This window comes from Pseudomonas sp. EL_65y_Pfl2_R95, from assembly GCF_963971045.1.
Taxonomy (GTDB): domain Bacteria; phylum Pseudomonadota; class Gammaproteobacteria; order Pseudomonadales; family Pseudomonadaceae; genus Aquipseudomonas.
This window is the reverse complement of sequence record NZ_CAXAOV010000003.1, coordinates 458,106-573,448: the sequence shown is the minus strand read 5'-3', so window position 1 is coordinate 573,448 and position 115,343 is coordinate 458,106. Positions and strand designations below refer to the sequence as shown.

Here is a 115,343-nt window from a genome sequence, read left to right as displayed (position 1 = left end):
GAGCGCACTGCTTTTCAGGATTTTGTTCCACGCCCAGGCAGTGGATTTGAAGCACTCGAAAACCGGGGCGCAGTTTAATGACGTTGCGCACCACTATTTTGATCATGTCAGCGTTCGGCGTGATCAGCGATTCGATACTCATCGCCTTTTACCCGCAGTTCTTTGAAGACCGTTATGGCATTACCAGTCCGGTGCACGTGGGGGCGTACATCGCCGCCATATCCATTGCTGTGATGTGCATGCTGCCAGTGTGGGCACGTGTGGCTCGGCACATAGAAACCATGCGCTTGCTGGTGTTCACCCAAGCGGCCGCGGCGATGTTCTGCGTACTCGCCATCTGGGCGCCGAATGTCACCACTTACTGGCTGTTGACCATGCTCATGTTTATGACCAAGGCCAGCTATTTGCTGATGTTCCCCTACCTGATGCGCCTGGAAAAACCAGAGAACCACAGCATCACCATTGGCCTGTTGTCAGTGGTGGTTCACATCGGCGCAATCTTTGGTGCGGCCGTCGGCGGCCTGGCTTTGCAGAAATTTGGCCCGCAATTCAGCGTTGGCTTGATGGCCGCCGGTGACTTCATTCAGATGGGGCTGTGCATCTATTTGATTCGCGCCGGCAAGGTGGTCAACGTACTGACACAGGAAGAAAAGGATCGAAAAGCCCCGCCTTTTCGCCGGGCTCCTGGTTCGCTCGCGCTGCTGCTTAAGCTGAGTCTGCTGATGCTGTTGTTCGACTTCAGTGCCTACCTGGTCAGACCTTTTTTCACTGTGTTCTGGGAATCAACCACAGGGCTCAACAACCAGACCCTTACCGGTGTGATTTTTGCTATTCCCGGCATTATTGCGCTGCTCGCGTTGCTGATCAAACACCGTGTCAAGCACCCTCCCCGCTATCTGGATCACACGCTTGGCAACCTGCTGCTTGGCACCGTTGGCCTGCTGCTCCAGGCCAGCCCATCGATGGTACTGATCATCATCGGCCGTTGTATGTACGGCTGGGCGATGTATCAAGTGATCGTCAAGCTGGAGGTGACGCTGTTCAAAATCAGCACCCCTGAGGCTTACGCCCGCGACTTCAGCATTACCAACTTTTTCCAGAACCTTGGCGTACTGCTGTCGTCATTCGGTGCCGGTTATGTCGTCAGCCTCGTTGGAATCCCCATGACCTTCGTGATCGCCGCGTGCGGCATGTTGCTCACTGCAGTGATCGATCGTTGGTCCTTTGGATTGGACCGCCGTCATGCCGGCGCAGAGCTAGAGAAAGGAGCCCTTTGCAATGCCACTTGAACAGTCGCACGCCAACCAGACGCAGGGGATTCATGCCTGCGCCCTGCCCCCTGTAACCGCCACGAATCGGCCGAAATTAAACCCGCTGCTTAGCTTGCGCCCGCTGCAAGTGCACGGCGATATCGAGGTCATCCATCCCTGGTACCAGATGGATTATGCCCATTACTGGAACATGCAAGACATGACCCTTGAAGCCACACGCGACTTCTACGTCGGTGCGGCTGCAACGGGCACGTTTCAGGCCTACATGGGCTTGCACCGCAACCAGCCGGCCTTTGTCATGGAATGTTATGACCCCGGCTGTGATGAGGTCGGGCGGCACTATGACGTTCAGCCCGGTGATATCGGCATGCATTTCTTTACCGGCCCCTGCTCTCAACCGGTCGCCAATTTCACCCGGGACATTTTGCGCGTGGTCATGGCTTTTCTATTCGATGAACTGGGCGCGCACCGTGTCGTGGTCGAGCCTGACCTGCGCAACGGCAAGGTTCATCGCCTCAATCAAATGGTCGGCTTTGTTAACCATGCCGTCATTGAATTACCCAGCAAGCAGGCACAACTGGCTTTTTGTACCCCAGCAGACTTCGCCAACTCACTGAAAGGATGATTTTACCAATGACTTCAACGCCCTTGTATCAGCCAAGCACTGCCGTCGCTCATTTGAATCCCCAGGTGTGGAGCAAGGTAAACCGTCTGCTGGTGCGAAAAGCCATTGCCGAGTACGCCCACGAACAGGTGTTCACCCCTACCTCATTGGGCGAAACAGCTCGCGAAGGCTGGTCACGTTACGAACTGCCTGCAGACACCGAACACTGCGTCTACCGCTTTGAAGCACGAAAAATGGCGCTGCGTCACTGGCATGTTGATCCTGCGAGCATCGTACGCATGATCGATGGTCAAGCTCAGCAGCCCCTCGACACGCTAGCCTTTATTAATGATTTCAAGCACACCCTGGGCATCCCTGCAGAGAAGTTACCGGTGTATCTGGATGAGATCAGCAGCACTCTGTACGGCGCCGCCTTCAAACACAGTCGCAATTACATGACCAGCGCGCAGCTAGCCGATGCTGAGTATCAGGACTTCGAGACAGGCATGACTGAAGGCCATCCCGGCTTTGTCGCCAACAACGGCCGTCTGGGTTTCAATGCGAGCGACTACAGCGCTTATGCGCCGGAAACCGGCTCGCGTTTCTCAATCATCTGGCTGGCAGTCCACACCGACAATGCACACTTTGCAGCCGTTCCGGGGCTCGATCACGACACACTTTTGCGTCAAGAACTGGGCAATGCCACGGTTGATAGGTACCGCCAACAGCTGGTGAATCTTGGCCTTGTTGCTGATGACTATGTATTTATGCCAGCCCATCCATGGCAGTGGCTCAACAAGCTGAGCATCATGTTCGCCGCCGACATCGCCAATCAGAAAATCGTTGCGCTGGGCAGCAGTGAAGATGAGTACCTTGCACAACAATCGGTTCGTACCTATTTCAACGTATCCAACCCAGACAGGTGCTACGTAAAAACCTCGCTGTCGGTGCTCAATATGGGCTTTATGCGCGGGTTGTCGCCTTACTACATGGCCGGCACCCCCGCGATCAACGCCTTTTTGGATGAACTGATCTCCAGTGATCCGGTGTTGCATGATTATGGTTTCAGCATTCTTCGTGAAATTGCATCGGTCGGTTACCGCAACCGTTACTACGAGGCCGCCCAGGATGCGGACAGCCCCTACAAGAAGATGCTCTCAGCACTGTGGCGTGAAAGCCCGGTCAGCCGGGTAAAGCCAGGCGAGCGGTTGATGACCATGGCCGGTCTGCTCCATGTCGATCCGCAAGGGGCTGCTTTGTTGCCTGAACTGATGCGTCGCTCCGGGTTGCAGCCGGTTGAATGGATGCGTCAATACCTGGCTGCCTTTTTGCAACCACTGATGCACTGCTTCTACGCTCACCATCTGGTGTTTATGCCCCACGGTGAAAACCTGATCCTGGTGCTTAAAGATCACGTGCCGGTGCGCGCGTTGATGAAAGATATCGCCGAAGAGTCTGCCATTCTCGACAAGGACGCCAAGATGCCCAAGGGCCTTGAACGTCTGGCGGTTGATGTCCCTGAGGAATACAAGATTCTCGGGATCTTCATTGATGTATTCGACGGCGTTTTCCGCCACATGAGCCAGATTCTTGAAGAGAACGGCTGCATGAGCGAAGACACCTATTGGCGCACCGTTGCCGAATCAGTCATCGATTATCAGGCGGCGCACCCTGAGTTGCAGCACCGCTTTGATCGCTATGACTTCTTCGCCCCAACCTTTCTCCACTCATGCCTGAACCGCCTTCAGCTCAAGAACAACCTGCAGATGGTTGATCTGGCCAACCCGGCAGGCAGTTTGATTATGGCCGAGCCGCTGGATAACCCGGTCGCACCGTTTGCGCCTGCACGCCTTAAAAAAATGGCGTCTGGTCAGAGCGCAGTTAGCGTCTAGGGCGCTCATCTGGAACAGGCGCCGATGCACTTGACCCTAAAGGGCTGAGTGCATCCTGCCCACGCCTGCACGCCGTATCGACTCTGATAATTCAGCGCAAGGAGCAATAGCATGTTCAGCCCCAGCCGCATGGCTAGCATCGATGTGAGTCCCTTTAATACTTTGGGCGAGAGTCCGCAGCTGCCAATTCACACCTATTGCGACCCGGAAATTTACAAGCAAGAACAGGCGCTGATTTTTCAGAAGAGCGCTCGCTACATCGGCCACGAAAAAATGGTGCCCAATATAGGCGACTGGTACGCCCTGCCCCATGATGACCACTCGCGGATTCTGGTACGCAGCGAAAGCGGTATCGAATTACTGTCCAACGTGTGCCGCCACCGGCAAGCGCTGATGCTCGGCGATTTCAGCCCTGAAGCTCCAGACTCGGCAATCCACCGCGGCAACCTCAAGACCACTGGCGGCAAGATCATGTGCCCGCTCCACGCATGGTCCTATGACACCAGCGGCTTGATCGTTGGCGCACCGAAATTCCCCGACCGCCCTTGCCGCAATCTACCGCGTTATCCGATTGCCAATATTGGCGGCTTTCTGTTCGAAGGCCCGCGCGACCCCGCCGAAGATATAGGCGCGCTGTTCGACCGGCCCGAAATGAACTTCGACGATTACGCCCTGGACCACGTCGAGATGCACCCCTGCAAGTGCAACTGGAAGACCTTTCTCGAAATATACAACGACGATTATCACATCGCCACTTTCCATCCCGGCCTGCGTAAATACGTTCGCAGTGAAGGGCTGAGCTGGGATTACGGCGACTGGTACAGCCTGCAGCGCATCAACGTGAACCCAAATCTGGAGCGTGCCGGCACCGACACTTACAAGGCCTGGCATGAAGGCTTGATGGCCCATTGCGGCGGCGTATCCCCCGAGTTCGGCGCGATCTGGGCGAGTTACTACCCCACGCACATGATCGAAGTCTTCCCCCATGCGCTGGTGTTGTCGACGGTATACCCGAGGGGCGTTCACGACTCGGTCAACGTCATCGAATTCTATTACCCCAACGAACTGCTTGCGACCAACCGCGAGTTGGTCGAGTCCCACCGTGCGGCCTATATGGAAACAGCCATCGAGGACGACGAGATTGCCGAGCGCACCGATGCCGGCCGGCGGGCCTTGTACAAACGAGGCGTCGACGATAGCGGCCCGTACCAGATACCGCTGGAGGAAGGCATGCAGCACTTCCACGGCTGGTATCGCTCGGTAATGGGCCGCGCAATTCACCCAGGTTCCAGCCAAACCCCAGGGTTCAGAGGAGCGCCATAAGCTCCCCACGACCAACACTTAACCCCACTCCACAAACAGAAGTATTACTATGAGAAGAACAACCAGTCGCTCAACCACACGCCAAGTCAGGGCCACATCCAGTTCATGCACCCTTGCGGTCGCGTTGAGCCTTGTGCCCTCTACATTAATCTTCCCCACCCTGGTGTTTGCTGCAGAGGCGGTAAAACCCTCAACTGCCGCCCTGGATCTGGGGGCCGTAGAGGTTGTGGGTGAACAGGCTGCTGTACCGAATATTACCGAGCAAAGTGATTCGTACACGATCGGCTCGACCAGCACCGCCACCCGCTTCGACCTGTCGCCACGGGAAACGCCGCAAACCACAACCACGGTGACCCGCCAGCAACTCGAAGACTTCAAACTCAACAGCGCCAATGATGCGCTGCAAGCCGGCGGGGTCAATGTTCAGCGCGTCGAAACCGATCGGACTTACTATTCGGTACGCGGTTTTGATGTGAACAACTTCCAGCTTGATGGCATTGGTCTGCCCTTCAGCTCAGAAGAACAAATGGGCGACATCGACACCTTCCTCTACGACCATATAGAAGTGCTCAAGGGTGCCAACGGCCTCACCTCCAACCCAGGTAACCCCGCTGCCACCATCAACTTTGTGCGCAAGCGGCCTACCCGTGATTTCCAAGCTCAGGGGTCGTTTGGCTATGGTTCCTGGCAAAACCGTCGGGGCGAGTTCGATGTATCGGGCCCACTTAACGAATCGGGAACCGTGCGCGGTCGTGCCATCGCCGTCGGTCAAGAAGGTAATTCGTACCTGGACCGCTATTCGACTAGCAAAAACGTGTTCGCTGGCGTGCTGGAAGCCGATGTGACTGACAGCAGCATCGCCACCGTCGGCTATTCCGAGCAGCGCAACCGTCCTGACGGAATCATGTGGAGCGCGCTGACGTTGTACAACACCGACGGTTCCAAAGTGGACTACAGCCGCTCGCACAATACGGCGCCGGACTGGAGCTACTGGGACACCAATGACAAGCAAACCTTCGCCGACTTGACCACCGACTGGGGCGGCGGCTGGCAGTCAAAGGCCACGGTTAACTACCGCGAGACGACCTCCGATGCCGAAATGCTAATGGCCGGTGGCGTGCCCGATGCGCAGACCGGTCTTGGCTTGACGACCTATGCCTCAAAGTTTGACCGCAGCGAGCGGCAGATACTCGGGGATGCTTACCTGAAAGGCCCGTTTGACCTGTTTGGTCGCACCCATGAAGTGGTGATCGGCGCCAATTGGTCCAAGGATTCAACCCACTGGACCTCTAGCGATGACGCAGCCGGCATTCCGTTGCCCCCTGTCTGGGAGTACGACGGTGACTTTCCCAAGCCTGCATTTGCCAATGTCACCAGCTTTGCCGACTACACCACCTACCGTCGCGGTGCATACGCTGCCACTCACCTCAACGTGACCGACAAGCTCAAGCTGATCACCGGCGCCAACTTCACCAAACTCGAAAGCAGTGGCGTGCGCGTGGGTGAAGCAAATGATTACAGCAAGTCGAAAGTGACGCCCTACTACGGCGCCGTTTATGACTTCACCCCGAACTACTCCGGCTATGTGAGTTACACCGAGATTTTCAATCCACAAAATCAGATCGATGCATCGTCTGCTGTATTGGACCCAATTGAAGGTAATAGCGTCGAGGGTGGCATCAAGGGCGAGTGGTTCAACAAGCGTCTGAATGCAAGTGCATCGCTGTTTCGCACCAAGCAGGACAACACGGCCGAGTACGGTGGTTTCGATACCAGCAAAGGGGTGTCTTTCTACAATTCAGTCGATACGATTTCCGAAGGATATGAGCTGACCCTGTCCGGCGAATTGCTGCCCGGCTGGGAAGTTAACTCCGGCCTGACGCATATCTTTTCGCTGAAGGACGATGACGGCAACGCAACCCGCACCTACACCCCGAAAAACTTTGTTTACCTGAGCACCGTGTACAAGGTACCTCAGGTCAAAGGCTTGAAAGTGGGCGGCAGCATGAACTGGCAAAGCGATATCTTCCGCGAACAGGGCACCTCGACTACAGGCGAGACTATTGTCAGCCGTCAGGGGTCCTATGCAGTGGTCAACGCCTTGACCAGCTACGACATCGACAACAATTGGAATGTGGCGCTCAACGTCAACAACCTGTTTGACCGCAAGTACCTGACCAGCCTGTACTGGGCACAGTCTTACTATGCCCCGTCACGCAACGCCATGGTGACCGTAAGCATGAAGTACTGATAACTGACTGATGCCACTCAAAACCGTGGGACAGCCTAATCGCTGCCCACGGTTTTTAGTTTTTAGCCAAAGCCGTGAGTTAGTTGGCTGGCAGCGTCAGCAATGCATCAGTGAATGCGGCGGCCAGATTTTCGACGCAGAAAATCCCACCATGGGTCCAAGTGGAGCGCATTTGCGCAACATGGCCTTTGCGCACAAAAGGCATGCCTTGCCAAAGCTGGGTCTCGAATAGTCTGTGTTGTTGCGCAAATGGCAGATACAGCACCACTCCCTCATCAATAGCTCCCAACTCGGTGATGGGCACCTGAACACTACCCCAACGGCTGGTGGGAACCTGATACGCAGGCGCCAAGCCAAGCAGTTGCATGGCATGTTCTGGCATCGAATTGGGGCCCATTATCTTGACCACTGCCATGGATGAAAACAGAACCATCGACACCTTGGGCAGCACCGCGCCGAAACGTTGGTGCAGCCGTCGACGCATGTCCGCCAAATGCCGGTCCATGGCCTCGAGTTGTTTATTCGCCAAGCCCGTTTGGCCAAGGCGCTTTGCCAGATCAAGAAAATTTTGCCGCTGTAAGATCTGGTTGTCTTGAGTTTGGGTAAAGTCTCCATAGGACACTACCGGCGCTATGCGCTCCAGCAGGGGACGAATGTCCTCTAGCAAAGGGGTGATCAGAATAAGGTCCGGCTTTAATTGCGCCAACAGCTCCAGATTGGGTTCGGTGCGGGTTCCGGCGTTAGGCACTGAATCAGGCAGTCTGGGATGCACCACCCAGGTCCGATAATCCCTGGCATCGGCCACCGCCACCGGGGTGATATTCAGTTTGAGCAAATGCTCGACCATCTCCCAACTCAATGCGACCACCCGTGGCGAGTCACTCGCCCTGCTTGGCATGGATACCAGCAGCAGGGCCAAACACAAAGTGCGCAACAAAACGCCAGTAAGCTTCATGGCAGACGCTGCCTCACCAGTAGCGCAACGAAGACCACCCCACACACCACTGATGCGACGATGCCCAATGGTAATTGCAGCGGGAAAATCAATACGCGGCCGACCCAATCGGCAGCCAGCATCAATAGCGCCCCCAGCAGCGCCGATAACAACAGCTGTGGCGTGATTCGACGCGCGCCGAGCATGGCGGCGATGTGCGGCGCGAGTAAGCCTACAAATGCCACCGGGCCGACCAAACTGGTGACCAATGCGCAGAGTAACGCCGCCAGAATAAGCAAAGACATGCGCGCAACAGGCACATTAAGGCCCCGGCTCAACCCGACCTTGTCGCCAATTGAAATCAAGGTCAGCGCCCGGCAAAAGACTAAGCTCACGCAGACTAAAATCAGCACGCCCACACTCAGCACCACTGCCTGAACACCCGAAACACGGTAAGTAGAGCCGGCCAACCAGCCCAGCAGTGCAAGGGAATCAGCGGAGCCTTTTGACAGGCCTAACTGCAGTGCCGTCGTGAGCAGCGCGCTCAACGCGATACCAACCAGTACCAACACCGCCGGCGAATAGTGATGGCGTCGGCCCATCAGTAACAACATTGCCAATACCGCGAGACTGCCAACAAATCCTGCCAGGGGTGCCTTGAGCCAAAAATAAGAGCTGCCAAAGACCATCAGCGTGGCCATCACTGCCAGTGCCGCCCCGGCACTGATCCCCAGAATATCCGGGCTGGCCAGCGGGTTGCGCAGCAGTCTTTGCAGCAGCACACCGGCCACGGCCAACCCGCTTCCGGCCGTGACAGCCGTCAATGTGCGCGGCCAGCGTAACGACCAGATCAATGACGAAGGCCACTCGAAGTTCCAACCGCTCAGGCTGCGATTGATGCCCACGCTCAGTACCACCAGGGTGCAGAATATTAGCGGCAACAGCCAGCAGGTGAGGCGCGAGATTCGCGGCGAACCGTCAGGTAACACCAAGGCTTGTTGATCCTTGCTCGCCAATTGGCGCCGGGTCAGCCAGAGCAATGCCGGTGCGCCAATCAGGGCCGCCGTGGCACCGCTGGGTATCAGATCAAATAGCCATTGATTGAGCAGCAGCGCCAACGCATCACTGAGCAGCAGCAACAGCATCCCCAGCAGCGTGCTGTAGATCAGCTCATCCAACGAGGTTCGTGCGCCGCAGAGCCTGGCTACATTCGGTGCGATCAGGCCGATGAAGCCGATCAAACCCACGGCCGTAATCGATACTGAGGTCAGCCAGATTGACGCAGTAAACAACGCCAGCATCATCGGCCACAGGCTCAACCCTCGCGCCTGAGCGCCCTGACTGCCCAATTGCATCAGAGTCAGCACGCGCGGCGCGAAGGCAATAACCAACAGTCCAACAATTAGCCGTGGCCAAAGCCACTGCACCCATACCCAGTCAATTTGCCCGAGATCGCCTGCCCCCCAAACAAACAGGCCGCGGGTTTGCTGAAAGTCGATCAGCAAGATACCGGCGGCCAAGGCGCCCAGCAGTATGTTCAGCGCCATGCCTGCGAGAATCACCGGCACCCCGGCAATACCGTTGCGTCCAGCAATCACGAGCACCAATCCAACCGCCAGCAGCGCCCCACCCAACGCCGCCCATTCACCATGCTCAGCTGCGAAGGCCGGGCTCAGCGATGTCGCGCAAATTAGGCCCAGCCAAGCACCCGAAGAAGTCCCCAAAGTCATTGGCGACACCAACCGATTCTGCGTCAGTTGCTGCAATACGCTGCCGGACAGGCCCATCGCAGCGCCCACCAGCAAAGCCATCGCCAAACGCGGGAGAACCGAAAGTTGAAATTGAATCGATGCAAAATCAGCACTTGAGTGCTCCAGCAGCAATTGTCCTTGCTGTTGAAACGTGAGCGGCGTGGTCAGGCTTGGATACAGCCCGATTGTCGCCAGCAACACCATCAGGGTCAGCAGATAGCGCAGCGCAGTGGTGCTCATTGGACGACCCAAGCTTAGGGTTGCGGCGCTCATCTGCATTTCAACGTACGACAGCGATGGGATGTGCCTTGCCCGGCTGGTCAAGCAGGTCGATATCGATATCGTAAAGCTCACTGAGCAGTGCGCTGGACAACAGCTGCGCAGGGGTACCGTCGAAAAACACCCGGCCTTGCTTCAACGCAATGATGCGGTCAGCGTAGCGTGTTGTGAGATTTACATCGTGCAGAATGGCGACGATCCCAAGGTTGGTATCGCGCTTCAACGCCCCCAGCAACGCCATCAGTTCGTACTGGTGCGCAAGGTCCAGCGCAGAAGTGGGCTCGTCCAGTAATACCAGAGGCGACTGCTGAGCCAACAGCATGGCTATCCAAGCCCGTTGGCGCTCGCCCCCGGATAAACTGTCGACGAGGTGATCGGCGTAATCGGCACTATCTGTTTGTTCAAGCGCGCGCGCCACAATCCTGTGATCTTCAGCTTGCAGACGCCCCAACAGGCCGCGCCAGGGGAATCGCCCAAGCCGAACCAGTTCACGCACAGTGAGCCCGGCAACGGTCGGCAGGTTTTGCGGTAAAAAGGCAACACGCTGTGCGAACTCACGTTGCCGATAACCCTTTAAAGGTCTGCCCAGCAACTCGATATGCCCACTGTCGGCGGTGATCTGACGGGCAATGAGATTGAGCAAGGTGGATTTACCGGAGCCGTTGTGCCCCAAAATCACGGTGAACTGGTCCGCTGCAATTTGAAGCTGCTCAAGCGCTAGAATCACACGGTTCTCGCGGCAGACCTCAATGCCTTGCAAACTCAACATTCAAGGCTGAACGCTTCACGCAGCCGGCTGAGACGCTCCTCCTTTTTCAGTTTGGGGCAGGTGTTGCAGTATTCGCCTTCGGTTCGGCGAAAATACTGGCAGCACACCTTGCGCTCCAGGGCCAGTCGCTCCTGACCGTCATCAAGCATGACAGGGATCAAAGCGCTGCCAGCAGATAATTGCAGCGCTTCCATCCACTGGCCTTCCAACTCACAAAGCTGGGTGTTTGCCAGCGACTGATGACGCTGAGCCATCAACAATGCCGCTCGCACGCAGTCAGCGGCCAACAGTCGCCCCTGCTTAGGATGGATGGCCGAGACGCTGTTGAACTCATTGAGTTGTTGCTCGATGAGCTGCAGCAGCTCATCGCTGGCAAAGCGGATGAGATCCTGTGCCGCACCTTTACGAGGACAGTGCTCGGGCAGGCAAAACCCGCCGACTACACCTTGGCTGACCGACTGGCCCATCCTCGCCAGACACGGCGCACTGCGCGCAAGTTGCACCGCCAGAATACTGAGATAAATAGGCTGCCAGATCAGCAATGACCAACTGTGGGAGTTCCAGTAATGATGACCGGCTTCAGGCTGTGCCTGCTCCCAGTATGCACACAATGCAGCTATACGCAGGGCGTTCTCGGCACTGCCACAACTGAGTTGGTCCTGTTTTGCGTGGCCAATGCGGCCCTGCAAATTCGGCAACGCTTGTGTGGCGGTATCAATAAGTGAAGCAAGGTCATTGTTGGCATAGCGCATTTGATCGAACCCGGTAACCCACGAATACAAGAGTTTTCTTTCAAAGTGGGTTCAGATTTAATCAATCAAATGAGAATAGTTCAAGTTAGCATTTGCATCTTATTCTTACTGAGTTGCAGGGTTAAGCCGTCTCCACCCCACATTTACCGCACTCATCGCGGCTTGACTGCGACCTTTCGCCACCGGGTTAAGCTTCATTGAACCTTCAGCTGTACCAGCTCCTCAGATAATCAATACCTGTTGGAGTTGCCTATGGACTACGTGGACTTTCTGCAATGGCCGGCTATGGTCATGACGATTCTGGCCGCTTGGCTTATCGGTTCACTGAGCCCAAGAAGAAGGCTGATCGGGTTTTGCTGCTTTATCGTCAGCAACCTGCTTTGGGGCGTTTGGGGCTGGCACACACAGGCTTGGGCCTTGATTGTGTTGCAGGTGTGCCTGTTTCTGATGAACATACGAGGCTTCACAAAAAACCAGACTGAGAGCTGAGAACCGCTTGGATTCTGTCAAGTTCCTACTGCGTCTGCGGTTGTTTCATTGACACTGCTTCACAGGTGCGCGGTACGCCTCTATCTCACTGCTGATCCCGCCAGGCTCTTGGCGAAAATCCAGACCATTGCTTAAAGTGACGGCTGAAAACTGAAACCTCTGCATACCCAAGATTGAGAGCCAGATCGGTAATGCTGGTTTTATCCCTGCGCAGATTCTGCTTGGCAATTTCGTAGCGGGTTTCCTGGAGCAGTTGGCTGAAGTTGCTGCTTTCCAATTGCAGGCGTTTTTGTAAAACCCGCGGTTGCAGCCCCAATGATTGACTGACGGTGCCAATGCTGCACTCGCCGGTATGCAGCAAGCTGCCGATCAAATGGCACACCTGTGCCTTGAGACTGTCCGGGTACTGTGTTTTGAGCAGTTGGATGTGATGCGCCAGGTGTTCACGCATCAGTTCTTCATCGGCCAGCGGTGAACGTTTCAGGTAGGCATAAGGAAAACTCACCCCGTCGAAAGCACTGTCAAAACGGACTTGGCCGTAAATGCCAGACCCAGTCCATTCACTGCCTATTGATGCGCTCTGCTGTAGATGCAGGCGAATCTGCGGGCTCCCTGCCCCGGTCAGGATTCTTAATGCGTTAAACAATTGGGCTGAACTGAGCTGGCTCAACTGCAGCAAGCCGCTCTGATTGGTGAAATCGAAGTTCAGGCGAACTTCTGCCCGCTCTGCCCGTTTAACTTGCTCCAGATGCAGCCCACTGGCATGCAGATACAGGTATTGCTGAGCAAAACTCAACGCATCTCCAACGGTTGCCTGACGGCTACCCGACAGCGCCACTTCGCCGATGGCCAACAGGTTTTGTCGCGAGGCCAAGCGCAGACCAAACAGCGGTTCTTCACAGCAGTGTGCTGTTGTGTCGAGCAAGTCTGCGGTTTTTTCATATGACAAGTAGCTGTTGGGCTCGCGCAACTGGCCAACCACTATTCCCGCGTCACGCAGCAGGCTCACAGGGTTGTGCCCAAGTTGGCTAACCAGCGAAGTAAAGCCTTCGATTGCACCACTGCGTAGTAAAAACATGTCTCAAGCACCGTGGTTTAGGTTCGTAATAAATCAACTTTTCCCGCCATGCTGTCAAGCCCTAAAAAAGCTGGCAAGGCTTTGCTTTCGGCTATGCGCAAGCTGCTTTGAGCAGTTGATTGCAGTGGTCAGGGTAACCCTAGGCAGTTGATGGGATTCGCAATATATCAACTATCATTCGTAATAAATCAAGTTGGTATCGGCGCGAAAAGATAACTTTATGGCCAATAACAAGCGACTTGTCTCCGCGCAACAACGCGAAGTCGGGTGGTCTCATTCCACATTTGCAGGTCACATCATGTCTAACTGGAAATACCGTCGGCCTAATGTCACTTACCTGTCCGGCGGCAGCAGTGGCATTGGGCTGGGCTTCGCTCACGCCTTGATTGAGGCTGGCAGCAGCATCGCAATCTTTGATTTGCAGATTGCCGACGACGTGCTCGTGCGACTGCAACAAGCCTGCACGGCCAATGGACAATCCGTGGCGTTCTACCCAGTCGATGTGACCGACCCCATAGCGTTAGACGCAGTGATGGCTGAAGCTCATGCACGGCAAGGGCCCGCCGACTTAGCATTCAATTGCGCCGGACTGATGCGCAATGCAGTGTTTACCGAGTTGTCATTCGAAACCTTTCAATTGGTGATCAATGTCAACCTGATTGGCAGCCGGAACTTTGCCGCCAGCGCACTCAAACACCTCTCGCCCCAGGGGCATCTGGTGTTCATGGCCTCTCTCGCAGGGATTGTTGGCAGCTACACCCAATCAGCCTATGCCGCATCGAAATTTGGTGTCGTGGGACTTGCTGAAGTCTTGCGTGCCGAGCAAAAGCTACAAGGCATCGACGTTTCTGTGGTTTGTCCGGGAGAGATCCAGACGCCACTGCTCGACTACGAACGGCTGCACGGCAGCCCCGTCACTCGTTCGCTCAATGCTGTGGCGGGCGTGCTTACCGTGGATCAGGCCGTCGCAGGGATATTGCACGGCATTCAGCGTCGCCAATTCATGATCACCCCAGGTTTCAAGGCCAAGCTGATCCGTGCCATGGGGCGCAAATGTACATCACTGCAACGCTGGATCGTCGACCGCAATCTGGCCAAGGGCATGGGTGCAACCGTCGCGCCTGACTCACTGCCTTGACCAAGCGCCATTTAATAACGCCAATCCGAACACGGTTGTCTCCACTATCTACAGGATGCTTCGCCATGAGTGCATTTGAACAAATTCATCATTTCGACGGTTCCCGTGCTGCCTCTGGTCAGCAGGCGCGCGTAGAAGCGACTCGCATCGCTGCCGGTCAGTTTCGTGAGCACATGCTGAACGGCCCGAAAGTGCGTTACTTTGAGTCCTTTAACTTGGTCAAGGTCCCCTACCCTGTACGTTACGGGCTGCGCAACGCCTTCTCCTGGGAGCGTTTTGTCGAGTACATGCATATCCAGAACCGCTTGTTTGTGGTGCAGTTCGACACCCCTGAAGGAATCAAGACCCTGCTGGCGTCACCCTCGGATCACGAGCGTAATGGCGAGACGCCGTTTTTCCGTCGCCTGCAGGACCGCACCGCCAACTGGCTCACCAATCTGATTATCGATCGCCAGGCCACTGTTCCTGAAGTGCTGGCCAAACTCGGCCTGCGCCCTGAAGACATCGATTACATTACCTACGACCACCTGCACACCCAGGACATCCGCCGCTGGATGGGCACAGACAAGGAGCCCGGGCTGCTCCCTAATGCCAAGTTGTTGGTGCACTGGCGTGAGTGGGAGTCGACCAAGGACCTCAATCCTTATCAGGCTGACTGGTATTGCCCTGACGGCATTGCCGGGGTGCCGGAAGATAAAGTGATTTGTTTCGACGGTTCGATCATGCTCGGTGACGGCGTCGCCTTGATGCACACCCCTGGCCACACTGAAGGCAACCATTCGATCGTCGTTCATACCGACGAAGGTTTGTGGGTGACCAGCGAAAACGGGGTCAGCGCCGATGCATACGCGCCGTTGCTGTCCAGCGCCAGCGGCGTGGCTGATTACGCCAAAATGATCGGCACTGAAGTGATCATCAATGGCAATACCCTGGAAAACGCTGTTGACCAGTACATTTCCATGGTTCAAGAAGCCACAGTGGCCGGTCCGTCGGCCCGTGACCCACGCTTCCCTAACGTTTTTCCGTCATCTGAAATGACTCCGTTCTGGATGTTTCCGGGTACCCGGCCAACCTTCTATGTCGGCCATGCACAGCACGGCGCATTGCACCGCCCTTAACGCTTCCGGAAAGGCGATTGCATCACATCTATTTTTTTGCGCAACGCTAATCCCTGAACCAGACTGGGCTTGGATTATCGTTCCCGCATGTACAAGGAAATTATCGTGCATCTACTTCGAAATGCCCTTCTCGGTTTCGGCCTCAGCTTGGCTGCGCTGGGTATTACTCAGGCTGCAGAAAAACCCAATATCGTTGTGATCATGGTCGACGATATGGCGCCCATGGATGTCTCAGCCTATAACCGCGGCCTCGGCGCCGTTACCACCCCTAATATCGACCGCCTTGCCCAAGAAGGCATGATGGTCTCCGACTACTATGCGCAGCCTAGCTGCACCGCGGGTCGTGCTGCCTTCATCACGGGCCAGTACCCGATCCGGACCGGTTTGACCGCTGTTGGCCAACCTGGGGCCAAAGTCGGTATTCAGGACAGCGATATCACCCTGGCCCAATTGCTCAAGGCTCAGGGCTACAGCACCGGTATGTTTGGTAAGTCGCACATCGGCGACCGCAATGAGTACCTGCCTACGGTACACGGCTTTGACGAGTTCTTTGGCTTTCTCTATCACCTGAACGTGATGGAAATCGCCGAGATGACCAACTTCCCCAAAGACCCGAACTTCCCTGGTATTCCACGCAACATGATCCATGCAGTTGCGACCACCACTGACGACGCCACCGTCGACCCTCGTTGGGGCCGTGTCGGCAAGCAAAAAATCACCGATGAAGGCCCGCTGACCATCGAACGCATGAAAGGCGTCGATGACCAGTTCACTGATTTGTCGATTGACTGGATCAAAAAGCAGAAAGCCGCCGATAAGCCGTTTTTCCTCTGGTACAACCCGTCACGCATGCACCAGAAAATTCACGTCAGCGACGAGTGGCTGGGCAAAAGTGGGCACACCGAGTACACCGACGCGATCATGCAGCTCGACTCGCTGGTGGGCAAACTTCTGAAAACCCTTGATGACCAAGGCTTGGCCGATAACACCATTGTTCTGTTCACCTCCGACAATGGCGTGAACCTTTCACATTGGCCGGACTCTGGCGCGGCCTCGTTCCGTGGCGAGAAGGGCCTGACTTGGGATGGTGGTTTCCGCGTGCCAATGCTGGTTCGCTGGCCGGGCAAAATCAAGCCGAACACTTGGACCGGTGAGTTCATGACATCTGAAGACTGGGTGCCAACATTGATGGCCGCCGTTGGTCAGCCGGATGTTAAACAGCAGTTACTCACTGGCCTGGAAGTGAATGGCAAGCGCTTCAAGAACCACCTGGACGGTTACAACCAGCTCGACATGCTGACCAAGCCCGACGGCAAATCGAACCGCCACGAGTTCTTCTTTTTCGCTGAGACCAGCATGAACGCAGTGCGGGTCAACCAATGGAAAGTCCACACAGCGATCAAAGACAAGTGGATGGAAGCGGCCAAGCAGATTCCCGGTGGCCTGGTCATCGACATCAAGGTGGACCCGTACGAGCGCTCCCCTGAAACGGGCGATCACTTCCGCTGGCAGCAGCAACGCAGCTGGATTATTCCGATCATCGCCCCATACATGCAGGCTTTTGCCAAAAGCATGAAGGACTTCCCGCCGTCACAAAAAGGTGCGGGCGGTATCGGCATGGCCTCGATGTCGAACTGATACAGACGTCACCCCGCAAATCGCCCTTTTTATATCAGCCCAACCGGACGCCCTTCAGGCGTCCGCTCCTTTAGCGAGAGCCTGTTATGCACAAAAAATCATTATGGCTATCCTGTGCTGTAGCTACCGCCCTGCTCAGTGGCGGGCTTGTAAGCACTGCCGCCTACGCCCAAGTTCAGGCCGATGCACTGCTGAGCATGCCGACCAGCCAGGAAAATATCGTCGCCGGGCTTGAGGCCGACGCCTACGCCAATGGCATCAATGCGTACGTTTGGGGCTACCCGCTGGTCCGTATGGAGCGCGTAATGCGCGACTACAGCTCAGTGCCTGTGCCGCGCCCTGCCACCAGCTATCGTGCGCCCCTGAATCAACTGGGTTGGGCCCAATCGCTGGCCACGCCAGCTGCCAAAGATATGCCGACGGCCAACAATGACACCCTGTACCTGAGTTCGGTGGTGCAGTTGGATGAGCCTTATGTGCTGCATGTTCCAGATACGGCCGACCGTTATTACGTGGTTGACGTGTTCAATATGTGGCAAGAACTTGAGCATTATGTGGGACGCCGCACCACCGGCACTGCTGCGGACGATTACGTGTTGGTGCCGCCAGGCTGGCAAGGCACATTGCCTGAAGGTTTGAAGCGCCTGGATGTCAGCACTCACAAGGTCTGGCTATGGGGGCGTTTGCACGTCAAGGAGGGTGAGGATCTGGCTCCGCTGCATGCTTTGCAGAAGCAATTCACCTTGCGGCCACTGTCGCAGCGCGACAACCCTGACTATCAAGCCAAAGCCGAATCACTGCCTGCCTTACCGGCCGCCGGTGATGATGGGCTGGATTTTTTCCGCGAGCTGGCAGCGGCCATTAAGGACAACCCAGTTGTCCCCCGTGACGAGGCACTGTTTGCGCAATTTTCGCGCTTCGGTCTGACCGCTAAAGGCTTCGACCCAGCCCGGCTTTCACCCCCACAAAAGGCTGGTTTGCTCCGGGCTTTGGCCGATGGGCCTAAAGTCGCAGTGTCGGCATTGGCGACCGCAGCGGTGCAACGCAATGGGTGGGCCTGGGCTACAGGCCTTGATCATTTCGGCACCAATTACCCGTTGCGCGCGCTGGTCACCGGCCCTTACCTGGGCGGGCAAGGCGAGAAAGAGGCCATGTATCCATTGCGCTCAACTGACGCCAAAGGCCAGCAATTGAGTGGCGACAAGCGTTATGTTTTGCGCTTCAAAAGCGCCCCGCCGGTGGATGCGTTCTGGTCGCTGACGGTCTACAACGCCGTGGACAAGATGCTGGTCGAAAACCCAATCGAACGCTACAAGCTGGGTTCGGATACCCGTGATTTGAAGGTACGTGCCGATGGCTCGTTCGAAGTGCCATTGCAGGCGTCTAAACCTGATGGCGACTTTGCGACCAATTGGCTGCCAACCCCTAAAGGCCCCTTTTACATGATCCTCAGACTCTACCAGCCTAAAGGCGAAGTGTTAGAGGGCAACTATGAATTGCCACAGGTTGAAGTCCTTGAATAAGCTCGGTATGGCTAAATTAGCGAGTCTTACCCTGACAGCCGTGATAGTGGGCAGCCTTTGCGTCGCATTACCCGTCAATGCCAGCGAAACCACACTGCCACCAGGACCGGTGGCGGGCACTGTTATGCTACCCGGCTACGCCCAAGCTGTCGCTCAAATGGCCTACGCCTGGGGCTGGCCACTGGTCAATTTGCAAACCCGCCGCAAAATGTACGAGCAGGTTCCAGTTATCGGTCTGCTCGGGCCAACGCCCGTTGCCCCGCTGAATCATCTGGCGATGTTGTCTGACTACATCAGCCCGGATATCCGAATTGTTGCCCACCCCAACCAAGACGTGGTTTACGGCTTTGGCATGCTGGCCCTGGATAAGAGCCCGGTTGTGTTGCAAGTGCCTGACTTCGGCGACCGATTCTGGATGTATGAGCTGGCTGATCAACGCACCGACAGCTTCGCGCCTTTGGCGAAAATATACGATTCAAAACCAGGCTTCTATTTAATTGTCGGCCCAGACTGGCAAGGTGAAAAACCGGCCGGTATCCAAGCTGTCTTGCGTTCACCCACCAATACTGGCGTGGTTATTCCCCGGGTATTTATGGCTGACACTCCCGAGGATCGTGCTGCTATTCAGCCAATGCTCAACCAAATATCCATGTATCCGCTTTCAGCATTCAACGGCAAAATGCAGAAACTCGACTGGCAGAAACTGCCCAAGTTACCGCTGCCCAAAGCCACTGCGGACCAGCCACCGGGGGAAACCCGTTGGGTCACTCCCAAACACTTTTTCGCGCAGCTGAAACAGGTATTGGTTGAAGTTCCGCCACTACCGGGTGAAGAGGCCCTCTATGGCCAGTTTCGAGCGCTCATCGCCGCTGGCGAGGCCAATCCAGCTGTCGCCAAAGTATTGCAAGACACTGCCGCGCAAAGTGAAACGCAACTGGTTGATCCGTTGTTCTACCTGAGCAGCAATGCTGTGCGCATCGCCAATGGCTGGAACCGTCCGTTCAACAACGCAGCCTTTGGTACTGATTACCTCACGCGTCTGGCCATAGCCAAATCCAATATCTTTGAAAACGGCGTAAAGGAAACGGCCTATCTGTTTCGCGAAGAGGACGCTGATGGCAAGCGCTTGAGCGGCGAGCATAGCTACACCCTGACATTTGCGGATGGGCAAACGCCGCCAGTCTCAGGCTTTTGGTCATTGACCCTGTATGACCAGCATCACTTTTTCGCACCTAACGAGATCAAGCGATACTCGACCGGTACCAAGAACAAAGACTTGAAGTACAACCCCGACGGCTCGCTGACAATCTACATTCAGCACCAGCGCCCAGCGCCGGATAAAGTCAGCAACTGGCTGCCTGCACCGGACCAGCCGTTTGCCCTGACGATTCGCGCCTACGGCCCTTCTGAAGCATTGATCAAAGGCGATTGGGTTCCACCCGCGCTTCTGCCAAGCCCAGTGAACTGATTTACCCCCCCTACCCCCTCAGGCCGCAAAAGACTGAAACCATGAACATCAAAAAGCATTCGCAGACAGTACTCCGACCCTTGTTGGTACTGGCAATGACCGCTGGTGCGGGTCAGACCATGGCAGGCGGCATTCTGCTTTATGAGGTGGGTCAGGAAGGCGCAGGACTGGCGAATGCCGGTTCAGCAGCCTTGGCCAGCGACCCCAGTGTGTTGATGAGTAACCCCGCGGGTATCGCCGCGCTGCCGGGAACCCAGATCAGTCTGAACGGGCAGGCATTATTCGGCGACCTTGGTTTTCAACGTGACGCTGGCAATGACTATTCAGGGAACGAAGGCGGTAACCCGCTGCCGATTTTACCAGGCAGCAGTTTCTTTATCAGCCATAAGGTCAACGACCGCGCCAGCATCGGCTTTGGCTTGTATGGCAATTTCGGCTTGAGCGTCGATTATGACGATGATTGGGCCGGTCGGTACTTCACCCAAAAGTCGACATTGATCGGCATCTCGATGCAGCCGACGTTTGCCTACAAGATCAATGACGATCTATCGATCGGCTTTGGGCCCCGCTTGGTTTACGGCTACTACAACACGGAGATGGCGGTCGATAATAATGCACTGTTACCGATCAGCCCTTATAGCGAGGATGGACAACTGCGTTACAAGGACACCGCTACCGGGGTTGGGTTGAACCTCGGTTTGCGCTATCAACTGGATGCGCGCACGACAGTGGGTCTTGCCTATACCAGCAAGGTTGAGCTTGACTTCAAGGATTCGCCAGACGCCAAGGGCATTCAGAATCCGTTGCTCAATCAGGCACTTTCCGGGCTGGACGTCGACAATTTAGAAATCGACATGAACATTCCGCAAACATTGACCCTGAGTGTGGCTCATCAGCTAAACGAGCGTTGGACCCTGCTCGGCTCGGCTAACTGGCAGGACTGGAGTGATTTTGCCGATATCGGTGTGGCCGTTGACTCGTCTCTAGGCACAGTCTCGCGCTCGGCGGACCGCAAGTATCAAGATACCTGGCACCTGTCTTTTGGCGCGCAAAACCAACTCAGTCCAAAACTACGCTGGAACATGGGCGTGGCCTACGACAGCTCTGCAGTAAAAGACAAGGATCGCACCGTCGACAACCCGATGAACGAAACCTGGCGTCTTGCAACGGGGCTGCACTATGCACTTGATGATACTACCGATGTAAATGTCAGCTACACCCTGGTTTGGCTTGGTGATATGGACGTAGAGCAAAGCAAACGCTCCGGCCAGACACTGTCGGGGGAGTATCCCAACAGTGCCCTGCATATCATTGGCGCCGGCATGACTTGGCGCTTCTGATTCACCGTAACAAAGGACCACGCTCGACCCTCCATAGGAGTCGGGCAGACCGCTAGCAAAGGCAAGCGCACTCGATATGACCTACCTCACCCGTGCCTCATCGCTCCACGGCTTCAATGATTTTGCTCGCAGTCAGAAGCTCAACCCTGCTGAACTGTTGCGCGAAGCCGGTTTGCCACGCGACGTGTTGGAAGATCCCGATGCGCTCATCTCTTTCCACCGTTTCGCACTGCTACTCGAACTTGCCAGCAAGGCCAGCAACAATCCGTTATTTGGCCTGGAGTTCGGGCTGCATCAAGGCGTGGGTATTTTCGGTTCGCTGCTCTACCTGATTCGCAATGCCGACACGGTAGGTGATGCCTTGCGCGACCTTGGTCACTATTTTCATGTACACGACAACTATGGCGATGTGGTGGTGCAGCAGGTCGATGGGCATGCTTGGCTTCACTATGCCACCGAAGCAGAAACCATACCCGGCAGCCGGCACGTGAGTGAACTGGTGGTTGGCGTCGGACATCAACTGATGCGTACGCTACTCGGCCAGCGCTGGCAGCCTGTGGCGGTGATGTTTCAGCATGCCCCTGTGACAAACCCGGCACGTTACCGGCGTTTGCTCGGGTTGATCCCAAGGTTCAACAGTGCATTTGATGCCCTGATGTTCAATGCGCGCCTGCTGCAAGTACCACTGAGTAATGCGGATCCAGCTTTGCACCGGCTTATGCAGAAGCACCTTGGCCAAGGACGTCAGGCCCACGACAGCCAGTTGCCCAATCATATCCAACGATTACTGCGCACCTTTTTGCCAAATGGCCGGGTCACCGTGGAGTACATTGCCGACTTTATGCGCCTCAGTCCACGCTCACTACAACGCCATCTCGCTGAGCAGGGAACATCATTTCAGGCCCTGCTCGACGATACTCGGCAATCAATGACCCTGCGCTACCTTGAAGAGTCTGAGATGAGCCTGATGCAACTCACCGAGGTACTGGGTTACGCCAATCAAAGCGCATTTAGCAGGGCCTTTCAGCGCTGGTTCGGTATCAGTCCACGGGAATGGCTCAAGCAACAAGATGCTCAGGTAAAAACCTTTAACTAAAAGACCGCGCGACATACCACTGAGTACGCCGCAATGGCGACTGGCAGCATTTGGTAAATTTCTGGCGCGAAATGCGCGTTATCCATGCCGCTCACTATCCATCATCACCCTCAGCTTGTAAGACCTCGCGTCTGCGCTTTGTGCACAGTGCCTAAGGCCTTTATTCAGCCTCCAAAAATAAAAACCAGGAGGGCATTCTTATGACCCAGATCTGTAGCCGTACTTTTATTGCTCGCACCCTTCTCGCGCTAAGCCCCCTTGCATTGGCTGTTATGCAACAGGTTCATGCGGATGAATTTCAATGGGGGGAAGTCAATGGCAGAGCCAACGGTAGCATTAGTGTCGGCGCCATCTGGAGCGCTGAAAACCCTAACGGTAATTTTATCAACCAGAACAACGCCAACAGCATTGGCCGGGGTCATGCAGGGGAATTCAACCCCAACAGCGCGCGCAATGTCGATGACAGCCGACTGAACTTTGGCAAGGGTGACCTGGTGTCCTCACCCGTGACCATCCTCGGCGAAGTTGAATTCAAATGGCAAAACTACGGCGCGTTCATTCGCGGTAAAACCTGGTACGACTACACCCTGAATAACCACAACGTCGACTACGGCCACTCAGCCAATGGCTACCAAACCAACAGCACTCTGAATGACAGCCATTTCGACGACAAGGCCAAGTTCCAGGGTATCGAGTTGCTCGATGCATACGTGTTCGGCGACTTCGAGCTGGGTGACCATCCGCTCAATGCCCGTTTGGGCAACCAAGTGGTCAACTGGGGTGAAGGTCTGTTCTTTCAGAACGGCATCAACGCCATCAACCCGGTGGACATCGCCGCTCTGCGCCGGCCTGGCTCACAACTTAAAGAAGCATTGGTGCCGGTGCCGATGCTGTATGCCAACTTCGGTTTGACGGACAACCTGAGCCTGGAAACCTTCTACCAACTGCAATGGGAGTCCTCGACGCTCGAAGGGTGCGGAACCTATTTCTCCAGCAACGATTACATCTCCGATGGCTGTTTTGGCGTACCGCGTGCAGGCATTGATGACGCGTCGTCTTACGCGGCAGGCCAGTACATTAACCGTGGCCTCGATCAAGAGCCTGATGACAGCGGCCAGTTCGGATTCTCCCTGCGCTATTTCGCTGATGCCATCGACACCGAGTTCGGGGCCTATGCGATGAACATTCATTCGCGCACCCCGTATGCCAGTATCACAACCGACCTGTACGGCCCCACAGGCCCAGGCTGGCGCGACCCGAACCTGGCACCTGACAACGCAGAAAAAAACGCCTCGTACTATGCCGACTTCCCTGAAGACATTCGCATCTTTGGTTTGAGCTTCTCCACCAGCGTTCTGGGCACCTCAGTATTCGGTGAATACAGCTATCGTCCCAATCAGCCGGTGCAACTCGCGACTGGTGATCTGATTCCGGCCTTTGCTGGCAACCCGGGGTTGGTCGGCGCCGCCATTGGTCAGCCGCTGACCTTGGGCGAAGACGCGCTCAATGCCGTACCGGGTTCGACTTACAACGGCTATGACCGCTTGAAGATTTCGCAACTGTCCTTGGGTTTTATCAAGTCCTTCCCGCAGATACTCGGCGCCGACAGCCTGAACCTGATTGGCGAAGCCGCCATGAAGTACATGCACGACCTGCCTGATCAGTCGGAACGCCGCTATAACAAGTCGGAAATCTATGGCAGCGACCTGGCAGATGGCAGTGTCAATGGCTGTACCGGCGGTGTTCCGGTTGATAAGTACAAGAAGTATGGCTGCACTAAAGACGGTTTCACCAGCCAGTTCTCCTGGGGCTATCGCATGCGTGCCCAGTTGAACTACCCGGGTGCAATTGCCGGGGTCAACCTCTCCCCGTTCATGGCCTTCGGACAAGACGTCAAGGGTTGGTCCTATGACAGTAACTTCGTTGAAGACCGCCTGCTCGGCTCCGTTGGCCTACGCGCCGACTATCTGCAGGACTACTCAGCTGAAGTTTCCTGGTCGGGTTCCGGCAATACCCCTTTCGCATCCACTGACAAGGATTTCATTTCACTCAGCCTGCGCATGGGCTTCTAGTTCACGAGACATGACCATGACCCACAAAAACCTATTTTGTACTTCTCTTCTTAGCGTCTTAATCAGTGTAGCCAGTGCTCAGGCTATGGCCGCACTGGACGCGACTGAAATCGCACGCCTGGGCCAGGATCTGACCCCGGTTGGCGCGGAAAAGGCAGGCAATGCCAGCGGTACCATCCCGGCCTGGGATGGCGGTTTGCACTCCCCTCCGGCGGGTTACAAACCGAATGAAGACTACGTTGACCCTTACGCGTCTGAAAAACCGTTGTATACCGTCACCGCTGCCAACATGGACCAATACAAGGCCGAGCTGACCCCAGGCTATCAGGCCATGTTGCAGAAATACCCGACTTATAAGATGCAGGTATTCCCTAGCCATCGTACCGCCGCACTGCCGCAAAGCGAATACGACGAAATCCGCAAAGAAGCCGCCAGCGTTTCATTGGCAGGCAATGGCAACGGCATGCTCAATTACCAGAGCACCTCTGTTCCGTTCCCGATCCCGAAGACGGGTCTTGAGGCGGTTTACAACCACGTCGTGCGCTATCGTGCGGGTGGCTATCACTATTACCCAACTGAAATGGTGGTGCAGGCCAATGGTAAGTTCACACCGGTGCGCCGCGATGTGATCGCGGTCATGGCCTCGGCCATGGGCAACCCAGAACCAAACCGTCTCTACTATTACCTCGGAAAGGTTACCTCCCCGGAAAGTGTCGCCGGCAGCCAGAACCTTGTGCATGAGCCGATCGATCAAACCACCGAATCACGCTTGGCCTGGACCTACAACCCAGGCCAGCGTCGGGTACTGCGTGCACCAGAAATCTCCTACGACTCACCCGTAGCGACCTCTGAAGGGCTGCGCACCAATGACATGATCGACATGTTCAACGGTTCGCCGGATCGTTACGACTGGAAACTGGTCGGCAAAAAAGAAATGCTGGTGCCTTACAACACCTACAAACTGGCTTCACACTCGCTCAAGTACACCGACATCATCCAAGCCGATCACCTCAATCAAGATTTGATCCGCTATGAGCCGCACCGTGTATGGGTAGTCGAGGCCACGCTAAAACCGGGTCAACGCCATATCTACGCGAAGCGCGTGTTCTACATCGACGAAGACAGCTGGGCGATTCTGGCTGCTGATCTTTACGATGGTCGCGGTGAGCTGTGGCGTATGCAGGAGGCTCATAGCCTGCAACGTTACGACGTGCTCTCGTCGATCCACGTCAGTGACGTGTCCTATGACTTGCAGGCGCGTCGCTACATTGTCTCTGGCCTGGAAAACGAAGAAAAACGTGCCCAGTTTGGTATCAAAGCCAACCTCAAGGATTTCAGCACAGCCGCCTTGCGTCGCAGCGGACGCTAAACCTTCGCGTGACCGTAGCCGGGCGATCAGCTAACGCTGACCGCCCGTTTTTACATACTTTATAAAAAGGGTGCTGCATGACACTCAAACCTGCTTTCACCCTGCTGCTTTGTTTGGGCAGCCTTCCTGTCGCACAAGCTGCAACACTGCCAGACCGGCTTGAACGCCCGTCGCAAATAACAACACTGGCCGATCAGGCCCTGCTGACCGATATGCAGTCGGTGGGGGATCATCAGGTCATGGTCGGCGCCGCCGGGCATATTCTGCTGCGTGATTCCAGGGGGCAGTTGCAACAGGCAAAAGTGCCTGTGGACCTGCTATTGACCGCCCTGCACTTCGTTGATGACAAACTCGGTTGGGCCGTCGGCCATGATGGGGTCATTCTGCACACCCGGGACGGTGGTCTCACTTGGAACAAACAACTCGATGGTCGGTCCATCAACCCCTTATTACTCAAAGTCGCGCAAGAACAGGCCGATCATCTACAGCAAGCTGCCGACGCCGCGCCGGATGACGAAAAACTCGCGACTGATCTGGATAACGCCCTGTTCGCCTTGGACGATGCCCAGGCTGCCACGACATCCGGTCCCTCTCGCCCCCTGCTGGGCGTGTGGTTCAGCAATGCCCAACACGGCTGGGCTGTCGGCGCCTATGGCATTTTTCTCAGCACTGGCGATGGTGGCGAGTCATGGCAAGTCGTCAACAATCTGGATAACCCTGATCGCCTGCACCTTAACGCGGTGATCGGCCTGCGCGATGGAGCGCTGATAATCGCGGGTGAAGGGGGTCGCTTATATCGCTCCGTCGATAATGGCGCACATTGGGATCAAACCCAACAACCCACAGATGCCTCGCTCTACACCCTAACTCAGCTAAGAAACGGTGACGTACTTGCCGCCGGTTTCGGCGGTACCTTGCTTACCAGCAGCGACAGTGGCGTCAGTTGGTTACCCGTTGATCTCCCGCTAAAAGTCAGCCTGTATGGGATTAAACAGCTTGACGATGGTGGTGTGATCCTGGCTGGCCAGGGCGGCGTGTTGCTGCACAGCACCAATGGAAAAACCTTTCTGCCTTGGCGCGCACCAAGCAAAGCTGCTTTGTTGAATGTCAGTCAAACCCGCGCCGGACAACTGTTGCTAATCGGCGCTGCTGGTCTGCAAGTCTTGCCTTCAAGCCCCTTCAAGGAACCCGCGCTATGAACGCCCCTTTGCATCCGGGCAAGCCAAGCGCGCCTGTTAAAACCAGCACTATGCAACGCGTCATAGGCGTCATAGGCGTCATAGGCGTCATAGGCGTCACCGAAAACCTGTTATTCAGGCATCGTCAATCAAACCAGTGCCGGGCAGCTATTGCTGATCGGCGCTGCTGGTCTGCAAGTCTTGCCCTCAAGCCCCTTCAAGGAACCCGCGCTATGAACGTCCCTCTGCATCCGGGCAAGCCAAGCGCGCCTGTTAAAACCAGCACTATGCAACGCGTCGTAGGCGTCACCGAAAACCTGTTATTCAGGCATCGTGGTTGGGTCTTGGGATTTTTCGCAGTCGCAACAGCGATATTGGGTATCGCCGCCCTCTCATTGCGACCCGACGCCAGTTTCAGTCGGATGATTCCCAGCAGCCATCCATTTATTGCCAATTATCACACCTTTGAAGACGTACTGAGACCACAAAGCAATGTATTGCGCGTGCTGGTAGAGAACCCCAAAGGCGACATCGTCACCAAAGCGTTTCTCGAAACTCTGCGTGAGGTTAACGACAAGGTTTTCTATATACCGGGCGTCGACCGCAGTAATCTGAAGTCGTTGTGGACGCCGAATGCCTTGTGGTCTGAAGTCACCACCGAAGGTCTACGTGCAGGCCGGGTGATCCCTGATACCTATGACGGCAGCGCCGAATCCCTTGAGCAGGTGCGACGTAACATCCAGCGCGCCAACATGATTGGCAGCTATGTCGCCAATGACTTCCACTCGGCAATCATTCGGGTGCCATTGCTCGAACGCGATCCGGAAACCGGCAAACCATTGGATTACGGCGCCCTCACCCAAGCCTTGGAAAAGCAAGTGCGTGAGCATTTTGCGGCACAAGGCGTGACGGTGCGAGTGATCGGATTTGCGCAAATTATCGGTGACCTGCTGGCCGCAGCAACTGATATCGCTTTGTTCTTTGCCCTCACCGTCGGCTTGATCACCGTGCTGCTTTATGCCTACTGCCGCTGCTGGCGCAGTACCGCAGTGACCATAATGACCTGCTTACTGACAGTCGTATGCCAATTGGGCTTGCTCAGTCTGCTCGGCTATGGCCTCGATCCATATTCGATTCTGGTGCCCTTTTTGATTTTTGCCATTGGCGTCAGTCATGCAGTGCAAAACATCAACTTGATGATGAGCGAGATGAGCCAAGGCGTGACCCCCATCGATGCCTCGCGGCGCACCTTTCGTGCTTTGTTCATACCCGGCACCACAGCGTTATTGGCGGATGCTGTCGGCTTCATCACCTTGCTGGTGATTGATATTGGCGTTATTCAGCAGTTGGCGATTACCGCGAGCATCGGCGTGTTCGTGGCCATCTTCACCAAAATGTTCTTGTTGCCCGTATTGATGTCTTATGTCGGGGTGAGCCCACAGGGATTGCGCGAGCAACACAAACGCAGCCAATCATCCTGGCCGTTGTTTAGCCGGCTGGCCACTGTTGTTCAGCCACGTCGCGCAACGGCATTGGTGATGATCAGCCTGATCTTACTGGGTGTTGGTTACTACGCACGCCAAGACCTGAAAATTGGTGACCTGGACAAGGGCGCACCAGAGTTTCGTCCTGAGTCCCGGTACAATCAGGACAACGCCTACCTGCTCGACCACTACACCACCAGTACCGATGTCTATGTGGTGATGTTCAAGACCCCAGCCGAGCAATGCTCGCGGTATGCGGCGGCCGACCTGGCCAATCAGTTCGAATCGCACATGCGCGAAGTCCCGGGTGTCGAATCGGTACAATCGCTGTACCAGATGATGCGCTTTGGCATCCTCGCGCGTAACGAGGGCAACCCGAAGTGGGGTGAGTTTTCTCGCGACCAATATGTCATGAACAACGCGCGCGCCAACGTCGCATCAGAGTTTGTTGACCCCAACTGCAGCGTCGCGCCGATCAGCCTGTACTTGGCGGATCACAAAGCCGAAACCCTCACCCGAGTGGTCAATGCAGTCAATGCGTTCAACCAGCGCTACGACACCGGCGACTTCGAGATACTGCAGGCAGCCGGTAATGCGGGTATTGAAGCGGCCACTAACATGACCATTCAACACTCAGAAAAAACCATGTTGATTCTGGTGTTCGTGATTATCAGTTTAGTGGTGTTGTGGGAGTTTCGGTCGCTTAAAGTCACCTTCGCCCTGATGGCACCGTTGTACCTGTCGACGGTACTCTGCGAAGCGGTCATGGCAAAAATGGGCCTGGGTGTAAAAATCGCCACATTGCCGGTTATCGCCCTGGGTGTAGGTATTGGCGTGGACTACGGAATCTACCTGTACAGCCGCATCGAAGGCTTTCTGCATCAAGGCTTGAAATATCAGGCCGCATTCTTCGAAGCCTTGAAGACCACCGGTACTTCGGTGGCATTCACGGGAATCACACTGGCCTTGGGCGTGGCGACGTGGTCTTTCTCGGTGCTTAAGTTCCAGGCCGATATGGGGCTGCTTTTAGTGCTGCTGTTCCTCTGGAACATGGTCGGCGCTTTGCTATTGATGCCCGCCCTCGCCTCGCTGCTGATGTTTAACAAAAGCACACGCTGACAGACCTAGAACGCCCGACGCAGCACATCGGGCGTTCTAGGACAAGGCGATGAGACTAATCGCGCCCAATGTCAGGTGGAAATAGTCATCCGCTCGACTGTTATTTCACCTAACAGCACATGCAAAAAGGGCAGCCACTGGCTGCCCTTTTTGCTTTACGTCTGAGGGGATTAAGTTGTGATCTGCCCAGTTACGCGTAACCACTCTTCAGAACGGCGCAACCCCTCCGACAAAGACACCTTTGGTTCATATCCCAGCAGACGCTGTGCTTTGGCTATGGAAATATCACCCGTTCGGGCAAACATATACATGGTATCTGGCGTTATTTCGCTATCGATCTTCAACAGCTGGTTGAACTTCCAGATCAATCGGGTCAACGCTGCAGCTACAGACAACGGCATTGTGCGAGGCGCACCCGCACGTCCTGCCCAGCGCCAGTGATTGGCGAAGAATTCCTTGCAGGTTGTAGGGCTTGAGCTGCTGAGGTGAAAGATATGCCCGCGCGCCTGGTCGAGGCCCGCTGCCAGCATAATGCCGTCGAGCAGGTCATCGACATAGACCGGGGTGAAAATACCCTTGCCGCCATTGGGCAGCATCAACGCACCGGCCTTGGCCATTTTTAGAGGTTCAACCAACCATGCCCGGGAACCGGGGCCGTAAACATCACCAGGCCGCACAATGGTGCAGTCAATTTCGCCCGCTGCGTGGCTGGCCAGCACCACATGTTCGCTTGCACCTTTGGCCACGCCGTAACGATAGTGGTCACCGATGACCACATCACAGCTTTCATCGGCCAGTTCAGGGTATTGCCAGCCCAGGGCAGCAATTGAAGATATCTGCACGAAGCGTTTCGCTCCGCCAGCAATCGCGACATTCAGGCAATTGCGCACGCCCTGCACTGAAACTTCACGGTAGAGTTTCCACGGCGCAGCCAACGACACAACAGCAGCGGTATTGATGAACAGGTCGCAGCCTTTGGCATGCTCAGACCAGCGCTGCGGCTGGGTCAAATCACCGGCAACCACATCATTTTCCGGGTCGGCAAACAGATCCATCCCGCGAACTTGCGCGCCAAGCGCCTTGTAGCGTTTGAGCAGTGCCTTGCCAATAAAGCCATTTGCGCCGGTGATAAACACCGAGCGAGGCACTTCTGGGGTTTGTCCCCCTGCACCAACGGGCATTTTTGCATCCGTCATAAGAGATCCCTGCAACTTGCTCAAGGCAGTCGCTCAACGTACTATTTTTAGAATTAGGCGATCCTTGGATCGCAGGCCTAGCTTGATTGAACTGACGGGCGCAAATTATACATTCAGCGCCAACTTCCCATCAAAACGCGCCAGCCTGCTTAAACCTAAAGGCTGACGAACTTGCTGACTGCCCATCGAAGAGTCGGCGAGCAAGAGAATGGGCTGGCTTCAATCACAGGCAGCTGTCGGTGCACAGCCTGTAAAGGTTCGGCCTATCAATATGCATGCGCCATTTACGCAAGGGCCAGAAACCTATCAGTGTCTATGCTTGTCTTAATCTTGGTATCTATCGTAGCGCTGAGAGCTGCAAATCTTCCTGGGCACACCCTCTTGAATCACTCAAAACTGATTTTAACGCTGCTCTGCCTGACGCTAAGCACCCTAGCGCCGGCCGAGGAGTATGAGATCGTTACCGAAGAGTGGGCACCCTACAACTACCAGGAAAACAACAAGCTGACCGGGATGGCCACTGAAATAGTAAAGGCCATTATGGCAGTGACCGCTGATGACTTTAAGGTGGTGGTTTTGCCAAGTATGCGGACCACGCACGTGCTCAATACGCGGCCCAAGACAATCATGTACTCAATGTTCCGCACGGCGGAGCGCGAGTCGCTTTACAAGTGGGTTGGCCCTATCGCGCAAGAGTCCATTCATGCTTACCAATTGGCAAGCACACCGCGACCGGTGAGCTCTTTAGAGCAACTGTTGAGTGCACCGCAAATCACCACACGCCACGCGGGGTTGGTGCCCGAGGTATTGCAGGCGCAGGGTTTCAATAACCTCGATAAGAGCGCAGCTACCAGCCGGCAACTCTATAGAATGCTGCTGGCTGGACGCACTGAAATCATCGTTGGCGACACTGATGCGGGTGTGGCTTATTACAGCCGCCGCCTGAACATTGCCCCCGGCACGCTGCGCGAGGTTCCAGTCGAGCTGTATCGTGCATCGCTCTATATTGCTTTCAGCCTGGACACTGACGATAAGCTCGTAGCCGCTTGGGCCAGTGCTTTGGAACAGTTGCGCGCTACGGGCACCTTGGAACGTATTCAACGTCGCTACGAACAGCCCTAAGCTCTAGGCCAAATAGCGTTGGAACCACTCCAAGGTTCGGGCCCACGCCAGGTTGGCAGCGGCTTCGTCATAGCGCGGTGTCGAGTCGTTGTGGAAACCATGGTTGGCACCCGGATAGATATATGCCTCATACGTCTTGTCAGCTGCTTTCAATGCCTTCTCATAGGCAGGCCAGCCCTCGTTGATGCGCGTATCCAGTTCACCGTAGTGCAGCAGCAAGGGGGCCTTGATTTTCGGCACATCGGCGATATCGGCCTGGCGCCCGTAGAACGGAACGGCAGCCGCCAGTTCCGGATACGCAACAGCAGCGGCATTGGCCACGCCACCGCCATAGCAAAAACCGGTAATACCGACTTTACCGGTGGTGAGTGGGTTATCCATAAGCCATTCGATGGCCGCGAAGAAGTCGTTCATCAGTTTCTTCGGGTCAACAGTCTCCTGTAGCGCCTTGCCCTTCTCATCATTGCCCGGGTAACCGCCAACTGAGGTTAATCCATCCGGCGCCAGCGCAATGAAGCCAGCCTTGGCAACGCGCCGGGCAACATCCTCGATATAGGGGTTGAGCCCGCGGTTTTCATGAACCACCACTACCGCAGCACGCTTGCCGGTGCCGTTGGCTGGGCGAACCAGATAGCCGCGCACACTGCCGTTGCCATTGGGCGATGGATAGGTGATGTATTCAGCAACGATGTCCGGGTCGGTAAATTCCACCTGCTGTGCTAGCGCATAGTTGGGACTCAAGGCGGCCAAGATACCGCTGGCCGTCAGGCCGCAGACGGCGGTGAATGCCCCGGCACGCTCAAGAAAATCCCTTCGGCTTATCTTTCCATGCGCATAGAAATCGTAGAGTTCAAGTAATTGCGGAGAAAAATCGTTAGCGGTTAGTCGGGCCATCCCTTTGCTCCTGTTTGAAATTGGCTAATAGCTGATAATTGATCGGACAACTGGGCCGTAGTCGGATCACCTTCACTTTTGACTACTCTTTGGGTCAAGCCAGGTCGGCACCACATGCAGCACCAATACCGTCATCAGCGTTGCAAGTATGGCGGTGGCTTCAAGCCCTAAACCGACCGTTACACCTATGGCTGCGGCAGACCAGAGTCCTGCTGCTGTGGTTAAGCCTTTGACGTCTGAAATACTGTGGCCTTTAAGGATAGTGCCCGCACACAGAAACCCGATTCCAGAGGCAATACCCTGAATGACCCGGCTCAATGCGTCTTCGCCAGCACCTTCTTGCTCCAGCGCCAGCACAAACAGTGCCGCCCCGACACACACCAGCATATGGGTGCGTATCCCGGCCGCTTTCCCCGTGACTTCTCGCTCATAGCCCAAGCCTCCGCCTAGCACTATGGCGAGTAACAGGCGCAGAGCCGTCCTTGTAAGCCGCTCGACCTCACCGAGATCGGAGAACTCCTCTTGCAAGGTAAGCAAAATACGTTCAACAACACCCATCGTTCATCTCGCTCTTATTATTTTTGGTAACGCTTAAGCAGCAGTGACCTGGCACATCTGCAGAGCGGGAAAACGATGAAGTCAGGCTTGTAGGGCGTAAACACTGAGCAGTTGTCCCTACGCATGAGCATGCTAGCGCTCATCAGCCTCCGAGCTGGGTTGTGCACTTTCAGTGCAACCGCAGCCGGGCTTTCTGCATTCCATTCCGTCAGGGTGGCCCTGTGCACAAGCTGCGCAACAGTAGGCGAGCCCGTCACGGGATAAAGCGTTTGCGTCAACTTCACAGTTACAGTTTGGGCAGGAGCAGGTTTTAGTCGGCATGCTTGATTCCTCCGCAATGGAATTAACAGCGTTGCTTTTAGTTGCTTTCAAAAAACAACGCATGCACCAAATTGAGAGTATTTGAAGCTAAGAATAGTTCTAACGCGCCAGCATCTGTGAATAGTTGTTACTAAAGATGAACACGTCCGCAGTCGCCGAGCCCCAGTTGTGCCGTGCGAAAAACCGAAATTACGACGACGAGATATCGAACCTTGGTGCGGACCGGCAGGCTATTGCGACCCTGATTTTGCGCAGCAGCCGAACCATTGCCTGCCTTGAAGCGTCCGAGCTAGAGCATTGCATTGATGCATATCACTCACCTGAGGTTTCCATTTGAAAGCGGCCCTGCTCAAAAAATACCGTCTGATTATCAAAACTCTGGGCTACGTCGGCTGGTCACTGTTCTGGTTATTGATCTGGGATATCGCAGTCACTGTGGACTTTATGCTGTTTCTGGAGAACAAGATAAAACTGCCGTTGATGCCTTTGACCTTATTGGGTTCAGCCTTGGTCGTGCTCATCAGCTTTCGTAATAGCAGTGCCTATAACCGTTGGTGGGAAGCTCGGACTTTGTGGGGGGCCATGGTCAACAGTTCGCGCAGCTTTGCCCGCCAAGTTCTGACGTTGGTCGATGACCCGGGCAGCGAAGTCAATCCGATGAAATCAACCCTGCTGCGCCGCCATGTTGCCTATGTGAATTGCCTGGCAGCGCATCTACGTGGCAAACCTTGCCCTGACGAGGTGCGGGCATTTATTCCCAGCGCTGAGTTTGCCCGCTGCGGCACCACCAATAACTTTGCCAACGACATTCTCAACGGCTCGGCCGCCCTGCTGGCTCGGGAATACAAGGCTGGGCGACTGGACAGCATTCGTTTGGCGCGTTTGGAATCAACCTTGGTCGACTTGTCTAACAGCCAAGGCGGCATGGAGCGCATCGCCAACACACCGCTGCCCTACCCTTATGTATATTTTCCCCGGCTGTTTATTTCGCTGTTTTGCCTGATTGTCCCGGTAGGGCTGGTCGAATCGTTAGGCTGGTTCACACCACTTGCATCAACGGTGGTGGGTTTTATGTTGCTGGCTATTGAACAAATAGGCACTGACTTGCAAAGCCCGTTTCACAATAGCGAGCATCAGATCCAGATGGAAAGCATCTGCGAAACCATTGAGAGGAACCTGCAATCGATGCAGCGTGATGCGCTCTGTGGCGAGCAAGGGATTCCCTGGAAAAGGTAGCGGGCGACGGGCGAACAAGGCAAAAAACTGCGAAAAAGCGGAATTTGCGCACTGTAAATCTGCATCTAGTGTTGTCTTTAACGCAGTAATACCTAGCGCAGTAGTTTTTCAGAGGTTCCCAAGCAGTGGCAAACATGTAGAAGCCATGAACAGCACACTTGCACCGGTTGAACCCGCAGGGTAAATGTGCCTGCTTTCAATACAGTCAGCCGTCTGAAAGTGGGTACATATTTGAACGCGTAATAGGAAGATCAACCCTGAATATTAATACCATGAACATATGTAGCCTTAACAAAGCAATGGGGTAATAGCCTTTTATGGCGATTATCGAACACCCTTTGCCATCTAAGAATTAGTTCAAACACCGTACAATTTATTAAAACTGCAACCATCTGATTTAGATGAAAAAAGACCGCCTAAAAAAGGCGGTCAAAATATCCAAAGGATTGATGAAGGAGCACTGCACTGCTGATGCAAAGCAATGCAGGTTTGTAATTCATCCAGCTCAGAATACTGACAATCGGATCGGCCTGGTCATTGCAAAGATTGATAGTAACTATCACGCACATCGAATAGGCCGTTGCTTGAATGAATGTTATTTATTTGCCGTCGCAACGAACGACACAGCTTACAAAACGATTTATTTAGCCTTTACCCCTGCCTTTTATGCGTTCTCCTATCGGCCTGATTCAGGAAGATGGGCGGCCAACACCTGTAAACAACTATTAGAAAATCGCTAGGAGCAGCTATGTTCAGCAAAAAATTAATCGCAATCGCCTGTGCGTGCAGCGCGATGGGGACTACCGGTGCTTTCGCGAGCGAGCAGTCAGAATCGAAAGGCTTTGTCGAAGACAGCAGCCTGAATGTTCTACTGCGTAACACCTATTTCAATAGGGACTACAAAGACGGCGTCAACGACGCTAAAACCTGGGGTCAGGGCTTTATCGGAACCTTCGAGTCAGGCTTTACCCAGGGAACCGTAGGCGTTGGCGTCGATGCCTTCGGCCTGTTGGGGATCAAGCTGGACAGTGGCCGGGGTCGTAACTACAGCGCGATGTTCGACACTGACAGTGATGGACGCCCGGTCGATGACCTCTCACAGGCTGGCGCGGCGGTCAAAGTCCGCCTGTCCAATACCGTGATCAAATACGGCAACCAGTTCCCTTCTCTGCCGGTGCTGGCCTATGACGATAGCCGTCTGTTGCCGCAGTCGTTTACCGGCACCTTGGTCACCAGCCAAGAAATCGAAGGCTTGGTACTCAATGCCGGGCGCTTTACTGCCGACAGCCCGATGGGTCAGCCGTCACGCGACCCCAACCACTTGAAAAGCATTGATGTGGCAGGTGGTAGCTATGCCTTCAATGAGAATCTGAGCGCTGCGCTTTACTACTCGGATGTCGAGGACGAATTCGAAAAGTCTTACGCAAATCTCAACTACAACATTGCGTTATCGGCTGAGCAGGCACTGAACTTCGACTTCAACCTCTATCACACCGACTACGACGACGGCTCGGTTGCCGCACAAGACTTCGGCGGTGATGGCACGGGTGACGCCAACAACATCTGGAGCTTGGCCGCCAAGTACAGCCTTGGTGCACATGCATTTATCATTGCTCACCAGCGCAGCTCGGGTGATGCCGGTTATGCCTACGACTACGGCGACGGTGGTAGCACCATTTATTTGGCTAACTCCTATTATTCCGACTTCAACCTGAAAGATGAAAACTCATGGCAAGCCAGTTACGAGTTGGATTTCAGTGAATATGGCGTGCCCGGCCTGCGCTACAAGTTTGCCTATGTTCGCGGTGACAACATCGACAGCGGCACTGGCAGTGACGGCACTGAACGCGAAATCTTCAACCAGGTCAGTTACGTGCTCCAAGACGGCCCGGCCAAAGACCTGTCGTTTCGTTTGCGTAACTCGATTTACCGCGCCAGCAACGACGTCGGCCCTGATCTGAACGAAGTCCGTGCCTTTATTGAATACCCGCTGAGCATTCTCTAAACGGCCAAAACTGCGTCGGGAGCTCCTATCCCGGCGCAGCATTCACGCCTACCCTTCTTCTGCAGTCGTGCCTATTGGGCCATGGCTGTCCTTTGCACGCCGCGCCGATGGCGAAACCTGCGCGCACAGCTAAGCTTTATCCTGTTGGTTGCGCGTTTAGATCCGCGACATCACGCTATACACACCACCGGGCATCAAATGCCTCAGCTGTGGTTGTCAGGCGTGCAACAAGTCGCTTTCAGGATGTGCAAAGTCGTACAGGCGCTACCGCCGGTCAGCGGCAATGGCAAGCTTAATCCCTGCCCCCGGATCAGGTGCATTAAAGATACCCGGCCGAAGGGCATTGATGGCGCGCTGTCAGATCACGCGTGCGTGAAGCCACCGCCAAAACTCCGAACAACGGGTCCGTGAACTCAGTGTGTTCGAGATGCCGAGGTCCCTTTTATGCCTGCTGAATCTCTCCACCTGCCCCTCATTAAAAGCGTCCTTGCCCGGGAAGTGAACACCCCGGGTGGCCTGTTGCCTATTCTCCATGCCATTCAGCAAGATGCAGGCTATATACCGAATACAGCTGTGCCTGATATCGCCCATGCGCTTAATCTCAGCCAGGCCGAAGTGCAGGGCGTGATCAGTTTCTACCACGATTTTCGACGCTCACCACCTCCGCGCCATAGCCTGAGGCTGTGTCGGGCAGAGTCATGCCAAAGCATGGGTGCCGAGGGATTAGCCAAGCAGCTCAGCCAACGACTTGGATTAGACGCACAGGGCATCAGTGTCGATGGTCAGGTCAGTGTGCAGCCGGTTTACTGCCTGGGCGCCTGTGCGTGCTCGCCAGCCATGGAAGTTAATGGTCGTTTGCATGCGCGCCTTACCCCTGAGCGCATGGCAGAACTGGTGAACCGCTGCCTGGAGGATGGCGCATGCTGAAGCTATTTCTGCCCTGTGATTCAACCGCCTGCGCTGTGGGTGCGGATGAACTTGCCCACGCCCTGACGCAAGAGGCCGAGCGCCGCGCTTTGCAAATCGACCTGCAGCGCACCAGCTCCCGAGGCTTGTACTGGCTTGAACCTATGCTGGAACTGGAAAGTGATAAGGGACGCCTCGGTTTCGGCCCACTCACTCGCGATGATGTGCCTGCTTTACTTGATGCCTTGATCGCTGATCACGCGCACCCTCCACAGGCATTGGGTCTGGTTGAAGACATTCCATACCTGAAGAGCCAGCAACGCCTTTTGTTCGCACGGGCAGGCATTACCCGGCCACTGTCGCTGGACGACTATATGGCCCATCAAGGCTTTAACGGGTTAGCCAAGGCTATCGGCATGGATGGCGGCGATGTCGTGACTGCCGTGCTTGACTCAGGCTTGCGCGGCCGCGGCGGCGCAGCTTTTCCTGCGGGCATCAAATGGCGAACGGTGCGTGAAGCTAACGCGGCGCAGAAATTCATTGTCTGTAATGCTGACGAAGGCGACTCCGGCACCTTCGCCGATCGCATGCTGATGGAGGGTGACCCGTTTTTATTGATTGAAGGCATGGCCATAGCCGGTCTCGCCGTTGGCGCGAACAAAGGGTATATCTACGTACGCTCAGAGTACCCGAACGCGATCAGTATGCTTAACCAGGCACTGTTAATCGCTCGGCAGGCGGGTTATCTGGGCAATGATATCTGCGCCAGCGGGCGTGACTTCGAGATAGAGGTCCGGGTTGGCGCAGGGGCCTACATTTGCGGTGAGGAAACCGCCCTGCTTGAGTCGCTTGAAGGCAAGCGCGGCGTGGTGCGTGCCAAACCACCACTGCCAGCTCTGCAGGGTTTGTTTGGCCTGCCGACCCTGGTCCACAACGTGCTCACGCTGGCGTCAGTACCGGTGATCATGGCTTCAGGCGCGCAGTTTTACCGCGACTTTGGCATGGGACGCTCATTAGGCACCATGCCCTTTCAGCTGGCTGGCAATGTGCGTTATGGCGGTTTGGTCGAGCGCGCCTTTGGTCTCACCTTGGCAGAGCTGATACAAGACTACGGCGGTGGCACAGCCAGTGGCCGACCATTAAAAGCCGTACAAATTGGTGGCCCTTTGGGTGCCTGGGTACCACCTGAACAATTCGACACACCCTTGGACTATGAAGCCTTGGCCGCTGTCGGGGCCATGCTCGGTCACGGAGGCGTGGTTGTGGCTGACAATAGCCTGGATATGGCGCAGATGGCGCGCTTTGCCCTGCAATTTTGCGCCGAGGAATCCTGCGGTAAATGCACCCCTTGCAGGATCGGTTCGACCCGCGGTGTTGAAGTGCTGGATCGACTTATCGCCAGCACCGCCTCTGCCGACCGCGAGCAGCAGGTCCAGTTATTAGGGGACCTCTGCGACACCTTGCAATATGGTTCACTTTGCGCACTCGGTGGCATGACCTCATACCCCGTATCCAGCGCCCTCAGGCACTTCCCTGCCGACTTCGGCCTGGCCGCCCCGGAGGCCACCTTATGATTACTGTTTTCGATCCAAAGCACGATATCGACTTCGGCACGCCTGAGCGCCACAGCGAAACACAGGTCAGCCTGACTATCGACGGCCGTGAGATAAGCGTGCCTTCTGGCACCTCGGTTATGCGTGCGGCGGCGCTGCTCGGCACAACCATTCCCAAACTCTGCGCCACAGACAGCCTGGAAGCCTTTGGTTCCTGCCGCATGTGCCTGGTGGAAATCGACGGCATGCGTGGCTACCCTGCCTCGTGCACCACACCAGTGGTTGAAGGCATGGTGGTGCGCTCGCAATCAACCAAGCTGGCGACGCTACGGCGTAATGTGATGGAGCTGTATATCTCCGATCACCCGCTCGATTGCCTGACCTGCTCGGCCAATGGCAATTGCGAGCTGCAAACCGTGGCGGGCCAGGTTGGACTGCGTGAGGTGCGCTACGGCTACGAAGGCGCCAACCATTTGAATGAGAGCAAGGACCTCTCCAATCCTTACTTTGACTACGACCCCAGCAAGTGCATCGTCTGTAACCGTTGTGTACGCGCCTGCGAGGAAACCCAGGGCACCTTCGCCCTGACAATCACCGGCCGTGGCTTCGATGCCCGAGTGGCGGCTGCGGGGGGTGATAACTTCCTTGATTCTGAGTGTGTATCGTGCGGCGCCTGCGTGCAGGCCTGTCCGACTGCCACGCTGATGGAAAAGAGCGTGATCGAGCTGGGTCAACCGGAACGCAGCGTTATTACCACCTGCGCTTACTGCGGTGTGGGCTGCTCATTCCGGGCGGAAATGAAGGGTGATCAACTGGTGCGCATGGTTCCGGATAAAAACGGCCACGCCAACCACGGCCATTCTTGCGTAAAGGGTCGCTTTGCCTGGGGCTATGCAACCCATCCGGATCGCGTCACCAAGCCGATGATTCGCAAGCATATCGACGATCCCTGGCAGGAAGTCAGCTGGGACGAAGCGGTCAGCTACGCGGCCAGTGAACTGCGCCGTATTCAGCTCAAATACGGGCGTGATTCCATCGGCGGCATTACCTCTAGCCGCTGCACCAACGAAGAAACCTATCTGGTGCAAAAACTGGTGCGCACTGCCTTCGGTAATAACAATGTCGACACCTGCGCCCGGGTTTGCCATTCGCCCACCGGTTATGGCTTGAAGCAAACCCTGGGAGAATCCGCAGGCACCCAGAATTTCGATTCAGTCATGCAAGCTGACGTGATACTGGTGATGGGCGCTAACCCAACCGATGCCCACCCGGTGTTTGGCTCCCAACTTAAACGTCGGTTACGTCAAGGCGCGCGGTTAATAGTCATTGATCCTCGGCGCATCGACCTGGTCGACTCTGCCCATGCCCGGGCGGAACTGCACCTGCAACTGCGCCCCGGCACCAACGTGGCCATGCTCAATGCCTTGGCCCATGTCATAGTCACCGAGCATCTGGTCAACCAGCGCTTTGTCGACGAGCGCTGCGAGGATGCCGACTTTGCCCGCTGGCGCGACTTCGTCAGCCAGGCCGAACACGCACCCGAGGTTTTGGGCCCGGTCTGCGGCGTGCCGGCTGAACAGATACGCGCCGCCGCACACCTCTATGCAACTGGCGGTAACGCCGCCATTTATTATGGATTAGGCATTACCGAACATAGCCAAGGCAGTACGGCTGTCATGGGGATTGCCAATTTGGCGATGGTCACCGGCAATATCGGCCGTGAAGGCGTTGGGGTTAACCCCCTGCGTGGACAGAACAACGTGCAAGGCTCATGTGACATGGGCTCCTTTCCCCATGAGCTGCCCGGTTATCGCCATATCTCCAACGAGGCCGTGCGTCGTGAGTTTGAGCAAGCGTGGAATGTCACCCTGCAGCCAGACCCGGGTTTGCGCATTCCAAATATGTTCGAAGCGGCACTAGACGGCACCTTCAAAGCGCTTTACTGCCAAGGAGAGGATATCGCCCAGAGCGATCCTAATACCCAGCACGTGACGGCTGCCTTGGCGGCGATGGAATGCATTATCGTGCAGGACATTTTCCTTAATGAAACGGCAAAATTTGCCCATGTATTCTTACCGGGCAGTTCTTTCCTGGAGAAAGATGGCACCTTCACCAATGCAGAACGGCGGATAAACCGGGTGCGCAAGGTAATGGAACCACTGGCGGGCAAGGCCGATTGGCAAGCAACAATGGCATTAGCCAATGCCCTGGGTTACCCAATGGATTACCAGCATCCGGCACAAATTATGGATGAGATTGCCCGTCTGACACCAACATTCAGCCGGGTAAATTATGCTGAACTTGACCGTCATGGCAGCCTGCAATGGCCATGCAACGATGCGGCACCAACGGGCACCCCCACCATGCATATCGACCAGTTTGTTCGGGGCAAGGGGCGTTTTATGCTCACCGGCTACATCCCTACCGATGAGAAGGTCAACAGCCGCTACCCTCTGTTGCTGACTACCGGGCGGATTCTCAGCCAATACAATGTAGGCGCCCAGACCCGTCGCACTGAAAACGTGACCTGGCACGAAGAAGATCGCTTGGAAATCCACCCTGCCGATGCCGAGAGCCGAGGCATTAGTGACGATGATTGGGTGGGCATCGGCAGCCGCGCCGGGCAAACGGTGCTGCGTGCCAAGGTCAGCGAGCGAGTCGCTCCGGGCGTGGTTTACACCACTTTTCATTTCCCTGAGTCAGGCGCCAACGTGATCACCACTGACAACTCTGATTGGGCGACCAACTGCCCGGAATACAAGGTCACAGCAGTCGAGGTGGTGCATGTAAATCAACCCTCTGCTTGGCAGCAGCGCTATCAGGCATTCAGTGATGAGCAACAACGGCTGCACAAGCAACGTCGCCTTGCTTCACGAGCAGAGGTGGGTAAATGAGTACTGAAAGTCTGATCAAAATGGCCAATCAAATTGCCCGGTTCTTTGCCAGCGAACCCGATACGGCGCTGGCGGTGCGCAGTGTCCGGCATCACATGCAGAGCTTCTGGACACCGGCCATGCGTCATGAATTAAGCGCCTGGCAGCGCGAACACCAAGGGGAGGCGCTGCACCCCTTGGTTCAGGCGGCGCTGACTGAGCCAGCGCTAAACTGACGCACGCTGATGGCGATGTCTAGGCGTGGCGGCGGCCGTGCTCTTTTAATACAAATATCAACAAAGCCAACAGGGGCAAGGCTGCGCCAGCAATTACCACGCCTTGCCATCCCGCGGCCTCATAAAGCGGACTGGCGATTGCCGAACCAATGGCGCCACCGATAAAGATAGTGGTCATGTACAGCGCATTAAGCCTTGCGCGGCTATTTGCATCGAGGGCATAAACGGCTCGCTGGCCCAGCACCATATTCATCTGGCAGGCAAAATCCAGCAGCACGCCGGTCAGGGCTAAGCCAATCACGCTATAACCGGGCCCGGTCCAACCGATCAAGAACGCGCCGCCAGCAATGATCATTGCCGCCCGTGAAGCGTGTCGGGTATGACCGGCATCCGCCAGTCGTCCGGCAATGGGCGCAGCAAAGGCCCCTATCGCACCGACCAAGGCAAATAGTGCGATTTGGCTTTGCGACAAACCATAGTGGCGCATCAACTCGATGGGCGCAGCAGTCCAGAACAGACTAAAGCTTGCGAACATCAACCCCTGATACAACGCCCGTTGACGCAGCACCGGCTGTTTTTGCAGCAGTGTCAGCAGCGAAGCCATCAGGTTGCCATAAGAGGCCTTATGGCTAGGCTGACGTTTGGGAATGGTCAGCGCCATCAGCACAATAATCACCAGCATCACCCCTGCCGCGCCGATAAATACCGTGCGCCAGCCAAAGTGATCTGCCACCAGGCTTGATACCGGTCTAGCGAGCAGTATGCCCAGCAACAAACCGCCCATGATATTGCCAACCACCCTGCCCCGGCTTGATTCGGGTGCCAGGTGTGCCGCCAATGGGATAAGCATCTGCACTGAAACCGAGCTGAATCCGATCAGCAATGACAGCGCCAGAAATACGCTGGGTTGGGTCGACAATCCCGCTGCTAGCAAACCTGCGCCGGCAATCAATGCCGTGCCAATCATCAGCCGGCGATTTTCAAAAAGGTCGGCCAAGGGCACCAACAGCAACAAACCCAAGGCGTAGCCAATTTGGGTTAGCGAAACGATAAAGCTGGCAGCCTTTGAAGAAAGCCCGATATCCGGAGCGATCAACTCGACAATGGGTTGTGCGTAGTAAAGGTTGGCGACAATGGCCCCACAGCAGAAGGCAAACAGCGTAACCAATCCACCGGTCAAGGTTTGTGACGTCGCCGATGGCCGCACAGTCGTTGCTTCACTCATAGCTGATATCTCTTGGTAATAGGTACAGGGGCCGGCATCGGCAAATCGATCGCCAAGCCGGCCAGAGACCAAAGGTTGTTAATTGATCGGCTACCACGATAGTGCGTACGGGCGAGCTGGAGAATGGGCCGGCGTCGCAACTCAGCATTGCGTACAGCGCAATGATCCAAGTGCGGCTTCAGGCCGTTTTCGCAAGGATCTCCTCAAGGAAATTGATAAAGACCTTCACCCGAGTCGACAACCTATGATTGGGCAGGTACAACACATTTATGCTTGAACTCACCTGCCCTGGCGATACCTGATAGGCCGCAAAAAGACGAACCAGGCGACCTTCACTGACGTCAGCCTTGACCAGCCAATCAGCGAGCAAGGCAATGCCACATCCTTCGAGTGCCGCCTTGCGCAGGATGTCAGCATTATTACTTCTCAGCCGGCCGTGGACAGCGACATTCAGCGGTTCATTACCGCATTGAAACACCCAGCTTTGCTTACCGTTACCAAAATCAAAAGTCAGGCACTGATGGTGCAAAAGATCCGTTGGATTTTCCAGTGGCGGTTGTTCAGCCAAATATTCGGGGCTGGCAATGGCCCATCGTTGAAAATGGCCAATGCTGCGACTGACCACATCATCATTGACCAAAGCCGCCCCCAATCGCACAGACAGATCGATACGCTGGCTGAATAAATCAACGATCTCATCACTCAAGGTCAAATTGATTTCCAACTGCGGATAACGCGAAAGCAAGGTGTGAAGATGGGGTGCAATAACCCTGCGGCCGAATTCAACCGGAACACTCACCCGCAACACGCCCACAGGCTCATCGCCCTGGTCATTGACCTGAGCATCGGCATCCGCAACAGCCTCTAGAATCGCGCGGGCCTGGTTGTAGTAAGCAGCACCGGCGTCAGTGAGGCTGATCTGCCGTGTGGAACGGTTGAGTAGGACGCAGCCCAGATCATCCTCAAGTGAGTCAACCAGCCGGGTAACTGTGGATGTCGCCACCTCAAGCTTGCGCGCGGCGGCTGAAAAGCCCTTGGCCTCGACCGTTTCCACAAGCATGCGCATCGCCAAGAGTTTATCCACGTTTGCCGCCCCTCACGCACCGGAGCCCCTAAGTTAGCGCTAACTGGCCATCGGCGCTTAACTAAACTCGCTAAAGCTGATTTAAAGCGATCACAATCAGCGTCAACCGAGGCCCCAGAGTTGTAAGCGCTTTATGTTTGAGGATCGCTGACAGGTGACACTGTATATGTAAACAGTTGAAGGTTAAACTGGGGCAGTTCACACCAACCGGCACGTCCATGCAGTCGCAACTCGATCCCAGATTCTATTACTTGTCCAACTTTCATCAGGCACTGACGTGGCTGCAACAGCGCTATGGCGATCTGCTGGATGCCTCGGAAACTCGGTTTATTGAGCAATTCCTAGCCACAGACACTGCCTCTCAGGCGTTGCTGGTGCGCATGATTATGCGTAAAGGCCGGCATTTTCGCCTGAGTAAGCTGAGCTATGAAGAGATCACCTGCAGTCATGCGGCCGCGCAGCCCCTGTTGGCGGCGGGCTGGATCGAACCTGACGCAGCGCTTAGTCTCGATGAGTTATTCAAGCTGTTACGCAAAGATGAAATTGTCCAGCACTTGGCGCAGTCCGGCACCGCACCCATTGCGCTGAAAAAATCCATGGGCAAAACCCAGCTACTCGAACGGCTTGCCGATGAACACGCTGAGCCCCGTAACTTTGCAACGTGGTGCCCGACCAGTGATGAACAGATCCTGTCCCTGACCATCGATAACCTGTCTGAACGCTTGCGCCTGATGTTCTTTGGCAACCTGCGCCAGGATTGGTCAGAATTCGTCCTCGCCGAACTTGGCATCTTCCGCTATGAACAAGTCGAACTTTCAGTCGACTCACGGGCCTTTCGCAGCCGTGCAGATGTTGATTGCTACCTGCAATTACAGGCGGGCCGTGTGCAATTCGAGGCGGGCGAAGCCATTGACCCCATTTTGCAACAGATCAGCGGGTTAACTTGCGACAGCCGCTTTCTCGCGGCACGGCGCAATAAGCTGTTGTTCCGTATGGGTCAGCAACTCGAGCGTGAAGCACAGCTGGAAAGCGCATTGGCGTTCTACACAGACTGCCGTTATGTCGGTGCTCGCTTGCGCCAAATCAGGGTGATGGAGCGACTCGGGCTGCACCAACGCGCCTATGAACTCACCCTTGAAGCCATGCAGTCCCCGGAAAACGATGCTGAAGCACAAGCGGTAGCGCGGGCCTTTACCCGGCTTTGCCGGCAGTTGGGTCAGCCGCTGCCTGCTAAAACCAAGCCGACCAGCCCAGATCGAATTGATTTGCTGCTGGCTAAGCCTGAGTTCGAGCGGGTCGAATTCGCAGTGGTGCAGCACCTTACGCAGCCTGATGCGCCGGTGCACTATGTTGAAAACAGCCTGATCTGCAGCTTGTTCGGGCTGCTCTGCTGGCAGGCTATTTTCGCCCCGGTGCCAGGCGCATTCTTCCACCCGTTTCATACCGGCCCGGTTGATTTGCTCAGCCGTGACTTCTACCCGCAGCGCGAGGCTTTGTTTGCCCATAGCCTGGCGCATCTGGAATCCGAGGCTTATAAAGAGTTGATCCGGCAAAACTACGCCGATAAATTTGGTATTCAGTCGCCGTTTGTATTTTGGGCTGCTCTGGACCCGAACTTGTTGGAGTACGCGCTGGAATGCCTGCCTGCTGCGCATCTGCTGGCGTGGTTTAAACGCTTGCTGCTGGACATCAAGGCCAACCGTACAGGTATGCCTGATCTGATTCAGTTCTGGCCCGCCGAAAAGCGCTATCGAATGATCGAAGTCAAAGGCCCGGGGGATCGCTTGCAGGACAACCAACGACGTTGGCTGGCATTTTGCGCCGAGCACGGTATGCCGGTAGATGTCTGCTATGTGCAATGGGCTGACGCTTGAAATATCAGGTCGCGGTACGCGCATTGTGCGAGTTCACGGCCAAGGTCGGCGATCTCGATTTGCGTTTCACCCCTTCTCCCACCGCACAAGAAGGCATGACCGGCCACGCCATTGTGGTGGCACGACGCGGTCCGGGCTATTACCCGGAACTGGCGCTGAGCGGCGAATACCAAGGCTTGCTGGTACGCGGCCGGGCCGATGGCTATGACCCGGATCAAAACCTGCTGGAAGAAATCAAAACCCACCGCGGGGATATCAGTCGTATTCCCGAGAATCACCGCTTGCTGCATTGGGCACAGGCAAAGGTCTATGGCTGGCTACTCTGCGCTGAGCGTGATTTACCTGAGATCAATCTGGCGGTGGTCTACTTCAACGTGCTGACGCAGCATGAGACAGCGTTTCACCTGACCGTCAGCGCCGATGAGCTACAGGCCTTCTTCGAACTGCAATGCAGCCGCTATATCCACTGGGCCGAGTACGAACGCCTGCACCGCCAGCGCCGCGATGAATCGTTACAACGCCTGAAGTTCCCCCACGCCGAATTTCGCAGCGGCCAACGCCAACTGGCCAATACCGTGTACCGAGCGGCCCGTGATGGTCACTGCCTGATGGCCCAGGCCACCACCGGTATCGGTAAAACCTTGGGCACCTTGTTTCCGCAGCTCAAAGCCTTCCCTGCACAAAGGCTCGATCGCTTATTCTTCGTGACGGCCAAAACGCCGGGCAGACGCTTGGCGCTGGATGCGCTGCACACCTTGCGCAGCCAGGAAGAAGCCATGCCGTTGCGAGTGCTTGAGCATGTAGCGCGGGACAAGGCCTGTGCGCACCCCGACAAAGCCTGCCACGGCGACTCATGCCCGCTGGCCAAAGGCTTTTATGACCGTCTGCCACAGGCACGTCAAGCCGCTCTCGACGGCCAATGGCTTAATCATGACAACGTGCGCACGGTGGCCTTGTCGCACCAGGTATGCCCCTATTACCTGAGTCAGGAGCTGTGCCGGTGGGCGGATGTTGTGGTCTGCGACTACAACTACTATTTCGACATGGGCGGCCTGCTCTATGGGCTGACAGTGCTCAACGAATGGCGCATTACCCTGCTGGTTGATGAAGCCCACAACCTGATTGAACGGGCACGCGGCATGTACACCGCAGAGCTCAACCAGCAGCGCTTTGAAGCGCTGCGCATGATCGCGCCCAAGGTGATGAAAGCCCCGCTTGATCGCATTAGCCGACACTGGCGTCAGCTGGAGCGTGAGCAGGAAGTTGCGTATCAGGTTTACCCAACCGCGCCTGATCTGTTTGTGATGGCGTTGCAAAAAGCTGTCACTACCCTGACCGATCACCTCAGTGAACAACCCGCAGGCAATGCCACCGAGCTGCTGCATTTTTATCTGGATGCCATGTTGTTCTGCAGGCTTGCCGAGGCTTTTGGCCCTCATTCGTTGTTTGATATCAGCCGTGAGGATAGCTCCGGCAAATCGGTTTCGACCCTGTGTATTCGCAACATCGTGCCCGCTCCGTTCCTTGCCCCGCGATTTGAAGATGCGCACAGCTGCACCTTGTTTTCAGCCACGCTGAGCCCGGCTAACTACTATGCCGACCTGTTGGGACTGCCAGAACAAACCCCATGGATTGATGTTGATTCACCTTTCAGCGCAGCACAATTACAGGTCCAAGCGATCAGTAACCTGTCCACCCGTTACGCCCATCGCGACTACTCCTTGGCCCCCATTGCGGCACTTATCGCCCGCCAATACGCCGACAAACCCGGTAACTACCTGGCCTTTTTCAGCAGTTACAGCTACCTGCAAGCGGCTATTGACGAGCTGCGCCAAGCCCATCCCGATATCCCGGTCTGGCAGCAGTCCCGGCAAATGGATGAAACCGCTCGCCAAGGCTTTCTTGACCGTTTTACGGCGCACAGTCGCGGCATTGGTTTTGCGGTCTTGGGTGGTGCATTCGGCGAGGGTATCGACCTCCCTGGCGACCGCTTGATAGGCGCTTTTATCGCCACATTGGGCTTGCCGCAGATCAACCCCGTCAATGAGCAGGTCAAACAGCGTATGGAAGCGATGTTTGGCAGCAACAACGGCTATGGCTACACCTACCTGTATCCGGGCTTGCAGAAGGTGGTTCAGGCGGCGGGCCGGGTTATTCGTACCGTACAGGATCAGGGCGTGGTCTATCTGATTGATGATCGCTTCAATCAACCGGTTATACGCAAGCTTTTACCGACGTGGTGGAAGGTTGATCGTTGTCGCTTGCCACTGAGCCCTGCATAGCGCTGCCCGGCCTGACGAACCGCTATGTCCAATAATATGATGATTTCCGGCGCTTTCACCTTAAAGCCTGCTGCGTGCTAATCGACCAGCTCAATTTGCAAAACAGCTTCGAGGTCCTGTCCACCATAAAAAACGCCCAGGATAGTGACTTGCTTACCATTTGTTAAAAGTATGCCCATGAGTTCTCAAGTAAATGTTTGATTACATTGCAAGCAGTCCGAGGTAATGGCTGACGCCTTCCGAGTTGGTGGAAGGCTGATCGCTGTACTGATTATTCCCGCTGCTATGCGCTGCCGTATGGTTCAAGCCGGCAAGAAAGATATTCCAGTAAGGCCTGCACCTTGGGTAAGCGCTCACGACTTTTCAACCAAACCAGATTCATCGGCAAGCTATCCGTAGCCAGTTGCGGCAGCACTTCAACCAATGTGCCCGCATCCAAGTGGCATTGGGTCAACCAGGTCGGAAGTTGTGCAATACCAAGGCCTGCAAGCGCGGCCATCACCTCGCCTTCGCCGTCGCCAACAGCAATATGCGCACTCATCACCCGTCGTTCCATGTCGCCCGGCTGACGGCCTTTTAGATACCAGGGGCCAACGGCGCCATCGCTCTGCCCGTACCCGACGCATTGGTGATGATCAAGATCCGCGGCAGACAGCGGTGTGCCGTGAGCACTCAAATACTCAGGTGATGCGCAGAAAATAAGCCGTTGTGCGCCAAAAAACCGATGCCCCACATTAGCTGCCCAGGCATCTGGGCCCCCAATGCGAATGACGATATCAATGCCTTCCTGCGCCGGATCAACAAAGTGATCGGAGAAGGACACATGGGGGTGCAAGCGTGGATGCTGTTTAGCGAATTCGAGGATCAGAGGCAACACATGCAAACGCCCAAATGATGCCGGTAAATCAATACGCACCCTGCCCTGCGGCTCCGACTGTTCGGAGGTCAGCGCCAATTCGACCTCTTCAAGATCAGACAACACGGCTGTACAGGTGCGGTAGAAAGTTTCACCGGCTTCAGACAGTGACAAACGCCGCGTGGTGCGCTGAAACAGGCGCACGCCCAGGCGTCCCTCAAGTCGCGCGATACTTTTACTCACTGCAGAACTGCTCAGGTTCAGGCGTTCAGCGGCTGCGGTGAAGCTGCCAAGATCCGCCACGCTAACGAATACGTCGATGCCTTTGAGCCTTTCAGATGAAAACATTCACTCACCAATTCATGAATTGAATTCAGAACACTCGGTCATTAATGCCTGAAATATACGCTCAATTCTCCAATAAGCTATATCAACTCAGATGCAACCCGCATCCAGGCCTTGCTCGCCAGTCACTGCCCAGTGCCTTAGCTTGCGGCTCTTTCCTGTGCATCCCCGCGTTTTGGAGTTAATTCATGCAGTCTTCAGCAGCGGCAGATGCCGTGCAAATACAGGCAGGTCAATCGGGCAGCCATGTGCAGATCCTGCTCATGGCGATCGCCGGTTTTATTATTGTCACCACCGAGTTTGTCATTGTCGGCTTGCTGCCCGCCTTGGCTCGGGACTTGAACATATCCATCACCCTGGCGGGCCAGTTGGTAACCCTGTTCGCCTTCACGGTGATGCTGTTCGGGCCGGTACTTACGGCAAAGCTGGCCCCTATCGAACGCAAAAAACTGTTTACAGTCATTCTCCTGGTATTCGCCGCATCCAACGTCCTTGCCGCTGTCTCCAGCAATATTTGGGTGCTGGCCCTGGCGCGGTTCATTCCCGCTCTGGCATTACCCGTATTTTGGGGGACCGCCAGTGAAACAGCTGGCCAACTGGCAGGCCCGGGTAAAGCAGGCAAGGCCGTTGCCAATGTTTACTTGGGTATTTCAGCCGCTCTGGTGTTCGGTGTGCCGTTGGGCACGGTGGCAGCCGATACAGTTGGCTGGCGCGGCAGTTTCTGGATTCTCGCCGGCGTCTCTTTGTGTATTGCGTTACTGATGCAGCTGTTGATGCCGAAGTTGCCAGCATCGGCAGACAAGCACCCGACCGATAAACAAACCCGGATTCTGCGCAACCCGCGCTTCCTGCTTCACGTACTGCTGTCGGTTATCACCTTCACCGCCATGTTCACCGCCTACACCTATCTTGCAGACATACTGCAACGCTTGGCGGGCGTACCGGCCAGTCAGGTTGGGTGGTGGCTGATGGGCTTTGGCGCTGTGGGCATGATCGGTAACTACTTGGGCGGTAGCATGGTCGACCGTACGCCGCTAGGGGCAATGGTGCTGTTTCTGGTGATATTGGCTGCGGGCATGCTCCTCGCCATACCCTTTGCCACAGAGTTTTGGGTGCTGATAGTTGCGCTGACAGCCTGGGGCATTGCCTACACCGCATTGTTTCCAGTCTGTCAGGTACGCGTGATGCAAGCAGGCGCTAATGCTCAGGCGTTGGCCGCGACCCTGAATGTATCAGCGGCCAATGCCGGTATCGGCTTTGGCGCTCTTATAGGCGGGTTGGGCATCAGCCAGTTTGGCCTGCATTCACTCGGCGTTATCGCAACCTTGATCGCAGCGCTGGCCGTTGTCCTGGCGCTGCTGATGAAGCGCCTAAGCCTCACCACTCAGCTGTAACCGAGCACGGTGGATCACTTATGCCCAGTACGCTGGGTTCTCCACCACTGCGCGGTTATTGGCAAAGGCCAAGGGGATTTCTTCCTTGAGAAACTCGACCCAAGTACGCACTTTGGCATCGAGAAAGCGCCGCGACGGATACAGTGCATACACCCCGCGCTCATGCAGCTGGTGTTCGACCAGAACGCGGACCAACTTGCCCTGCTGAAAAGCCTTGGCAGCAACGAGGTCGGGCAACAGGCAAATGCCTAATCCCGCTGCGGCTGTTTGCGCCATCGCTTCAGCCACATTGACCTGAAAGGTTTCGCCAAGGCTAATGGCCCGCTCGACGCCCTTGTCATTAAAGGTCCAACTGTCACCGAAAACCGGGTCAATCAGGCGCAAGCAATGATGCGACGCAAGGTCATCCAAGGTCCTCGGCGCTCCATGCTCAGCAAGGTAGGAAGGCGCCGCACAGACCACGCTGAAATTGGTGCCTAGCAATTGGCCCACCAACTCAGAGTCAGGCAGCGCACGGGCCATGGTAAACACTACATCCTGGCCATCATCAATCAGGTCGGGATGATGCTGGGAAAGGGTCATGTCGATGTTCACTTCAGGGAACAACTGGCAATAGCGCGCGGCAAGCGGCGCCAGCAGCTGAGTCCCCAACCCGGTGATCGAATGCACTTTAAGTCGCCCGCGAGGCATCAAATGGGCGCCGCTGGCTTCAGCTTTTGCTTCCTCCATTTCATTGAGGATTTGCCGGCAGCGCTCCAGATAGCGACTGCCCACTTCAGTCAAACGCAAGCGCCGTGTAGTCCGCTGCAGCAAGCGCGCCTGTAAGTGCGTTTCAAGCTCTGAAACCAGACGCGATACCTGGGCGGTAGAGAGATCGAGTAGCTGCGCTGCGGCGGTAAAACTGCCGGAATCCACAACCCGGGCAAAGACACGCATTGCTTGAAAAACATCCATCACTATTACCTTTCACGTAATTGTTCTTTACCTATTTCGCTTATTTTTACATGAAACATTGAGAAATATACTAGAGCATTTGCCCGTTCGGGCCTTAGCTGCTCACGCTTGCTGCCCCATGTTTTGTCTTCTTGAGGTTATTAATGACACCAGATCAACGATTTGCCCGCTCGGTTCAAATCGCTATTGCCGCCCTTGCCTGTTGCTTTATCTATTTTCTAAGCGCTGATCTGAGTATGCCGCTGACGCCGCAGGCGCAGCTGACCCGCTCGGTGTTAAAGATCGCCCCGCGCGTTTCGGGCCAAGTGAGTGAGCTGGCAGTCACCAATAATCAGCATGTGCAGCCAGGGCAATTACTGTTTCGCCTGGATCCACAGCCTTTTGAAATTGAAGTGCAACAAGCCAAGCTGGCCGTTGAGCAAGCCGGGCAAGACAACATTGAATTGGATGCGCAACTTAAAGCGGCACAAGCGGAGGTGAACGCGGCTAAGGCTAACTTGACCGATCTGGCTGCCCAGAGTGAGCGCATGCACAGCCTGATTGGTCGTCAGCTGGTCTCACGTCAGGCCTATGACACACTCGAAGCCCAGCGCCTTGCTGCTTTGGCGTCGGTCAGTGCAGCTCAAGCTAAAACCGCTGAATTACGGGCACGTCGTGGCACTAACGACACTGACAATTTGCGTGTCCGCCAAGCCCGTAATGCCCTGAGGCGGGCGCGTTTAAACCTCGAATACACACAGGTGCGGGCCCAGCGCAGCGGCGTAATTAGCAATTTGCAACTAACCCCAGGCACCTACGTCGGCGCAGGTACGCCAGTGGCCGCGATGGTTGAGGACAGCGTGGACATAATCGCTGATTTTCGCGAGAAGGCGCTGCGCTATGTCAACGAGAAAACCCCGGCTGTCGTGGTGTTTGATGCACGCCCTGGCGAACTGTTTGCGGCCAAAGTCAGCCATTTCGATGCGGGTGTACGCGAAGGCCAGATTGAAGCCAATGGTCAACTGGCCGCGCCTGTGCAATCGGAACGCTGGGTCAGGGATGCACAGCGCCAACGCCTGCATCTACAACTTGATAATACCCTGCCCTTTACCCTGCCCACCGGTGCCAAGGCCACTGTGCAACTGATTCCGCTGGACAACGCGTTCGTAGCCGCCGTCGCCGGGTTGCAAATCCGTTTAATCAGCCTGCTGCATTATGTCTATTAACGCAGCGCCTACTCACTCAGGATCACCTAACCCAGCAGCTGTTCAGGCAAGCAGGGATGGGCATCGCCCCTTGAGCGGCAACGATCTGCGTCAGTGCCTGCGCATCGCCACGGGCGGCACTCTGGCGCTGCTGATCTGCAAACTGCTCAATTTGGAGTACGGCTCATTCTTCTGCGTGTACCCGATGCTGTTACTCGGGTTGGTGCCCAGCTTGAATGCCCACCTGGTTCGCCAGTTTTTCGCCCAGGGCATGGTCGTCAGCCTTGAGGTGGCCGTGCTCTACGGCCTGTTCGGCGGGCGGCCGCTGATTATCATACCGCTGGTGTTTGTACTGTTTTTCTATCGATTTGCCATGATGGCCAAAGGACCACTGTTTTTGTTTGGTGCACTGGGCGCGGTGTTTCTTTCGATTCAACTTAATTTCGCCAGTTATCCGCAGACCGATGTTATCGACATGTTCTGGTACAACAGCTGGGCAATACTCCAAGCCGCAGCAATTGCCGGGTTGATGTTCTATCTGTTCCCCGACACAGAACCCAGAGCGCCACGCCAGCCCGTTAACAAGGACCTTCCGAGTCGGCGCCATGAAGCACTGCTGGGTGCTACGGTCGCGACCTTGTCATTTATCGTGTTTCAGAGCCTCAACTTGCACGACTCCTTGTCTGCCCAGGTCGCCAGTATTCTGGTGTTATTTCCCATGCACTGGAAAGGCACGCGCTTTGCCGGTCGGGTGCGGGCAATTGGCACCTTGCTGGGCTGCGCGATCGCGTTGCTGATGATGCTGTTGCTCTATAACCACTACGATGTTCTGCCGCTGGTGTTAATGCTGGTATGGATTGCGGCCATGTTCTGCGCGCGCTGGCATATGTTTGAGAATGGGGTACCCGGCGTTGGCTTTGGCGCACTCACCACACTGGCTATTTTGTTTGGGCAATCGCTTACACCCGACCATGACATCATGTACGCCACACTGTACCGCCTAAGTTCAGTGTGTATTGCCGTGCTCCTGACACTGCTGACGGTATTTGTGGTGCACCGCCTGCTCAACCGCTTCGCAGCGACGCGACACATCAGTCACTAGGCCGTCGCACGCAGGGGCCATGTCGCCGTTGCCAGCCGCGAATTATTGGCAAAAAAATGCCGCTCTAATTTGAGCGGCAAACAAGACGTCGACAAAGGAGCGGGAGTATTACCCATCAACGCCGGGGGGAAAGGCGTGCTCAGCTGTCTTCAGATGCGTGAGACTGCTGCTTGCTGGTTGGCTGCGATTGCTTGGCCAATGCCTCGCGCTGAGCAGCGTCAGCGGCTTGCTCTTGGACTCGTTCATTTCGCGCAACAAAACTTACAGATTCTTCTGCTTGGCTAAACTGCGAAAAAAGCAGGATAAATGCACACAATGTGCTGCCAAATATCAGGTACGGCTTCATTTTACGATCCTCACGTTTGGGTTCAGATGAACATGCGCCCAGTGTAATAACGAGGTCTTAAAAGAAAAATCAGCCGTTCAGCAAATTACTATTACCCAAAATGCAACAATTAGTCGATGGGCCAAGCTCAGCCTGGGTTCCACTGCGCAGCTTCACCCTTTACCCACTTTGTTCCGTTGCCTTCAGCGCCCACAGACACATTTAGTAACCTCAGCTGTTACAACGTTTCAGTATATGTGACGTTATAGTATTACATCCCGTACAAGGATGAGATGTGATGCGACGTAAAATTGCTTCAATGGCTGGGTTAACACTGGGGTTGCTTAGCGATGCCAGCTTCGCCGAAGAAGGCCTGCAACTTGAGGCCATGACCATAACCTCAGAATTCGATTATGAATCGGCAACCGGTCCAGTCGATGGCTATAAGGCAACCCGCACTGCCAGTGCCACTAAAACCGATAGCGCGATCCGGGATATTCCCCAGTCCATCAGCGTGATCCCCATTAGCGTGCTGCAAGACTTGAACAGTACAGATGTGGAGCGGGCGCTGGATTTTGCCGGTGGTGTTTCCAAGCAGAACGATTTTGGCGGCCTCACCCTGTTTGAATACAGCATTCGCGGCTTTGCCACCTCGGAATTCTACAAGGACGGCTTTAGCGCCAACCGTGGCTACCCCGCTACACCTGACGCCGCCAATATTGAGCGTATTGAGGTGCTTAAAGGCCCGGCGGCCAGTTTGTACGGGCGTGGTGACCCAGGTGGCACGGTCAATATTGTCAGCAAAAAACCGCAGGACAATGCATTTACCACGCTCCAGGCGAGCGCCGGGAGCTGGGATCAATACCGCACGACCCTGGACGTCAACACACCGCTTGATCCGCAAAGCCAAGTCCTATCGCGGGTCAATATTGCGCTTGAGGACAACAACAGCTTTCGCGACCACGTCGGCAGCAAGCGCGTGTTCGTGGCACCTTCATTCAGCTGGCAGATCGATCCTGACACATCGCTTTTAGTCGAAACTGAGTTTGTTCGGCACAGTTCAACCTTTGACCGCGGCATTGTTGTGCCCACCACTGACGACAGTGGCCTGTCGCGTCGAACTTTTCTCGGTGAGCCAAATGATGGCGACATCGACAATGACAACAACATGATTCAGGCAGCGCTTGAGCATCAGCTTGATCAGAGCTGGTCGTTGCGGCTGGCCAGTCACTACAAACAAGGTGAACTGTCCGGGTTTGCCAGCGAAGCGCGGCCACTCAATGCCGATGGTCACAGCGTCAATCGGCGCTACCGTGAGCGCGACAACAGTTGGCATGACAGCATCACCCAACTCGAGTTGCGCGGTTTGTTTGATATTGGCAGTTGGCAACACGAACTGTTGATCGGCACTGAGTATGAAAACTACCGCAAGGATGAGCGGGTTACCACGATCTCGGGTGCACCCTACCCCATTGATATTTACCAACCTGTATACGGTCAGCCGAAACCTGACGGCGCACGCCTGGGTTCTGACTTTCATGAACAGGTAAAAAGTCAGGCATTGAACCTGCAGGACCAAATTGTGTTCAGTGAAAAGTTACGGGGCCTGATCGGCGCACGCTTTGAACATGTTGACCAACAGATCGATGACTACACAACCAACGCAACCAGCCAGCAGCGTCACGACGAAGTCACCTACAGAAGCGGCCTGCTCTATCAGTTGACGCCTGCAGTGGGTGTCTTTGCCAACGCCTCCACCTCGTTTAAACCCAATGGCGGTTTGGATGCGAGCGGCAAAGGCTTCGATCCAGAACAAGGTATTGGCTACGAAGTAGGTTTTAAAACCGAGTTGTTCGATGAGCGTTTAAGCGCAACCATTGCCGCATTTTATATCGAAAAAGAAAACGTACTGGCGCTGGATCCCTCGACTGACACCAGCCGTGCAATAGGTGAAGCACGAAGCCAAGGGATGGATCTGCAGTTTGCCGGCCAATTGAGCGACGCCGTACGCGTGATTGGCGCGTTCGCCTATATCGATGCCGAGGTCACTAAAGGCGATAGCACCATTCCAACGGGCAGCCGCTTGCTGGGCGTTGCAAAGCGCAGCGGCAGTGTCTTGGGTGTGTATGAGTTTCAGGACGGCGCCTTACGCGGCTCAGATATTGGTGCGGCCTACAGTTACGTCGGCGATCGTTCTGGCGAAGCCGGTAGCGACTTTGAGCTTGGCGCTTATCAAACCGTCGATTTGCTGGCCCATTACAAGGCCAGTGAAACGCTCACAGTCGGCCTTAACCTCAACAATATCTTTGATGAAAATTATTACGAGCGCTCCTACAGCAGCTACTGGGTAAGCCCCGGTGCGCCACGTAATGTCAGCCTCAGCCTGTCACTCAACCTCTAATCGATTAAGGATTTCTCATGTATCGCAAGCTTGCGGCCCTGTCACTCTCTCTGCTGGGTTTAATCTTCGCCAGCGAGGCCATTGCCCACGGTTTATGGACAGAACAACGCCGTGGAAATATCGAGGTAATCTATGGCCATGGCGCTGAAGATAATGCCTTCAAGGCCAACAAAATCAGCGGCGCTTGGGCCTACAGCGTAAACGGCAAGATGATCCCGGTAACCGTTGAACGGCTCAGCGACCATGCTCGCCTACAACCGCTCAGCCCACCAGCGGTGATGGCCGTGGCACTGGACAATGGCATGTGGTCACAAACTGCCGATAAACAATGGATCAATCAGGGCCGCTCGAAAGTTCCAGGGGCGATTGCCTCCACCCAAACATTCAAGTACAGCCTGGCGATCTACCACGAGGGGGCAAAACTGCCAAAACTGGAGCGCTTGAAGCTGGTGATCGTCCCGCAGGTTGACCCCCTGACTGTTGGTCCGGGCAACGCATTGCCGGTGGTGGTCAAACTCAATGGCAAGCCGTTGGCCGGGATCAAATTGATTGGCGATTATCGCAGTGCGCCCGATGTGGTCAGCGCTGAAACTGACGCCCAAGGTCGCGCGCAGGTCATGGTCAGAAATGCAGGATTGAATGTAATTACTGCACAGACCGTGGTGCCCGTTGCTAACAATCCAGACATCACCGAGCAGGGATTTTTCACCTCGCTGACCTTCGTCGGCGAAGCCCATCACGAATAGATTTTCAGGCGCTGGCGTCTGAATCAGGCGCCAGACCAGAAGCTAAAACTGGCTGTAAAAAGCTCGGATTGCGGTCGATTCAGAGGTAATGGCTGACTTCAATCAAGTTGAAGTCCGGGTCGCGAAAATACACTGACTCGATTGCCCCAGTTGCCCCAGTGCGCTTCACCGGGCCTTCGGTGACTCTCACGCCCTGCTCTGCCAAATGCATCAGTACCTTGTCGCTGGGCCAATTTGTGATCAGGCACAGGTCAATGGCCCCTGGCGTTGGCCGTTTGGCCTTGGGCTCGAACTCTCTGCCCTGCTCATGCAGGTTAAATTTCTGCTGGCCGAAGACTAACGCGCTGCGGCCTTCGCCAAAGGTTTCATGACGCATACCTAAGACACGGGTATAGAAATCGACGGTTTGATCGATATCGGCGACGGTTAAGACCAGATGATCCAGACGTTCAATCACAATTAATCCCTGTCTAGCAGGTGGAACCTTGGTAAAGAGAAATGCCAGCGAATCGCTGCAAGCCGGGTTGCCAATACCGTGAGCATCGCCACTCCCGTGTCCAGCCAAGGCGGTGTGGCCAAAGCCCTGAGGGCGATAAACATCAATGCGCCGGCAATGCAGGCAGTCGCGTAGATCTCTTTTTTGAAAATCAAGGGTATCTCGTTGCAGATAATATCGCGCATGACGCCACCTGCAACGCCGGTGATAACCCCCATGATCACTGCCGTACTGAGCTGAAGGTCATGCTGCAGCGCGACTTCAGTGCCATACACCGTAAAAACGGCCAAACCGAATGCATCGGCAATCAGCAGACCTTTTTCATGAATAGGCTGGGTTAGCCGAACCCAAACGACAGTACCGACCGCCGCAATCGACGCCACCAGAATATAGGTGTCATCGCGAATCCAGCTCACCGGATGATTGCCGAGGATGACGTCACGCAGCGTGCCGCCACCCAAGGCCGTGATGATGGCGATCACCAATACACCGAACAGGTCCATCGACTTACGCCCCGCCATGAGCGCTCCGGTGATAGCGAACACGGCCACACCAAAGAGGTCGGCCGCATAAAACAACTGCGCCATGGTCATCGCATCAATTACTCGGAGACGGGGGTGCGCATGGTCACAAACTCTTCAGCCGCCGTTGGATGAACGCCAATGGTGTCGTCAAAGATGGCTTTGGTAGCGCCTGCTTTGAGCGCGACAGCCAGCCCCTGAATGATTTCACCGGCATCCGGCCCGACCATGTGACAGCCCAGAACACGATCCGAATCGGCATCAACCACCAGCTTCATCAAGGTACGCTCGGTCGACTCGCCCAGCGATAGCTTCATGGGTTTGAAGCGGCTTTCGTAGATCTTGACCTTGTGTTTCTTGTCACGCGCTTGCTCTTCGGTCAAGCCAACGGTGCCGATATTCGGCAAGCTGAAAACCGCTGTCGGTATCATGTCGTAGTCGACACTGCGGTATTCATCAGGCTTGAACAGCTGGCGGGCCACGGCCATCCCTTCAGCCAAAGCCACGGGAGTGAGTTGAACACGGCCGATCACATCGCCAATCGCAAATACAGACTCGGCGCTGGTCTTGTAATGCTCATCGACATCAATATGACCGCGCTTATCGAGCTTAACCGAGGTATTTTCAAGGCCTAGGTTATCCAGCATCGGGTGACGCCCAGTGGCGTAGAACACACAATCGGTTGCCAGGGTGCGACCATCTTTCAATGTAGCCAGGAGGCTGCCATCGCTCTGCTTTTCAATTTGGCTGATGTCAGCATTGAATTGCAGGTCGATACCGCTCTTTGTCAGCTCTTCTTGCAGATGCTTGCGCACTGAACCATCGAAACCACGCAGGAACAAATCGCCGCGATACAACTGAGTCGTTTGCGCACCCATGCCATTGAAGATAGACGCAAACTCAACAGCGATATAACCCCCTCCGACAACAATGACGCGCTTCGGCAACTGCTCCAGAAAAAAGACTTCGTTGGAGCCGATGGCGTGCTCATGCCCGGGGATATCGGGAATGCTGGGCCACCCACCGGTGGCAATCAGGATGTTTTTTGCGCTGTAGCACTTACCGTCTAACTCAACGTGATGATCGTCGATCATGCGCGCATGCCCTTCAAGCAGGGTTACACCGCTGTTTTGCAGCAGATTGCGGTAAACACCGTTGAGGCGATTAATCTCGGTATTTTTGTTGCTGATCAGAGTTGGCCAGTCAAATGAGGGCGCGCCGACACTCCAACCAAAGCCTTTGGCTTGTTCAAATTCATCGGCAAGGTGGGCACCATAGACCAACAACTTCTTGGGCACGCAACCCACATTGACGCAGGTCCCCCCCAGGTATCGGCTCTCGGCAACCGCTACTTTGGCGCCGTAGCCCGCTGAAAATCGAGCGGCTCGGACTCCGCCAGAACCTGCACCGATTACGAAGAGATCGAAGTCGAAAGTCATGATTATCCTCCTGATAAAGCCGCAATCATAACCCAGATGCCACCCAAACCGCCTTAAGCACCTATCCTAATGATATGGAGGTTCCTATGCAGCCAAGCCTTACTCATATCGCCATGCATGTGCCTGATCTGGACGCATGCATTGCGTTCTATCGAGATTTTTGCGCCATGCGGGTCATTCACCAGCGAGCAGGCAAAGGTTCGCGCATCGTCTGGATGGCTGAACCCGGAAAGGAACACAGTTTTATTCTGGTGTTGATGCCTGGCGGCCAGAAGCGCCAGTTGGGGACGAACGATTATTCGCACTTTGGCTTTGCAGTCGAAAGCCGTGAGCAAGTCGATGCCCTGGCGAATAAGGCGCGCGACGCGGATTGCCTGATTTGGGAGCCCCGCGATGAACCTTATCCAGTGGGCTATTACTGCGGCGTTGTCGACCCAGGCGGTAATTATATTGAGTTCAGCTACGGTCAGCCGTTAGGGCCGGGCTCAGAATCAATGCCAATCCCTCAAGCGGGATAATCACAGCTAAGGAATGCCGATATCGAGGATGTCTACCGGGGCTTGCTGGAAAACCGTCGCGTTGTCGCACCCTGCGAGAAGGCGGACAACGCAAATGCACAGGCGCTCGCGAGGAGCCAGGTAATTACAATTACTTGGACTTACCAGCCTTGTACAGGTTTTCAAAGCAGAAGTTGGTGGCTTCAATATAACCTTCAGCGCCACCGCAATCGAAGCGCTGACCTTTGAATTTATACGCCAGCACGCAACCGTTTTGTGCCTGTTTCATCAAGGCGTCGGTGATCTGGATCTCACCGCCCTTGCCCGGCTCGGTTTGTTCGATCAGGTCGAAAATATCCGGCGTCAGAATGTAACGACCAATAATAGCCATGTTGGTCGGTGCATCTTCTTTTTTCGGCTTTTCTACCATGCTGTTCACACGGTAGATGTCGTCGCGGATCATTTCACCGTCAATAACACCGTATTTGTGAACTTCGTCTGCGGGCACTTCCTGAATCGCCACGATCGAGCAGCGGAACTGGTTGTACAGCTTGACCATCTGTGCCAAAACGCCGTCGCCTTCAAGATTGAGGCACAAGTCATCGGCCAGCACCACGGCAAAGGGCTCATCGCCAATCAGGGGTCGGCCACTGAGGATGGCGTGGCCAAGACCTTTCATCTCAACCTGACGGGTGTAGGAAAAGGTGCACTCGTCAATCAGGCGACGAATGCCAACCAGGTATTTCTCTTTGTCGGTATCGCGAATCTGGTGCTCAAGCTCGTAGCTGATGTCGAAGTGGTCTTCAAGCGAACGCTTACCGCGTCCTGTCACCATAGCAATTTCTGACAAGCCAGCATCAAGCGCCTCTTCGACGCCGTACTGGATCAGCGGCTTGTTCACGATTGGCAACATTTCCTTTGGCATCGCTTTGGTGGCCGGGAGAAAACGTGTGCCGTAACCGGCTGCAGGGAACAAGCATTTCTTAATCATGGGACTCCATATATGGAAATTGAAAGCACCTTAGTCTATCAGGCCGCACTAACCATACAACTGCCTTGCTGCGGTCTGCCAATGCCTCGGTATAAAAAACCAAGTTCGACAAGTTGCTTTGCATCGTAAATATTGCGCCCGTCAAATAGCACCGGCATGCGCATCGAACTGCGAATGCGTGCGAAGTCTGGCTGCCGGAATTGCTTCCACTCAGTCACCAAGACCAGCGCATCAGCACCTTGGGCTGCATTATAGGGTGAGTCGGTTAGACTTAGCTGACCCCGTTGCAGTTCCATTGAATAGCGCTTTGCCACTGCTGCGGTTGCGACTGGATCACAGGCTTGGACTGTAGCGCCGGCGGCCAGCAATGCATCAATCAGCACCAGGCTGGGTGCCTCGCGCAGGTCATCGGTGCCAGGTTTGAAGGACAATCCCCAGATCGCCACGACCCGGCCTTGCATATAGCCCGAAAAATGCTCGCGCACTGCCTGAAACAGCAAGGTTTTCTGAAGCGCATTACGGGCTTCGACTGCACGCAAGATACCAGGCTCGATACCTTCCTGTTCAGCAGTGCGGATCAGGGCGCGAACATCTTTGGGGAAACAAGATCCGCCGTAACCGCACCCTGCATAAATAAAGTGGGTACCAATACGCTTGTCGCTGCCAATTCCGCGGCGCACCTCTTCAATATCCACGCCTAAGCGCGCACAGAGCCCGGCCATTTCATTGATAAACGAGATTTTCGTGGCCAGGAATGCATTGGCAGCATATTTGCTGAACTCCGCAGCTCGCACCCCCATGCTCAGTATTCGTTCATGATTACGAATAAAGGGGGCATATAAGCGTCGCAGGGTCTGGGTGTCTTGAGCATCATCACAGCCGATGATCACCCGATCCGGACGCATAAAGTCCTCGAGAGCCGAGCCCTCTTTAAGAAACTCGGGGTTACTGGCGACATTGACCTGAAATTTCTTATTGCGCGCAGCAAGCTGGCGATTGATACGTTGGGCCACCCGCTCAGCTGTCCCTACAGGCACCGTAGACTTATCGACAACCAAACACCGTGTTTGAATATGATTCCCAAGCTCGTCGGCAACATTGAGGACATGGGTCAGATCGGCGGAACCGTCTTCGCCACTCGGGGTGCCGACGGCGATAAAGATCACGTCAGCCAAGCGTATACCTTCTGCAAAGTTTTGCGTAAAGCTCAACTGGCCATTGCCTAGGTGAGCGGCAATCATTTGCTCAAGACCGGGCTCGAAAATCGGCACACGCCCTGCTTTAAGTTGATTGAAACGCTCTGCATCACGCTCAATACAGATAACTTGATTGCCCATCTCAGCAAAGCACGCTGCTGAAACCAAGCCCACATACCCAGCGCCTATCACGCAAATTCGCATCGTCCAATCTCCCTATAGCAATACGACGATTTGAGCGAACTTGAATGGCAAGCCTGTGACTAAAACATGGCGAAGCGATGACAGTGAGCGAATGCGTAAACGTCTGTATCGTCAAATGCTGGTCATCGGGTTAAACGCTTGGTATTGCTGGCACTGCTTAGAATGCTGATTTGGTCATCTCCAGCGGCATAAATGCCAGTCGCACAATGCAATCTCAGACTAATGGCGTAGTAATGGCAAAAAGTTCCATTTTTATTGTTATTTTTGCCAAATTTTTCACGAAACTTTCACAGATAAGTCGTATTATCGGAACAGCTGAAGGATCAGCCCCATCAGCAAAAAGCCCGCTTCGGCGGGCTTTTTGCTAACTAACTGTTTGAATCAACTGCTGTAAAGCCAGACCAGCAACCCCGCACACAGCGGTAGAAACACTGCGGTCAGCGCACCGAGCAAACTCATCGACAACGCAGCGAACGCTCCGCATTCCTCGCCCTCCTCCAGCGCTCTTGCGGTGCCAATTGCGTGCGCATTCATACCGTAAGTCATGCCCCGGGCAGCTGGATGGTCGACCCCAATCCAGCGCAACATAGGCGGGCCAATGGCCGTGCCAATCACACCGGTAAGCATGACAAATACCGCAGATAACGCCGCTATGCCGCCAATTTGATCGGCAGCCAACATGGCAATCGGCATGGTCACTGACTTAGTCGCCAAGGTCAGCAGTATGGGCAAGTCCGCGCCGAGCAGGTGAGCAATGGTCAGGGTCAACAGCAGGGTAAAGACCCCGCCAAAAGCAATCGTCAGAATAATTGGCCAGAACAGCAACTGAATGCGCTTGAGATTACGGTACAGGGGCACAGCCAAGGCAACCGTGGCTGGGCCAAGCAACAATGCGATGGGGGCTGCACCTTGACGGTAGGTGCTGTAGTCGATCCCTAGCAGCAACAAGGTCGACACCACAATCAGCATGGAGACTAACACCGGCTGAAGCACCAACCAGCCACTGCGACGGTACAGCGCCAGTGCCAACTGAAAGGCAATCAGCGTCAGGCAGATCGAGAATAATGGATGCTGCTGCACCACCAACCAGGTGCTTTTAGCCGATTCGACGGTCATGAGCGATCATCCGAACGCCGCTCGATCCTGCGCGCCAAGGTTTGCATCAACCAGCCACACAGGGGAACGGTGACAATCAGTGACAGCACGAGTGCGCCGGCGATTGGTATCAGGTTTTCAAGCAACTCGTGGCTACTGGTAATAATGCCGGTTGCAGGCACGACCAACAGCAGCGGTAAATACTGCAGCAAGGTATTAGCGGCTGTATTAAGTGAGTCATCGACCTTGCCACGAATCAACAGAAAGACCAGCAACAGCAGCAAACCAATAATGGCCCCCGGCAGCGCTGGCAGTAATGCATGATTAATAGCCACGCCGACTATCTGGAACAGAACCAACCAGGTCAGACCTCGCAATAACACAGCACTCTCCTTAATCAACGATATCCGCTGCGTAGACGCCAGCAAGCGCGTCAGCCAAACGCCCACTATGACCTAGCGCTGCATCACTCGCCAGACTCAAAAGGTGTAAAAAACAACGGATCAGTTTTTCTCACTAGCTACGATCTGTACCGTTACTTGCGGAAGATCAACTGCAGGCTATGAAAACCGTGCTAGGCAGCGATAATCGCGTAATCGAAAACTCATCTGATCTGTATTTTATTTAAAAAACTGAGCCTGTTCTCAGTACAGAATTGTCCCGATCATGGCCCTCGCCTGAAATACAGCCCGTGAGGTGCTAGCCATGACTGATCGCATTCCTGTCACCGTAATCGACACACTTGCCCCTTCTGCCCCTCTGCGGCTTACGCCTGCTCAGGCCGGCGGGGTTATCCATACCCGCAGCTTTACCGGGCTTTACCGCAATTTACGCCTCTATGGCGCCGGGCTTTTGTGCTTGATCTACTTCGGCACGGCCTGGCTTAACTGGGGCGACCGCCAAGCAGTGTTATGGGACCTTTCTGGGCGAAAATTCTACATTTTTGGCGCCACCTTTTGGCCGCAGGATTTTGTTCTGCTTTCGGCAATTCTAATTATTGCCGCGTTCGGCCTGTTTTTTATCACAGTGTTTGCAGGCCGTGTCTGGTGTGGATATACCTGCCCGCAAAGCGTTTTCACCTGGATATTCATGCGCATCGAAAAGCTTACTGAGGGTGAGCGCACTCAACGCCTGAAACTGGATGCTGCGCCCTGGAGCCTGAATAAACTGCTACGACGCAGCGCCAAGCACACACTCTGGTTAGCGGTGGGATTGGCGACAGCACTGGCCTTCGTAGGTTACTTCACCCCGATCCGGCAACTGATTGTCGACACGGCAAGGTTGAATATCGATGGTTCTACCGCGTTCTGGTTGTTTTTCTTTACCACGGCCACCTATGTAAATGCCGGCTGGCTGCGTGAAAAAGTCTGCCTGGACATGTGCCCCTACTCGCGGTTCCAAAGCGTCATGTTCGATGACAACACACTGGTGGTTTCCTATGACAGTGCCCGGGGCGATAACCGTGGCCCACGACGCAAAGACAGTGACCATCAAGCACAAGGCCTGGGTGACTGCATCGACTGCACAATCTGCGTACAGGTCTGCCCAACCGGCATCGATATTCGTGACGGCTTGCAGCTCAATTGCCTAAGTTGTGGTGCCTGTATCGACGCTTGCGATACCGTGATGGATAAGATGGGCTATGCGCGTGGCCTGGTGCGCTACACCTCTGAGCGCGCGTTGAATGGCGGCAAAACCCGCTTGTTCCGTCCGCGCCTGGTGGCCTATGCAGCCGTGTTGCTGGCGATGCTTGCATGCTTCGTATGGGCACTTCAGATCCGTCCATTGATTTCCCTTGATGTCACCAAGGACAGGGCCATGTTTCGTGAGAATAGCGAAGGGCAGATCGAAAATATCTACAGCCTGAAAATCATCAACAAAACCCAGCACCCTCAACGCTATACGCTGACACTGAAACATAACCCGGCATTTTCCTTGCAAGGGGAGCAAGAGGTGAGCCTAGCCGCCGGGGAGATCATTAACCTGCCCGTCAGTGTTGTGCTGCTTCAACCCGACAAGGTCACCAGTGCCGAGCGATTAACCTTTATGGTCAGTAATGTTGATGCCACAGAGCAGCAGGTCGGTGCCGACAGCACCTTTATTTCACCTGCCAGTCGCTGAATATTCCCATGCACAGCGCGCTACCCGTAAAGTGTGACATTGCCCTAGCCACCCCGCAGGCCCCCATGAAACGCTACGAAAAAGTTGCGGATGAAATTGCAGAGCTGATCCGCAATGCGGTGCTGATTCCCGGTGAGCGCGTGCCCTCGGTCAGGCACGCCAGCAGAACGTTTGGGGTCAGCCCCTCTACAATTTTTCAAGCCTACTACTTGCTGGAAGACCGCGGCCTGATCCAGGCACGCCCGCGCTCGGGGTACTTTGTACGCCTGCACGCACAACAGCCACTGCCTGAGCCGGAGGCCAATCAACAGCGGGCAAACACCACCGAAGTTGATGTCAGTGATCTGGTGTTTTCGGTGCTGGGTTCACTTAAAGACCCCGATACCGTGCCTTTTGGTTCGGCGTTCCCATCGCCTCACTTATTCCCCCTGGCAAGACTCGCGCGCTCGATGGCGCAGAGTTTGCGCGCCATGCCAGCCAGTGCGGTTATCGCTGACATGACCGAGGGCAACCCCAGCCTGCGCCGACAAATTGCCCTGCGTTATATGAACAGCGGGGTCTTGCTACCGGTCGAGGAACTGGTGATCACCAATGGCGCGATGGAAGCGCTCAATCTGTGCCTGCAGTGTGTAACCCAACCCGGTGATCTAGTTGCGATTGAAGCACCTGCGTTCTACGCAACACTGCAGGTACTTGAACGCCTCAAGCTCAAGGCGGTTGAGATTCCTGTGCACGCACGCGAAGGTATTGATCTTGAATGCCTGGCAGACAGTTTGTCGAACCTGCCGGTTAAAGCCTGCTGGTTTATGAGCAGTCTGCAGAACCCGGTCGGCGCGAGCATGAGCGATGATAAAAAGCGTGCGCTCTACGCACTGCTTAAACAACACCAGATGCCGATGATTGAAGACGATGTATACGCCGAACTTAATTTTGGCGCCCGACCGCCGCGCCCGGTAAAAAGCTATGACGACGACGGACTTGTCATGCATTGCGGCTCCTTCTCGAAATGCCTGGCGCCCGGCTACCGCATTGGTTGGGTTGCGGCTGGGCGATACGCACAGCAAGTCAGCAGGCAGCGGTTGATGACGACGATATCGCCTTCTGTGCCTGCCCAGGCGGCACTCGCCGATTACCTGCAGCATGGCGGCTATGACCGGCACCTGCGCAAGCTCAGGCACAGCCTTGAAACCCAGCAGGATGCAATGCTCGCTTCAGCTGCCCGGCATTTTCCAGCTGAAACACGGGTCAGCCGCCCTGCCGGCGGCTATTTTCTCTGGTTCGAGTTTCCCAAGCAGGTAGACGCATTGCACCTGTTCAAGCTGGCCCTGGCCCAAGGCATCAGCCTGGCACCTGGCCCCATTTTTTCCGCAACGCGCCAATTCGGTAATTGCGCTCGCCTGAACTGTGGACATCCCTGGACAGCGCAGAGCGAAGAAGCCATGGCCACGTTAGGCCGAATAATCGCCTCGTTTCAGCCCTGCGCACCGGACAAAGATTCCGCCCACAAAAAAGCCCCGTGAGCGACTCGCTACACGGGGCTTGCTTGTACTGAATATGGTGCCCCGAGCCGGAATCGAACCGGCAAGACCTTTCGGTCGGCAGATTTTAAGTCTGCTGTGTTTACCAATTTCACCATCGGGGCGGTGTTGGCTTGCTTCGTGGGAGAGGACTATATACAGCCGTGGCTGGCCTCGCAAGTCCCTATGTCACAATAAAAAAGCCTCGTAAATCGTTGATCTACGAGGCTTTCTATTTGGAGGCTGAGGTCGGAATCGAACCGGCGTTCACGGATTTGCAATCCGGTGCATAACCACTCTGCTACTCAGCCTTGAAACTAAACGGGCCGCTATAAAAACGGCCCGTTAAATACTGGAGCGGGAAACGAGACTCGAACTCGCGACCCCGACCTTGGCAAGGTCGTGCTCTACCAACTGAGCTATTCCCGCTTGTCGTGTTGACGGGCGCCATTCTATCTTTTCCGTGCCCGACGTCAACCCCTTGATTCAAAAAAGTTTATTTCTTTTCGGCAGAGGGGCTGAGATGCGGCCATGCAGCCATTAAGTAGTGCACCATCGACCACAAAGTAAGAATTGCCGAGACAATCAATAAGACGTAGCCCAGAGCAACCCAAGCCGTCATCAGTGGAGGATTGGCCAGCAATATAACCAACGCCACCATTTGCGCAGCGGTTTTCCACTTGCCCAGATTGGAGACTGCAACATGAGCTCTGGCGCCAATCTCTGCCATCCACTCACGCAGGGCTGAAACCACAATTTCCCGGCAGATAATCACGGCCGCCGAAAGGGTCAGCCACAGGTTATGGTGCTCAGCTACCAGCAACACCAATGCAACCGCGACGATCAACTTATCGGCAACTGGATCAAGAAAGGCACCGAACGGCGTGCTTTGCGACCACAGGCGCGCCAGATAACCATCCAACCAATCTGTCACTGCGGCCACAGTAAAAACCAGGCTAGCGGCCCAGTAACTCCATGAAAATGGAAGATAAAACATCAAAACAAAAACGGGAATCAGCAGTACGCGAAGTACCGTAAGCAGATTGGGGATATTCATCAGCGCAACTGTTCAAGGTGAGCCAGCATTCTACTCGCTGTGCAAAGCCGCATAAATGAGCTCTGCAAGCTTTTTGCTAATGCCGGGGGATTTAGCGATTTCTTCAATACTCGCACGCGACAACTCTTGCAGGCCACCAAAATGATTCAACAGCTCGCGGCGGCGCTTGGGCCCTACCCCGGCAACCCCTTCTAATGTGGAGGTGCGGCGGGTTTTGCCACGCCGGGCGCGGTGACCAGTAATAGCAAAACGATGCGACTCGTCGCGGATTTGCTGAATCAGGTGCAACGCCGGAGAGTTACCGGGCAAGGTGAAATCATGGGCGGCATCGTTGAGGTACAAGGTTTCCAGCCCGGGCTTACGAGTGGTGCCCTTGGCCACACCGAGCAGAATCAACTCCGGCACGGCAAGCTCTTCAAGCACTTCGCGGGCCATCGCCAGCTGCCCCTTTCCGCCATCAACCAACAAAATATCAGGCAACTTGCCCTCGCCGTCTTTGATTTTGCTAAACCGACGGGTTAAGGCCTGATGCATGGCGGCGTAGTCATCACCACCGGTAATACCTTCAATGTTGTAGCGCCGGTAATCCGATTTGATCGGGCCTTCAGGGCCAAACACCACACAGGAGGCTACTGTGGCCTCGCCGCTGGAGTGGCTGATATCAAAGCACTCTAGCCGCTGTGGAATTTCATCAAGCTTGAGCGCCTCAGCCAGCGCCTCAAAGCGTGCAGCCACATGCTGACGATTGGCCAAGCGCGCGCTCAAGGCCTGCTCAGCATTGGTTACCGCCAATTGCTGCCAGCGCGCTCGCGTCGCCCGCACTCGGTAGCTAATCGCTAGTTCACGACCCCTTGATGCTTCGATCGCAGCAATCAGCGTCGGATAATCTTCATTCTGAACATTAACGATCAGCTCGGTTGGCAGGTCGCGTTCGTGACTGCTCAGGTAATACTGTGAAAGAAACGCCAGCATCACTGCACTGCCGTCTTCTTCGATCGCTACCTGAGGAAAGAAATTCTTGCTGCCGAGCACCCGACCACCGCGCACCGTAATCAGGTGCACACAGGCACCACCCGGGGTAACAATGCTGGCGATCACATCCACATCACCGGTGCCGCCTTCCATGCTTTGCTGGTCTTGCACGCGGCGCAGCAGCGATATCTGATCGCGAACCTCTGCTGCACGCTCGAAATTCAGCTCGCTCGAGGCGAGTTGCATCGCCGATGACAACTCGTCGGTCAAGGCATTGCTGCGCCCCTCAAGAAACATCACCGAGTGGCGTACATCTTCTGCATATTCTTCAGGCTCAACCAAACCCACACAGGGCCCTTTGCAGCGCTTGATTTGATATTGCAGACAGGGTCGCGTGCGGTTCTTGAAGTAGCTGTCTTCGCACTGGCGCACCAGAAACGTCTTCTGCAGCAGCCCAAGGCTTTCGCGAATAGCCCCGGCGCTTGGATAAGGTCCGAAATATCGTCCCTTTAGCTTTTTTGCCCCGCGGTGAATAGTCAGTCGCGGGAAAGCGCCGTCCGAGAGAAACACATAGGGATAGGACTTATCATCACGCAGCAGAATATTGTAGGGTGGGCGCCACTCCTTGATCAGCGTCTGTTCCAGCAACAGGGCTTCGGTTTCATTGGCAGTAATGGTGGTTTCAACCTGGACGATCTTGGCCACCAGCGCCGCCGTTTTAGGGGCCAGGCCGGTTTTGCGGAAATAGCTGGACAAGCGACTCTTGAGGTTCTTGGCTTTACCCACGTAAAGCAGCTTGCCCTCTGCATCGAACATCCGGTATACACCGGGTCGCCCGCTGCACGTCGCTAAGAAAGCGCTGGAATCAAACGCTTTGGAGTCGCTACTGGGAAGCATCGACCATGCCGTGGCGAACAGCCAGCAACGCCAGTTCTACGTCACTGGTAATGGCCAACTTTTCGAATATGCGATAGCGGTAGGTGTTAACCGTCTTGGGCGACAAGCACAGCTTATCGGAGATGCTCTGTACTTTCTGGCAGCCGGCAATCATCAATGCGATCTGGATTTCACGCTCGGAGAGCAGGTCAAAGGGCGAATTGCTGCTCTGGGGCTGAAACGATTTCAGCGCCAGTTGTTGAGCGATTTGTGGGCTGATATAGCGCTGACCGGCAAACACCATGCGTATGGCCTGAACCATTTCATCCAACGCCGCGCCCTTGGTCAGGTAGCCAGAAGCACCTGCTTGCAACAAACGCGTCGGGAAAGGGTCTTCCTCACAGGCAGTCACCGCAACAACTTTGACGTCAGGGTTGCTGCGAATCAACTTGCGGGTAGCTTCCAGACCGCCGATGCCCGGCATCTTGACGTCCATCAGGATAACGTCAGGTTTAAGCTCACGGGTTTTGATAATTGACTCTTCACCACTTTCGGCTTGACCGACTACTGCAAGACCGTCGATGTCAGCCAGCATTCGGCTGATTCCGGTACGCACCAGATCATGATCATCAACCACTAGCACTCGAATCAATGGAACACCTCGCTAAACGTGCCGTGTAATACAGCGGTCCATTTGATTATTTGCGGCTGCCTTGCCTATTAAGCGTGTGCGCTATCACTAGCGTGGTGAATCGCTGTCAGAGGGCAAGCACCGAGTCGGTGCCTGCCCTCTCACAAAAAGATGGCGGAAGCGTAGAGATTCGAACTCTAGGACAGTTTCCCATCGACGGTTTTCAAGACCGTTGCCTTAAACCACTCGGCCACGCTTCCAGTATTGCATACGCAGTTCTGTTTAAGATCAACACATTAACGCTGTTAATGCACTTCTCCCTGACTGCGGGCGGCAATCTTACCCGAACGAAACACGCTGTCAAACTCTCTGAAGCGTTTTTTTTCAACACAGTGCTAATATCGGTGTCAGTATCGCTTACGGAACAACCGTTTTTTAACAGGAGTGACGCCATGCAACAACAAAATTACGCAATCGACCCCTCGCTGGTCGAACAGCAAGAAGTCAGCCGCGTATTGCGCAACACCTACGGGTTGTTGGCGATTACCCTGGCTTTCAGCGGCCTGGTTGCTTTCTTGGCTCAGCGCGCCAACGTTGCCTACCCCAACTTTATTGTTGTGCTGGTTGGTTTCTATGGTTTGTTTTTCCTGACGGCAAAACTGCGTAACTCGCCATGGGGCATCGTTTCGACCTTGGCCCTGACCGGCTTTATGGGTTACACCCTTGGCCCGATCCTTAACCGCTATATGGGCATGGCCAACGGCGCCGAAGTGGTGAGCGCTGCCTTTGCCATGACTGCACTGGTGTTTTTTGGCTTGTCGGCTTATGTGCTGACCACCCGCAAAGACATGAGCTTCCTCAGTGGCTTTATCACTGCAGGTTTCTTTGTCCTGATTGGTGCGATGGTTGCCAGCTTCTTCTTCCAGATTAGCGGCCTGCAACTGGCGATCAGCGCTGGCTTTGTATTGTTCTCATCGGTCTGCATCCTGTTCCAGACCAGTGCCATCATCCATGGCGGCGAGCGCAACTACATCATGGCAACGATCAGCCTATATGTATCGATCTACAACCTGTTCATCAGCTTGTTGCAGATCTTCGGCATCATGAGCAGCAACGATTAACTCATCCGCCAGTGCAAAAAGCCCGCTTCGTGCGGGCTTTTTCGTTTCTATGGCGAGCATCTTGGCGCGTCAGGCTTTATCATTCGAAAAGATTAACCTGACTGGCCCGCCATGAAATTCGCCATTGCTTTGTTTTCCGCCGCTCATCAGCCCTCCTCGCGCCGCGCACTGCGCTTTGCCCAGGCGGTGATTGCCGACGGACATGAGATTGTCCGCCTGTTTTTCTACCAAGATGGTGTGTATAGCGCCTCAAGCACAGCGATCAGTGGCCAGGATGAAATTGATGTGGCCCGAGAGTGGCGCGAATTCGTCGAGCAACAACAGCTCGATGGCGTGGTGTGCATCGCCGCCGCATTGCGTCGCGGCGTCTTGAATGACGAAGAAGCTCAGCGTTATTCGCGCTCGGCAGCCAGTATTCAAGCGCCTTGGCAGCTTTCAGGTCTTGGCCAGTTGCATGAAGCTGCACAAGTGGCCGACCGCTTAATTTGCTTTGGAGGTGCCTGAGTGAAATCGTTATTGATCATCAACCGCCAGGCGCCGTGGTCTGGACCGGGTGCACGCGAAGTGCTGGATATCGCCTTGGCCGGCGGCGCCTTCGACCTGCCCATTGCTATGCTGTTTCTGGATGACGGTGCACTGCAGCTCAAGCCCAGGCAACAACCCAAAGCTCTGCAGCAAAAAGACTTGAGCGCCAACCTGCAAGCCCTGCCCATGTTCGGTATCGAGTCACTCTATGTCTCGGCGCGCAGCTTGGCAGAACGAGGGATGCAGCTAGACTCAATCACCCTACCCGCCGAGGTTTTGGACGATGCTGGGCTTCGCGCACTTATTGAGCATTACGACAACGTGGTGACCATCTGATGCCTACCTTACACGTTCTCTCAGACTCCCCGTTCACTGATGAAAGCCTCAGCAGCTGCTTGCGCCTGCTCGGCGAGGCCGATGGCCTGTTGCTCTGTGGTGATGCCGTGTACGCCCTGCTCGCCGATACCGAGCCGCTGCAGGCACTTGAACAGATATCCGAAACCATCGAGCTTTACGCCCTCGAGGAGGATATCGAAGCGCGCTCAATCAGCGCGCCCGCGCGGGCAAAGGTCATTGGGTATCCGGAATTTGTCCGCCTCAGCATGCAGTTCGCCAAGGTCAACAGCTGGGTATGAGTGAGCTGATCGTTGAAGGCCGCGACATCGCCCTGGACCAGGATGGCTACCTCTGTGCACTGAGTGACTGGTCCGAACCGGTTGCCGCCGCACTCGCGCAACGTGAAGCCATTACCCTGACGGATGATCACTGGCAGATACTCACACTGCTGCGGGATTTTTACAGCGAATTTCAGTTATCCCCAGCCAATCGCCCGTTGATCAAGTATGTAGCGCTTAAATTGGGCCCGGACAAAGGCAATAGCTTGCACCTCAATCGATTATTCAATGGCACCCCAGCCAAACTCGCCGCCAAACTGGCGGGCCTGCCCAAGCCGACTAATTGTTTATGAATCTTCAAACCCCTGTAGAACACCCTTTCGCTCAATTCGTTCGGATTCTAGGCAAAGGTAAACGCGGCGCCCGCAACCTCACCCGCAGCGAAGCTTATGAAGCCATGGGCATGCTCCTCGATGACAAAGTCGAAGAAACCCAGCTCGGCGCTTTTTTGATGCTGCTCAGGCACAAGGAAGAAAGCGCAGAAGAGATGGCAGGCTTTGCCCAGGCGGTACGCGAACGCTTGCATGCGCCACAGATAGCCGTGGATATCGACTGGCCCAGCTACGCCGGGAAAAAGCGCCACTTGCCTTGGTTCTTGCTTGCAGCCAAAGCCCTTGCTGCCAATGGCGTGCGTATCGTCATGCACGGTGGAGGCGCCCATACCGCAGGCCGCCTGTACACTGAGCAATTGCTCGCTCAACTGGATATCCCACTGTGTCGCTCCTGGCAGGAAGTCGATCAAGCCCTCTCGCAACACGCACTGGGCTTTATTCCACTGGGTGATTGGTCGCCCCAGTTGCAAAAAATGATCGACCTGCGCAACACCCTTGGCCTGCGCTCGCCCATTCACTCACTCACACGGATTCTTAACCCGTTGAATGCGCGCTGCGGCTTGCAGAGTATTTTTCACCCCGGCTATCAGGCCGTGCACCGCGAAGCCAGCCAGTTATTGGGCGATTGCGCGATCGTGATCAAGGGTGAAGGCGGCGAAATTGAAATCAACCCCGATGCCACAAGCCATTTGTATGGCACCGCCGGTGGTGAAAACTGGGATGAAGATTGGCCCGCCCTTTCGCCACAACGCCACGTCAAGCCGGAGAGCCTTGAACCCGAGCACCTGCTGCGCGTCTGGCAGGGTGAAGCCACCGACAGCTACGCTCAGATGGCGATTATCAGCACCATGGCGTTGGCCTTACGCGGGCTTGGCGCAACGCGTGAGCAGGCTTTTGAGCGTGGCGAACGATACTGGGAAGCTCGCCTTGCATCGAAATAACTGATTTTAATCTCTGCATTTTTGCGTCTTTCAATCGATTTTTCCGCGTTAGACTGGAGCCATTAATCACTAAAGCCTGCTGGGCGCTTCGGCAGTCTCGCAGGCGAGGATGGACACAGATCATGGGTTTATTAGTCGATGGCAAGTGGCAAGACCAATGGTACGACACCAAAGGTGACGGCCGTTTCAAACGCGAAAGCGCGAAGCGCCGTAACTGGGTAACCGCAGATGGCTCCGCCGGCCCGAGCGGTGACAGTGGCTTTAAAGCTGAATCCGGACGCTATCACCTCTATGTATGCTTAGCCTGCCCATGGGCCCATAGAACCCTGATTTTCCGCCAGTTAAAAGGCCTCGAGTCGCTGATCGATGTTTCGGTGGTCAGCTGGCTGATGCTGGAAAATGGCTGGACCTTCGACAAAGCCACCGGCTCAAGCGGCGATAAACTCGACAATCTCGAGTTTCTGCATCAGCGCTATACCGCCGACGATGCCAACTACAGTGGCCGGGTGACTGTGCCGGTGCTTTGGGATAAGCAGCAAAAACGCATTGTCAGCAATGAATCGGCAGAAATTATTCGCATGTTCAACAGCGCCTTCAATGAGCTGACTGATAACCGGCTCGACCTTTACCCGCAAGCGCTGCGCGGCGAGATCGACGCACTCAACGCGCGCATCTATCCTGCGGTAAACAATGGTGTCTACCGCGCCGGATTCGCCACAACCCAAGATGCCTACGAAGAAGCCTTTGATCAGCTGTTCGCCGAACTCGATACCCTTGAAACAGTGCTGGAACATAACCGCTATCTGACTGGCGAATACTTAACCGAAGCGGACTGGCGTTTATTCACCACGATTATCCGTTTCGATGCCGTGTATTTCGGTCACTTCAAGTGCAACCTCAAGCGCATCGAGGATTACCCGAACCTGTCCAATTGGCTGCGTGAGCTGTATCAATGGCAAAACGTTGCGCCAACGGTCGATTTCGAGCACATCAAGCATCATTACTACGCCAGCCACAAAACCATCAATCCAACCGGCATCGTTCCCAAAGGACCGACGCTTGACCTGATGCGCGCACATGACCGCGCGCGCTTACCCGGCAAAGGCATCTACAGCGAAGCCTGAACGCTGTTGATTGCTGGTGCTCAGACTTTAGCCTGAGCACCTTCAAACCAGGCCAACTTCTCGCGTAATTGCACCACTTCCCCAACGATAACCAAGGTCGGCGCGCGAACTTCATGGTCAGCCACCAATTGCGGTAGATCAGCCAAGGTGCCAGTGTAGACCCGCTGATTCTGGGTGGTGCCCTGCTCAATCAACGCCGCCGGCGTGCTGGCTGCACGGCCGTGGGCGATCAGTTGCTGGCAAATCACCGGCAAACCAACCAAGCCCATGTAAAACACCAGGGTCTGACTTGAAGCGGTCAGCTCACTCCAGGGCAAATCGCTGCTTCCATCTTTCAGGTGGCCGGTTACAAAACGCACCGATTGGGCATGGTCGCGGTGAGTCAGGGGAATCCCGGCATACGCTGCGCACCCACTGGCTGCGGTGATGCCGGGCACCACTTGAAATGGAATGCCCTGGGCGGCGAGTTCTTCAATCTCTTCGCCGCCACGGCCGAAGATAAAGGGGTCACCGCCTTTAAGGCGTAACACCCGCTTGCCTTGCTTGGCCAAATCGACCAAACGCTGATTGATTTGATCTTGCGGCACTGCATGATCAGCGCGCTGCTTGCCCACATAGATGCGTTCAGCATCACGCCGACAGAGTTCGATAATGGCAGGTGCGACCAAGCGGTCGTAGAGCACCACATCGGCTTGTTGCATCAACCGCAGCGCGCGAAATGTCAGCAAGTCTGGATCGCCAGGGCCGGCACCGACCAAATACACCTCACCGAGCATTTGCGGCGTGGAGCCGGCCACCTTTTCCGCAAGCAGGCGCTCACCCTCATGCAATTTACCGGCAAATACGCTTTCGGCGATTTGCCCCTGAAACACGTCCTCCCAAAACACCCGGCGCTGCTGCACGTTCGGTAACAACGCTTTTACCTGAGCCCGGAATTTCTTTGCCAATCCGGCCAACTGGCCATAGGTGGAGGGAATCCAGGTTTCGATCTTAGCCCGCATCAAGCGGGCTAACACCGGCGCATCACCGCCACTGGTAATTGCCACAATCAAGGGCGAGCGATCGACAATGGCCGGGAATATCACGCTGCACAGGGCTGGGGCATCCACAACATTGACCGGAATGCCCAGCGCCTGGGCCTGCTCTGAAATCTGCGCATTGAGTGGCTCGTCATCGCTGGCCGCAATAACCAGGGTGACGCCAGCGAGGTCTTCGGCGAGATAGCCACGCAGCAGCAATTCGCCATTGCCGGCCTCGACCATCTCGCTGAGTTCTGCGCGGATATCAGGCGCAACCACACGTAGCCGCGCACCGGCATCGGCAAGCAAACGTGCTTTGCGCACTGCAACTTCGCCCCCCCCAACAACCAAAACCAAGCGGTCCTTGAGTTTGTGGAACAACGGGAGAAAATCCATGACAGCCTCGTCAGACAGCAAATCTTGGGCGAATGCTCTGTGGCACCCACTATCGGTGCAGCTCAGCTAGCAACCAGTGCTGCTAGCTGATTCAGCCATTAGCCAATGACTTCGATACCGCCCATATAAGGCTTGAGCACTTCTGGCACCTTGATACTGCCATCGGCTTGCTGGTAGTTCTCAAGCACAGCAACCAGGGTACGACCTACAGCCAAGCCAGAGCCGTTGAGCGTATGAACCAGCTCAGGCTTGCCGGTCTCGGGGTTACGGTAACGCGCCTGCATACGGCGTGCCTGGAAGTCACCACAGTTGGAGCAAGAAGAAATCTCGCGGTATGTGTCCTGGCTTGGCACCCAGACTTCGAGGTCATAGGTCTTGATCGCGCTGAAGCCCATATCGCCGGTGCACAGGGACAGCACCCGGTACGGCAGCTCAAGCAACTGCAAGACTTTCTCAGCATTTGCCGTCAGGCCTTCAAGCGCTTGTTCAGAGGTGCTCGGCTCGACAATCTGTACCATTTCAACTTTGTCGAACTGGTGTTGGCGAATCATGCCGCGCGTATCTCGACCTGAAGCCCCTGCTTCACTGCGAAAGCATGGCGTGTGAGCGACAAACTTCATCGGCAGCTGCTTGGCGTCGAGAATTTCACCGGACACGATGTTGGTCAGCGACACTTCAGCAGTCGGAATCAGGTAAAAGTCAGCCTCGCCTTCGCGGCTGATCTTGAACAGGTCTTCTTCAAACTTGGGCAGCTGGCCTGTGCCTTGCAGCGCAGGCGCTTGAACCAGATAAGGCGTGTAAGCCTCTTCGTAGCCATGCTCAGCGGTGTGCAGGTTGATCATAAACTGTGCGAGTGCCCGGTGCAGGCGAGCGATCGGGCCGCGCAGCAAGGCAAAACGCGCACCGGACATTTTTGCCGCCGTCTCGAAATCCAGCCAGCCATGCTGCTCACCCAGCGCGACATGATCCTGAACAGCGAATTCGAACGCAGTAGGCGTACCCCAGCGGCGCACTTCTATGTTGTCGTCTTCATCAGCGCCGACCGGCACCGACTCATGGGGCAAGTTCGGCAGGTTGAGCAAAATGCTGTCCAGCTCGACCTGGATGGCGTCCAGACCACGCTTGCCTTCTTCCAGCTCACTGCCCATGCGGTCCACTTCGGCCAGTAACGGCGCGATGTCTTCGCCGCGCTGTTTTGCCTGACCAATCGACTTGGAGCGAGCATTGCGCTCGGCTTGCAATTGTTCGGTCCGGGTTTGCAGGGTCTTGCGCTGCGCTTCAAGTTCTTCGAAACGCGCTACATCCAGCTGAAAACCACGAGTGGCAAGGCGCTGAGCGACTTCTTGAAGTTCGGTGCGCACCAGTTTGGCGTCGAGCATGCTGATATCTCAATACAAAGGTGTGAATTGCATGGCCAAAGCCATGAGACAGAATGGAGTGAAGTTTAAGGGTTCATGGCGCTGAGTGCTAAGGATGCGCTGAAAAAAGTCGCAAAAGGCCGATTAACCGGGCAAAAAACAGCTGCAAACCGCGATCACATTCGCGCTAGAGACAATCCGCCCCACGCCGCCAGCAAGCCGCCCAGCAAACTTGCAACCAGATAACCCATGGCAATAGCCGTCTGGCCGCCCTCAATCAAGCGCAGGGTTTCGAAGCTGAATGAGGAGAAGGTGGTCAAGCCGCCAAGCACCCCTACGGTAATTCCGGTGCGCAGTTCAAGCGGGATATCGGTACGGGTCATAAACAACCCGCTGAACAGGCCAATCAGAAAGCAGCCAAGGATATTGACGCTAAAGGTCGCCATGAAAAAATGCTGCGGCCAGTTACGCTGAACCCAGACGCTGGTCAGAAAACGTAGCGAACTGCCTAGCGCGCCACCGGCGGCTACTGCTGCGACAACCTTGATCATTACTCTCTCCGCTTGCGTGGGCTGGCAGCATCCTGCGCAGACAAATGCTTGAGCTTGTCGCCGATCTTCAACTCAAGCCCCCTTGGGACTGGCTGATAATACTGGCGTGGTTCCATTTGCTCAGGAAAATAGTCTTCTCCTGCCGCATAGGCTTCCGGCTCATCATGGGCGTAACGGTATTCATCGCCGTAGCCGAGCTGCTTCATTAGTTTGGTCGGCGCGTTGCGCAGGTGCAGCGGCACTTCCAGCGAACCGTTTTCAGCAACATCACGCATGGCTGCCTTGAATGCGCTGTAGACCGCATTGCTTTTTGGCGCACAGGCCAGATAAACAATAGCCTGCGCCACCGCCAACTCGCCTTCAGGACTGCCCAGACGCTCTTGAACATCCCAGGCAGACAAGCACAGGCTCAGGGCACGCGGATCGGCATTGCCAATATCCTCACTGGCCATGCGCACCACACGACGAGCAATGTACAGCGGGTCACAGCCGCCATCGATCATGCGCGCATACCAATACAGCGCACCATTTGGGCTGGAGCCGCGTACTGATTTATGCAGGGCTGAAATCTGGTCGTAAAACGCCTCGCCGCCTTTATCAAACCGCCGACGACTATCGCCCAGCAGGTCTTGCAGCAATTCAGGGGTGATCACCCCGCCGTCTTCGGCCAGGTCGGCGGCGTTTTCGAGGAAATTCAGCAGGCGACGGCCATCGCCATCAGCAGCGGCCATTAAAATCGTAAAGCTGTCGTCAGGCAGGCTTAACTGGCGATCGGCCAACCCTTTGGGATCGTGCAATGCACGATCAACCAGTTTGCGCAGCGCAGCTTCATCAAGGCTTTTGAGTACGTAGACCCGCGCCCGCGAAAGCAATGCATTGTTCAGCTCAAAAGATGGGTTTTCAGTGGTTGCGCCAATGAAAATCAGCGTGCCGTCTTCAACATAGGGCAAGAACGCATCCTGCTGAGATTTGTTGAAACGGTGGACTTCATCGACAAAGAGGATGGTTTGTCGGCCATATTGCGCGGCGTGCTGCTGCGCTACCTCGACTGCCTGGCGAATCTCCTTGACCCCAGAAAGCACTGCAGAGATGGTCTCAAAGTGCGCATCGGAAACCTGAGCCAGCAAACGCGCCAGGGTGGTTTTGCCCACCCCTGGCGGGCCCCAGAAGATCATTGAGTGCAGCGCGCCCTGCTCCAGGGCTTCGCGCAGCGGCTTGCCACGGGCAAGCAAGTGCTCCTGACCGACGTACTCATCCAACGTGGCCGCGCGCAGGCGAGCGGCCAGAGGTTGAGCAACAGGAGCCTTGCGAAACAGATCCATCGGGCCTCTTACTCTTGAATGACATCCGCACCTTTGGGCACGTCAAAGGTGAACTCGCTTTCGTTGATTGACTGGTTCATCTTCACATTGAGGAACAAAATGTTGGTCCGCTGGCCAATGCTGTCAATTAGTTGCATGTCATTGACCACGCCGCTACGGAACGACAGGCGCAGGTTATCGAACAAGGTATCCTTGGATTTCGGCTTCAAGGTGAAGTCGACTACGTTGCCAGCCTCTTTGTAGCTGATATCAAAACTTTCGCTGATTTTTGACACATCGCCGGACAGCAAAAGCGCTGGCGTGTGGGTCAGGCGCTGGTCCATTTTCTGAATGGTCACCTGCTCAAGGTCCGGGTCATACAACCAGACCTTTTTGCCATTGGACACCAGCAACTGCTCCTGCGGTGCATCGGTGTGCCAGCGGAACAACCCCGGACGCTTGAGCGACAGTTCGCCAGCAGTTTCCTGGAGCTGGCTGCCACTGCCATCGAGGGTCAGCTGGGAGAAGCGCGCGGTGATGGTCTGCGCCTGGTTGAGCAGCTCGGTCAGGCGCTTGACCGCGGAACTATCATCCGCCATGGCATTAAGGCAGGTCAGGCTCAGCACACTCAGTAACATCATGCGGAAAAGGCGCATGGGACTCCTTAAAATTCGGGTTGGAAATGGTTAGTCACGAACAGGGCTTGGCGCTATCACTTCACGAGAACCATTGGTACTCATTGAGGTTACGACACCGGCGTTTTCCATAGATTCGATCATCCGCGCAGCGCGGTTGTAACCAATCTTGAGCTTGCGCTGTACCGCTGAGATCGACGCACGACGACTTTCAGTGACAAAGCGTACGGCCTCATCGTAAAGCGGGTCATCTTCGCTATCATCGCCACCTTCGCTGCTGCCTTCGAAGCCACTGCCAGATTCTTCAACGCCGGCCAGAATTTCTTCAACGTAGTCCGGTGTGCCGCGCAACTTCCACGCTTCCACCACGCGGTGAACTTCTTCATCCGAGACAAATGCACCATGCACCCGAATCGGCAAGCCCGTGCCGGGCGGCAGATAGAGCATGTCGCCGTGACCGAGCAATTGTTCGGCACCGCCCTGGTCAAGAATGGTCCGCGAATCGATCTTGCTCGACACCTGAAACGCCATGCGCGTCGGAATGTTGGCTTTGATCAAACCGGTGATCACGTCAACCGATGGGCGCTGGGTTGCCAGAATCAAGTGAATCCCCGCAGCACGAGCTTTCTGGGCGATACGGGCGATCAGCTCTTCAACCTTCTTGCCGACGATCATCATCATGTCAGCAAATTCGTCCACCACCACCACGATGGTGGGCAGCGGTTTGAGCAGTGGCGCTTCGTCTTGCATGCTTTCGCGGCGATACAGCGGATCAGGCAGCGGTGTACCCGCCTCGATTGCATCTTTGACCTTGCGGTTAAAGCCTGCAAGGTTACGCACGCCCATCTTCGACATCAGCTTATAGCGGCGCTCCATCTCGGCAACGCTCCAGCGCAGCGAGTTGGCCGCCTCTTTCATGTCGGTGACCACTGGGCATAACAGATGCGGAATGCCCTCGTAGATCGACAGCTCAAGCATTTTCGGGTCGATCATGATCAATCGCGCCTCTTCAGGCGTGGCCTTGAACAGAATCGACAGAATCATGGCGTTAACACCCACCGACTTACCGGAACCCGTGGTGCCTGCGACCAGCAAGTGAGGAAACTTGGCCAAATCGGTAATAACCGGTTTGCCGCCAATATCATGGCCGAGTGCCAGCGTTACGGGCGACTTAGCATCGTCGTACTCTGGAGACGACAGGACCTCGGAGAAACGCACCATTTGCCGGTCTTCGTTGGGAATTTCAATGCCCACCGTAGTCTTGCCGGGAATAACTTCAACCACGCGAACACTGATGACCGCCATCGAGCGCGCAAGGTCTTTGGCCAGGTTGGAAATACGGCTGACCTTGACTCCAGCAGCCGGCTGGATCTCGAAGCGAGTAATCACCGGGCCGGGATGAACAGACTCGACAATAACATCGACCCCGAACTCTTTGAGCTTGATTTCCACCAATCGCGACATGGCCTCAAGGGATTCAGGCGAAAATTGCTTTTGCACCTTTTCCGCGGCATCGAGCAATGAAATTGGCGGCAAGGTGCCTTCAATCGCACTGTCAACAAACAAAGGCACCTGCTTTTCTTTTTGCACACGCTTGCTTTGCTCAGGCACGGCAGGCGTTGAAGGCGGTGTAATGATAGGTGCCGGGCGGCCTTCGCGGGCGTTCATGTGCTTATTCAGCGAATCTTCCCGCTCAATCAGGCGCTCTTTGACTCTCACTTGATCGCGGCGATCTCGAGCGGCCGGCGCTGCAACTTCAGCCACGCGCTCATCAACCTCCCTCAATTGAATGCGCAGTTGCTTGCGCTCAGCGCGAGCACTCCACCAGCGGTTGGCCAAGCTTTGGATCAGCTCAATCAAATCCAGGGTGATCTTGCCGGTCAGGTCCATGACCTTGAACCAGGACAAATCGGTAAAAATGGTCAGGCCAAACAGAAACAGTGCGATCAACAACAGCGTGCTGCCCTGCACATTCAGGGCATTCTCAGCCAGTTGACCGATGCTTTCGCCCAGGGCGCCGCCCGATGAAGCCGGCATGCTGCTGCCCGCCGGGAAATGAATGTAAGCCAGTGCTGCGCCTGAGAGCACCAGAAACACCAAGCCGATCAAGCGCCAGGAAAACAACCAACCGCTCCACTGCCATGGCTCGTGTCGTGCCCGGAACACCTGCAGAGCTTTAACTCCGAGCAATAGCGGGAACAGATAGGCGAAATAGCCCAGGGCCATAAACAAGATGTCGGCCGACCACGCACCGGCCCGACCGGCAGCATTCTGTACCTGCGCGGCATTACTGGTGTGGGTCCAGCCAGGGTCATTCGGATCGTAGGTGAGCAGGGCCATCCAGACGTACAGGCACAGTGCTCCAAGGGCAATAAGCGCCCCTTCCTTGAGTCGATACGGCAATTGCTGGCGCCACATGGGCATTTGAGCTGTAGGGCTAGTTTTCTTCAAAACGCATCTGTTCCTGTGCTATCGGCCTGCAACCAGGCCAATGGCGAGTTATGGCTTATCAACCTATTGTACGGGTTTAGCGGCGCGACGCCATGCGTCATGCAGCTTTGCGCGTGGTTTTGCCGCAGACCCTGGTCCGCGACTCCCGCTCACGCCTGCTTCGGTGTAGCATAGCCGCCAAGCTATTTCCGCGCAGTTCAATTTGAGCATGCATTCTCTTTGGTGACAAAGGCTTATGAGGTGTTTCTATGAGCGAAGTCAAGCATTCACGTCTGATTATTCTAGGTTCCGGCCCTGCTGGTTACAGCGCGGCTGTTTATGCCGCACGGGCCAATCTTAAGCCGGTCATCATCACAGGCATCCAGCCTGGCGGCCAATTGACCACCACCACCGAAGTAGACAACTGGCCCGGTGATGTCGAGGGCCTGACAGGCCCGGCATTGATGGAGCGCATGCAGAAACATGCCGAACGCTTTGACACCGAGCTAGTCTACGACCACATCCACACCGCCGAGTTGCAGCAGCGTCCATTCATCCTCAAGGGTGACAGCGGCACATACAGCTGCGACGCCTTGATTATCGCTACCGGCGCGAGTGCCCAGTACCTGGGTCTGCCGTCGGAAGATGCATTCGCTGGCAAAGGTGTGTCTGCTTGCGCCACATGTGACGGGTTCTTCTACCGCAATCAGGTGGTTGCTGTGATTGGTGGCGGCAATACGGCCGTCGAAGAGGCACTGTATCTGTCGAACATTGCCAAAGAAGTTCACTTGGTGCACCGCCGTGACAAGCTGCGTTCGGAAAAAATTCTTCAGGACAAGCTGTTCGACAAAGTCGCCAACGGCAACATGCGCATGCACTGGAACACCACACTGGAAGAAGTACTGGGCGACGCCACCGGCGTTACCGGCGCACGCCTGAAGAGCACTGAAACCGGCGAAGTCCACGACCTGCCGCTCGCAGGGGTATTTATCGCCATCGGCCATAAACCCAACACCGACCTATTTAAAGGCCAGCTTGAGATGCATGACGGCTACCTGAAAATCAAAGGTGGTAGCGAAGGCAACGCCACTGCGACAGGCATCGAGGGCGTATTCGCCGCCGGCGATGTGGCTGACCACGTTTACCGCCAAGCCATCACCTCCGCTGGCGCTGGCTGCATGGCCGCATTGGATGCCGAGAAGTTTCTCGACGACATCTGATACCCATCTAGCTACGCAGCCCTGCAAGGCTACCAATGCCTCACCGGGCGGCTTCCGGCCGCCCTCCCCCCTCTGGGCCAATTCAATGCTGACCTGGTTAGAACGCGATTCACTGCAATTCCCGCCGCTCAACAAGGCCTTACAGGAGCCCAATGGGTTACTCGCGGCTGGCGGTGATTTAAGTGCCGAGCGCCTGATCCATGCGTATCGACACGGCTGCTTCCCCTGGTTCAGTGATGGCCAGCCGATTCTTTGGTGGTCGCCAGACCCGCGCACCGTACTTATTCCTGATGAACTGCATATTTCACGCAGCCTGGCCAAGGTGTTGCGTCAGGATCGCTACCGGGTGACCTTCGATCACGATTTTGCCGCTGTCATTACCGCCTGCTCTGAACCACGCGATTACGCTGATGACACCTGGATCACCAGCGCCATGCGCGACGCTTACCTTGAGCTGCACAAGCGCGGCTTGGCCCACTCCGTCGAAGTTTGGCAAGATCAGCAACTGGTTGGCGGCCTCTATGGCCTGGCAATGGGCCGGCTATTTTTTGGCGAATCAATGTTCAGCCGTGCCGACAATGCATCAAAAGTCGGTTTCGTGACCCTGGTGGAGCACCTCAAGGCTGCCGGCGTAGTAATGATTGACTGCCAAATGCCAACCCGGCATCTGCAGAGCTTTGGCGCCAGAGCCATTAGTCGCGAACAATTTGCCACCACCCTAAACACACACCTTGATCAGCCGTGCCCCATCAAATGGTCACGCTAACTAGGCGAGTCTGCTTGTCTGGCTTACACTGATTAAAGGCATTCCACGAGAGTCAACTATGACCGAGCTGGCCCGTCTGAAGTTTTATGCGACCCAGCCCCACCCATGCAGTTATCTGCCCGATGAACAGGCCACAACGCTGTTCCTCGACCCTAGCCAGCCAATGGATGGGCAGGTCTACGCAGAGTTATCGGAAATGGGTTTTCGGCGCAGCGGCGATCACCTGTACCGTCCACACTGCCAAGGCTGTACGGCGTGTGTACCTGCGCGCATTCCTGCCGCCAGTTTTAGCGCCAATCGCCAACAACGACGGATTATCAAGCGCAACGCTGACATTCAGGTGACTGGAGTCCGCCCGACTTTCACGGAAGAGTACTACGCACTGTATTCGCGTTATATCGAACAACGCCATGCCGACGGCGACATGTACCCACCCAGCCGCGAGCAGTTCTCCACATTCCTGGTTCGAGATCTGGCTTTTTGCCGATTCTTCGAGTTCCGCCTCGATGGCCGCCTGGTTGCGCTTGCCGTTACCGACGTGCTGCCCAATGGCCTTTCTGCGGTTTACACCTTCTACGAACCCAGCGAGGATCGCCGCAGCCTCGGCCGCTTCGCCATTCTTTGGCAAGTCGGTGAAGCCGTGAGACGTGAACTGCACGCGGTGTACTTGGGCTATTGGATAAAAAGCTGCAGAAAAATGAACTACAAGACCCAATATCGTCCCATCGAGCTATTTATTAACCAGCGCTGGATGAGTCTTGCGTGAAGCGCCCGGCAAGCTCTGATAGAATACTGCGCCCCTAGTCAGATCGACCACGGGGATGAGAGATGCATATCATGCAAACTCTCTGCACTTTTCCGCATTTTTTGCCGTAGACACCTGCCCCTCGCCACCTTTTTTCAGAGGATTACTTGGCGTAAGCACCTGTTTTCGGGCACAATGCACGCCGCTTTTGCCTGGCGCCAGTTGCACCGGGCCATTCATTGGATACCGAGGGCTTTACTGCATGTCGAAAGAAGACAGCTTCGAAATGGAAGGCACTGTCGTCGACACCCTGCCCAACACCATGTTTCGCGTGGAGTTGGAAAATGGGCACGTCGTAACTGCGCACATCTCCGGAAAGATGCGCAAAAACTACATCCGTATTTTGACCGGCGACAAGGTGCGCGTTGAACTAACGCCTTACGACCTTAGCAAGGGTCGCATCACTTACCGCGCCCGCTAACAGACTCGAACCGTTACGCGCAATTCAGTTGATCCTGACTCAGATAGGCTATTTATCTCGATAAATACAGCCTCTTCGGAGCGACGTAACGCGACTTAAGACTGTTTGCTTAATGCAGGTACAAAAAATGCCCGGTTATCAGCCGGGCATTTTTGTTGTCGCGATTTCATCTTCCGGTAGTAGCGTTCGACCCGAGCCAACACACCAAGGTGCAGCAACTCGGGCCGGGACCGTTAAGCCATCTCGGCCGCCGTCTCAAACTCGAAGGTCAATTCTCCACCTTCAAGGTCGATGTGTACGACGCCACCATGCTCTGACAACTCGCCGAACAGAATTTCTTCTGCCAACGGACGCTTGATCTTGTCCTGGATCAAGCGCGCCATTGGACGAGCGCCCATGCTTGCATCATACCCAGACACCGCCAGCCACGTACGCGCTGCTTCACTGACCTCAAGCATGACGCGCTTATCCTCAAGCTGCGCTTGCAACTCGGTGAGGAACTTGTCGACGATGCTCTTGATCACCTCAGTGGTCAAACGACCGAACTGGATAATGGTGTCCAGACGATTGCGGAACTCTGGGGTGAAGCTCTTCTTGATGACTTCCATCGCATCACTTGAGTGATCCTGATGGGTGAAGCCAATTGATGCTCGCGCCGCTGTTTCAGCTCCGGCGTTGGTGGTCATGATCAGAATGACGTTACGGAAGTCGGCCTTGCGTCCGTTGTTGTCAGTCAAGGTGCCGTGATCCATCACCTGCAATAACAGATTGAACACCTCGGGGTGTGCTTTCTCGATTTCATCGAGCAGTAACACGCAGTGCGGTGTCTTGGTGATGGCCTCGGTTAGCAAACCACCCTGATCGAAACCGACATAGCCCGGCGGCGCACCGATCAGACGCGACACGGTATGCCGCTCCATGTACTCGGACATATCGAATCGGATCAGCTCGATTCCCAGCGACTTAGACAACTGACGCGCCGCTTCCGTCTTGCCGACACCCGTAGGACCGGCAAACAGGAACGAGCCGACGGGTTTGTCGGGCGCCTTGAGACCGGCACGGGAAAGCTTGATGGCGGTCGACAGTGAGTCAATAGCCGCTTCCTGGCCAAACACCGTCAGTTTTAGGTCGCGCTCAAGGTTACGCAGCAATTCCTTATCCGAGCTGCTGACGTGCTTAGGCGGAATTCGTGCGATTTTGGCAACGATATCCTCAACTTCAGGCACATCAATACGCTTGACCCGTTTGTCGACTGGCTGCAGACGCTGATAAGCACCTGCCTCATCGATCACATCAATCGCCTTATCCGGCATATGCCGATCATTGATGTAACGCGAGGCCAATTCAGCCGCTGCACGCAGCGCTTCATCGGTGTATTCGATATTGTGATGCTGCTCAAAACGCGCACGCAGGCCACGCAAGATGCTGATGGTGTCATCGACCGATGGCTCGACCACATCAACTTTCTGGAAACGTCTGGCCAGCGCCCGGTCCTTCTCGAAGATGCCACGGAACTCCTGAAAGGTGGTTGAACCTATGCAACGGATCTCACCAGACGAGAGCATCGGCTTGAGCAGGTTGGAAGCATCCATGACCCCGCCAGAGGCTGCACCCGCACCAATGATGGTATGAATCTCATCTATGAACAGAATCGCGTGTGGACGCTTGCGCAGCTCATTGAGCAAGGCTTTCAGGCGCTTCTCAAAGTCACCACGGTATTTGGTGCCCGCAAGCAGCGCGCCGAGGTCAAGGGAATAGACAATGCTGTCAGCCAGCAAGTCGGGTACTTGATTATCAACAATGCGCTTGGCCAGGCCTTCAGCGATAGCCGTTTTACCGACACCCGCCTCGCCCACCAGCAGTGGGTTGTTTTTGCGCCGACGCGCCAGAATCTGCGCAACGCGTTCAACTTCAGTTTCGCGCCCCACCAACGGATCGATCCGACCTTGACGGGCTAGCTCATTGAGATTGCTGGCGAAAGAATCCAGCGGGTTACCCGACACCGAAGACTCGCCGCCCTCGTCATCGCCCATCTCCTGCTCGCCATCGGTTTGCCCACCGTGCCCCGGCACTTTTGAGATGCCGTGGGCTATGAAGTTGACCACATCGATGCGCGCAACACTTTGTTGTTTGAGCAGAAATACAGCCTGGCTTTCCTGCTCGCTGAAAATTGCCACCAGCACATTGGCGCCCGTGACTTCGCGCTTGCCAGAGCTTTGAACATGGAAAACCGCGCGCTGCAATACACGCTGAAAGCCCAGTGTCGGCTGGGTTTCACGTTCTTCGTCGTGCGCAGGAATCAGGGGGGTGGTGGAGTCAATAAATTCCAGCAGGTCATGCCGCAGCTTATCCAGGTTTGCACCACAAGCACGTAGCACACTGGCTGCTGCTTCGTTGTCCAGTAGGGCCAATAGCAAGTGCTCTACTGTCATGAACTCATGACGCTTTGTACGAGCCTCCTTGAATGCCAAGTTGAGGGTTACTTCGAGCTCTCGATTTAACATAGCTTCACCTCATGCCCAAGCGAACGGTACTAACCGTCCTTCTCAATCTCACAGAGTAGTGGATGCTGGCTTTCTTTTGCGTACTGGTTTACCAGCATTGCCTTGGTTTCGGCAACATCGCGGGTAAACACACCGCATACAGCCCGTCCTTCTGTGTGGACGGTCAGCATAATTTTGGTCGCCAACTCACGGTTCAGGCTGAAAAACGTCTCCAGTATCTCTACCACGAAATCCATCGGCGTGTAGTCATCATTAAACAAGATAACTTTGTACATTGGTGGAGCCTGCAAAGCGGGCTTCGATTCCTGCACGGCTATGCCGGCGGAGTCGTCCTCATGTGGTGCAGGTTTATCCTGATTGAATGTTAGTCGAATCTGGCTACTTGCATGCATGGTTGTAAAAGTTCGGTGATGGGCGAATGGATGACCCAGACTAAAGTATGGACCCAGTCACTATTTCTGTACTGATTCACCTTGACTAACGGCAAATCGGTGTTACAAACAATAAATACCCGGACTGGGTGTAAGGGGTTTCGCGCCGTAGCCCTTATACGAATAAGGGGATGGTGCGCGATCAAAGTGGATGATACCCCAGAGACGGGGTTCTTTGCAGAGGGATATCAGCATGCTAAGCGGTAAGGTCAAGTGGTTCAACAACGCTAAAGGTTATGGTTTTATTGTGGCCGATGGCGGCGATGAGGACCTGTTCGCCCATTATTCGGCGATCCAAATGGACGGCTATAAAACGCTAAAAGCCGGTCAACCTGTGAGCTTTGATATTATTCAAGGCCCCAAAGGACTGCATGCCGTCAATATCAACAACGTCACGGCCAGTACCGAGACGCCTGTTGCCGTCAACCAGCCCCACGAAACAACTGTAGAAGTCTGACCCTGGGTATTAGCCCACGAAAAAGCCGGTTACTTAACCGGCTTTTCTTTGCCTGGCTGCTACATGTGGGCAATCATCTGATCACCAAACTCCGAGCATGACATCAGTTTTGAGCCTTCCATCAAACGCTCGAAATCATAGGTCACAGTCTTCGCATCGATCGCGCCTTCGGTGCCTTTGATCAGCAAATCAGCCGCTTCAACCCAGCCCATATGACGCAACATCATTTCAGCCGAGAGGATCAATGAACCGGGATTGACTTTGTCTTGGCCGGCGTATTTAGGTGCTGTTCCGTGGGTGGCCTCAAACATCGCAATGGTGTCGGACAGGTTGGCACCCGGGGCAATGCCGATACCGCCCACTTCTGCCGCCAACGCATCAGACAGGTAGTCACCATTAAGGTTAAGGGTGGCAATCACATCGTACTCGGCCGGGCGCAGTAGAATCTGCTGCAGCATGGCATCGGCAATCACGTCCTTGACCACAATGTTTTTGCCGGTTTTCGGATTCTTGAACTGCATCCAAGGGCCACCATCGAGCAACTCAGCGCTGAATTCGTCGCGTGCGACTTCGTAGCCCCACTCTTTGAACGCGCCTTCGGTGAACTTCATGATGTTGCCTTTGTGCACGATAGTCACCGAACTGCGGTCGTTATCGACTGCATATTGCATCGCTTTGCGCACCAGGCGCTTGGTGCCTTCCTGGGAAACAGGCTTGATGCCGATACCGCAGTTTTCAGTGAAACGGATTTTTTTCACACCCATTTCTTCGGTCAGGAACTTGATGACTTTTTCCGCCTCAGGCGAGCCGGCTTTCCACTCGACACCGGCGTAGATGTCTTCGGAGTTCTCACGAAAGATCACCATATCTACATCGCCCGGCTTCTTCACAGGGCTCGGTACACCGGTAAACCAGCGCACCGGACGCTGACACACATACAGGTCGAGCTCTTGGCGCAGCGCTACGTTCAGCGAACGAATACCGCCGCCGACTGGCGTTGTGAGCGGGCCTTTGATCGAGACCACATAATCGCGCACGGCCTCCAGGGTTTCTTTCGGCAGCCACGTATCCTGATCATAGACTTGGGTGGCCTTCTCGCCGGCAAACACCTCCATCCAGGAAATCTTGCGCTTGCCGTCGTAGGCCTTGGCGACTGCAGCATCCACCACTTTGATCATGACGGGACTGATATCAACGCCGATGCCATCGCCTTCGATATAAGGAATTACCGGATTATTCGGGACGTTAAGCGACATATCTGCATTAACGGTAATTTTGTCACCGACTGCCGGTACCTGGATCTTTTGGTAACCCATGCTGAACTCCTGTTTGAATGAACCCTTTGATTGCCTTTAAGCGTAGCGCAGTAAATAGAGGCAATGCGTTTAGTCTCGGACCCACCTTACAGGTTTTGGTGCGGCGGTAAACCCAGTGATCTTGTAACTGAACTCTGCAGCGCCCTGCCCCAGCCTTAATGGCTGAATATCGATAAAAATCGGCAGTGGCGTGATAACAACAGACCTGGATTAACGCTCACGCAGCGCTTCTTGGGCCTTATTGAAGGGCTTTAACAAATAGTCGAGAACGGTTTTTTGGCCCGTGCGGATGTCCACGGTGGCAATCATTCCCGGCAGGATGGGAAATTTCTGCTGCGCGCGGTTTTCCAGATGGGCTGAGTCAGTCTGGATATAAACCCGGTAGTAGAACTCATCGCGCTTGACCTCATCCTGCAGGGTATCGGGTGAGATAATGGTCACCCGCCCCTTCAATGCCCCATAGATCGAATAGTCATACGCAGTGATTTTTACCAGGGCTTTCTGGCTGGGGTGGATAAAGGCGATATCTCGGGGGGAGATACGCGCCTCGACTAAAATGCGGTCATCCAAGGGCACGATAGTCATCAATTTACCGTTGGGTGGAATCACGCCGCCGGTGGTAGTGACCTCTACATTCTTGACGATTCCGCGCACGGGTGCTTTCAGCGTCGAGCGGCTCAGTGAGTCCTGCCGCCCGCGCATAACTGAACGCAAGGCCTGTACATCGGAACTGGCCTTGGCCAATGCTTCGCGGGCTTGAACCAGGTATTGACTACGGGTGTCTGCCAGTTTGTTTTGCAACTCACTCATTTGCCGCCGCAGACGCAGTACGTCCACGGCGCTGGCCGCCCCTTTTGCCACATAAGGCGCGGTCATGTGCAATTCTTGCCTGACCAGTTCGAGCTCAGTATTGAGCCCGGCAATAGTGGTCTGCAGGCGGGTGCGCCGCGATGTGTAAAGCTGGGTCTGCGATTGGATCAGTCGCGGTTGATCTGCCAGCTCATCGGGAAAGGTCAGAGCCGTGCCATCAACTTCAGCGCGCAACCGCGAGACCATGGCCAGAGCGGCGCGGTATTGCGAGCGGCTTTCCTGCACCGCAGATTCTGACTTGATGATATCCAGCTGGGCCAGGGTCTGGCCTTTTTCGACAATGTCACCGGCACTCACATAAAGTTTTTTCAAGATCCCGCCTTCCAGGGACTGAATGGTTTGCTCATGGGCAGACGGCACAATTTTGCCGATACCGGTGGTGACTTCATCTAACTCAAACCCCCACGCCCATGCCAGAAAGCTGCCCAAAAGCAGCACGATGATCCCAATGAACAAACGCGGGCTCGGCAGCGCAGGTTGTCGATGGCGCTTGGTTTCGGCTGCCGTCATTGGGCGAGTCGATCGAGGCTGATTGCTCATCGCCCTGCCACCTGGCTGAGAATCTGCTGCTTTAAACCGTCCATGACGATTTTGCCGTCATCTAGGATGATCACCCGGTCTACCAACTCGAGTAATGCCGGGCGATGCGTTGCAATGACCATAGTGCGCGGCTGTATCCAGCCCTTTAGATGGGCGATTACTTCGCGCTCGGTGACATCATCCAAGGCTGCAGTTGGCTCATCGAGTAACACAATGCTGGGCTGGGGAATAAGCATCCGCGCCAGCAATAGCGCTTGGCGCTGGCCACCAGAGAGCCCGTAACCGCCTTCTGAAATCATATAATCGAGGGCTTTGTTCTGCTGCTGCACAAAGTTGATGGCACCACTCATGTGCAGTGCTCGGTATATCTCTTCATCTGTGGCCAAGGGTCGGCCCATGATCAGATTTTCGCGGATTGAGCCGAAAAACAGCCGGGCGTTCTGCTGGGCAAACCCCATGTCCCGACGCAAATCGGCGGTATCCAACGCGGTGATCGCAATATCATCCACGAGTAACTGTCCGCTGGAGGGAAAACGCATGCCAGACAGCAGCTGCAACAGGGTCGACTTTCCGGCGCCATTGCGGCCAAGCACGGCTATTTTCTCACCGGACTTGATGGACAATGAGACGATGCTGATATCCGCCTTGTTGCCTTCGGGGTCGTACTGAAACTCCACCTGTTCAAGCTGGTAGCTCCCCCGCAGGCAAGTCTTGTGCACGGCCTTGCCCCGCTCCGGCTGATCAACGGGCCGACTCATGATTTCATCAAGCCCCTTGCGCGCCACTTTGGCTTGCTGCCAACGGGACAACACCGCAGTAATCTGCGCGAGGGGCGCAATGGTCCGGGACGACAATAACGTCATGGCCACGAGGGAGCCTGTGGTCAGCTCGCCCTGGATAACGCCATAACAGCCCAGGAGTAAGACCGAGGCATAAACCAGGGTGGAAACCTGCTGCGTCCAGGTCATGAGCAAGGCGCTCAGAAACCGCTGGCGCATGCTGATTTTCGCGGCGACCTCATTGTTGTGATTCCATTGGTTCTGAAAGCGCTGTTCGGCGCGCAGCAGCTTGATGTCTTCGAGGCTTTGCACCGTCTCGACCAAAGTGGCGTTGCGAATGGCCGACTCACGCATGCCGGCGTTGGACAATGCGGACAACGGCCGCTGCAGCAACAGGCCCGGTATCAACAACATGGGCACCGCCGCCAGCACCACATAGACCAAGTGGCCACCGATCATCCAGAGAATAAATACAAACAGGAAAAAGAACGGCAGGTCGGCCACTGCTCCAATCGTGGTTGAGGTAATCAGCTCCCGCACTTGCTCCAATTCGCGGATCTGCGCGATAAAGGTGCCAGTCGATTTAGACTTGGCGCTGTTTTGAATGCGCAGCGCATGCCCCAACACCCGATCGGATATTTTAAGATCGGCACGCTTGCCGATTGAGTCTGAAATATACGTGCGCAACAGCCGTAAGCTGAACTCGAAGACGGCGGCCAGCATCAAGCCGCCGAACAACACCCACAGGGTTGGATACGACTGCGCGGGAATCACCCGATCATAAACCTGCATGGAAAACAGAATGCTGGCGAGGGCCAGGATGTTGACCACCAGCGAAGCCGCCATTATTTCGCCGTATCGACGCCAATCCGCCAGGGCAATATTCCAGAACCAGTTTGGCCTGAACGGTTTGATGTACTCATCGACCCGAGCGTCAGCAAGGGCCGTGAGCGGACGCAAGACAAGCACGCGCTCGATCTCTGCGGACAGTTCGCTGGCGTCCATGTTCAGGGCCAACCCGCCCTCGTTGCTGAACTGCAGGGACACGTGACCGCTGCTGTCCATACACTCGATCACCGCAATGTGCCCCTTGCGCAGCTGGACAATTACCGGCAACCGCCATGGCTCGAGCCAATGCTGGGAAAACTCACTGATATGCAAGCCCATGCCAAGTTGCCGGGCCATGTCTTCCAGCAGCAGATCCAGCTCGGCGTCTTGCTCCCAGCTCAAGGCAACCCGAACATTTTCTTCGGAAAAATCCAGTCGATAATGCTTGGCAACGACCAGCATTGCTGACAACCAGGACTCATGACTTGCATTTAAGCGGTTCATTGGCGGCGACCTGCATAGCGTTATGACGGCGGATCAAGACGATCCGATCGAATGCCGAGAGCGCAGCGCGTCTCGGCATCCGTTTGCTATGCGACCAGCAATTGGTGATTGGCCAGTAACGTGGCCAGATCGACCTGCACCTCGTTGATGGTCAAGATTGTGCTGGAATCAAACGCAGTCCCTGCCCCATCATGGTCAAAACGAAGTTCGCTACTGCCGCCCTTTTGCACCAGCTGTAGGTAATCATCGATATCGGTTGCAGAAACATCCAGCGTGGCTACACCTTCGACATAGCTGGCTTCCCCCGTGCCGGTATACCCCGCCTGGTGGAGCAACTCACTGACGTCGATACGGTCGCTGTCGTCGGTGCCTTCCCAGGTACCCACGGTGAAACCGTCAACGCTATCACTGCCGTTGCCGCCGGTAGCACCGGCTGCATTGAGCAAGGTGTAGATCAGGCTGTCATGCCCACCCTTGTCGAGATTGAAGTGGTCGTCACCTTCTCGCCCCTGAAACTGGTTATCCGCAGTGCTGGCACTGAAGGTGTCAGCAAAATGACTGCCTGCAAGACCCTCGATGTCGTGCAATTCAACGCTGTTGAAGCCGGTGTTCTGTGTAGCTGTCTTGCTCAGGTCAACCGTTACCCCACTGGTTGCCAGTTTGAAATCGACAACATCCATACCGCCATTGGCCGCCGTCCAGTCCGCGTGCTCAGAGCTGCAACCCCATCCACCAGAGCCCTGGTGGGTTGCAACGCCCAGTGCGGCGACGAAGGTATCGTTGTAGCCAGTGCCAACAAATACGCCACGGCTGATCTCGCCATCGGCCTGCGCAGAGAGTATGTAGTTATGCGTGGCGTCCCCGGCAGTCAGGCCACCCCAGCTTGGGTGGCTCGCCTCGGTCACGTCCGAGCGTACCCCCTCGTCAATGCGAATCAGCTTGACCGAGTACGTCTCACTGGCGCTCAAGCCGTAGAAACTCAACAACCCAGAACTGTCGTTTACCCCCACGCCGGACTGCGGATTGAGTATCTGCGTGGCAACCAAGGCGCCAGACGTGTCGAACAGCTGCACGGTGTTGCCGTAGAAGGCATTGATACCGTTCTGATCGAGTATGCGCAGGTGCAGGGAAGTGCCGGCGGCTACCGCCTCGGTGTTTTCCACCACGAATGCATGACCATCAGCGGTGAAACCGAGCAGATCGACAGCACCATCCCAGTCATAATCCAGCGCTGCAGCCCCTGTCAGACGTGAGCTGTAGCTATAGCCCAGGTCGGCATTGGTCCAGCTCAAACCATCGCCACTATTGAGAATCAGCTGGACGATATTGCCGTTGGTGTAACCGCCCAGCTTGGCAATATCCATGGTGCCGTTGTGGTCCCAGTCAACCGCCAGGGCAATGCGCGAACGAATGTCCGGCCCGGCGTTTATTTCGACAAAATCGTCAAGTGTTCCGCCGTGATTGATTAACACCGCCGCTTTATTCGCGCCCAGGTAGTGCTGATTGAGGTACAGGTCCAACTGGCCGTCGCCATTGAAGTCTGCCCAGGTCATGCTGCTGCCGACATTTTCAGTGCCACTGCCATCACTGAAGACACTGCTCATCACTTGGCCGATGGACATGCTGCCATCGCCGGCGTTGTTGAACACGCCCAAGGCAAAATAATCGAGAGCACCCGCACCACTGACTTGGGCGACGATATCAACAGTGCCGTCATTGTTGATATCGACTCCGGAAATGCTGGCTCCAAAGGTGTAGTTGGGCGTCAGGAAGCGGCTCGACGAATCATGGCTGAACGAGCCATCTTGATTGTTGATAAACCAACCCGCCGAATTGCCATCCAGGTTGCTGTCCCCCAGCACCAGATCGAGGTAGCCATTACCGGTGCGATCATAGGCAACCGTACCGCCGTAGAAACTATCAAGGGCCCCGTAGGCAATGGTCTTGCTGGTGTAATGGCCGTTATCGTTCTGCCAGTATTGGAAGGGCTGCACATAGTTGCTTTGCGAGGCGAAGATGTCCATGCCGCCATCACGGTCCAGGTCGAAATAGCTGTAGTTAACCGTGTTGCCGGTGCCAACTTCCTTGGTCAAAACCGCCGTGTTGTAGCTGTTCAAATCGCTGCTGTTGTACACCGCCGTATTGGCGACAATGCTCCACAGGCCATCGCCAGTGATGCTGTAACTCAGCCCATGCTGGTTGGCGGTTCGGCTGAAGGGCGCATCCGCGGCCCACGCCGTATTGATTGCAGGCTCGGCAATTACCTCTTGTGCGCCATTGAAGGTCTGGCTGTTGATATTACCGTTGCCCTTCACGTCCACCACCTTGGCGGTCACGTCGTAATAATCGACACCCAGGGCATCGCTGTCGGGAATCTGCACGTACCAGGTATGGTTTGCCCTATCCACCACGACACGGCCGTCACCCTGGCTGGCATCGGAGGAATAAGTCTTGCCATTGACGCTGACATAAAGCACCTGATCATTATTGAAATCGGTCGTCAGGGCGCCCCGCAATACGGGTGTGGCATCTGACGTTTGCTGATACTCAAAGCTGGCCGGGCTGGGTGTGCTGGTATCGACACCCAACCAATAGTCAGAGCCGTCACGGGTGTTGCCGGCGGCATCGGTCACCACCGCCGAGTAGTCATATGTACCGCCATCAACCAGACCACTTCGGACGTAGGTCCAACGAGTACCGTTGACCGTGGCGAGGCCCAGATAAAGATCATTTTCGAAAATCCTCAGCACCTCGCCACTTTGCAGGGCGGTGTCGAGAGTTCCCTGCAACAGCGGCGCGGTGTCGTCAGTAATGTTGTAACTGCTTTGGTTGCCCTGACGGCCCCCTTGATCATCGAAGTAACCGCTGATGGTGGCCTGCGTCAGCGGCGCCGTGGTATCCACCACAACACCTTGACTCGCAACCACGCCGATATTGCCGGCTTGATCCACTACCCGCACCTGGTAATAGTGACCCCCTTCGCTCAGCACCCTTGGGTCTTCGTAGTTCCAGTGCGTCCCACTGACATCGCCCAGGGTGATCCACGTCGTACCGGCATCCGGGCTTAGTTGCGCGTACTCGTCACTGGCAAGTGCCTTGCTCAGGGTGCCAGACAGCGTGATGCGGGTATCACGGGTAATAAAGTCGTTCGCAGACAGCCCGCTGTCATCGCTGATGCGGTCGAAATTGATAAGCGTGCTCGGCGCTGACAAGTCAAGGGTGACAGCCCGCTGCGCAATCGGGCCAGGATTACCGGCGACGTCGATAACCCGGACCTGATAGGTATAAACCCCATCGCCCAGGGTGCGGCCATCGGTGTAGTCCCACGTCAAACCCATGGGTGATAGTTGCGTCCAGTCTGCGCCGCCATTTACGCTGATTTGCGCCACTTCATCCGCGTTGAGCAGCGCACTCAGGGTGCCATTGACCACCAGCCTGTTGTCACGGGTGGTGAAGTCTGCCGCCGAGATCCCGGTGTCCTCGTTGATACTGTCAATCTGGATGGTTGTGGTCGGTGCGCTGAGATCGACATAAACACTCTGCGTATCTGTTGAACCAATGTTCCCTGCGGCATCGACCACCCGCACAGCATAGACATGAGCCCCTTCAGACAAGGTTCGGCCGTCGACATAGCTCCAGGTCGTGCCGGCAATGCCCAAGGCAGTCCAGTTCGCGCCGCCATCCAGGCTGATTTGCGCCATTTGATCGGCTGCCAGCGGGTTGGACAAGGCGCCGTGAAGGGTCAGGCTGTTGTCATTGGTGATGAAGTCTTGGTAGCGGCCGCTGTCGTCGCTGATACCGATAATGGTGATGGTAGCCCCCGGCGCCTGGGTGTCGATGGTGACCAGCTGACTCACCGTTGCCCCGAGGTTACCCACCGCGTCAATAAGCCGGGCTTGGTAATTATGATCACCATCGGTAAGCATGCGGTTGTCGGTATAGGTCCATACCCTGCCTGAAACCGCCACGTCGATCCATGTGGCTCCATCATCCAGACTGATTTGCGCCCTCTCACCCGCCGCCAACTCCGCGCCAAGGCGCCCTTTGATTGCCAGGGTCATGTCATTGGTGATGAAGTCATTGCTCGATAAGCCACTGTCTAGGCTGATGCTGTCGATCGTTAGCGTCGGCAAGGGTCCTGTCAGGTCAACACTGAAGCTGCGTTCGCTGGAGCCGACATTACCGAGCGCGTCTGTAGCCGATGCGCCAATCCGGTAAACGCCTGCGTCTGCCAAAGCCGCTAAATCGGCTGTGCCGAGCAACAGGCTCCAGGAGTGATCACTTTGCACGCTGGCCTGGTAATCCTTGCCATTGAGCGTTACCGCCACTTCAGTGCCGGGTGCAACCGATGCGGTACCCGATATAACCTGCACAGCACCTTGCTCATGCCGACTGAGGACATCGTCTGCGGTGAAGCTGTCGAGGGTGACACTGGGGGCCTCGGCGTCGAAAAGCACAGTACTGCTGGTGGACCCGCGGTTGCCGGCCTTATCCACCGCTGTCGCCGTAATGACGTAGCTACCATCACTGCTGCCGAGAAAATCACGGGACGCAACCACCACGCGCCAGCTGCCATCGTCCGCAACGCTTGATTGATAAGTGCGACCGTTGAATGTGATGTCCACCACCTGACCTGGCTCAACCTCAGCGCTACCGCTGATAACTTGCTCGACGTGCTGCTCGGCGCCGCCAATCACATCATCTCCGGCAACCGGTTCTATGGTCAGCCTTGGCGGAGTGGTATCCAGGCTTATGGCGCGACTGACATAGGCATTGTTCCCCGCCACACTGGCAACCTGTGCATCAAGGGTCAATGCGCCCTCAGCCAGGGATGCCCATACCGAATCAGGCAGATCCAGCGACCAGCTCGAGTCGTCATTGACGGTCGCGGTGTAGTCCGTTCCAGACAGCGACAGGGTCACCTCTTGCCCCGCCTCGACATTGAAAACGCTACCGCTGATGGTCACGCCAGCAGCAGCTTCATCAGCATTGACCCGGTCATCCACAGCCACGGGGTCAATGGTCAGCAGCGCATTGAGCGTACCAATGACCAGGGTTTTGTCCGTCCGCGCGGGATTACCGATTGCGTCTGTAGCTGACACCGAAAGCCTGTATTGGCCATCGCGAACATCAACGAGATCACCAGGCGTGATTGCGCTGCTCCAGGTGCCATCGGCCGCAACGCTGGCATGATAGGCTTTACCATTGAGCGACGCTGTAACAGTTGAACCCACGTCCAAACCCGTGGACGAACCGCTGATGGTGACCGGCGCGTTCCTTTCACTGCTGTTGATCACATTGTCACCGGCAATCACATCAACGCTCAGGGTTGGCAACACGCTCAACACATCAATTGATTTGCTGGCCACTGCAGGGTTGCCGGCCGCATCGGCGAGACTGGCGTCAAGGCTGTAATGACCATCGGCCAGCGCGGCTAAATCATCAGGTGCAATCACCAGACTCCAGCCGCCGTCAGCGTTAACAGCGGTGGTGTACTCCTGCCCATTTAGACTGATGGTCAATACTTCGCCACCGTCCAGACCACTGGCATGGCCTGACACCGGCAACGCTTGCCCCAGCTCCAGGGCATTGAGGATGTCATCACCCGCAACCGTATCCAGGCTGATGACGGGCGCCATGGTGTCGACAGTTAATCCGCGGGTCTGGCGTGTGCTGTTGCCCGCTTTGTCAGTGGTAACCGCTGTAAGGATGAGCGGGCCGTCAGTTGCCGACGACAGATCGCCAGCGGCAATGGTGACGCTCCACTCTCCACCCTCACCCACTTCCGTCTGGTAATTTTTGCCATTGAGGCTGACGATCAGGGCTTGGCCGACTTCGGCCGAGGCCACACCGCTCACCCGTAAATCCTGATCAAGCTCAGCCGCATTGAGCAGGTCATCCTGCGCCGCACTAAGGCTACCCATACTACTGGTCGGCTCGATAACCAGCAGCGGCGCCGTCAGGTCGATCTCAACAAGCTGAGCACTGCGCGCGACGGAGCCTTGTGCGTTGGTTACCTGGACCTTGACTGTTTGATAGCCATCAACCAAGCCTGCAAGATCAGTTGCAGGCACATCCACTTCCCAGCTACCGTCGACCGCGACTTCGGCTTGATACTGATGACCCGCAAATTGGACAAGCACGGTTTGACCGGCTTCGATATTGGCAGTGGCACCCGACAGCAATATGTCTGAACCTTGCTCGACCCGGTTGATCATGTTGTCGACGGCTACGGCGTTGATGCTCACCGCCGTTTCATTCAAATCAACCAGGACCTGATGATCAATCGCGACCTCGTCGCCGGATGAATCACTGCTGGTGACCCGGATATCCAGGGCGCCCTGGGCAAATTCAGCCACATCACCAGCGTGCAAACCAACCTGCCAGGTTCCGTCAGCATCAATGGCGGTCAAGTAGCGCTGACCATTGACCGTCACGGTGACATGCTGCCCCTTCGCCAAGCCAGTGCTGGTGCCGAATATTGCTAAGTCATGGTTGTGCTCAATGGCATTGATCACGTCATCGCCCGCCACAGTCGCCACCCGTAAACCTGGCAGGCCTGCAGCTATGGCAATAGCGCGACTGGCTTCGCCGGTATTGCCCGCCGCATCAGTCACACTCGCAACGACGATCAGTGCGCCATCACCTAGGGCCGTCCACACAGCGCCAGGAATATCGACCGCCCACGTGCTATCACTGCTCAGCAGCGCGTTGTACTCCATACCTGCCACATTGATCGTGACGATCTCGCCAGTTGCAGCTCCAGTCACTGAGCCACTGATGGTTTGCGCAGTCGTCACTTCAGTGGCATTCAGTAGGTCATCCAGGGCGATGACATTAATGCTGACCACCGGCGCCGAGGTATCGACAATGAAGTTCTCCTCGGCGCTGTATCTATTACCCGCAGCATCGCGCGCGCTGACTTGTGCGGTGTAAAAACCATCGGCCAAACCTGCGGCTACGTCCGCAGGCAACTCAAGGCTCCAGGTTCCGCCTGGCGCCACCTGGGTAATGTAGTCCAGGCCTTTGATTGTCAGCGTTATCTCGGTGCCAACGTCAAGGCCGATCGCGCTGCCGCCAAGGCTGATCGGCGCGGCCAGGTCGCTGTCGTTAAGCTGATGATCCCCATTCAAGGGATCGATCGTCAGCGTCACGTTGCTGTTGAGGATATCGAGGTCAATGGTGCCTGCACTGATGCGGCTACCCGCACTAAGTTGCACCACTTCATAGCGATGTGGCCCTTGCGTTTGATCAGCAAGCGTCACCGACCAGGTCCCCTGCGATCCTACTTGCGTGTTGCCGAGCATGCCGCCATCGGCCTTGAGAATCTGGATGGTTGCGCCAACCTGCCCGCTGCCACTAAAGGTCGGGGTCATGTCGTCAGTGGTGCTGCCGGTCATCAATAGCGTTTGTACCTGCCCCTGATTGTCAGTGACGATAAAAGAGGGCTGAGCAATCTCTGCTGGCAGGGTGTTATCAACTACCTCGGTGCGGGTGTGTCCGCCACCGCCACCGCTATCCAGACCGGCCCCTAACAAAGCGCCGCCAACCCCAGCCCCGACTAAACCTAGCAGCCCATAGCCGCTGAAGTCATCGCTTCCGAAAAGGAGCGGGTCAACACTCTCGAGCACTTCAGCTTGAGGTTGCAACGGCACCCGTTGCTCAGGGTTGAATTGGGCCACGTCGGCAAAGCTTATGTGGATCAGTGCAGCACTGTCGTCCTGCAAGACCAGCTCACTGTGGTGCTGGTTTTCATCGAGGTGAAAATAGCCATCACACCGAATCACGGTGCCATCTTGCAGGTATATCAGCAGGTCATCCCCAGTCCTGTCATAACGCTGCACCTGGTCAACCGGTGCATGAACCAACACCACACTGGGCTGAGGTAAATCGAGGGTTAAGTTACCTCGCGCTTGCAGCGTCACGGCATGCCCGGTGGCACGATTAATCAGCTCGATAGAAGTGTTCATAATTATTATTTTCCTCTATGAATATCAGTCCACAAGTCAGCACTACCGGGTTAAATATCCGGCAGTGTGCCCGATGGTTCCGTGCGATGGATTTTGAGTAGATCAACTAAACGATCAACCGCAGCCGCGTAGGCAACTGCAGCGTCCCAGCCATCAAAATCGGCATTTGCCAATGCCAGATGCGCCTGATAAAGGTCCTGCTCGACCGTCATCAAATCGTTTACCGTTCGCCGGCTTAACCTGTACTCATCGAGATTCACCTGACGCGCGACCGTGGCGATATCCACCTGATGGGCACTGACGGCATAACGACTGTGCGAGCCGGTATAGTTCGAGTGCGCGACAGCGGCCCGGCTCAGCACATCAAATTTGACCTGGTGAATACTTTGCTCTGCGGATTGTTTCGCCCCGACCGCTTGCGCCACACGCGCGGAAACAGCCCCGCCGGTATAAAGGGGAACGTCGAGATTTAAATAGAGTTGATTATCCCAATAGGCATCATGGTTGTTTTCATAACGGTTGCGGCCTGCCTGCAACTTAATGGTCGGCAGATACCCCGCTTTATTTTCCTCAATACGCATACTCGCGGCCGCTGAATCAGCCATTGCCTTTCTCACCGCTCCAATCAATGAGTAGTCAATGGCGCCAACCTGCATGGCTTGCTTATTTAGCGCCTGAGGCGGCGGCATAAAACGCCGGGCGCGAACGCCGGTTAATACTTCAAGTTGGGCGATAGCGGTTTTGCGCAGGGTGTGAAACTGCTCAACCTGGGACTGCATGGTTGCAATCCGTGACTGGGCCTGCAGGTAATCTGAGCTGGAGCTGAGGCCGCTACTGGCGCGGACCTTGGCAATGGCCTCGACCGCCTCAAGTGAGGTGACGCCTTGCTCTGCCGCTTGCTTAAGCGCGGCATAACGCTTGATCAATAAATAGGTGTCGGCGGTAGCCTTGGCCACATCGCCAAGGGCTTGCTGCAAGTGGTAAATCGCACCCTTTTTAACGGACCGCTGACGTAAAACCGCATTTTGTGTCTTACCGAAGTCGTACACTAACTGGGTCACAGACAAGCCGTAATGGGTATCAGAGTAATCATTATCAGCGTCTTGCTTATCTGAACCGCCAAGTCCTGATTGCAGGCTAATCTGCGGCTGCCAGGCACTCTCGGCCTCATCAATCAGCGCTTGGGCAATACCCACTTGAGCGGTCATTTTCGCAATGAGAGGGTCATGACCGAATGCACGCAACACTGCGTTGCGCAGCGTCATGACATCAACATCGGAGAAGCTAGGCGCCTCGAACAGCACGGGCTCGGCCGCCGCAGCAAAGAGCGGGCAACCCATAAGCGCCGCGAACGCCCAACGATTTAAACAGCCGCAATCTATCGTCACCGCCTTACACCTCCCTGTGAACCGAGAATGTAATTCCCTGACATCAGGCATAGCCAAGTGCCATTAACGATAGATTTGTCGTCGCACCAAAATCTGTAGGACATATCGCGTGCGCACGACAGAAACCTCTGTGCAGGCCATAGCGAAGGTCGACCAAGCAAGAGGCTTAGGGCTTTTCAGTTGAGGGGCTGGGCAGGACTAGGGCGGCCCCAACGCTCCAGCAACAGTGCCACTTGCTGTGTCTAAGATCGGGATCAGTAAACACGCCTGTCTAAGCGTTCGCAGCCGCGAACCTGCGAAAACCGGTTGAGAACGGTCATCAGGCCGAGTGCTATGGGTTGCATACTTATAAGCCGCCATCGATCTGTATACAGAGAAACGCGGCCCCAAGCCGGCAACCTAGACTCGCCCATTCACGAATGCTAGAACCGTCAATTGTAGTCAATGGTTATCATGGCTTGGGCCCGCACGGTGCCTGCCGTAACACTGTCTTGTGTCTGCAGGTATTCGGCGGCAAATGGCAGGCTAATAATGGTCTCGCTGCTATTTAGGTTCCGTAGCGGGTAATCGCTTTCGCCTTGATCGAATATTTGATTCGATGCCAAGTGCACGGGATTACCCTCGTGCAGGAGGCGGACGCCAAGACCTGTGGCGGTGGAACCGGCCTGCAGTGCCAAAGCATCACTGGTATTACTCAGCTCGCTCACATCGCCAATATCGAAACGCGCGTCAGCTGAGGCGTCGCAGCGGAAATCGAGGGTGAAGGGCGTGACACCTGCGGAACTGCCAACACCATTAAATGCAGAGCGTGCCACTTTAGGCAGTTGGACTAGCGTGTCAGGATTGGTCAGGCTGCATGTCTGGGTAATCACCCGGGTGCTTACCATGACATTCAATAGGCTTCCGTCTGCATTCTGATTCGCCCACTCGTTACCATTGCAACTTAGGTACATGCTGATGGTGTAATCACCCGACGACAACGTATTCGAGGTTTTGATCATCCGAAAATGCAGTGGAATGGCTTGGTCACCGGTTCTTATCGCAACCCCGGTGTTGTGGCGGAACGCCGCATCCAGCGGCAACTTTTGTCCTGAATCGTTGAGCAATTGGTAGCCAACCCCACTGGGCAGGCCACTGTAGGAATAGACACCAGGAACACTGGTTTCAGTGGGTGTTGCACCGCCCGACGGACTTAACGCCCAGCCCCCGCCTCCCGCGCAGTCTTGTCGATCATTGCTCCAGCTTGAGCTGCAATTGATGTTAATCACCGTGGAGGAATCCGAGCCCGGGATAACCGAACCTATTGGCAGGTTTTCTGTGACGTCGGTCTCCAATACGGTTGACCATGGCAACTGACTCGACGTGCAGTTGTTTTGACTGACGGCGAAGACAGGCTCAACCCGTAGTAGGGTCAAAGACAGAAATAAAGCTGTTGTGAGTAAAAATAAGTTTCTGCTCATTGCATTACCACTTTATATACAAGAGTGAATACCTAGCGCAACGGCGCTCGGTACGACTGATTAGGGCAAGCTGATGGTTACGACCGCCTTTGTCGTATAGCTTCCGCTCTGCACCAACTGACCTACTAATTTGGCTGGATACGGCTTGACGTAGAACGAGCTAGTGCCGGAAACCAATGGCACTTCAACGGCGTTATCCATACCCAAACCAACTGGATGATCGTCGCCATCGCGCAGACCAACGCCGACTCCGGCTAAGTCCGTCAACAGCAAGTTAACCTCTGAGTCAGAGGCACCTTCGAACGTATAATCGACCGTACCGGCCGCACCTGTATTGATGCAGTCCAGACTCAGGTCAACTGTTTTCGAGGTAAAGTCTTTGGGTGGACCGTCAGGATTTAGCGAAGGTTTTTCGATATCGCCCAGATCAACAGTCAAGGTGTCACCCGCCCTGAATGTGCACGAAGCAAGGGCCTTTATTCGAATGTCCGCGTTGATATGCGCAAACGGATAGGCCGTATCGATGGCGGCTGAGCTGTCGTTAATCTGCCAATAAAGTGTGGCAAGGCGCCCTGTGAACGTAACCTCGCCCACAATCCCTTTTATAAACCTAAAGATCACCTTGCCTTTCCTACCGGTGGCAACCCCAGAGACCGTGCTATATCGAGTAGTACACGAAGACAGAGCGGCATTTCTACGCTTGGAAAAGGGCACCAATAGATCGCCAGGACCATAAATATTAATGTAGACCTGAGCCTCCAAGTAATCGTTAAGTTTGAGCCAGCCTTGATTCACGGGTAACTCGGTCATGGTAGTGAAATACGAGTAGTATTTTCCGATAGAAGGGCAATTGCAGCGCCCTACCCCGGCCTGCCCGGAGTCGAAACTGGTTGTTTTCGTCGCCCCGGCCGCTGATTCGCTGGTCAGCTCCAAATCAATAAGGTTCTGATGCTCCACCACTGGGTCACCTGCGCATTGCCAGTTCGGCGGCTCCGCGCTGGCTGTCACCGACCAGCCCAGACATACCGCCACAAGCAGGTATGCCTGAATACGAAACACCGTTTGAAAAATACACACTCTGCCTGTCATAAAAATGCTCTTTGTAGGATGAGGAAACAGGGTGGACAACCCACTTACCTCAAGCAAAAATCTATTCATCAAACCACTGGGTTAGCGGGGCCAAGGCCCCGCCTGGTAAACGTACAAGTGTTGCAGACTGACAACTCACGAGCCGTAGGCCCTCGGCGCGCTCCGGTCAACTACCTTCGATACAACTCGCTTCTACTTGCTGGTACGGGCTGTGGTTCGCGTCAGAGTCGGCGTCCGCCTTTTGGTTTGACGGCGCGTAGTCCAGTTTGCAGGCGTCTTGAGACGTTTGCCCCCACACCACTTTCAAACCCTGGTGCTCACCGCGCACGAAGATCAGACCGCCCTGCCCAACCATGGCCACATTGTGGTTTTCGGCATCAACCACACTGGCGCCGAACGGTACCTTCGGGTTATTCACACGTAGCAGCAGCGGCTTGCCATTGACGGTGGCGTAGTCGAGTCGCACGACCGCGCCGCGACGCGGCACCGCATTCTGTGAAGTGGTTTTCAACTCGACATCCAGGGGCAAGCCGCGTGGGCTTATGCCAACTGGGTTGCGACGGTATGGGGTTAAGCCGGCCGTAAGTGCTTCGCCATCACCATCTAAATGATTGCCTTGGCCATTATTGAGTTCTGCACCGGGCGCACCTTCTGCAACAAGCAAGGCCATGGTTTCACCCCGCTCAGGACCAAACACCACGCCGCCGGCGTGGGCCACAACAACCCCTGTCGCCGAGGCGGAGTATTGCTTGAAGTCTTCCCCTTGGCTGTAACTGCCGGCGAGTTGCGTGGCGCCAGTGCGGTAATTAAGGTTGCCGCCATAGGTGTTATTAGTGTCGCTGTCGGTCTGCGCCCTATTGGCGTAGACGCCATAGCTAACCTGCCCATATTCACCCGCTGAACCAGACAGGTTGGTGCGCAGTGAACTGTTGCTGTCGTCGTCAAAGGTTGCTGTTGTGGTCAACAACGGTCGCCGCGCACCGGTGCCCAAGGGAATGCTGGCGCTGAGCATAAAGGTGTCGTTGCTGTCACCGTCTTGCAATTCACGACTGGTGGAAAAATTCAGGTAACCCCAGCTAAGGCTTTTGCCGTAACTAAGCTGGAATGTCGTGCTGCTCGCCTGCTCATCCCAATAGTTACGGGTCAGGCCGGTGAAGTTGAAATCGCCGTAGTCGCCCAAGGGCTGACTAATACTGACTTGAAAGCGATTACGCTCACGCAACGTAACCGAATCAACATTCTCCCGAGAGCGCGCGAAGTCGCTGAAACTTAGAAAGTCCTCACTGGAAAAACGATAAGCCGCCAGAGAGAAGTTAGTCCGGGTCACGTTAAGCAGCTTGCTGTAGCTAACCCGATAACTTTGCCCGACCATGTCGTCATCGGAGAAGGTGCCACCTGCACCGCTGACTGGTAACCCCTGGGCCCGCGACAGCGTTGCGTCGAGGGCTACTGCGCCCACCGGTGTAGCGAAGGCAGCGCCGCCCAGCACCGAGCCATAATCATCGGCGACTATTGCGCCGCTGTAGACCGTGAGTTTGTTACTGATACCGCGACGGTAGGTGCCCTGGGTAAACCAAGGCGCATCGTTGAGCGTGTCGTCACGGTAGTTACCGGCCGCCAAATTGAATCGCGAAGAGCCGGGGCGAAGCATCTGCACCACCGAGGAAAACGGCACGGTGAATTGTTTTTCACGCCCGTCTGCCTCGGTCACTGTGACGTCGAGATCACCCGCGTAACCTGTGGCATAGAGGTCGTCAATCTGGAAGGGCCCCGGCGCAACGCTGGTTTCGTACAGCACGTTGCCGCTTTGGCGGATGGTCACCTTGGCATTGGCATCAGCTGTACCGCGGATTATTGGCGCAAACCCCCGCTCACTTTCCGGGAGCATCGAGTCGTCGCTGGCCAATTGAACGCCGCTGAAAGGAATGCTTTCAAAATCATTGCCCGGGGTAAAATACTCGCCAAGGGTCAACTGCGAACGCATTGCATCAACGTCGGTCTGTACGTAGGTATTTTGCGACGTGTATTGGCCGGGAGTATCGTCACTCTCTCGGTAGTTGCCGTTGTGGCGCAAGCGCCAGCCGGCAACATTGAATCCGGCATTGATATTGGCGCTGTAGTCAGTGGTGGTGTCCGCACCATCGCGCTCATTGCGAAAAACGTTGGCGTTGTAGCCAAGAATTGCCGCAGTGATGCCTTCATCCCACTCTGTTGGATCGACATAACCGCGTTTGACATGCCCGGCATAGGCCTGGGGAATACTGAGCGTTCCGGTGAGTTCGGATACGTCCATTTGGAAACTTGCACCCGGAATCAACGTCTGCGCCTCGATGCAATCGCTGCTCAGGACTTTCTCAAGCTGTTTTTGATCTGGCAGTTGTTTGAGCCGAGCCCCCCAGCGTCGTGCGTCTGCGACGGAAAAACAAAACTGCTGCTCTTTGCCCTCTCCGAGCACCCGTACTTGCTGACGCAGACGCGAACCGCCATTGACGCTGATATCCAACATATAAGTACCCGGCACAACAACGCCAGCTTGTGAAAAGCGCTGCAAATCAATATTGCGGCTAAGCCCGCGCAGGAACCCGCTTTCGAACACGGGATTGGTCGCCACGCTTGCTGGGTCAACCTCGGGCGCGGCTAAAGTAAAAGGCACAACCCCAAGCGTCAGGCAAACTGCTTGAGCGATCAAACTGAGCGGATACTTTCTGCTGGCAGCAGGCCGCTCTTCAGCCTGATTACCGAATCCAAAAAACAACATGAGACTAATCCAGATACGCGCAGGTCGAGCAGCCAAGACGCGAACGTTCGGCAACCTTCCTAACTAGGTCAAACCAATTGAGTTTTCTGCAGTCAGAGCAAGACCAAAGAGGTGATCCTCACTGTGATTGCAGCGCGTAATGCTGTTCTCGGCTGGCGCCGAAATCGTCGAGCCAGTCTGCTAAGACCTCACCTGTATTGGGACGAGATGTTAAAGCCTTAAGTGGAAAATCCTCGGTACCACGCGGGCCGACCATGCCGCCAGCGTCAACCTTGTAAGTCTTGGCGCCGACCCTCAGCGCAATCTGGCTGAAGCTCACGTGATAAGCCGCATCGTTGCGCACACGCAACGCAAAACCCTTGCCATGGGGAACCAAAATCCACGTCAGTTCTTCCGCAGCCGCTGCCGGGGTACTTGGCAAGTTATCCGGGCGGTAGAACAGCTTCAACCGGGTACGAAAGGCCAACTGCATGACATTTTGCGCCGCCGCATTGGCAACCTTAGGTGGTACATCAAGCACGTTAAGCCAAAATACCGACTCACGGTCCAAAGGCAGCTCGCCCCCAACTTTCGCGATACGCAGTGCCTGTCCCTTGTGCGCTTCAACCCGCACCAGAGGTGGCAATACCACGAAGGGTAATTGTTCGACACCGGGCTGCACCGAGGCATCACCGCTGTCGAGCCATGCTTGTACCAGCGCCGGCCGATCACTGGCATTGCTAAGCCGAACCACTACTTCTCGCTCACCAGCGGGATAGATGACACGAGTCCCGGTGATCTGAACCGCCGCACTTGCCATAGCCGGCACGAGCAAGGCTCCTGCCAGCAAGCAGACACCCAGGCTTTTCAGGACGCTTTGCATAACAACTCCTCACGAACGCCCAGCCGAGCAATCATCTCGACTGGGCAGTCCATCACTGGTAGTCCAAGCTATAAACGAGGGCTGTGTCGACTTTACCTGCAGTTGCAGCACCGGTAGCGACATACTGAACGGCATAGTTCAGATTAGCCGTGCCGTTGCCGTCACCGTCATCGGTGAAATCAACAAAGGTGTTGTTGCTGTTGTCGCGCAAATCGATATCAGCACCCGAGGTGTCAGTGACCTGCACCTGAACATTGGTGGCCGGGGTATCACTGGCATTGTTCTTCAGGTTGCCAGTTGCCTGGTCAACGTTTTGCGCTTCAAAATAAGCACGCACGCTGCCAGCAGCAGGGCAACCACTCAGCGACAAACTTACCGGGGTGGAACCGGTGACATCACCCGCATTGGCCAGGGTTGTCTTCGAGACAGAAGGCAATACCACGGTTGCATCACCTGTATTGCCGTTCACGCTGATATCGCACGAAGCGTCCACAACCTGGCCGGTGATAGTGATAGTGCCGTCAGAGGCAAATGCACCGGAAGCGCCAGCAATAGCCATCCCGGCCATCGCTGTAAGCATGAACTTTTTCATAAGGACTCCATAATCTTAAAACAGGGAAATGCTTAGCTGAAATACAGCTAAAAAGCGCCGACGATGATATCGATGAGACACTAGGCTTGATGTAGGCAGTGTCTTTAGCATTTGTAGGAATGCCCTTAGCAAGCTCAATTTGCTTGGGCTGTCACTCAATCAGTGCGACTTAAACCGGTAGCGGAGGCCACGCTTGTCTATAGTGTTCAGCCTGAGATGTAACGCTTTCGGGCCAGCAAATTGAGCCAACACTCAAGCAGGCAAAAGCTTTTAGACAGGCTGCTGCCCCAACTCGTCAGTACAGCGGGCTGGCTCATCTGTAAGGGCCGCATTGATGACCAACCTCCATGTGTTCTTTAGACCAGCAGGACTTGAATGCTCCGCGGGTCATAAACAATTGGGGCTGGATAGTGCGTAGTCAGGGCCGCTCGGTCACCGCCCGCCTTCTAGACCTTGGTCTACAGTTTGAAGTTCTTAGTTTGCATCGGGCGGTGCTATAATGCTCAGCCGTGACCTTACAGTCATAGAGAGCGCTTATATTCATAACCGAATGCCCGCCTCTCGAAACGTCAGTCACTACAATCCTAGCGCTGACGAATAACACTCTACTGGTACAACCAACCTTGCGTGGTAACGACTCGAAATCCGACTCAAGACAAGCCATTGAGTGGAAGTACCTACAGGGTGCACCTCGAGATCATGTCCGCGCCTAGCAAAGAAGAGAGTTTTCTTGATGTCAAACCGCTCGAAGATCATCTATACCTTCACCGACGAAGCCCCAGCTCTCGCTACTTATTCGCTACTTCCTATCGTTAAGGCCTTCGCCGCTTCTGCTGACATTGACGTCGAAACCCGTGACATCTCGCTTGCTGGCCGTATCCTGGCAGGCTTTGCTGATCAGCTCGGCGCCGATCAACAGATCGAAGACGACTTGGCCAAGCTGGCCGTACTGGCCACCGCGCCAGAAGCCAACATCATCAAACTGCCAAACATCAGTGCTTCGGTTCCACAGCTCAAAGGCGCCATTGCCGAGCTGCAAGCGCAGGGCTTCAAGATCCCTGACTTCCCGGAAGATGCGAAAACCGAGCAAGAGAAAGACACCCTGGCCCGCTACAGCAAAGTGCTGGGCAGCGCGGTAAACCCGGTATTGCGTGAAGGCAACTCTGACCGTCGTGCGCCGGCCGCTGTTAAGGCGTATGCCCGCAAGCACCCGCACTCGATGGGCAAATGGAGCATGGCTTCGCAGTCCCACGCTGACTACATGCGTGATGGCGATTTCTTCTCCAGCGAGCAGTCCTTCACCATGGACAAAGCTGGCGATGTGCGCATCGAATTTGTCGGCAAAGACGGTAAAGTTGAACTGAAGAAAGTGGTTAGCCTGCAAGACGGTGAAATCCTCGATGGCATGCGCATGAGCGCAAGCAAGCTGCGTGACTTCTTCGAGCAGACCCTGCAAGACTGTAAAGAAACCGGCGTTATGTGGTCCCTGCACGTTAAGGCGACCATGATGAAAATCTCCCACCCGATCGTTTTCGGTCACGCGGTTAGCGTGTACTACAAACAAGCGTTCGAGAAGCACGCCAAACTGTTCGACGAGCTGGGTGTCAACCCGAACAACGGCCTCAACAGCGTCTACGAGAAAATCAAATCACTGCCAGCCTCGCTGCAGGAAGAAATTCTTCACGACCTGCACGAGTGCTACAGCGACCGTCCAGAAATGGCGATGGTTGACTCGGTAAAAGGCATCACCAACCTGCACATCCCAAGCGACGTAATCGTCGACGCCTCGATGCCGGCGATGATCCGCAGCTCGGGTCAAATGTGGGGCAAGGATGGCAAGCTCAAAGACACCAAAGCGGTCATGCCTGAAAGCACCTATGCACGCATTTATCAGGAAATGATCAACTTCTGCAAAACCAACGGCGCGTTCGACCCAACCACCATGGGTTCTGTACCAAACGTTGGCCTGATGGCGCAAAAGGCGGAAGAGTACGGCTCCCACGACAAGACTTTCGAAATGGAAGCCAATGGCACCATGCGCGTTGTGCTGGCCGATGGCACAGTGAAAATTGAACACGAAGTTGAAGCCGGCGACATCTGGCGTGCCTGCCAGACCAAAGACGCGCCAATCCGCGACTGGGTCAAGTTGGCAGTTACCCGTGCCCGCGCCTCGAACACTCCAGCTATTTTCTGGTTGGACCCAGAGCGCGCGCATGACGAGCAGCTTAAGCTGAAAGTGAATGCCTACCTGAAAGATCACGACACCGACGGCCTTGAGCTGCTCATTCTTGATTACAATCAGGCCATCCGTGTCAGCATGGAGCGCATGATTCGTGGCCTGGACACCATCTCGGTGACCGGTAACGTACTGCGCGACTACCTGACTGACTTGTTCCCGATTATGGAACTGGGCACGTCGGCGAAAATGCTCTCCATCGTTCCACTGATGGCGGGCGGCGGCATGTACGAGACCGGCGCTGGCGGTTCAGCGCCAAAGCACGTCCAGCAGTTGGTTGAAGAAAACCACCTGCGCTGGGATTCCCTGGGTGAGTTCCTTGCCCTGGCTGTTTCTCTGGAAGAGACCGGCATCAAGAGCGACAACCAGAAGGCCAAAATTCTTGGCACTACTCTGGATATCGCCACGGGCAAGCTGCTCGACAACGGCAAATCCCCTTCGCGCCGTACTGGCGAACTGGACAACCGTGGCAGCCACTTCTATCTGGCGCTGTACTGGGCACAAGCTCTGGCCGCACAGACTGAAAATGCTGAACTGGCGGCTCATTTCGCACCACTGGCCAAAACCCTGACTGAGCAAGAAGCAACCATCGTTGCCGAGCTTAACGAGGCCCAAGGCAAGCCGGTCGATATCGCAGGCTACTACCGCTCCAACCCGGAGCTGACCAGCAAGGTCATGCGTCCGAGTGCAACTCTCAATGCGGCGATTGATCCTCTGATCTAAGCCTGTTGCGAGTTACCAGCAGTCCCACAACCCCCGGCCAAGTGCCGGGGGTTGTGTTTAAAGCAGGCAAACCGGCCCGGTACACAGGCCGTCAACAGGGTATTGAGCATGAGCTGGCAACCGCATATCACCGTGGCTACCGTTGTCGAAGATAACGGCCGCTTTTTGTTGGTCGAAGAACACGCAGAGGGCCGCC

Annotated in this window: 91 protein-coding genes and 4 tRNA genes (2 of these 95 cut by a window edge); 49 read left to right on the top strand and 46 right to left on the bottom strand. The window is 55.4% G+C overall.

Annotated features, from left to right (window positions below; all coding sequences use genetic code 11):
• The 6 genes from AACY09_RS13380 to AACY09_RS13355 form a co-directional block, all read left to right on the top strand.
• Positions 1-78, top strand: partial view of a lysine N(6)-hydroxylase/L-ornithine N(5)-oxygenase family protein gene (locus AACY09_RS13380; RefSeq protein ID WP_339488659.1) — the final stretch only. 1,260 nt of this gene lie to the left of the window's left edge; only the last 78 of its 1,338 coding nucleotides appear in the window; its start codon lies beyond the left edge, outside the window; it ends in the stop codon at positions 76-78.
• Positions 78-1,289, top strand: coding sequence for an MFS transporter (locus AACY09_RS13375; protein WP_339488656.1), 1,212 nt, complete (start codon positions 78-80; stop codon positions 1,287-1,289). The genes AACY09_RS13380 and AACY09_RS13375 overlap by 1 nt, the downstream gene beginning before the upstream one ends.
• Positions 1,279-1,896, top strand: a complete 618-nt coding sequence (locus AACY09_RS13370; RefSeq protein WP_339488653.1) for a GNAT family N-acetyltransferase — start codon at positions 1,279-1,281, stop codon at positions 1,894-1,896. Before AACY09_RS13375 ends, AACY09_RS13370 begins: the two co-directional genes overlap by 11 nt.
• A gap of 8 nt (positions 1,897-1,904) precedes the next feature.
• Positions 1,905-3,767, top strand: coding sequence for an IucA/IucC family protein (locus tag AACY09_RS13365; RefSeq protein ID WP_339488651.1), 1,863 nt, complete (start codon positions 1,905-1,907; stop codon positions 3,765-3,767).
• 111 nt (positions 3,768-3,878) lie between these two features.
• On the top strand, positions 3,879-5,090 hold the full coding sequence (locus AACY09_RS13360; protein WP_339488650.1) for an aromatic ring-hydroxylating oxygenase subunit alpha: 1,212 nt from the start codon (positions 3,879-3,881) through the stop codon (positions 5,088-5,090).
• A gap of 49 nt (positions 5,091-5,139) precedes the next feature.
• Positions 5,140-7,341 carry a TonB-dependent siderophore receptor gene (locus tag AACY09_RS13355; RefSeq protein WP_339488649.1) on the top strand — a complete coding sequence of 734 codons (2,202 nt, stop codon included), beginning with the start codon at positions 5,140-5,142 and terminating at the stop codon, positions 7,339-7,341.
• Positions 7,342-7,420: 79 nt separating this feature from the next.
• On the opposite strand, the gene AACY09_RS13350 is transcribed toward AACY09_RS13355, so the two are convergent.
• Genes AACY09_RS13350 through AACY09_RS13335 form a run of 4 tightly spaced genes read right to left on the bottom strand, consistent with a single transcriptional unit; the run spans position 7,421 to position 11,826 of the window.
• A complete protein-coding gene (locus AACY09_RS13350) occupies positions 7,421-8,296 on the bottom strand; it encodes an iron-siderophore ABC transporter substrate-binding protein (protein ID WP_339488647.1) in 876 nt (291 codons plus the stop codon).
• Positions 8,293-10,299, bottom strand: a complete 2,007-nt coding sequence (fhuB, locus tag AACY09_RS13345) for a Fe(3+)-hydroxamate ABC transporter permease FhuB (RefSeq protein WP_339488645.1) — start codon at positions 10,297-10,299, stop codon at positions 8,293-8,295. Before fhuB ends, AACY09_RS13350 begins: the two co-directional genes overlap by 4 nt.
• Positions 10,300-10,306: 7 nt before the next feature.
• On the bottom strand, positions 10,307-11,074 hold the full coding sequence (locus AACY09_RS13340; protein WP_339488643.1) for an ABC transporter ATP-binding protein: 768 nt from the start codon (positions 11,072-11,074) through the stop codon (positions 10,307-10,309).
• Positions 11,068-11,826, bottom strand: coding sequence for a siderophore ferric iron reductase (locus AACY09_RS13335; protein ID WP_339488641.1), 759 nt, complete (start codon positions 11,824-11,826; stop codon positions 11,068-11,070). Before AACY09_RS13335 ends, AACY09_RS13340 begins: the two co-directional genes overlap by 7 nt.
• A 252-nt stretch (positions 11,827-12,078) precedes the next feature.
• Between AACY09_RS13335 and AACY09_RS13330 the strand changes: the two genes are divergently transcribed.
• The gene (locus AACY09_RS13330) at positions 12,079-12,315 is read left to right on the top strand and encodes a hypothetical protein (protein ID WP_339488640.1); all 237 of its coding nucleotides are present in this window, start codon (positions 12,079-12,081) and stop codon (positions 12,313-12,315) included.
• Positions 12,316-12,400: 85 nt separating this feature from the next.
• Here the strand turns inward: AACY09_RS13330 and AACY09_RS13325 are convergent, their stop codons facing one another.
• The gene (locus AACY09_RS13325) at positions 12,401-13,393 is read right to left on the bottom strand and encodes an AraC family transcriptional regulator (RefSeq protein WP_339488638.1); all 993 of its coding nucleotides are present in this window, start codon (positions 13,391-13,393) and stop codon (positions 12,401-12,403) included.
• Positions 13,394-13,691: 298 nt separating this feature from the next.
• Between AACY09_RS13325 and AACY09_RS13320 the strand changes: the two genes are divergently transcribed.
• The 11 genes from AACY09_RS13320 to AACY09_RS13270 all read left to right on the top strand — a co-directional run bounded on the left by AACY09_RS13320 (position 13,692) and on the right by AACY09_RS13270 (position 29,936).
• Complete coding sequence (locus AACY09_RS13320; RefSeq protein WP_339488635.1) at positions 13,692-14,531, top strand: SDR family NAD(P)-dependent oxidoreductase; 840 nt, start codon at positions 13,692-13,694, stop codon at positions 14,529-14,531.
• 65 nt (positions 14,532-14,596) lie between these two features.
• Positions 14,597-15,649, top strand: a complete 1,053-nt coding sequence (locus tag AACY09_RS13315; protein ID WP_339488633.1) for a hypothetical protein — start codon at positions 14,597-14,599, stop codon at positions 15,647-15,649.
• 105 nt (positions 15,650-15,754) lie between these two features.
• Positions 15,755-17,287, top strand: coding sequence for an arylsulfatase (locus tag AACY09_RS13310; protein WP_339488631.1), 1,533 nt, complete (start codon positions 15,755-15,757; stop codon positions 17,285-17,287).
• An 86-nt stretch (positions 17,288-17,373) separates the two neighbouring features.
• Positions 17,374-18,810, top strand: coding sequence for a DUF1254 domain-containing protein (locus AACY09_RS13305; RefSeq protein WP_339488630.1), 1,437 nt, complete (start codon positions 17,374-17,376; stop codon positions 18,808-18,810).
• 7 nt (positions 18,811-18,817) lie between these two features.
• Positions 18,818-20,278, top strand: a complete 1,461-nt coding sequence (locus AACY09_RS13300) for a DUF1254 domain-containing protein (RefSeq protein WP_339488628.1) — start codon at positions 18,818-18,820, stop codon at positions 20,276-20,278.
• A 95-nt stretch (positions 20,279-20,373) separates the two neighbouring features.
• Positions 20,374-21,618, top strand: coding sequence for an OmpP1/FadL family transporter (locus AACY09_RS13295; RefSeq protein WP_445323849.1), 1,245 nt, complete (start codon positions 20,374-20,376; stop codon positions 21,616-21,618).
• A 76-nt stretch (positions 21,619-21,694) separates the two neighbouring features.
• Entirely contained in the window at positions 21,695-22,714 is a 1,020-nt protein-coding gene (locus AACY09_RS13290) for an AraC family transcriptional regulator (RefSeq protein ID WP_339488625.1), read from the top strand.
• A gap of 200 nt (positions 22,715-22,914) precedes the next feature.
• Positions 22,915-24,786 carry a DUF1302 domain-containing protein gene (locus AACY09_RS13285; protein WP_339488624.1) on the top strand — a complete coding sequence of 624 codons (1,872 nt, stop codon included), beginning with the start codon at positions 22,915-22,917 and terminating at the stop codon, positions 24,784-24,786.
• An 85-nt stretch (positions 24,787-24,871) separates the two neighbouring features.
• Positions 24,872-26,155: a DUF1329 domain-containing protein gene (locus tag AACY09_RS13280; protein ID WP_445323842.1), complete on the top strand. Its 1,284-nt coding sequence runs from the start codon at positions 24,872-24,874 to the stop codon at positions 26,153-26,155.
• A 77-nt stretch (positions 26,156-26,232) separates the two neighbouring features.
• Complete coding sequence (locus AACY09_RS13275) at positions 26,233-27,354, top strand: WD40/YVTN/BNR-like repeat-containing protein (protein ID WP_339488622.1); 1,122 nt, start codon at positions 26,233-26,235, stop codon at positions 27,352-27,354.
• Between the two features lie 212 nt (positions 27,355-27,566).
• Positions 27,567-29,936 (top strand): efflux RND transporter permease subunit, encoded by a 2,370-nt coding sequence (locus tag AACY09_RS13270; protein WP_339488620.1) that lies wholly within the window; start codon positions 27,567-27,569, stop codon positions 29,934-29,936.
• Between the two features lie 170 nt (positions 29,937-30,106).
• Here the strand turns inward: AACY09_RS13270 and AACY09_RS13265 are convergent, their stop codons facing one another.
• Complete coding sequence (locus AACY09_RS13265) at positions 30,107-31,132, bottom strand: NAD-dependent epimerase/dehydratase family protein (protein ID WP_339488618.1); 1,026 nt, start codon at positions 31,130-31,132, stop codon at positions 30,107-30,109.
• A gap of 381 nt (positions 31,133-31,513) precedes the next feature.
• Between AACY09_RS13265 and AACY09_RS13260 the strand changes: the two genes are divergently transcribed.
• Complete coding sequence (locus AACY09_RS13260) at positions 31,514-32,254, top strand: substrate-binding periplasmic protein (protein WP_339488616.1); 741 nt, start codon at positions 31,514-31,516, stop codon at positions 32,252-32,254.
• Positions 32,255-32,257: 3 nt separating this feature from the next.
• Here the strand turns inward: AACY09_RS13260 and yghX are convergent, their stop codons facing one another.
• The 3 genes from yghX to AACY09_RS13245 all read right to left on the bottom strand — a co-directional run bounded on the left by yghX (position 32,258) and on the right by AACY09_RS13245 (position 34,027).
• Positions 32,258-33,148, bottom strand: coding sequence for a YghX family hydrolase (yghX, locus tag AACY09_RS13255; protein ID WP_339488614.1), 891 nt, complete (start codon positions 33,146-33,148; stop codon positions 32,258-32,260).
• A gap of 72 nt (positions 33,149-33,220) precedes the next feature.
• Positions 33,221-33,706, bottom strand: coding sequence for an MgtC/SapB family protein (locus AACY09_RS13250; RefSeq protein WP_339488612.1), 486 nt, complete (start codon positions 33,704-33,706; stop codon positions 33,221-33,223).
• A gap of 132 nt (positions 33,707-33,838) precedes the next feature.
• Positions 33,839-34,027 carry a metallothionein gene (locus AACY09_RS13245; RefSeq protein WP_339488610.1) on the bottom strand — a complete coding sequence of 63 codons (189 nt, stop codon included), beginning with the start codon at positions 34,025-34,027 and terminating at the stop codon, positions 33,839-33,841.
• 333 nt (positions 34,028-34,360) lie between these two features.
• On the opposite strand from AACY09_RS13245, the gene AACY09_RS13240 reads away from it, so the two are divergent.
• From AACY09_RS13240 to AACY09_RS13215, 6 genes are all read left to right on the top strand, one after another.
• On the top strand, positions 34,361-35,263 hold the full coding sequence (locus AACY09_RS13240) for a bestrophin family protein (protein ID WP_339488609.1): 903 nt from the start codon (positions 34,361-34,363) through the stop codon (positions 35,261-35,263).
• Between the two features lie 748 nt (positions 35,264-36,011).
• A complete protein-coding gene (locus tag AACY09_RS13235; protein ID WP_339488608.1) occupies positions 36,012-37,268 on the top strand; it encodes an OprD family porin in 1,257 nt (418 codons plus the stop codon).
• Positions 37,269-37,712: 444 nt separating this feature from the next.
• On the top strand, positions 37,713-38,195 hold the full coding sequence (locus AACY09_RS13230; protein WP_339488607.1) for a formate dehydrogenase subunit gamma: 483 nt from the start codon (positions 37,713-37,715) through the stop codon (positions 38,193-38,195).
• Complete coding sequence (locus tag AACY09_RS13225) at positions 38,189-39,748, top strand: formate dehydrogenase beta subunit (protein ID WP_339488605.1); 1,560 nt, start codon at positions 38,189-38,191, stop codon at positions 39,746-39,748. The genes AACY09_RS13230 and AACY09_RS13225 overlap by 7 nt, the downstream gene beginning before the upstream one ends.
• Positions 39,745-42,621 (top strand): formate dehydrogenase subunit alpha, encoded by a 2,877-nt coding sequence (gene fdhF, locus AACY09_RS13220; protein ID WP_339488603.1) that lies wholly within the window; start codon positions 39,745-39,747, stop codon positions 42,619-42,621. The genes AACY09_RS13225 and fdhF overlap by 4 nt, the downstream gene beginning before the upstream one ends.
• Positions 42,618-42,836, top strand: coding sequence for a formate dehydrogenase subunit delta (locus AACY09_RS13215; RefSeq protein ID WP_339488602.1), 219 nt, complete (start codon positions 42,618-42,620; stop codon positions 42,834-42,836). The genes fdhF and AACY09_RS13215 overlap by 4 nt, the downstream gene beginning before the upstream one ends.
• A gap of 19 nt (positions 42,837-42,855) precedes the next feature.
• On the opposite strand, the gene AACY09_RS13210 is transcribed toward AACY09_RS13215, so the two are convergent.
• Together AACY09_RS13210 and AACY09_RS13205 are read right to left on the bottom strand one after the other, a co-directional pair.
• Entirely contained in the window at positions 42,856-44,061 is a 1,206-nt protein-coding gene (locus AACY09_RS13210; protein ID WP_339488601.1) for an MFS transporter, read from the bottom strand.
• Between the two features lie 178 nt (positions 44,062-44,239).
• A complete protein-coding gene (locus AACY09_RS13205; protein WP_339488600.1) occupies positions 44,240-45,145 on the bottom strand; it encodes a LysR family transcriptional regulator in 906 nt (301 codons plus the stop codon).
• 218 nt (positions 45,146-45,363) lie between these two features.
• Here AACY09_RS13205 and AACY09_RS13200 point away from each other — a divergent pair, with 218 nt between their 5' ends.
• Together AACY09_RS13200 and AACY09_RS13195 are read left to right on the top strand one after the other, a co-directional pair.
• Positions 45,364-47,019 carry a VRR-NUC domain-containing protein gene (locus AACY09_RS13200; RefSeq protein ID WP_339488599.1) on the top strand — a complete coding sequence of 552 codons (1,656 nt, stop codon included), beginning with the start codon at positions 45,364-45,366 and terminating at the stop codon, positions 47,017-47,019.
• Complete coding sequence (locus tag AACY09_RS13195) at positions 47,016-49,301, top strand: ATP-dependent DNA helicase (RefSeq protein ID WP_339488598.1); 2,286 nt, start codon at positions 47,016-47,018, stop codon at positions 49,299-49,301. The genes AACY09_RS13200 and AACY09_RS13195 overlap by 4 nt, the downstream gene beginning before the upstream one ends.
• Before the next feature lie 283 nt (positions 49,302-49,584).
• Here the strand turns inward: AACY09_RS13195 and AACY09_RS13190 are convergent, their stop codons facing one another.
• On the bottom strand, positions 49,585-50,505 hold the full coding sequence (locus tag AACY09_RS13190) for a LysR family transcriptional regulator (RefSeq protein WP_339488597.1): 921 nt from the start codon (positions 50,503-50,505) through the stop codon (positions 49,585-49,587).
• Between the two features lie 185 nt (positions 50,506-50,690).
• Here AACY09_RS13190 and AACY09_RS13185 point away from each other — a divergent pair, with 185 nt between their 5' ends.
• Positions 50,691-51,896, top strand: a complete 1,206-nt coding sequence (locus AACY09_RS13185) for an MFS transporter (RefSeq protein ID WP_339488596.1) — start codon at positions 50,691-50,693, stop codon at positions 51,894-51,896.
• An 18-nt stretch (positions 51,897-51,914) separates the two neighbouring features.
• Here the strand turns inward: AACY09_RS13185 and AACY09_RS13180 are convergent, their stop codons facing one another.
• On the bottom strand, positions 51,915-52,850 hold the full coding sequence (locus AACY09_RS13180; protein ID WP_339488594.1) for a LysR family transcriptional regulator: 936 nt from the start codon (positions 52,848-52,850) through the stop codon (positions 51,915-51,917).
• Positions 52,851-52,993: 143 nt separating this feature from the next.
• Here AACY09_RS13180 and AACY09_RS13175 point away from each other — a divergent pair, with 143 nt between their 5' ends.
• Complete coding sequence (locus AACY09_RS13175; RefSeq protein WP_339488592.1) at positions 52,994-54,055, top strand: HlyD family secretion protein; 1,062 nt, start codon at positions 52,994-52,996, stop codon at positions 54,053-54,055.
• Positions 54,056-54,125: 70 nt separating this feature from the next.
• Entirely contained in the window at positions 54,126-55,136 is a 1,011-nt protein-coding gene (locus AACY09_RS13170; protein ID WP_339488591.1) for a DUF2955 domain-containing protein, read from the top strand.
• 139 nt (positions 55,137-55,275) lie between these two features.
• On the opposite strand, the gene AACY09_RS13165 is transcribed toward AACY09_RS13170, so the two are convergent.
• Entirely contained in the window at positions 55,276-55,482 is a 207-nt protein-coding gene (locus tag AACY09_RS13165) for a hypothetical protein (protein WP_339488589.1), read from the bottom strand.
• 277 nt (positions 55,483-55,759) lie between these two features.
• Here AACY09_RS13165 and AACY09_RS13160 point away from each other — a divergent pair, with 277 nt between their 5' ends.
• Positions 55,760-57,862 (top strand): TonB-dependent siderophore receptor, encoded by a 2,103-nt coding sequence (locus AACY09_RS13160; RefSeq protein ID WP_445323841.1) that lies wholly within the window; start codon positions 55,760-55,762, stop codon positions 57,860-57,862.
• 17 nt (positions 57,863-57,879) lie between these two features.
• Positions 57,880-58,608 (top strand): DUF4198 domain-containing protein, encoded by a 729-nt coding sequence (locus AACY09_RS13155; RefSeq protein WP_339488585.1) that lies wholly within the window; start codon positions 57,880-57,882, stop codon positions 58,606-58,608.
• A gap of 79 nt (positions 58,609-58,687) precedes the next feature.
• On the opposite strand, the gene AACY09_RS13150 is transcribed toward AACY09_RS13155, so the two are convergent.
• The 3 genes from AACY09_RS13150 to gorA are packed head-to-tail and all read right to left on the bottom strand — an operon-like array spanning position 58,688 to position 61,064.
• Entirely contained in the window at positions 58,688-59,065 is a 378-nt protein-coding gene (locus tag AACY09_RS13150) for a VOC family protein (protein ID WP_339488583.1), read from the bottom strand.
• Between the two features lie 2 nt (positions 59,066-59,067).
• Complete coding sequence (locus AACY09_RS13145) at positions 59,068-59,691, bottom strand: trimeric intracellular cation channel family protein (protein WP_339488581.1); 624 nt, start codon at positions 59,689-59,691, stop codon at positions 59,068-59,070.
• Positions 59,692-59,705: 14 nt separating this feature from the next.
• Entirely contained in the window at positions 59,706-61,064 is a 1,359-nt protein-coding gene (gene gorA, locus AACY09_RS13140) for a glutathione-disulfide reductase (RefSeq protein ID WP_339488578.1), read from the bottom strand.
• Positions 61,065-61,150: 86 nt separating this feature from the next.
• Here gorA and AACY09_RS13135 point away from each other — a divergent pair, with 86 nt between their 5' ends.
• Positions 61,151-61,582: a VOC family protein gene (locus AACY09_RS13135; protein ID WP_339488575.1), complete on the top strand. Its 432-nt coding sequence runs from the start codon at positions 61,151-61,153 to the stop codon at positions 61,580-61,582.
• Between the two features lie 130 nt (positions 61,583-61,712).
• Here AACY09_RS13135 and galU read toward each other — a convergent pair whose 3' ends face one another.
• From galU to AACY09_RS13115, 4 genes are all read right to left on the bottom strand, one after another.
• Complete coding sequence (gene galU / locus AACY09_RS13130; protein ID WP_339488573.1) at positions 61,713-62,552, bottom strand: UTP--glucose-1-phosphate uridylyltransferase GalU; 840 nt, start codon at positions 62,550-62,552, stop codon at positions 61,713-61,715.
• 38 nt (positions 62,553-62,590) lie between these two features.
• The gene (locus tag AACY09_RS13125; protein ID WP_339488571.1) at positions 62,591-63,952 is read right to left on the bottom strand and encodes a UDP-glucose dehydrogenase family protein; all 1,362 of its coding nucleotides are present in this window, start codon (positions 63,950-63,952) and stop codon (positions 62,591-62,593) included.
• 381 nt (positions 63,953-64,333) lie between these two features.
• Positions 64,334-65,068 carry an LrgB family protein gene (locus AACY09_RS13120; protein WP_339488570.1) on the bottom strand — a complete coding sequence of 245 codons (735 nt, stop codon included), beginning with the start codon at positions 65,066-65,068 and terminating at the stop codon, positions 64,334-64,336.
• Positions 65,065-65,430 carry a CidA/LrgA family protein gene (locus tag AACY09_RS13115; RefSeq protein ID WP_339488569.1) on the bottom strand — a complete coding sequence of 122 codons (366 nt, stop codon included), beginning with the start codon at positions 65,428-65,430 and terminating at the stop codon, positions 65,065-65,067. The genes AACY09_RS13120 and AACY09_RS13115 overlap by 4 nt, the downstream gene beginning before the upstream one ends.
• Before the next feature lie 322 nt (positions 65,431-65,752).
• On the opposite strand from AACY09_RS13115, the gene ccoG reads away from it, so the two are divergent.
• Together ccoG and mapR are read left to right on the top strand one after the other, a co-directional pair.
• Positions 65,753-67,168, top strand: coding sequence for a cytochrome c oxidase accessory protein CcoG (gene ccoG, locus AACY09_RS13110; RefSeq protein WP_339488568.1), 1,416 nt, complete (start codon positions 65,753-65,755; stop codon positions 67,166-67,168).
• A gap of 65 nt (positions 67,169-67,233) precedes the next feature.
• Complete coding sequence (mapR, locus tag AACY09_RS13105; RefSeq protein WP_339488566.1) at positions 67,234-68,688, top strand: GntR family transcriptional regulator MpaR; 1,455 nt, start codon at positions 67,234-67,236, stop codon at positions 68,686-68,688.
• 35 nt (positions 68,689-68,723) lie between these two features.
• Here mapR and AACY09_RS13100 read toward each other — a convergent pair.
• The 7 genes from AACY09_RS13100 to AACY09_RS13070 all read right to left on the bottom strand — a co-directional run bounded on the left by AACY09_RS13100 (position 68,724) and on the right by AACY09_RS13070 (position 72,481).
• Positions 68,724-68,810: transfer RNA gene (locus tag AACY09_RS13100), tRNA-Leu, on the bottom strand.
• 112 nt (positions 68,811-68,922) lie between these two features.
• A tRNA-Cys gene (locus tag AACY09_RS13095) sits at positions 68,923-68,996 on the bottom strand.
• Between the two features lie 42 nt (positions 68,997-69,038).
• Positions 69,039-69,114 (bottom strand) — tRNA-Gly (locus AACY09_RS13090).
• A 67-nt stretch (positions 69,115-69,181) separates the two neighbouring features.
• Positions 69,182-69,742, bottom strand: coding sequence for a CDP-diacylglycerol--glycerol-3-phosphate 3-phosphatidyltransferase (gene pgsA / locus AACY09_RS13085; RefSeq protein ID WP_339488565.1), 561 nt, complete (start codon positions 69,740-69,742; stop codon positions 69,182-69,184).
• Positions 69,743-69,772: 30 nt separating this feature from the next.
• On the bottom strand, positions 69,773-71,611 hold the full coding sequence (gene uvrC / locus AACY09_RS13080; RefSeq protein WP_339488562.1) for an excinuclease ABC subunit UvrC: 1,839 nt from the start codon (positions 71,609-71,611) through the stop codon (positions 69,773-69,775).
• Entirely contained in the window at positions 71,598-72,242 is a 645-nt protein-coding gene (gacA, locus tag AACY09_RS13075) for a response regulator transcription factor GacA (protein WP_339488559.1), read from the bottom strand. Before gacA ends, uvrC begins: the two co-directional genes overlap by 14 nt.
• Before the next feature lie 151 nt (positions 72,243-72,393).
• Positions 72,394-72,481 (bottom strand) — tRNA-Ser (locus AACY09_RS13070).
• A 192-nt stretch (positions 72,482-72,673) separates the two neighbouring features.
• Between AACY09_RS13070 and AACY09_RS13065 the strand changes: the two genes are divergently transcribed.
• From AACY09_RS13065 to AACY09_RS13035, 7 genes are all read left to right on the top strand, one after another.
• Positions 72,674-73,342 (top strand): Bax inhibitor-1/YccA family protein, encoded by a 669-nt coding sequence (locus AACY09_RS13065; protein WP_339488557.1) that lies wholly within the window; start codon positions 72,674-72,676, stop codon positions 73,340-73,342.
• A 111-nt stretch (positions 73,343-73,453) separates the two neighbouring features.
• Entirely contained in the window at positions 73,454-73,846 is a 393-nt protein-coding gene (gene tusD, locus AACY09_RS13060; RefSeq protein WP_339488554.1) for a sulfurtransferase complex subunit TusD, read from the top strand.
• Positions 73,847-74,203, top strand: coding sequence for a sulfurtransferase complex subunit TusC (gene tusC / locus AACY09_RS13055; protein WP_339488551.1), 357 nt, complete (start codon positions 73,847-73,849; stop codon positions 74,201-74,203).
• Positions 74,203-74,502, top strand: coding sequence for a sulfurtransferase complex subunit TusB (gene tusB, locus AACY09_RS13050; RefSeq protein ID WP_339488550.1), 300 nt, complete (start codon positions 74,203-74,205; stop codon positions 74,500-74,502). Before tusC ends, tusB begins: the two co-directional genes overlap by 1 nt.
• Entirely contained in the window at positions 74,499-74,834 is a 336-nt protein-coding gene (locus AACY09_RS13045; RefSeq protein WP_339488549.1) for a TusE/DsrC/DsvC family sulfur relay protein, read from the top strand. Before tusB ends, AACY09_RS13045 begins: the two co-directional genes overlap by 4 nt.
• Positions 74,831-75,814: a glycosyl transferase family protein gene (locus AACY09_RS13040; RefSeq protein ID WP_339488546.1), complete on the top strand. Its 984-nt coding sequence runs from the start codon at positions 74,831-74,833 to the stop codon at positions 75,812-75,814. Before AACY09_RS13045 ends, AACY09_RS13040 begins: the two co-directional genes overlap by 4 nt.
• A 122-nt stretch (positions 75,815-75,936) precedes the next feature.
• The gene (locus tag AACY09_RS13035; protein ID WP_339488543.1) at positions 75,937-76,938 is read left to right on the top strand and encodes a glutathione S-transferase family protein; all 1,002 of its coding nucleotides are present in this window, start codon (positions 75,937-75,939) and stop codon (positions 76,936-76,938) included.
• A gap of 20 nt (positions 76,939-76,958) precedes the next feature.
• Here the strand turns inward: AACY09_RS13035 and cysG are convergent, their stop codons facing one another.
• From cysG to ftsK, 6 genes are all read right to left on the bottom strand, one after another.
• Positions 76,959-78,353 carry a siroheme synthase CysG gene (cysG, locus tag AACY09_RS13030; protein WP_339488541.1) on the bottom strand — a complete coding sequence of 465 codons (1,395 nt, stop codon included), beginning with the start codon at positions 78,351-78,353 and terminating at the stop codon, positions 76,959-76,961.
• 98 nt (positions 78,354-78,451) lie between these two features.
• Entirely contained in the window at positions 78,452-79,732 is a 1,281-nt protein-coding gene (gene serS, locus AACY09_RS13025) for a serine--tRNA ligase (RefSeq protein WP_339488539.1), read from the bottom strand.
• A 155-nt stretch (positions 79,733-79,887) separates the two neighbouring features.
• Positions 79,888-80,262, bottom strand: coding sequence for a fluoride efflux transporter CrcB (crcB, locus tag AACY09_RS13020; RefSeq protein WP_339488537.1), 375 nt, complete (start codon positions 80,260-80,262; stop codon positions 79,888-79,890).
• The gene (locus tag AACY09_RS13015; protein ID WP_339488535.1) at positions 80,262-81,584 is read right to left on the bottom strand and encodes a replication-associated recombination protein A; all 1,323 of its coding nucleotides are present in this window, start codon (positions 81,582-81,584) and stop codon (positions 80,262-80,264) included. The genes crcB and AACY09_RS13015 overlap by 1 nt, the downstream gene beginning before the upstream one ends.
• A gap of 8 nt (positions 81,585-81,592) precedes the next feature.
• Positions 81,593-82,219 carry an outer membrane lipoprotein chaperone LolA gene (gene lolA / locus AACY09_RS13010; protein WP_339488533.1) on the bottom strand — a complete coding sequence of 209 codons (627 nt, stop codon included), beginning with the start codon at positions 82,217-82,219 and terminating at the stop codon, positions 81,593-81,595.
• A gap of 30 nt (positions 82,220-82,249) precedes the next feature.
• Positions 82,250-84,622, bottom strand: coding sequence for a DNA translocase FtsK (gene ftsK / locus AACY09_RS13005; protein ID WP_339488531.1), 2,373 nt, complete (start codon positions 84,620-84,622; stop codon positions 82,250-82,252).
• A gap of 275 nt (positions 84,623-84,897) precedes the next feature.
• On the opposite strand from ftsK, the gene trxB reads away from it, so the two are divergent.
• The 4 genes from trxB (at position 84,898) to infA (ending at position 87,840) form a co-directional block, all read left to right on the top strand.
• Positions 84,898-85,848 carry a thioredoxin-disulfide reductase gene (gene trxB / locus AACY09_RS13000; protein WP_339488530.1) on the top strand — a complete coding sequence of 317 codons (951 nt, stop codon included), beginning with the start codon at positions 84,898-84,900 and terminating at the stop codon, positions 85,846-85,848.
• A gap of 85 nt (positions 85,849-85,933) precedes the next feature.
• Positions 85,934-86,614, top strand: coding sequence for a leucyl/phenylalanyl-tRNA--protein transferase (aat, locus tag AACY09_RS12995; RefSeq protein ID WP_339488529.1), 681 nt, complete (start codon positions 85,934-85,936; stop codon positions 86,612-86,614).
• 58 nt (positions 86,615-86,672) lie between these two features.
• Positions 86,673-87,380 (top strand): arginyltransferase, encoded by a 708-nt coding sequence (locus tag AACY09_RS12990; RefSeq protein WP_339488528.1) that lies wholly within the window; start codon positions 86,673-86,675, stop codon positions 87,378-87,380.
• 241 nt (positions 87,381-87,621) lie between these two features.
• Positions 87,622-87,840, top strand: coding sequence for a translation initiation factor IF-1 (infA, locus tag AACY09_RS12985; protein ID WP_002553999.1), 219 nt, complete (start codon positions 87,622-87,624; stop codon positions 87,838-87,840).
• A gap of 233 nt (positions 87,841-88,073) precedes the next feature.
• On the opposite strand, the gene clpA is transcribed toward infA, so the two are convergent.
• Together clpA and clpS are read right to left on the bottom strand one after the other, a co-directional pair.
• A complete protein-coding gene (clpA, locus tag AACY09_RS12980; RefSeq protein ID WP_339488525.1) occupies positions 88,074-90,344 on the bottom strand; it encodes an ATP-dependent Clp protease ATP-binding subunit ClpA in 2,271 nt (756 codons plus the stop codon).
• Positions 90,345-90,373: 29 nt separating this feature from the next.
• Positions 90,374-90,736: an ATP-dependent Clp protease adapter ClpS gene (gene clpS / locus AACY09_RS12975; protein ID WP_339488522.1), complete on the bottom strand. Its 363-nt coding sequence runs from the start codon at positions 90,734-90,736 to the stop codon at positions 90,374-90,376.
• Positions 90,737-90,968: 232 nt separating this feature from the next.
• Between clpS and cspD the strand changes: the two genes are divergently transcribed.
• Positions 90,969-91,232: a cold shock domain-containing protein CspD gene (cspD, locus tag AACY09_RS12970; protein WP_339488519.1), complete on the top strand. Its 264-nt coding sequence runs from the start codon at positions 90,969-90,971 to the stop codon at positions 91,230-91,232.
• A gap of 59 nt (positions 91,233-91,291) precedes the next feature.
• Here cspD and icd read toward each other — a convergent pair whose 3' ends face one another.
• The 10 genes from icd to AACY09_RS12920 form a co-directional block, all read right to left on the bottom strand.
• A complete protein-coding gene (gene icd, locus AACY09_RS12965) occupies positions 91,292-92,548 on the bottom strand; it encodes an NADP-dependent isocitrate dehydrogenase (protein WP_339488517.1) in 1,257 nt (418 codons plus the stop codon).
• A gap of 210 nt (positions 92,549-92,758) precedes the next feature.
• Complete coding sequence (locus AACY09_RS12960) at positions 92,759-93,958, bottom strand: HlyD family type I secretion periplasmic adaptor subunit (RefSeq protein ID WP_339488516.1); 1,200 nt, start codon at positions 93,956-93,958, stop codon at positions 92,759-92,761.
• A complete protein-coding gene (locus AACY09_RS12955; protein ID WP_339488514.1) occupies positions 93,955-96,069 on the bottom strand; it encodes a type I secretion system permease/ATPase in 2,115 nt (704 codons plus the stop codon). The genes AACY09_RS12960 and AACY09_RS12955 overlap by 4 nt, the downstream gene beginning before the upstream one ends.
• Before the next feature lie 86 nt (positions 96,070-96,155).
• The gene (locus AACY09_RS12950; RefSeq protein ID WP_339488513.1) at positions 96,156-104,039 is read right to left on the bottom strand and encodes an Ig-like domain-containing protein; all 7,884 of its coding nucleotides are present in this window, start codon (positions 104,037-104,039) and stop codon (positions 96,156-96,158) included.
• Between the two features lie 50 nt (positions 104,040-104,089).
• The gene (locus AACY09_RS12945) at positions 104,090-105,427 is read right to left on the bottom strand and encodes a TolC family protein (RefSeq protein WP_339488512.1); all 1,338 of its coding nucleotides are present in this window, start codon (positions 105,425-105,427) and stop codon (positions 104,090-104,092) included.
• A gap of 431 nt (positions 105,428-105,858) precedes the next feature.
• Positions 105,859-106,887: a fimbrial protein gene (locus AACY09_RS12940; RefSeq protein ID WP_339488511.1), complete on the bottom strand. Its 1,029-nt coding sequence runs from the start codon at positions 106,885-106,887 to the stop codon at positions 105,859-105,861.
• Positions 106,888-106,947: 60 nt separating this feature from the next.
• The gene (locus tag AACY09_RS12935; RefSeq protein WP_339488509.1) at positions 106,948-108,045 is read right to left on the bottom strand and encodes a fimbrial protein; all 1,098 of its coding nucleotides are present in this window, start codon (positions 108,043-108,045) and stop codon (positions 106,948-106,950) included.
• 97 nt (positions 108,046-108,142) lie between these two features.
• A complete protein-coding gene (locus AACY09_RS12930) occupies positions 108,143-110,734 on the bottom strand; it encodes a fimbria/pilus outer membrane usher protein (RefSeq protein ID WP_339488507.1) in 2,592 nt (863 codons plus the stop codon).
• A gap of 118 nt (positions 110,735-110,852) precedes the next feature.
• Positions 110,853-111,596, bottom strand: coding sequence for a fimbria/pilus periplasmic chaperone (locus AACY09_RS12925; protein ID WP_339488504.1), 744 nt, complete (start codon positions 111,594-111,596; stop codon positions 110,853-110,855).
• A gap of 52 nt (positions 111,597-111,648) precedes the next feature.
• Positions 111,649-112,188 carry a fimbrial protein gene (locus AACY09_RS12920; RefSeq protein WP_339488502.1) on the bottom strand — a complete coding sequence of 180 codons (540 nt, stop codon included), beginning with the start codon at positions 112,186-112,188 and terminating at the stop codon, positions 111,649-111,651.
• Positions 112,189-112,921: 733 nt separating this feature from the next.
• Here AACY09_RS12920 and AACY09_RS12915 point away from each other — a divergent pair.
• Together AACY09_RS12915 and AACY09_RS12910 are read left to right on the top strand one after the other, a co-directional pair.
• Entirely contained in the window at positions 112,922-115,147 is a 2,226-nt protein-coding gene (locus tag AACY09_RS12915) for an NADP-dependent isocitrate dehydrogenase (protein WP_339488500.1), read from the top strand.
• Positions 115,148-115,255: 108 nt separating this feature from the next.
• Positions 115,256-115,343 carry the beginning of an NUDIX hydrolase gene (locus AACY09_RS12910; protein ID WP_339488497.1) on the top strand. 353 nt of this gene lie beyond the right edge of the window, so only the first 88 of its 441 coding nucleotides appear in the window; it begins with the start codon at positions 115,256-115,258; the stop codon falls past the right edge of the window.

Coding starts and splice junctions, on each gene's coding strand:
- AACY09_RS13375 (WP_339488656.1), top strand. CDS start 78: ATGACGTTGCGCACCACTATTTTGATCATGTCAGCGTTCGGCGTGATC.
- AACY09_RS13370 (WP_339488653.1), top strand. CDS start 1,279: ATGCCACTTGAACAGTCGCACGCCAACCAGACGCAGGGGATTCATGCC.
- AACY09_RS13365 (WP_339488651.1), top strand. CDS start 1,905: ATGACTTCAACGCCCTTGTATCAGCCAAGCACTGCCGTCGCTCATTTG.
- AACY09_RS13360 (WP_339488650.1), top strand. CDS start 3,879: ATGTTCAGCCCCAGCCGCATGGCTAGCATCGATGTGAGTCCCTTTAAT.
- AACY09_RS13355 (WP_339488649.1), top strand. CDS start 5,140: ATGAGAAGAACAACCAGTCGCTCAACCACACGCCAAGTCAGGGCCACA.
- AACY09_RS13350 (WP_339488647.1), bottom strand. CDS start 8,296: ATGAAGCTTACTGGCGTTTTGTTGCGCACTTTGTGTTTGGCCCTGCTG.
- fhuB (WP_339488645.1), bottom strand. CDS start 10,299: ATGAGCGCCGCAACCCTAAGCTTGGGTCGTCCAATGAGCACCACTGCG.
- AACY09_RS13340 (WP_339488643.1), bottom strand. CDS start 11,074: ATGTTGAGTTTGCAAGGCATTGAGGTCTGCCGCGAGAACCGTGTGATT.
- AACY09_RS13335 (WP_339488641.1), bottom strand. CDS start 11,826: ATGCGCTATGCCAACAATGACCTTGCTTCACTTATTGATACCGCCACA.
- AACY09_RS13330 (WP_339488640.1), top strand. CDS start 12,079: ATGGACTACGTGGACTTTCTGCAATGGCCGGCTATGGTCATGACGATT.
- AACY09_RS13325 (WP_339488638.1), bottom strand. CDS start 13,393: ATGTTTTTACTACGCAGTGGTGCAATCGAAGGCTTTACTTCGCTGGTT.
- AACY09_RS13320 (WP_339488635.1), top strand. CDS start 13,692: ATGTCTAACTGGAAATACCGTCGGCCTAATGTCACTTACCTGTCCGGC.
- AACY09_RS13315 (WP_339488633.1), top strand. CDS start 14,597: ATGAGTGCATTTGAACAAATTCATCATTTCGACGGTTCCCGTGCTGCC.
- AACY09_RS13305 (WP_339488630.1), top strand. CDS start 17,374: ATGCACAAAAAATCATTATGGCTATCCTGTGCTGTAGCTACCGCCCTG.
- AACY09_RS13300 (WP_339488628.1), top strand. CDS start 18,818: ATGGCTAAATTAGCGAGTCTTACCCTGACAGCCGTGATAGTGGGCAGC.
- AACY09_RS13295 (WP_445323849.1), top strand. CDS start 20,374: ATGACCGCTGGTGCGGGTCAGACCATGGCAGGCGGCATTCTGCTTTAT.
- AACY09_RS13290 (WP_339488625.1), top strand. CDS start 21,695: ATGACCTACCTCACCCGTGCCTCATCGCTCCACGGCTTCAATGATTTT.
- AACY09_RS13285 (WP_339488624.1), top strand. CDS start 22,915: ATGACCCAGATCTGTAGCCGTACTTTTATTGCTCGCACCCTTCTCGCG.
- AACY09_RS13280 (WP_445323842.1), top strand. CDS start 24,872: ATGGCCGCACTGGACGCGACTGAAATCGCACGCCTGGGCCAGGATCTG.
- AACY09_RS13275 (WP_339488622.1), top strand. CDS start 26,233: ATGACACTCAAACCTGCTTTCACCCTGCTGCTTTGTTTGGGCAGCCTT.
- AACY09_RS13270 (WP_339488620.1), top strand. CDS start 27,567: ATGAACGTCCCTCTGCATCCGGGCAAGCCAAGCGCGCCTGTTAAAACC.
- AACY09_RS13265 (WP_339488618.1), bottom strand. CDS start 31,132: ATGACGGATGCAAAAATGCCCGTTGGTGCAGGGGGACAAACCCCAGAA.
- yghX (WP_339488614.1), bottom strand. CDS start 33,148: ATGGCCCGACTAACCGCTAACGATTTTTCTCCGCAATTACTTGAACTC.
- AACY09_RS13250 (WP_339488612.1), bottom strand. CDS start 33,706: ATGGGTGTTGTTGAACGTATTTTGCTTACCTTGCAAGAGGAGTTCTCC.
- AACY09_RS13245 (WP_339488610.1), bottom strand. CDS start 34,027: ATGCCGACTAAAACCTGCTCCTGCCCAAACTGTAACTGTGAAGTTGAC.
- AACY09_RS13235 (WP_339488608.1), top strand. CDS start 36,012: ATGTTCAGCAAAAAATTAATCGCAATCGCCTGTGCGTGCAGCGCGATG.
- AACY09_RS13230 (WP_339488607.1), top strand. CDS start 37,713: ATGCCTGCTGAATCTCTCCACCTGCCCCTCATTAAAAGCGTCCTTGCC.
- AACY09_RS13225 (WP_339488605.1), top strand. CDS start 38,189: ATGCTGAAGCTATTTCTGCCCTGTGATTCAACCGCCTGCGCTGTGGGT.
- fdhF (WP_339488603.1), top strand. CDS start 39,745: ATGATTACTGTTTTCGATCCAAAGCACGATATCGACTTCGGCACGCCT.
- AACY09_RS13215 (WP_339488602.1), top strand. CDS start 42,618: ATGAGTACTGAAAGTCTGATCAAAATGGCCAATCAAATTGCCCGGTTC.
- AACY09_RS13210 (WP_339488601.1), bottom strand. CDS start 44,061: ATGAGTGAAGCAACGACTGTGCGGCCATCGGCGACGTCACAAACCTTG.
- AACY09_RS13200 (WP_339488599.1), top strand. CDS start 45,364: ATGCAGTCGCAACTCGATCCCAGATTCTATTACTTGTCCAACTTTCAT.
- AACY09_RS13190 (WP_339488597.1), bottom strand. CDS start 50,505: ATGTTTTCATCTGAAAGGCTCAAAGGCATCGACGTATTCGTTAGCGTG.
- AACY09_RS13185 (WP_339488596.1), top strand. CDS start 50,691: ATGCAGTCTTCAGCAGCGGCAGATGCCGTGCAAATACAGGCAGGTCAA.
- AACY09_RS13180 (WP_339488594.1), bottom strand. CDS start 52,850: ATGGATGTTTTTCAAGCAATGCGTGTCTTTGCCCGGGTTGTGGATTCC.
- AACY09_RS13175 (WP_339488592.1), top strand. CDS start 52,994: ATGACACCAGATCAACGATTTGCCCGCTCGGTTCAAATCGCTATTGCC.
- AACY09_RS13165 (WP_339488589.1), bottom strand. CDS start 55,482: ATGAAGCCGTACCTGATATTTGGCAGCACATTGTGTGCATTTATCCTG.
- AACY09_RS13160 (WP_445323841.1), top strand. CDS start 55,760: ATGCGACGTAAAATTGCTTCAATGGCTGGGTTAACACTGGGGTTGCTT.
- AACY09_RS13155 (WP_339488585.1), top strand. CDS start 57,880: ATGTATCGCAAGCTTGCGGCCCTGTCACTCTCTCTGCTGGGTTTAATC.
- AACY09_RS13145 (WP_339488581.1), bottom strand. CDS start 59,691: ATGGCGCAGTTGTTTTATGCGGCCGACCTCTTTGGTGTGGCCGTGTTC.
- gorA (WP_339488578.1), bottom strand. CDS start 61,064: ATGACTTTCGACTTCGATCTCTTCGTAATCGGTGCAGGTTCTGGCGGA.
- AACY09_RS13135 (WP_339488575.1), top strand. CDS start 61,151: ATGCAGCCAAGCCTTACTCATATCGCCATGCATGTGCCTGATCTGGAC.
- galU (WP_339488573.1), bottom strand. CDS start 62,552: ATGATTAAGAAATGCTTGTTCCCTGCAGCCGGTTACGGCACACGTTTT.
- AACY09_RS13125 (WP_339488571.1), bottom strand. CDS start 63,952: ATGCGAATTTGCGTGATAGGCGCTGGGTATGTGGGCTTGGTTTCAGCA.
- AACY09_RS13120 (WP_339488570.1), bottom strand. CDS start 65,068: ATGACCGTCGAATCGGCTAAAAGCACCTGGTTGGTGGTGCAGCAGCAT.
- ccoG (WP_339488568.1), top strand. CDS start 65,753: ATGACTGATCGCATTCCTGTCACCGTAATCGACACACTTGCCCCTTCT.
- mapR (WP_339488566.1), top strand. CDS start 67,234: ATGAAACGCTACGAAAAAGTTGCGGATGAAATTGCAGAGCTGATCCGC.
- pgsA (WP_339488565.1), bottom strand. CDS start 69,742: ATGAATATCCCCAATCTGCTTACGGTACTTCGCGTACTGCTGATTCCC.
- uvrC (WP_339488562.1), bottom strand. CDS start 71,611: ATGCTTCCCAGTAGCGACTCCAAAGCGTTTGATTCCAGCGCTTTCTTA.
- AACY09_RS13065 (WP_339488557.1), top strand. CDS start 72,674: ATGCAACAACAAAATTACGCAATCGACCCCTCGCTGGTCGAACAGCAA.
- tusD (WP_339488554.1), top strand. CDS start 73,454: ATGAAATTCGCCATTGCTTTGTTTTCCGCCGCTCATCAGCCCTCCTCG.
- tusB (WP_339488550.1), top strand. CDS start 74,203: ATGCCTACCTTACACGTTCTCTCAGACTCCCCGTTCACTGATGAAAGC.
- AACY09_RS13045 (WP_339488549.1), top strand. CDS start 74,499: ATGAGTGAGCTGATCGTTGAAGGCCGCGACATCGCCCTGGACCAGGAT.
- AACY09_RS13040 (WP_339488546.1), top strand. CDS start 74,831: ATGAATCTTCAAACCCCTGTAGAACACCCTTTCGCTCAATTCGTTCGG.
- AACY09_RS13035 (WP_339488543.1), top strand. CDS start 75,937: ATGGGTTTATTAGTCGATGGCAAGTGGCAAGACCAATGGTACGACACC.
- cysG (WP_339488541.1), bottom strand. CDS start 78,353: ATGGATTTTCTCCCGTTGTTCCACAAACTCAAGGACCGCTTGGTTTTG.
- serS (WP_339488539.1), bottom strand. CDS start 79,732: ATGCTCGACGCCAAACTGGTGCGCACCGAACTTCAAGAAGTCGCTCAG.
- crcB (WP_339488537.1), bottom strand. CDS start 80,262: ATGATCAAGGTTGTCGCAGCAGTAGCCGCCGGTGGCGCGCTAGGCAGT.
- AACY09_RS13015 (WP_339488535.1), bottom strand. CDS start 81,584: ATGGATCTGTTTCGCAAGGCTCCTGTTGCTCAACCTCTGGCCGCTCGC.
- lolA (WP_339488533.1), bottom strand. CDS start 82,219: ATGCGCCTTTTCCGCATGATGTTACTGAGTGTGCTGAGCCTGACCTGC.
- ftsK (WP_339488531.1), bottom strand. CDS start 84,622: ATGCCCATGTGGCGCCAGCAATTGCCGTATCGACTCAAGGAAGGGGCG.
- trxB (WP_339488530.1), top strand. CDS start 84,898: ATGAGCGAAGTCAAGCATTCACGTCTGATTATTCTAGGTTCCGGCCCT.
- aat (WP_339488529.1), top strand. CDS start 85,934: ATGCTGACCTGGTTAGAACGCGATTCACTGCAATTCCCGCCGCTCAAC.
- AACY09_RS12990 (WP_339488528.1), top strand. CDS start 86,673: ATGACCGAGCTGGCCCGTCTGAAGTTTTATGCGACCCAGCCCCACCCA.
- infA (WP_002553999.1), top strand. CDS start 87,622: ATGTCGAAAGAAGACAGCTTCGAAATGGAAGGCACTGTCGTCGACACC.
- clpA (WP_339488525.1), bottom strand. CDS start 90,344: ATGTTAAATCGAGAGCTCGAAGTAACCCTCAACTTGGCATTCAAGGAG.
- clpS (WP_339488522.1), bottom strand. CDS start 90,736: ATGCATGCAAGTAGCCAGATTCGACTAACATTCAATCAGGATAAACCT.
- cspD (WP_339488519.1), top strand. CDS start 90,969: ATGCTAAGCGGTAAGGTCAAGTGGTTCAACAACGCTAAAGGTTATGGT.
- icd (WP_339488517.1), bottom strand. CDS start 92,548: ATGGGTTACCAAAAGATCCAGGTACCGGCAGTCGGTGACAAAATTACC.
- AACY09_RS12960 (WP_339488516.1), bottom strand. CDS start 93,958: ATGAGCAATCAGCCTCGATCGACTCGCCCAATGACGGCAGCCGAAACC.
- AACY09_RS12955 (WP_339488514.1), bottom strand. CDS start 96,069: ATGAACCGCTTAAATGCAAGTCATGAGTCCTGGTTGTCAGCAATGCTG.
- AACY09_RS12950 (WP_339488513.1), bottom strand. CDS start 104,039: ATGAACACTTCTATCGAGCTGATTAATCGTGCCACCGGGCATGCCGTG.
- AACY09_RS12940 (WP_339488511.1), bottom strand. CDS start 106,887: ATGAGCAGAAACTTATTTTTACTCACAACAGCTTTATTTCTGTCTTTG.
- AACY09_RS12935 (WP_339488509.1), bottom strand. CDS start 108,045: ATGAATAGATTTTTGCTTGAGGTAAGTGGGTTGTCCACCCTGTTTCCT.
- AACY09_RS12930 (WP_339488507.1), bottom strand. CDS start 110,734: ATGTTGTTTTTTGGATTCGGTAATCAGGCTGAAGAGCGGCCTGCTGCC.
- AACY09_RS12925 (WP_339488504.1), bottom strand. CDS start 111,596: ATGCAAAGCGTCCTGAAAAGCCTGGGTGTCTGCTTGCTGGCAGGAGCC.
- AACY09_RS12920 (WP_339488502.1), bottom strand. CDS start 112,188: ATGAAAAAGTTCATGCTTACAGCGATGGCCGGGATGGCTATTGCTGGC.
- AACY09_RS12915 (WP_339488500.1), top strand. CDS start 112,922: ATGTCAAACCGCTCGAAGATCATCTATACCTTCACCGACGAAGCCCCA.